Here is a 113,777-nt window from a genome sequence, read left to right on the forward strand (position 1 = left end):
ATGTTCGCTGAGAAAACAATACGTAAACATGTAACAATTATTCATGCATACTCTTTAATGAGCGTATTGCAACGTAAAATTGTTAATGTGCTTTTATATGAAGCAATAAAAGGGGATGGCCGCATAAATAACCATCAAAACTCGGTGGCTGTGGAATGTAATATGCCTTTTTCTAAACTGTCAAAAGCAGTTAAGTTCAATAGTAATAATACCCAATATCTAAAGGAGTCCATTGATGGGTTGGCATCATTAAAAATAGAATGGAATTTATTGAAAGATAAGGTGCCTACAGATATCTCTTTTTTAAATTTACGAGTATTACATGGTGCACCTACATTCTATCAAGATAATACCATCAATTTTTCTTTTCATAAAATCATGCTTGATTTACTAGTTAACCCATCTATATACGGTACTATCGACATTGATCTGCAATCTGAATTTGAATCAAAATATGGTCATGCTCTTTATGAAAATAGCACACGTTTTATTAACTTACAAAAAAATAAAATTATTCAGTTAGATACATTTAGAAAAATTTTAGGAGTGCCTGAACATAAATATCCAAGTATGAGGGAGCTTACGAGAAATGTTATTTCTCCCTCATTAGAAGAGGTTAATGATCGTGCTAATTTTGTTGTTAGTTTGGAGCCAATAAGAGTTGGTAGGAAAGTTATTGGATTTGAGGTGTTAGTCCAGAACAAAAAAAATACAACAATATCAGAGGTAAGTTGTATTGATAGTGAAAACGAGAAGATAAATAAAGAAATAAAAGCAACTTTTGGCATATTAAATGGAGCTGTGTTAGAAAATATCATCAATAATTACTCAGAAGAATATATCCAAGAGAAGATTAACTATACCAAGAAATATGCAAAAAAAGAGCTCACAGGTTTTTATCCTATTCCATATTTTATTAGTGCTTTAAAATATGATTATAAATTTAAGGAAGAACCTAATCCTGAAGGTTCTCAAAAAAAATTATCTAATGAAGAAATTGAGTGGGAAAAGAAATTATTCGCTTTACAGGCAGAGCTCAATCATTGGGAAAAACTATCGGGTTATACTAAAGCTGGAGATAATCAAGAGCATATTAAAAACATGCAAAAATTTGTTCTGGAATCCCAAGAAAAATTAAAGAAACATTATTTAGAAAAGCCAACTAAAAGGGAGGCGGTTTAATATGAAATTTCCTGCCTTTGAACCAATTAATCTAAAAAATGATATTCAATCCCTGGAATCAAGTGATCTGTGTTTATCAAAAATTTATCCTGATAAAAATCAGGCCAGAAAATTTTTTAGCGATGCTTCACTAGAAGAACTGGCTTTGTCAATTCGGCAGCATGGAATTATACAGCCTATTCTTGTTAAAGAAATAGATCATAATAGGAATGAATATCAAATTATTGCAGGTGAACGACGTTGGCGCGCGGCTAAAATAGCCGGATTAGAAAAAATACCTGCAATCATCAGAAAATATAATAAAGCAAATGGGATGGCAGTTTCTTTAATTGAAAATATTCAAAGAGAAGATTTAAACCCATTGGAAGAAGCACAAGCCATACAACGATTAATAGAAGAGTGTTACATGACTCATGCTGAGGTTGCTGAAACTTTAGGCAGGTCTCGAACAACAGTCACTAATCTTCTTAGATTACTTACTCTCACAGATGAAGTAAAAGAAATGTTAAAAACAGGATCGTTAGAAATGGGTCATGCTAGAGCTTTGTTAAGTTTGTCGAGTGCACAACAAGCAGATACAGCAAAAATAATTATCAATAAGTCTTTATCTGTTAGGGAAACTGAAAAATTGGTTCAACACTTAAATATGCCAGAAGATAAACAAGAGTTTTTTCTAACTCCCCAATTTGAGCAAAAAACGAAAGATTGGATGGCACAACTATCGAAAAAACTTTCATCCAAGGTTAACATGCATTTTAATTATGGTGGCAAAGGGAGGGTGGTTATAAGTTTTGACTCTTTAGAAGAAGCGGACTGGTTGATGTCACATCTTAAGGTGGAAGGGTAGGGATATTTTTTTATTCACAAAATTGGTGGATAACTATGTGGAAAAATCGGGAGTTGTTTATCTTGAGTCAGTAGTTATAGTTTTACTGCGTACCGAAAAAAAGTGACCTCCAAATTTTACTTTCAGGCAACGATTGGACTACGACTAATAGTAAAAGATTGGCAAAAGCTCATCTTCTTTCTAATCACTATTGAAGTACGCTTAAAATAATATGATCATTTAATAACCAATTTGGCAGGATTAGTCATTCAAAAGAGATAGAAAATAATTTTCAATCTTTGTAGTCTGCTCACGTATAGTGCTCATGGAATATAAAAATTTTTCCATCTGCTTTTGATTAATATCACTGGCATCTATTGACTGTGAAATTGTATTAATGAAACTTGAAGCCGATTTTGTCATGCTATTGATGATAACAATTGAGTTTAAAAAATCGTGTTTTAATTTATCTTTATCCGTAGATTTCATGTTATATTCTCGTGTGCAAATAGAAAAGGTGGTTCTTTACTAACAATTGTTTTAATCCATGGCATTTTGCTAAATCGATCTCGCGAATGGCCAGTAGCAAGGCGAACGTCAATAAACCCTTTATCAAAAAGGAGTTTTGCGCAATCCTCGCCTCTGATATTGTTTCCTAGATCTGAATCGATATAAATCAGAGTATTCTTACCATAACTATTTATTTCATTTAGGAACTCATCAAATGAGGAATATGTTGAAATACTTTGCCCAGCCTCTTCAGCAGCAAAGATCCAAGTCATTCGCATCATTTCATCGTCATCAATAAAAACCACCGTGCTTATATGTTCTTTCTTTGGAATCTGAATAATTTTAATATAGGGTACGTAAGATTTTGGTATGATTTTAACGCCAATATTTTCGCACCGATTTCGTATAGCAATATCTTCAAAGCAACTGGTAACTAAAATAGCTTTGCCATTTAAATTAAGCTCTTCAATCACATCTAAACCATTTTTAACATCAGCGAGAAGCTCATAATCCATTAAATATAGTATTGGCATTTCTGGATCAACTTTATACTGTAATAACTCGGTCGCGGTATAAAAATGAAACATTTTGACGTGTGAAATATTTGAAAATCTTTCATTCCATGCATCATGAATAGATATATCGTCATCTAATACGACAATATTAGTACCATGCCTAATATTCATTGAGTCACAGAACCAGCTAGGGTGGTTAGACCGAATTAGAGTGATCTGAATTTTTGTCCCAACTTTTTCTTCTGAGTGAATATGCATTGAACCATTGATTTGCTCTAAATATTGTTTAGCATAAGATAAGCCAAAACCAGCACCAGCTTTTTTATTAAAGCTAAATCCTTGCTCCGTAACCTTTGGCAAGATATCGGGAGGAATGCCGCAGCCATTATCTTCAATAATAATTTCGACATGGGTAGTATTGCATGTTAGAGAGATAATAATAGAGCCATTAGAATTAACTGCCTCAATACCATTATTAATGAGATTGGATAGAACCCGCTTAAAAGAATCAGGGTGTATGTTAGAAAAACAATTATATGAGTAGTCCGATCCAAGTAAGTTGATTTGGATGTTGGTTCCGTAATATTCATATCTTTTTTCTGCAACGATGTTATCTAAAACAACAAATATTAATTCTGGAGAATTATTCATATTTATTTCGCTATTCTTACAGTCAAGCAAATTATTTTTTGATTGTAAAAGTAAGTTATTAGCAATATCATTGATTCTTTTAGCTGCATTTCTGATCATAATGCGTTTATTTTCAGGAATCGATGTTACATCAGATACTGCAGTGTTTATTGCCGCTAATGGTGATCGAATATCGTGAGCAACAAGCTCAGCAATATTTTTTCTTACCTCGTAATAGGCTTTTTCTTTCTGTAGATTGATTATTTCTCGATGTTCATCAATAAATTTATTAGCAATTTGTCTATATTCATTAATTTCAACTTTTGAAAAATCAACAGCATTATTAGTTTGATGTGATGAAATGAAATCGAGCAAGTATTCAGTATTGTTTGCTATTTTTTTTCTCATGGAAAGGAATAGAAATAAGAAATTGAAAAGAAATATTCCAAGTACGATCAATAAAATTAACAAAAGACCATAGGAAACTGGCAAAGTATAGATGGAATTATATTGCTTACTTGCAACCACTGACCCTAATATCTTCTCATCATTTTTAATTAATGTTATACCAGAAATTTGTCCATTGTCTTTTTTGCATAGAAGGTAATTGTTTTTGCTGTTTTCTTCGCAAGTACCTACATCTTCTATTTTATTTTTTAAAGCAACAAATTTTATTGAGTCTAGTTTGCGCTCATTACCTAAGTTGTATAGTACTAAATCAAGAGCATCCTTATTATTAAGCAGCTGATATCTACCAATTTCATCCGTGGTAAATGAATCATTAATAATTAAATTTCTGGAAAAGATACTCATCTGATTATGAAAATAATCTCTTGCTAGCATGAGTATAAATCCAAAAATAATAAATTGGATTAGAGCAGAATATGCCATTTTCTTGATAAAAATTGCTTTGATTGAAGAGCTTTTATTTTTCATAAGCATATCCATTGCTATTAACTGATAAAATAATGTAATTGGTCGATCGATTAAATTGACCATTTTTTAAATAAGCCCCAGTAATTCCAGTATAATTAGTACCTAATATGCTATTTGTATTGACGCTACCGGTTCTATCCAATGCTGTTAGAATAATCTTCATCGAATCGTAAGTGTAGGCTGCCAAAACAGTGGGTTTCTCATGGTATTTTTGAATATAAATATTTTCAAATTTAGTTAAAGAATCATAGGGCTGTATAAAATCCAAATTACGGATAAAATGAGAACGAATCACTTTATCATTTAGTCGCATAAAAAATGTTTGACTGACTGAGGAACCAAAGTTTTCTGTGCCAATAAAAACAGTACTATGGTTATTCATAATATTGGCAATTTTTGCTGATGCTATTGCACCTGACAATAAAAAAACGTATTGATATTTTCGTTCATTCAAAAACTTCTTCAGTTTTCCCTCTATATCGCTGTCATTTTCTAGAAAATCGAATGTAGAATATGGTATGTGTTCTTTTTTTAGAATGCTGGAGTACACTTCCTTATACTTTAGCATCTCATCACGGTTAATTTCCGTTATAAGTAACACGTTGTTTATATTTTTATAACGATCATGTAAGTAGCTCATCATTTTTTCAGCTTGGTAATTATAGCTGGGCATAAAGATAAAAATATTCTTAGGTAATTGATCAGAATTAGTGGTGCTAGCGTAAGAAGTAAAAATAGGTACGGTGTCGTTTTTCTGTTCTTTTACAGCTAATAACAAGTCTGAAAGATATTCAAACCCAATAATTGCAGAGCAGGAATCATTTACCATTTGATTATAAATATGCATTGGCTCCAATGGTCTGTTATTATAAAAATAACTCTTAATCTCAACTTTATTAGCGGGATCACTTTCTTCTTTGGCAAGATATGCCGCATTTAAAAAAGACTGGCCATATGATTTTAAATTTTCAACAATTCTACCGGTTAAACATATTTTAATTTTTGATTGTGCGTAAACAACAGTGGATATTAGTATAGAAAATAATAATATGATGGCCTTAGAGCTACTTAATAAATTCATTTAAAAGCTCACTAAAACGATCATTCTCTTCTAGATGTGGGTAGTGAGAAGATTTATTGAAAGTTATAATTTCATGATTGTTTGACAATACTATTTGGTGTCCGTTCATGACAAAATCATGAAAACCATTTATCCATAATTTGCGGATTTTAAGCTCTTCAATATTAACAGAAAAATTTGCTTCTTTTGAATAGAGATCTTTTCTTACACTGATAAACGTGTTCGTATCTAATGGTAAATTGATATATTTTTGAACATTTTGGACCAAATTATAATATTCTAAATTGGCCCAATATAAATAAGGCCTATCTTTATTTTCTTGGAAAACTGGAGTTAATTGTTCTGATATTTCCCAGATTTTATTAAGATCAAGATTATTAATTTCATTTAATATTTTGTTATATAGCTCTAAATTACTTTTTTTCAAATAAGATAGGTCAAGCATTAAATTATTTAAACGAGGCGTTAGTATTGATTTAGCAGTAGAAACAAAAACACCAGGAATGGTAGACTCATAACTTTTGTAGTAATCAAAAAGAAGTTTTGCACCATAACTATGTCCAATCAAAGCATGGATGTTAAGATTAAAATGGTCAGCAAGGTATAAAATTATTTTTTGTAAATCATTTATATTATCTTGCTGTAATACTAGCTTTTTAATTTTATTAGATTTACCGCAATTTCGTTGATCATATAGAATAATATTGCACTGAAGAGAATTAAATAAATTATAATGATCAATAAGATACTCTATGGTTCCACAATTAAGACCAGGGCCACCATGAATGAAAAGAACATAAGGTAGACTTGAGCTTTTAGTAAATCTGACTATATAAAATTCTTGATGTGGCAAAATATCTTTTTTGTAAGCTTTCATTAGTAATTATTTTCTCGAAATATTCTGCGGATCCATACAATTGGGGCAGCAAATTTAATAGCGGTATTTTTTATTTCTTTTTTCACTAATGTGGTTTTTTCATTTAAGCAAACTAAGTCATAGCGAGCTGGTTCTTCTCCATGCCTTAAGATCCTAACGAATACTTCATCATTGTCAGCAATAATAATACAATCTTTGCCAATGGCACTCTCAATATTGTTGACTATTATACCGCCAACATAATTTCCAGGGTATAAGAAAGGGATCATGCCATCATCTCTTATAACTGTGTCAATAGAGTTTTGTAGTTCTCTGAATAGTAGTAATTCTTTAGCTATGTGGCTTTCGTCACCCTCTTGGATATCTAAATCTTTTGTGATTTTTGTGGCATTTTTACCAATGCCATGCATTAACCATGACTCTGTGCAATAAATATTTAACTCTTTGGCTCGTTTAACGATTTTTACAGCCCCCTGCTGGGATAAACCTCCTCCCCAGGCCAATTCCCATCCTTTTAATGATTGAGCAGTAAAATTAGAATCGCGACAAAAATCTTCTCGTGTAAAAGACAGAAGATGCTCGCGTATGAATCTTATTCTTTTGCCCCGAGACTCGGGGGATGAAACATTGTCTATTACAGGATTGCTCATATTTAAATAATTCAGTCAGGTGCATGTTTATTCTATGATATACCAAAATGGTTAATAAATCTTCGTAAGAATTTACCAAAAAAATTGTATAAAAAACATCAAAATACAACGCGTTATAACATATTAGGTGTAATGAATCATTATAAATTTACCATTATGGTAAAAATATTATTGTAATTTTTACCATAAACTGGTACTCTTATCTAAATAAATTATGTAAATAAAAGGACTTGTTGATGAAGTTTGATGTTGAGTTATACATTAATGCTAGGAAACAAATAGAAAAAAAGTTTCAATTATTGCCCTATGGTCCTAGATTAATTATTTATGAGCTATTAAGTCTTGCAAATCCTCTTACAGGAATTGTATCTGATATTAGTTATCGTGATCTATCAAAAGCCTTGGAGATTAAATCCGCTCCAGGTCGAGTCAATAGTGGTGTTCCATCTAAGCAAACCATCAGAAATTTCATAAAGTCTATAGAGCATGAGTGTGGCGAGTACTTTAAAGTTATAACTGAAGGGCAAAATTTAAAATTTATATTCCCAGAGGCCCCTCAGATCTATAATCAATTGATTAGAAAGAGAGAAGTTAACACAGTTCTTAATTCACCTAAATCCCTTATGGATTCTGATATAGAAGGAGATTTAGAGGTACAATCTAACATAGAAGTTAACAGAGAAGCTAACACACTCAAAAGTCCTGCAAAGAATATTAAAATATTTAATATAACTAACTCAAACAAACAAACTCAAACTGCGAATAATGATTTTTGTTGCAGCAAAAAACAAATTGATGACGATTTTTACCCAAACACAAAAACAATTGAAATGGCATTTTCCATGGGGCTCACCAAAGTTACCGATTTAAAAGAAATTCAGGCATTCATAAAGCATAACAAAAAACACAACACTCAATGGGCTGATTTTAATCCTGTATTCATTAACTGGTTGGAAAGAGATTCCCAATATACTCAAAACAAACAACAAAAGGCACAAGGACAATTAAGGAGCCATCACAATGAGCGTGGTACCAATCAAAGCACTTTTAACCAAACAGCACTTGAACGAGTTAGCCAGCAGCATGGCATTTCAATCGATTCACTCTGGGGCAACTCAGGCAGCGAGCTCAACTCCTGTGAATTTATCGAAGGAACACTTATCTACCCTCTGGATGAAACTGACTGCAATCTACGGGCAGCTTTTTATCAGTAAACATGGAGTCAAGGATACAGGAGTCTGGTTTGCTGCACTTAAAGATTTAACTCCTAAAGCATTAGATAGTGGTGTGGAACGTTTAATGACCTTGAGTAAAGGCGATAAGTTTTGTGAATTTCCACCTAATTGCCTGCAGTTTCGTGCTTTGTGCCTTGGTTTTTACAGTGATTTGCGCATGCCTTCTGCCGCTCAAGCGCATAGGGAGGTTTTAAACTGCGTTTATTCAGTGAACCCAAACTGGAGTCACGCGGTCGTTAAATTTACTGCTAAACGACTGGGTCTTAAATTTTTGGAAATTGATAATGAAGGCCATTCTTTTGCAGTATTTAAAGAGGTATACGAACAGGTATGTCATTTAATGAGACAAGGACACCAGATCCCGGAAATTAAAGAGCAGGTGTTGCTTGCAAAACCTCCATCAAAAGACATTGCAACAACACACCTTGCGAAAATACGCCAGTTATTGGGAGTTGCATAATGAAACAAATTCCATGTTTAAAACTGTTTACAAAGGAAGAGCTGTACTGTCTTTTAAATGCTTGCTCTGAGTCTTTGACTCTGGCCTATCAGGAAATCCATGAATGTGATTTATGGCACATTGCGATGAAGGCACGATTGGCATGCGAAGCGCTTCGATTCGAGATTGATTCACAAAAAAAAGAGTATTCAATTCATTAACAATAAAAGGAACACAGCATGCTAATTCTTACACGCAGAATAGGCGAAACCGTAATGATCAATGATGACATTTATATCACCGTGCTCGGTGTTAAAGGAAATCAAGTCCGCTTAGGGTTTGATGCACCACACGATGTGATTATTCATCGTCAGGAGATACATCAAAAAATCACACAAGAACAAGCTCTGTTTTTAAATAAGTCTGGCAATTGGAAGGAAGTGCAGGGCTTACAGGCTCATTAACCAACCAATCAAAAACACAATGCTAACGAGTTAAGGGAATAAAATGAATCCATGCGTTAACCAGATACAAAAGGCAATCACCACTCTGGCGTTAACAGGCTCATTTGCCTTATTGGCAAGCTGCGCGGCAACGTCAACAGTAATCGAACACCGGAATTTAGAAACAGATACAAAACTCAGCCAGACTATTTTTCTTGATCCTGTAGCTCAAAGTCAAAAAACAATTTACATCACGGTAAAAAATACCTCTCAAGAGTCATTGACCATTGATAAGTCACTAAAGAAGTCATTAGAAGAGCATGGGTATAAAGTTGTTGGAAATCCTGCCAAAGCGCATTACATGCTGCAGGCCAATATTCTTAAAGTTGGAAAAATGAGCGTGTCTGCAAGTCAATCCGCGTTAGGCGGAGGGTATGGCAGCGCTTTGGCAGGTGCTGCAACGGGCACTGCTCTGGGTGCATTAAGCGGTCATTCAAGCACAATGATTGGTGCCGGTATTGGCGGAGGAATTATTGGTTTGGCTGCGGATTCTTTAGTAAAGGCAGTTAACTACACAATGATTACAGATGTGCAAATTTCTGAGCGTGTTGGAAAAGGCGCAGTTCATGAACAGTTTAATTCCAATCTTCAAAATGGCACTGCATCTGGCACCACCCAGACATCGAGTAAACATAGTGATTATCAACGCTATCGAACACGGGTGGTATCCAATGCAGATAAAGTAAATCTGTCTTTTGCACAAGCGCGACCAGCACTTGAACAAGGTTTGGTAAAAACATTAGCGGGCATCTTTTGATGCAGCCTGACTAGAGCTCTATGAAAAAAGCGCATATGCCTTAAAAAAACAATAATCAGTTAAAGAGGGAATAGTAATGAGAATCAATGTAATAGCAGGAATTATCATCACAGCACTGGGTTCACAATGTGTTATTGCAAATAATTTAAATAACTATGATTTAGAAAGACGAATTTTTGATGTGTCTTACCAATTAAACCAGATAGCCGAAGAACACACCATCGATTTATGTTCTGGAGATGTCGCAATTGCTGCAGCCTACCTGGAGTCAGCGGGACATGACTTGCAGCATCAAAACAAAGACAGGGCGCTGGTTTCTACTGCCTATGGGCACAATGAATTAAAAGAAATCAGCAATGCAAGAAGTTACTGTGTTCATCTAGCATCGAAGACAAAACCCTATCTTGCAAAAGTCATCGTGATGAAGAGTGAACTTGAGAACATCACCATTTCAGATACAGATCAGACATCGGATTAATTTTAAAGAATGAAAAAAGGAGTACCTAATGAACGTAATTAAAATACTTATGTTGTCGATGACACTCTTGGTTGGAAATGGAATGGCTTATGCTGAGCCAGAGACAGGGCTTGAAAACAACGTAAAACTTAATCAGGTACTTACAGCCAATATTCCAATGAATGAGGAACAAGATGTTGAATATTTCAAACACATATTTACTAATGGAGGCCTTTATGAGTTTTTGTTGGCTCTGAATACCGAGGTGCCAGAACTATCTAAAACAGCGGAGTATGTAGCTTTGTACAAAAAACTGGATTTAACAAACCAGGTGTTGTCACAAATTTTAGCGGAACTGAAAAAGAACAATCAATTATTAAGCCAAAGGAGTGACTATGGATGAGTAAGCACTCTTTTTAAAACTGCGATTCATTAAATAAAAAGAATAAAAAATGAGCACAAAGAGGGGCTCAGGGGATTTTTTTACCTAAAAAACGGAGATTTATCAAAAATGAAACAAAATAAGCTTAAAAAATCATCAGTATTCCTGACTACTTTGCTTTTATCAGGAGCCCTGTTTTCGGCTTCTCTGGATAAAGAGGCGTTGGCTTCAGAGTGCCAATTCTTGGGCGCTAGTTTGAGCCAGTTGGCAAAAGCCAACCTCAAAGAGTATTGCACCACCGATGTAGATTATTCAGGAAGTATGCTGGAGCAATCTGCCGCCCTAATTCGAAGCGAACGCATGGAGCTCGCACGGGGCAATCTCGATCTTGCAAATAGAACCTTAGCACGCGTTGCCTCTAGTTATAACGATTGTCCTTATTTTTCATCAATGACACGACCTTTTACACAAAAAATAAATCATTTAATTCACGAATTGGATTCACTCAATCAGCATTCATCAAACTAAAGGAGAGCATTATGAATGTCAGTGCAGTAATCAGAAAAAGCAGTATCAAGCTTCATGAATTTATACAGCGGTCAGTCCCCTTGTTGGTCTTAAGTTGGGTCGTTGTTTTATGCCTTACCAGCACGGGACATGCAGAAGGCCAAAATTATTTAAGTGGGGTGAAAAGTGACGTCAGTGCAACCTTCGGTAAGAATTCGGATTTGCCTGGGTATTTGTATGCAGGAGAAACGCTGGTGGCGGGCGTTACCTGGATGAAAACCAAAAGTCCTTGGGTGTTTGTGGGATTGCCTTTACTCATGATCTTCACGCATTGGGGTTTAAGTTATGTCGCATAACTATTCCACATTTATGTTGTCAGAGGAGCCACGCATAGCAGGGATTCCTTTGACCACTGGATTACCCGTGTATTTGCTCACGGGTATTGGATTACTAATCGGTTATGCACCGCAGCTTTTTGTGATTGGGGCCGTTTTAAGTTTAATCATGCATGTTCAGTTTGGTGGGCTGCCTTTACGGGTTTTATTAGGAATTATTTATTGGTCCTTACCGCATGCCATGACGACGCTTATTTTTAGGTCATTCCCTAATTCAGCGCATCGAATCTATGTAGGGTGAGTTTATGAACAGTGTATTTCGTGACAATGTGCTTTTAAAAAATAAAGTGTTGCTTCATCTGACACTGGCTTGGGCAGTCACTGCAACCATTGCGGTGTTCATTTTAGGTGGGCTTTGTGTTCATGTTGTTAATAACAAAGAAACTCATTGGTTGCCCATTTGTACTGAGGACGGGTACTTCTTGAGTAACTCTTCTTTTTCACCTTCCTATATTAAAGACATGACTAAGAAGGTCATCCAGTTACGATTAACCTACAATCCAGATACGGTAGCCGCTCGATTTGCTTCGCTAGTTCATTTAATTCCTGCATCTCATCAAGAGGCATTCAAAACCATTCTGGACTCAGAGTCTTCTGTGGTGAAAGAAAAAAATATTAGTTCCGTATTTTATGAAAAGAACATTCACATTGATGAATCCACCCTGCAAGCCAAGGTAGACGGAACGTTAAATCGAACCAGTCATGGTCTTGAAGTGAAGCCACAAAAGAAAGTGTATTTAGTCCAGTTTGCGCACCTTAACGGGATGATGTGGCCTAAGACTATTAAGGAGGTTCATCAATGAAATCACTTCAAATCCTCATGTTAAGTAGCGTGCTTTCTACCTCACTGCATGCAGGCAATACAGCAGCCACGCTTAAATTTGAAGAAGGGGAGCGATTTGCGCTGTCTTTGTCTTCTCTTAACTTTAATCGTATTGATGTAGAAGGCGAGCGAATTGTTAAAGTCAGCTTCCCTGAACACTCCTTTATTGTAGAACAAAGCTTCGATGCAGAGGATGATTTGGATGGTGCTGTGGTTTTAAAGCCATTAGCGCATATTCCGTTAACCGTCTATTTCACAACCAATCTGAATCATCATTTCTCAGCCACCATATCTCCGATTGAAGATTTGGGTAAAACCATTAAATTGGTATCCAAAAAATTAAAAGGGTTTGATTACGCTAAGGCGCAAGAACAGAGCCAATACCAACAAAGTGATTTAATGACGGCGCTTATGGAGGGCACCACACCTTCTGGTTTTCAAGAAGTGAGTATTAAACCCACGACCTTTCGTTTGCATAAACAGTTAAAAGTAACCCTGGTGAAACAAGTCCGAGGCAAAGAGTCTTCGGGCTATGTGTATCGCATCGAAAATCAATCCCAAAAACCAATGGAGTTAACTCCAGCATTATTTGAACACCCCAAACTGATCTCGATGGAGCTGTCAGAAAAAATATTGCAACCCAGCCAAACCGCCTATTTCTATGGCATTTACCGTGAACAATCCAACATGGGGTAATAAGGAAGCGTGTCATGATGAAATCTCTTAAAAAGTTAATAAAGAAAAGTAAAAAAGCCAATCTTAATCAAAGTGCCAAAATGGAGCAGCTCCGTAATGGCTTGGCTTTTCTGCTGCTTGGTGGTTTGTGTTATGGATTTTATCTGTATTCGTCAAAGCCACAATCTACGCTTCCTACAAATAAAAAACCAATATTTGATGGGGTATTAGACAGCGCCTTTAGCAAATTAAGTGATGAGGCAGTACTTGAAAAACAACAACGCCAAATTGATGCGCTCAAAGCGTTGGTAGAAAAAAATAAAAAGAGCTCGCCCAATAAATCAGAAGATTTGGTTTCCAAAAACCAAGCGTTATTAAGCGCCATGCAAAAACAATTAGAAAAGCTTGCGCTTGAAAATAAAGAAATCAACGGAAAACTACAGGTGGCGTTGCTTAAAAATTCACAAACCAGTTTAGCTGCTGTGGCCCCAAGACCGCCTACACGTGAAGAAATAGAGGCTCGTCATAAACAACGGATTTTGGATGAAAAAGCCTATTATGGCAAAGCAGGTCTTGAAACGGTTCATTTTAATTACCGTCGTCAACAAAAAGAAGAGCGTACACCGGATAATTATGTATGGGCAGGAACCCATGCTGAGGGCATTTTACTGAGCGGGGCAAAAGGGGATGCTGGGATTAATGGTGCTAAAAATATGGGAACGGCACTGATTCGCCTGGATTCTAATGGAATTATGCCCAACAACCGCCATTCACGCCTTAATGGCTGCCTTGCTATTGTCTCTACGTATGGTGATTTGTCCGATGATGCAGTAGTGATGCACCTTGAAACCCTTTCGTGTGCGAAACCTAATTTAAGTTTTGAACAAAAGGTGTATGGCGCAGTGTATGACTTGGATGCGATGCAAGACTTACGTGGTACATCCATTTTAAAAACCAAACCTCTTTTAGAATACAGTGCGGCTGCAGGGATTTTAGCAGGCTTTGGGGATGGGCTTAAAAACCTCAATACAGCTCAGACCATTAATCCAGGCGCAGGCACCATTACGACTTATGGTCAGGCCTCTACGCTGATGCAATCAGCAGCAGGAGGGGCGGTGAGTAATCCGGCCAATAAAATCTCCGACTACATCATGAAAATCGCCGATATTTATCACCCTCTGGTGGTGGCACGTGCAGGACGGCGTGTATCCATCATGTTCACCAAAGGCTTTTGGATTGATAGGGCGCACCAATCGTTTGAATCGGGTAAATCCATTGATAATCAATCGGCTCAAAATGAGGCCGCGATTACAACAACCATTAGCCGAGCAGGCGGTGAAGGTGGGGAGAGTAGCAGTGGAGAATCAACTGCTCCGCAATCCACGTTCCAATCCGATACGCAAAGGGCGCAGCAATTCTTGAATCAGAATGGGATGCCCAATCAACCACTCTTTTCAACAGTTAATCCTACAGGAGACGTACATGGTTAAAGCTTGGTTTGTTTTGTTCTGTTGTTGTTCGGCAGTGACGCTTACGGGGTGTTCACGCTCCATTTTTGATCATCAAGATGTTCGCTGTCCTTTTGTCGAGCGTGGTGGGTGCCAAAGCATGGAGCAGGTGAATCGTATGGTGGATGCACGGCGATTTACACCGGATGGGCAATACGTGCAACAAGAGCAATGCGTAGGCTGCAGTGCTTATTCAAAATAAATGAAACGGAACTTTTTTAGGATTAACTATGTTCGCAACACTAAAAAAATACGTCCAGGGTTTTAGGAATTCAATCGATGGCTATTTGGTGGATGAAGAGGTATCGTCTTCCCAAAATACCTTAAATGTTGGCGATCACCAATACCCTCTTTTTTGCAAGGAACTTCCTTATCAGTATTATGACGAGGAATCGCATTTATTTATTAATCGCTGGAATACAGGCTTATTGTATCGCATCACCCCGTTAACCGGTGCGAATGAAAAAATTGCAGAGCAGTTGGATTCGATTTTAAGAACCAAGGTTTCTGATGAATTTACCTTACAGCTCATCTTAGTCAAACACAATCAAGTGGGGCATGAGCTGGATGCTTTTTCAAACCAGTTCATGACTCCAGATTTTGAACAGTTAAGTGTGATGGGCAAAAGCCTTCGTTCGTTTTATGGTGAGGCCGCAGTTCATGGATTTAAAACCAATACCAATGTTAATCCCAGAATGACACAAACTGAGTGTTATGTCGTAGTCGATAAAATCAATGGAAAAAATGAGGAAGACGTTAAAGCCTGCTTTGCTCAATTTCGTATTGCCTTTGAAGCCTCGTTGATGTCGGCCAAAATTGGCTTTAGAACCTGTAATGCTGAAGATTTATTACGCTTACTTCATTTTTACCTGGCTCATGAACCCGACACTATTTACCCCAAGTCCTCCTCTTATGATCCAAAACAATTAATTAAATATCAGGTGGTTGGTCGTGATTTTGATGTAGAGGTAGCCAAAGAAGGCCTGCTTTTTAGTGGGGTTAATAATCAAGGAAAAGCTTTTGAAACCGTTGCCTCAGTGATGACCATTGATGGTTTACCGAGTGAGTACCATCTTTGGGACAACATTAATAACAGTGCCAATATTTTTCATCCAGAACAAAGTATTCCCTGTAATCACATTATTTCTGTTACCTATCTGGTTGACGAGCAAAATAAAGCGCAGGGACGTGCGAATCGCAAGACTAGTGACTTGGATAAAAAAGCGAAGGGCGATTATGCGTTGCATGTTGCCGGTACAGAAAAAAAAGCGCGTGAATGGCGTCATTTTCGTGATGATTTGGCTTCAGGAAAGACGCGTTCTTGTAAGATGCTGTATAACGTCGTGCTATTTTCCAGACGTTCCGAATATGCCCGCGATGTGGAAGCAGCTCGTACCTGTTTTTCTTATAACGGTATTAAGCTTGCGCTAAGCCGTAGGATGCAATCTCCCTATTTTCTAGCAACATTGCCTTTTTTATTTACGAATCATCTCCAAAAAGGATTTCAGCTACCCACGATGATGTGGCCTATTTCCTCATGGAATGCGACTCAATACATGCCTATTCTTTCGGATTGGTCGGGTACGGGATCGGGCATTTTATTGCCAACACTACGCAACCAATTTTCTTGTATTGATCCATTCTCAGGTAAGTTGGGCACGAATTACAACATTTCTGTGACCGGCACATCAGGCGGGGGAAAGAGTTTTTTTATTCAAATGCTGATGCTCAACGTGCTGTTCAACGGTGGGGATCTCTTTATTGTCGATGTCGGGGGAAGTTATAAGAAGTTATGCCACACCTTAGGCGGTGTGTATCTGGAATACTCCAATTTGGCAATGAATCCCTTTACTCATGTCACGAATATTGGCAAAGAAATACAGCATATTCTTTCTTTGTTTCAATTATTATCGTGCGCTAAGGATGGAGCCAGTGATGATGACCGAGGAACGTTACGAGAGGCAATATTGCAGGCGTTTTTTGAACATCAGCAAGCCACATTAATTGATCATGTGCAGGCTAAGCTTCTGGAGTTGCATCAGAACGACCGAGAAAAATACCCTACAGGGAAAATTCTGGCGAAAAATCTTGATCCCTATTGCACTCATTCAGAGCATGGCACGGTCTTTAATGCGCCTTCTAAGTTAGCGCCTGATGCACGCATTATTGTCGTGGATTTAAAAGAAATTGAGGACGATGAACACATTCGTGCACCGGTTTTACTGTCTATTTTGTCTCAGTTTCAAGGCCGTATGTTTAACTCCGATCGCAGCCGTCAAAAAATGTGCATCATTGATGAAGCCTGGTCCTTATTCTCTGGCGATCAAATTGCAGTGAATTTCATTAACCGAGGGTTTCGTACAGGGCGGCGGCATAATGCTTCTTTTGTGACGATCACGCAAGGTATCGATGATTATTACGCTTTTCCTGAAGCACGTGCCGCTTGGGAAAACTCTGCAATCAAACTCATTTTTCTTCAAGATGGAGATTCCCTTGTCAAGCACCAACACGAGCATAACACGTTTTCTGATTTTGAATTTAAATTACTTTCTTCCTTCCCTAAAGCGAAGGACGCTGGATTCTCACAAGTTCTGATTCGTGCAGACGGTATTTCCTCGTTTCATCGGCTCTTTGTTGATCCGTTTACACGGGTCCTATTGTCTTCTGATGGACGCGATTATCAAGCGGTAATGAATTACATAGCACTTGGGCGATCGTACATTCATGCCGCCATGCTGGTAGCCAACAAACACTATGGCCTATCCAAAAACGTGTTAGTGGAAGGAGGGCTTGCTGATGCTGCGTCATTATAAAACCCAACTCTTGATTCTAGCGGGTTTAGTCTTGTCTGGCATGGTGTTATGGAGCATGCACAAGCCCGCACCGCTGGCTGTGGTGGATATGCAGCGGTTACTGAATCAGCCTGCTGTTTTATTGAGTCAAAGTAAGTTATCAGAACAAGAACAAAAGAAGGTGTTAAAGCAGTACTCTTCGTTATTGCCTCAGACCTTGTCTCAGTATGGGGCTTCTCATCATGTGACCTTAATCACAGCAACAGTGATTTCCAGTGGACGCTTCGATGTGACGGATGAGGTGATTGCAGCAACCTTGGAAAAGCTGGGTGCACTATGAAAAAAGTGGCGAGCTTGATTGCAGCACTCTTAATGAACGGAGCTCCGGTATATGCCAAAAACTTAGGCAATTACGGCCAGCTTTTTCCTGTTATTGAGCAGGACATCCGCCAGGTCATCATGGCGAAGCTGCATCGCCTAGAGCAAACAGGTGCGTTGAAAGAGCATCAACAGCGCATGGTAGCGCGAGTGGAGGAGCATGTGAGAAGACCTAAGCCTCTTCATTTACCCACGACGACGACCCCTAAAACCCATGAATTAGATCCAAGTATCGTCGTGAATCAAACGCTTTATACCCATGATGGGACGATGATTGCGAAGAAAGGGACGCATCTTAATCCTTTTGAACGCGTGTCGTTTTCTAAAACGCTGTTTTTTTTCAATGCCGATGATCCGAAGCAACTCGCCTGGGCCAAAGCGCATTATAAGCATTTTGACCAGGTGAAATTTATTTTAACCGGAGGGGATGTTAAGGAGGCCTCCGAGGTTTTGGGTTCGGTTTATTTTGATTTAGAAGGGCGCTTGAGTCGTTATTTTCACTTAAAGCATGTGCCTTCCGTAGTCAGCCAAAAAGGATTGGTTTGGCGTATTCAAGAAATTGGTCAACACGAGTTACGCAAATAGGAGTAGGTACTATGAATAAAAAAACGTTGATTACCCGATTCATGGTGCTGTTTTTATTGAGTTCGCTGAACTTCGTCTATGCGTCTCAGTGCAAAGGACACTTTGTTAATCCAATTACCGATGTCTGCTGGAATTGTTTGTTTCCACTCACCATTGGCAGCAGTGATGTGGTTAAAAGCAGTTATCCTGATACAAACAATCCAGGCAATCCTTTATGTTTATGCCCCACACCCATTGGCGAGCGCTTAGGCGTCACTATTGGTTATTGGGAGCCTGCTGCTTTGGTTGATGTGACGCCCAAGCCCTGGTGCATGGTCAATTTAGGTGTGCAGCTGAATGTTACAAAAAAAGGGTTAGGCGGCTCCCAGATGCCAGAGGTGGATGGGCGCGGTGCATTCTATTACGTTCATTGGTACAAATACCCTCTGGTGTATTGGCTGCAGGTGTTAACGTCCTTAGGGTGTATGGAAACGGAAGATTTTGACATCCTATATCCATCAGAGTTAGACCCTACCTGGAATGACTCCGAACTGGCCTTTGTTCTAAATCCTGAAGCTGTTTTATTTACCTCGCCTCCTGCACGAGCTTCTTGTGCCTTTGATGCGAGTAAAGCACTTGCAGGCACTGCCGTGAACAGTCTTTTTTGGTGCCAGGGTGCACAAGGTTCTACGTATCCATTAACGGGGTTTGTGGCACATCAAGCAAGTCCTATAAGTACCGCAGCCTTACTTGCAGAACGCGTTGATTTTAAGTTGCATCGACCACCGACACCTGCGATTCGCGATTCGATAGGCCAAGATTGGCCTGCTGTATGTCATACCTATGCATCGAGCATTATGCCCAAAGACCGTTATCGCTATCAGTTGGTGAATACCTTGCCTGAAGCGCATCGTTGCCATCCGTTTGGACAATCCGTCATTGGATGGGAAGCAGGACACACCTATCCAGGTGATGGCGACAATTTTGGGTTTTTAATTTGGAAGAAAAGGAACTGTTGTTTTCTTTAAATGATGGGGATGAATTATGAATGCATTCGGAATTTTTTTAAGTAGCCTGTTTTTAGCCACCGCAAGTCATGCCAATGTAAATGATTTTCTTAATGAGGCATCGGCAACGGGTAAGGCGGCGCACGATTCAGTAAGCCAGGACACGTTGGCTCATTGGAATGCGACATCCAATCAATCCTATGCACAAAATAAGACCTTGATTGATCAGATTATTGAACAGACACGGCAAGGAGCCCCTATTGCCCAAAAAGGCCAAACCGTTGATGGAGCCGTATTATTTGTGTCTTTTTCCATGCCAGAACCCTTGTTGTTTTCACTGAGCGATGAGGCGGCTTCTTATAAAATTCCGGTTGTGATTAATGGTCTGATTGAGGGGGATTTTAAAAAAACCATAACAGCGTTTTCCAAGCTTCATGCTAAGGCCAAAGAGTCCAAATGGGCGTTTAATGGAGTATCGATTGATCCTCTATGGTTTGAACAATTTCATATCACTGCGGTGCCTGCACTTGTTGTGAGCAAAAGGCCGAGCTCCTGTGGACAGCAACTTATTTGTCCCGAACAGACTTATGATGTGGTGTATGGCAATGCATCTATAAAAAACAGTTTACAACTCATAGCCCTTAAAGGGGATAGTGCAAACGAGGTGGCGCAAGCTCTTTTGGAGAACACTCATGTTTAAGTGGGGTGTTTTTATGGCATTACTTTCTATGGGCTGTTTTGCGAATCAAACAGGAACCGATTTTAACGGCTTTAAAAATTATGCTAAATCGTTAAACGCCCAACCTAAAGATGCCATGCACGGATTTGATCCCCAAGCGCTTTTTGAGAAGTACTCAGAGCACCCTGCGCAAGAAGGATACTATCAAGGGATTCAAAAGGAGCAAACAGATTTATCAAGCCAGGCCAATGCGGCGATTAAAAATGATCCTGGTGCCCAAACGGTCATTGATCATTTTGGAACAAACAAATTTGAACTGAATCTTGCCAATTCCGTATTGGCTCAATCTCAATTGATTCAGGATGAAAGTTATGCGATTACGCACGGACAATCCAATAATCGCGTTCAATGCTCGAATCAAAAGCCTACCTGCACGATGAAGACACATGAAGAACAATGCTTCAGCTCTCGTTTATTGCCCGATCAAACCTGCACCAAGTACCTTAAGGTCCTGGTGGACTCCGAAAAAGTGGTGCAACGCGCTGATTTTTCGTTTTATGTTGCTAAAAAATGGACCGGAGTGATTACTGTAAATTTGGTGACTGGCGCAATCACTAATGCTGTGGGTGGCTCTGTTCCTTATCCCATTCGGATGAAACATTCGTGTGATGGAATGAGTGCCACCATTCATTCGATACGAAATAATGGGGCGAATGCGTATTGGGTTCAGGTGATTGGTACTCCAACATGCGCTAATAATGGGTTGTTGACCTTTTATATTAATAAAGGATGGGGACGAATTTATCCCATTCAAGTTGCTTTGACGGTCACAGCACACTCCAAACCCTACATCAGCCAAGAATATTGGGACAATCATTGCATGAGCTTTGAAAATAAGGGGTCGCTGTGTCGAATCAAAAAAGAACAATGCACGGATACTCAGTCACCTAAAGTAATTGATGGTCTTCCTGTATCCCGTGCGTGTTGGGCGCGTGTGCTGACGTACTCTTGTTCTAGCGCGGCTGCTGATGAATGCATCACACAGAAAAATAAAGGGTGTTTTCAAACGGCCTCTGAGTGTGCGCGTTTTGATAGGCAGACTTGTGCCCTGTATAAGCAAACGTACAGTTGTCAAGAAAATGTGTGTGAAGCACCTATCGAATGCATTAAAGACTTATTTTGTGCCGATGGTGACTGTACAGAGCATTCCCAAACCCAAAATACTGATTTTGGGCAAAGTGTTTCTTCTTTAGCGGTTGTGGGGGAAGCGGGGCATGAATTAAGTCAACAACCCAATGCGTCTCTTTTTGGCGGACAAGCCGTGCAATGCAAAATATGGCCCTTGGATCTTATTGATTGTTGTCATGATAAAGGATGGGGAAAAGACATTGATTTGCTTCATTGTCGTGATGAAGACAAAGCGCTGGGTCGCGCCAAATTAAATTATGTAGCTCATTATCTGGGCGAGTATTGTAGTGAAAAAGTGGCTGGGGTTTGTTTAGAACACAAACGCTCTTACTGCGTATTTCCAAGCAAAATGGCCCGAATTATTCAGGAAGCTCGTCTTACACAAGTTAATGGTCATGGTTTGGGTGATGCAGAGCATCCAACCTGTGCAGGAATGAGCATTGCTGAACTGCAGAAGATGGATTTAAGTCGTGTTGATTTTGTGACACCCATCTATCCTTTTGGCCACGGGACACCCAATAAAGCGGCAGGGATTGCAGGCGATCTAAAGATTAAGTCTCAAGATCCTCAACAATCCATTGATGAAGTTTTGAGAAGAATGCAAAAAAAGGCAGGTGAATTATGAGTCGCCTGTTGATTCTGATGGTATGGGGACTGTTCGTGACATCGCTTCATGCGGACATTGTGCAGGAGCATGCAAAAGGCTTTCATTGGTATAGCGTTGAAGAGGCGCCCAAACCGATTAAAAAAACACTGCAGCCACGACCTGCTCCTGTGGTGAAATCCCCGTATGAGCGTTTAATGGATAAGCGCAAGGAAACTCTGAATAAATTGGCAGAGGCTCTGATTGCGCCATCATTTAATGCAACGCACGAGTATATGAAAGCGCAAATGGATTATTCAAAAAATAATCAGCAATTTGTACGCTATTGGCAACAAGTTTTATTGGTCCACCCTGAGCTGGATAGCACGCTTAATTTTCCAACCGATAACTCAGCGATTGCGGTACGCAATGATGCACAAAAAGTATTAATCAACAAAGTCATTCATGAAAGCAGTGCACGTTATGGCTTTATCTTATTTTATCGGGGCACGAGCTCCATTTCACAAAAAATGGTCATGCATTTACTGCCCTTTATTAAAGAATATGGCTTTTCCATGATTTCAGTCAGTACGGATGGCCAACTCATTGATGGGCTTCCTAATCCTAAATCAATTCCCCTGGAAACGGTTCAAAAACAAGTAGCACTTGAAGCGAAGTACATGCCTGCTCTTTATTTCGTGGATTTAAACAGTCAAAAAATGTCGCCAGTGTCTTATGGGTTTTTATCTTTAGAAGAGCTCAAGCAGCGCATTTTTGATGTGATGACGCAGTTTAAACGGTTTAGTTATGAAGGAGTGAATGAATGAAAAAAAGGTTCTTTTTAATCGTACTATTCCTTCTTAGTACGCACTCTTTTGCAAATGTGGCATTGGATGAATTAACCCAACTACTAAATAAAAAACAAGAGCAACAGGAAATGGCGCGCACCAAGAATAAAAGAATCAGTGCGTTGTCGGAACACCATTACTTTATTTTTATATACCGTTCCACCTGCCCTCATTGTCATCAATTTGCGCCCATACTTCGTGATTTTGCATCCAGTTTTCATATCCCTGTAGAGGCTTACAGTTTGGATGGCGAGTCTTTAGATGGATTTGATTCAGCCAATTTAACGCCTGAGTTGTTTCAAACCTTATATGTGTCTGGCGAATACAAGCCTGTAGTGCCTGCCCTGTATCTTGTGAATCGTCCTACGAATCAAGCGTATGCCGTGTTGTTTGGTGAGGCAGAGCCTGTACAACTTGCAAACCGCGTGGATGAACTCATGACGCATTTGGAGGAAAAATTTCATGATGAATAGATTCACAACTTTGCGAGATGACTATGTTTAAAAAAACCGTTGCAGCCTTATTGTTATTAGGGACCAGTCAGCTCTTTGCAAATGCAGAATCCGATTTATCCCATTTTTTTAATAATTTGGGGTTTGATGCCAATGTGACGGGATCGCATGCTTATCAAACACAAGCGGCGGGTTATGCTGCTCTTGGTTCTGTATATGCTCGTAATCAAGTACGTACCATCCGCCTTGCGCATGTGGATGTACCTGGAATGCGCTCTGGTTGTGGTGGCATTGATCTCTTCGCAGGCGGTTTTTCCTTCATCAAGTCGGATCAGATTGTGAAGTTCATGCAAAATATTTTATCAGGAGGAGCAGGCTACGCATTAAACCTGGCTTTAGAAACAGAATTGCCTGAAATTGCACATGCGATGCAGTTTATGCAGAAACTGGCGAATGAAATTAATGGCACCAATTTTAATTCCTGTGAAATGGGTGAAAATTTAAGTGCTGCTGTGTGGCCGCGAAATAGGGCTGCACAACAGCGTCTTTGCGAAGATTTGGGTCGTCACAAAGGAACCTTTACGGATTGGGCCATGGCACGTCAGAAATGTTCCACAGGCGGTGAAGCGGATTCCATATTGGCTGAGGCTAAAAATAATCCTGAATACAAAGACAGGGTGCTAATCAATACCAATATTGTTTGGGATTCCTTACAAATTAATCAGTTTATTGCACAAGATCCCAAATTAGCGGAAGTATACATGTCCATTTCAGGAACCATTGTCTTTAACGCGAAAGGGGCGTTAATGACTTACCCTTCGCTTGCAACCAATCAAGATTTTATTAAAGCCTTATTGTATGGAGGAAAGTTACCCAGTTACCACTGTACTGATACAGGGCCACAGTCGCATTGCTTATCTATTGATACCGCAAGCACGCAAGAAATCAGTGCCAAAAAAGCCTTAGTGGCTCAAGTCCAGGAATTACTGCAGGGGATTTATGACAACATTAAAATGGGCAAAGAGTTATCCGATAAGCAAAAGGGGCTGATTGAGTTAACACAACCTGCAGTTTTTAATCTTATTTCCGCCAATGCGCAACAAAACACCGGTATTCAAGGCAGTTATGAATTGGCTCAAAGTGTGGCAACTGATTTATTGGCACAATACCTTTCCAATTCCCTCGATATTATTCGCGCTTCGCTCTCAGGGCGTGAACTAGGCGCTCACAATGAAGAGCGTTTATACAAAAATCTGCAACTAGCACAACAGTTTGTGGCGCGGTTTAGCACGGAGAGCCGTGAGCGGTTTAATGCAGCGTTACAGACGAATGAATTAATCCGCAACAACGTCAAACAAGCATTAAGTGCTTTAACACCCACCTTAAGAACAGCCTATTATGGAGACGCGCAATGAGTCTTTTAACCATTTATACGCCACAAAATGGTGAGTATCTCAAAACAGTACTGGATGCCATGGTGACGCTGCTTGGCACCTCAACTTACAAATCGGCTCAAGACATCGTGAGTATTCTTGCTGTAGGGGTGGTCGGGTTTCAATACGTCAGTGGTAAAAGGATTCAAGCCATTAGTCGTTATGTTTTGTGTACGTTTGTGTTTTTGTTTTGTATTTTAGGCATCAAAACCCCAGTTGCCATTATTGATATGCAAACGGCGGATTCAGCAGGGCCTGAACTCACCGTAGATAATGTGCCATTAGGCGTGGGGCTACCTGCAGCACTTATTAGTGGCATTGGGTATGGAATTACTCAAGTATTTAGTGACGTGTTTCATATGCCGCAAGATTTAGATTACACACGAACTGGCATGTTGTTTGGTTCACGTACCTTCTTAGCGTCCACCAGTTCTAACTTGTCTTTGTCACCTGAACTCTCTCGTGATTTGTCCACTTACATCAGGCAATGCATTTTTTCAGCCAAACTTTTGGGGAGTCAGCAAATTTCACCCAATGAAATGAAGCACAGCTCGGATTTAATTCGCCTGTATTTTGAGCATCCCTCTCCTATTTATCGTGTCTTATTTCATGATGGCACTAATTTGAGCTGCATTGAGGCTGCAGCACGTTTAAAACCAGAATTGAATACGGGAATAGAAAAACAACTTGTTCATTTATCGAATATTATGACCAAGGGTGATAAAGAGAAGTTTAGTGATGGTTTGGCGGCTGCTCATTCCTATTTTATGAACGTGTCCAAAGATGCGGCCAATGTGCTTACGCAAAATATTTTAATTAATGCCACCCGTGAATCAGCCCTTGATGCCTTTGCTTTTGCTGGCGCGGATGCGGAGCTGATGAATTATACCAACAGTTCCAGTCTGCAAAAAATGCACGTGGCTGAAGCGAACAGCTTTTGGCTTGCAGGTTATCGGCTTCCTTATTATATGACTGTCTTTTGGATGTTGACTCTGTGTATTTTTCCTTTAGTGATGTTGTTAGCGCTGGTGCCTGGCATGCATGGGGTATACATGATCTACATGCAAACCCAAGTGTTTTTATGGTCTTGGCCTCCGATGTTTATCATTATTCATTTTTTTGTGTCGTTAGCGTCCTCTACCACACTGACTTTATTTGGTTCTAAAAATGGCGGGGTTACTTTTTCAACAATTGATTCCATCGCCAGTATTCAAAGTAGCTTTGCGTATACGGCAGGGGGCTTGGCCATTAGTGTTCCAGTGATTGCCCTTTTTATTGCCAAAGGCTTACCTAATTTATTAAGTGCTGCGTCTCAACATCTAGGAGGAATGGCGCAATCTTTATCCACAGGAGAGGCTCAATCGGCCACGCAAGGAAATATTTCCATGGCGTCTTACAGTGGTTGGAACATGAACTACAACAACACGCATGCGAATAAATGGGATACTAATTATCAGCATATGGAAGGACGAGCTACTGTTCAAGCGGATAATGGTGCGTTGCTCTCGCAAGGATTGGATGGGTCACGCGTGATTAACGCACAGTCTGCAATGAGTCAGATGGCAACGCGATTACACGCATCCGACAGAATCAGCGCTTCATTGCAAGACAGTGCAAGCCTTTCGTTCCAGAATGCACAATCGCACCGAACCAGTGCGGATTCTCATTATCAACAAGCCTTGAGTGGGCTCTCTCAATTTAATGAAAGCGATGCAAGTGAGGTACGCGAAGGAACGGGTATTAATAGAACGCTCAGTAATGCGCTGAATCAAGATATTCGTCAAATGCAAGACGCGGTTAACCAATACAATCAACATCATGACAAATCAGGGCAAGTGTCATGGGATGCGGCCGTGTCTGCCAAAATAGATACACATAAAGGAGTATTGGGATCAATTGCTCACTGGACTACAGGACTTTCTGGAGAAGCGAGTACCAGTCTAAAAACAGGTCTATCAGCTTCTAACTCCGTTCAAGCCTTTTTTAACTCCAGTGAGGGCCAATCGTTTTCTAATGCGCTAAGCCACATGGAGTCTACAGCCAAGACGCACCACTTGGATGCAAATGATTCGTTTAACTTATCGAAATCCGAACAAATCGCAGCCAACCTATCTCAAGGACATGCTTTATCAGATATGGCCTCAGCAGAATACAGTAAGGGCGAACATTATCAGCACATGGCCAACCGTGTGAAAGAGCACTCTGATGGTATGGATAGAGTATTGGATCAAGCGTTTCACGATTGGGTGGCGCAGCACCATGGGGTTCAGGCAGAAAAGGCACTAATGGGGGCAGACGCTTCGAGCTTGAGTGTGCAACAAAAATTGGCCGATCAGTTTATGAGTTCTTCCCAAGGACAATCGGCAGTAAAAGAGCAAGTAAACCGCATGAGCCTCTCATCATCTGATAAGGCTAAAAGCCAATTTGAAGCGCAGCGTGCTTCGATGACAGCACACCAAAAAGCACTAATCAACCAAGCCCATCAGGACGATGCATTGGGTGTTTTAAATCAATCGCAAAAACGCCACATGAGCCAGGTGCAAGACAACACCATTGGGCAAGCTCATGATTTGCGTTTGGATAATCGAGAGGATTTATCTCAAGCCTATCAAAACCAAGAGGGAGCTACGCAAAAATCAATACAAGCAGCTCAATCTGATTTAGCGCATCGATACACCAAACAAAAGCAAGACTATCTGGACAATGAACGTTACTACAAGGAGGAGCACCATGATTAATCAGGAACAATTTCAAGAGGCCTTAACACAGGATTTAAATTCATTAAGCAAATTTAAGATAAAAACATTAAGTGCAACAGACGTGTATATTCCTTATCTGAAAATGGTGGGTATTATTTATTTTATTTTATGCGGTTTGAGTGTTGGGGTTATAAAGCTCTTTGTAATCCTTGGTTTTCATCTGAACAGAACTTCCTTCATAAGCATTATGAACGAGGCAATTCTTTATAATTTAATTCCACTCTTTTTTCTTATGTTGGGCTTAAGCCAGGCATTTATTTTATGGAGTGCCATTAAATCTGAATTGAAATCCGCACCCTATATTCAAGCATTGATGAAGTACTACCTTAAATGCTACTGCATTCTTTATACCATATTAATTTTCATTTTCATTGTTTTCTTTCAACTTGATGATCTGGAAATGATTTTTCCGTTTACTTCGGTGACAAGCCTGGTTTTATTCATGTTCTTTTTTAATATGGAAAATCAACGTTTTGGGCAAGGCGTTCTTATTAAACAACTTGAAAAACTATTTTCACATGCTAAAGCATTCAAGGATTCGGATTAAACGCCATGAAACAAAATCTCTTACAATTTATCAGTGGTGGTCAAATTTTTGATTATAAAACCAAAATGATGGTTCAGGTTAGTAATCGTATTTTTTACTGGGCCGTCCTTGGTTTTATCGTGCTTTTTTCGTTGATTATGGTGTTTTATGCCTGGACTGAATTAAAACTGGTAGTACTTAACTACATTTCAGGCTTCTTGGTTAAAGTTCATTATGGTGAGTATGTGCTATGGACCAATTTGAATGGGAGTAAAATTACAGCGCTTTTTTATCAAAAAAGTCCTCTTATTCAAGCATCCGTGCAGCAGGCTTTGGATGCTCTTTGGAGAAAAGCGCAAGTTTCTTTATTTTTTGGTGGAGCGGTGTATTTGTTGATTACCCTGTTGTTTTCCCGTTTCTTTATTAAGTTAGGTGAAAAATACACCAAAGATCAATTTGTTTCCGGTACGCGCTTAGCGTCTTCGCCTAAAGAAACCATCAAATCGGTCAACGAATCACAACGTGGCGCTTCAGAAATTAAACTTTTGAATCGCCTTCCTATGCCTAAGTATTCTGAAAAACAAGGGATGTTGTTTCATGGCACAACAGGTGCAGGAAAAACGCAAGCCATGATGATGCTGTTGGAGCAAATTAGGGCGCTGGGCGAGCCGGCAATCATTTATGATAAAGAATGTACCATCAAACCGTATTTCTTTGATGAGCGCATTGATGTGGAGCTCAATCCCATTTCAGAATTATGTGCCAATTGGAAAATGTGGCGAGAATGTGCCAATCCGTTGGAGTTTGGCTCCTTTGCCACGTATTTAATTCCTAAATCAGTTCAAGGCAGCGATCCGTTTTGGGTTGACTCAGCAAGAACCATTTTCACCTCGATGGCGTGGAAAATCAGGGATTATGCAGAAAAAGATCCAGTGTTTTTTCTGCAGTTATTACTCACCACCTCACTGGAGGAAATCAGGAACATTCTCAAAGGTACGGAATCTGAAAATCTGGTGAGTAAGGAAATTGAAAAAACGGCCATTTCCATTAAATCAGTGTTGGCAACCTATACCAAGGCGCTGCGCTTTCTTGAAGGGCTTGATAAATCGGGTAAAGAAGACTTTTCGATTAAAGAATGGATTGAAAATACAACCGATCCTAAAAAATACAATAAAGGGTGGTTATTTATTACCTCACGCTCCAAATACCATAAAGAGATAAAGCCTTTAATTTCTCTGTGGTTAGGACTCGCTATGCAAGGGGTGCAATCCTTGGTGGCTAATAATAAGGGGCGTATATGGCTTGTCATGGATGAATTAGCAAGCCTGCATCGTTTAGAAACCATTTCAGACACTCTGGCTGATATCCGTAAATTTGGAGGGTGTGTTGCCATTGGCATTCAATCCATTGCGCAATTAGATTTTATCTATGGAACTCATGAGGCCGGAGCCATTGCGGATCTACTCAATACATCCATTTATTTTAGGAGTCCAAAATCGAAAGTGGCTAAGTGGGTTTCCGAGGATTTAGGCCCACAAGTGATTAATGAGATGAAAGAAAGTCAGTCTTATGGTCCTGATTCGGTTCGTGATGGTAATACGGTGGGCTCGCAACGCACTAAAAGAAATACGGTTGAAGAGGGCGATATTATGACTCTTGATGACATGGAGTGTTATGTCCGTTTGGTAGGAAATCATCCCATCACTCGTTTGAAAAACAAATACATTGAGCGTAAAGAAATTTGCGTACCGCTTATTGAGCGATCCATCAATTTTGATGCGTTGGAAAAAGTAAATCATCGCGCGTTAATGGTTCAAAATAATCCTCAAAGAAATGACGACGTTAAAAAAATCCATCAATTTGAAACATTGGCGCATGAGGTATCGGATAAGGATTTAGTACCTCCCGAATCACCTTATGCGGAACCCAAAGATCACGTTACAGCCAACAAAAACGACACCGATGCTATTGAGCTGCGTGAGGCCTCCATTGTTATAAAAGAAATTTTTTAAGTCATCCAGGGAGGTATTATGTTGACCTTAAATAAAATAAGTGCGGCTAAAGACGCGCTGCATTATTACACCAATCAAGATAATTATTATTTAAGCGATCGAGATTCGCTCAACAGTCTGTCCCGATGGATCGGGCGCGGTGCGCAGAAGTTACAATTGTCCGGTGAAATTGAGTCTTCGCAATTTTTGCAATTATTGGATGGACAATTACCCAGCGGGCAACTGCTGGGTATTATCGATAAGGGAGTACGTCAACATCGTCCTGGAACCGATGTGACTTTATCAGCGCCTAAGTCCGTATCCATTTTAGCCCTGGTGGGGCAAGACGCGCGCTTGCTTCAAGCCCATCAAGAAGCCGTGAACATTACCTTTGGTCGGATTGAGCAGCTGGCAGCAGAAGCACGCATTACATTTAATGGCGAAACCACTTTTGAAAAAACCCGTAATTTAGTAGCAGCCATGTTTGTCCATACAACCTCTCGTGAATTAGATCCCGATTTGCACACGCATGTACCCATACTCAATATGACTGAGCGTTCGGATGGATTATGGCGTTCTTTATCGTCACGAGCAAAAAATGATAAAGAACATCTAGATCATGGTTTTCGTGAATTAATTTATTCCAACCAGCATTATTTGGGATTGGTGTACATGTCCTCTTTAGCTAAAAAAGTTAAGGAGCTGGGCTACGATATTCGCATTAAAGACAGGTACGGTAATTTTGAGATTGTAGGTATTAGTGATGAGGCTATTACTGCTACATCCAAAAGGCGCGTGCAGATTCTTGATGATATGAAGGAACGCGGTACAAGCAGTGCCAAGGCTGCCGAGAAATCTAATTTATCGACGCGCAACCCAAAAACTGAAATAGACAGTCAAGCGCTGCATCAACAGTGGGTAGACGAAATTAAGGAGCTTGGTATTGATTTAGGCACGATTATTCAGGATTCCAAATTAAATAGCGGACGAGGAGCGGTTAAAAGCACTCACACCACACCTTTAAGCCCTGATGCGCAAAAAGCAGTGGGTGATGCACTGGCTCATTTGTCCGAATATTCTACTCAAATCCAGCATGGGGCTTTGGTGCGCCAGGCTATGACTTTTTCAGCAGGTCTTGTTGGCCATGAGGACATTGAACGGGAAATTGGATCTCTTTTGGAGGCAAGGGCACTCCAGGGAAAACCCTTGGAATATTATACAACGGCGCATCTTCTTGCACGCGAGAAGGACTTTATTGCAAAAACTACCAACGAGTTAAAAGTAAGCTTTTCGATTTCAGTACCAAATCACGGGCTCTCTTCCCAGGTATTTAAAAATAACGAGCGCATTCAAATCATTGATGTAGCCGGTTTTCGGTGCGAGAAAGAGCTGATTCAAGACATGGTGCATCTTGCAGAAGCGCATTTTCTCAATTCTTATGTACTTCATCCTGGTAGCCTAAAAACGCAGCAACTTCGAGCAGACATCAAACATTTGGATACAGGATTTATTTCCAGGATTAAAAATTTGTTTAAAGACGATATTGTGCATACGGTGTCTGGATTTCAATATCATTATGGGAAGCACATCAAATCATCACCGTTTACGAAAAAAAAGCAAGATTTAGTGATTGTTCATGATGCACAAAAACTTTCTTTTGATGATTTATCCGCGTTAAGCGACATCACTCAAGCACACAGAAGCAAACTCATTTTATTGAATAACTCGGCAGGAACATTGGGTTTTAGTGCAGGAAATCCGATTAAGCTATTAAAAGAGCAGGGCATTCATTCGTATAAATCGTTAACAGCCCCTATCAAAGGAGCGCTTAAGCTCTCGATTGGGAAACAAGCAAATGAATCCATGAGTTCTGCTTGGCTTCAATTAACGCCAGAACAACAGCAAAAAAGTGCACTGGTTGCCTTGAATAACAAACAAAAGGAGACTTTGACGAGCCAGATACGAGAAGGGCTGGTGCAGCAGGGGCAGTTATCAAGATTAATGAAAAAGGTAACTGTTTTGGCAACAGTCTCATTGACACAAACGGAAAAAGGACACGCTCAGTCTTATAGAGTGGGCGATAAAATCACATTTTATAATGAAGGTCGAATACCGCAGCACTATAAGGTGTGTGACCTTGGTGCCAATGGGCTGCATTTAAAAAATGCCCAAGGCAAGACAAGTCTGTTTGCTTATGACACTAAAGAAGACTTTAGTGTATCACGAGAAAAAATACTGGAAGTCGCTGTTGGTGAGCGGTTAATCAATGAACAGTCCTTATGTCATCAACGAGTCAAATATGCGCCTAAGAGTTCGTTTGTTGTGTCAAAAATTACTGAAGAGGGCATTTATGTCCGCCATGAGTCCAACACCTTATTTTTGACCAATAAAGCGTTGTCCGAACATCATTTTGATTATGATTATTGTAAAAAACCGCAAGAGATAAAACCAGACACCACTCAAGTGTTTATAGCGGCAAGACCGTACCAGCTCAATCGTAATCTCATCGGAGAAATCGGTGAACACGCGCAGCATGTGATTCTGTTTACTGATGATGGGCAAAAAGCACAGCGCTTTTTAGAGAGTGTGCAATTGAAATGGACTGCCTATGATGTGCAACAAAAAAAGCCCGATTTAGTCTACCGTGATATGGCCTATGCCAATAAGGCACTGGAACGAGAACTTAACTCGTTAATTCATCACCTGGATCTAAAATCAGAAGACAAAGAACACATTGCGGCCACAGCGCTCACGTATGCGCTTGCTAAATGCACGGAACGTAATGCAGCCTTTAAACACAGTGATTTAATGACCCATGCTTTAATGCATGCATTAGGAACGGCAGATTTTGAAGACATTGCTCCATTACTGAAAGGGCGAATAGCAGATTCCTTAGTTTATTTGGATACCTATTGGACGACCAAAGAGTCGTTAAACATTGAAGAGGCGATACTGCAGTCTAATTACAAAGAGCAAAATACGGTAAAGCCCATTGAGCTGTCTTCACAAAAGCTTTTGTTATTACCTGAAACCTTAACGCAAGGGCAAAAAGATGCCATCACGTTAGTGGTGAGCACATCCGACCGGTTTGTATCCATTCAAGGGCTTGCGGGTGTTGGTAAGACCACAATGATGCGTCATGTGAAGGACATTGCTGAGATCAATCAGTTTCAAGTAATAGGACTTGCACCGACGCATAAAGCCGTAGATGAACTCAATGCGAATGGCATCCAGGCGCAGACCATCGATAGTTTTTTGCGCAATGACGGTGGGTTGGGCTTAAGTCATTTAGTCATTGTGGATGAAAGCTCCATGATTGATAATGAGAAGTACCATGCCTTACAACAAAAGTGCATTGACACCCAATCGCGAATGGTGTTTACAGGGGATATTACTCAGTTGCAATCCCTGGCTTCAGGGATTCCTCATGAACTCACCATCAAAAGCCAATCGCAAAAAACAGCATTTATGACGGAGATTGTGCGCCAGAATCCGAATCCTGAATTAAAAAAAGCAGCTGAATTTGCATCACGTAGAGAAATTGGGAAGGCTTTTGAACTCATAAAAAACATTAATCCCGAAGAGTACGTGCAGCGAAAGACACCGGTACAGGGGTTGAATCATTCATCACTGATTGAAATTAATTGTACTGATGAGGAAGGAAAAAAGGACTACAAATCCATTTATCGTGCCATTGCTGACGATTTTCTCAGCCGAACCCCTGAGTGTCAAAAAAATACGCTAATAGTTGCTCATGCTCATGAGGACAGAACACCCATTGAAGTGTTAATACGTGAAGGGTTGCACCAACAACATCAATTACACAGTCAAGATGTACTGTGTAAGCGCTTATTTCCAATCAGCCTGGATCAAGCGGACCAAGTAAAAGCGCATTCTTTTGAACCAGGTGATGTCATTCGGTTTGGTAAAAACTATTCAGTGGCTAAAAAGGACGAGTATTTCACTATCAAAGCCATTGATAGTGAATCAAATAAATTGTTCTGTGTTGATGAGTCGCAGGTTGCGTTTACAATCAGTGCTTCTATTTTACCCAAAACAATGCCTTCCTTTTATAAATTGCACGAACGGCCTTTAGCCTCAGGGGATCGGATTCGATTAAAACGAAATGATGACGCTCGCGGCATTATTGCCAATGAAGAATATACGGTCACACAGGTTTTTGGTGAAACAATAGGCTTAAGCAACAGTAAAAATCAGGTCACGCTGAATTTAAAAAAACAATCAGATCTTCATTGGGATTATTCCTATACGAATACGGCTTATTCCAGTCAGGGTGCTACATCCAAGTTCATGATTGCCTTGGAATTGGAGGACCGTCTTGTTGTAACCACCCATAGATCTCATGAAATTGATGCAACTCGTGCCAGCCATCAAGCAACATTTTATACCGATAATTTCGAGGGGTTAGTCAAAAGACTTGAAGATCCCCTGAAACAACGCGATGCGGATAAAACCTCTGCTGTATTTACCGAAGAGGATTATCGTTTTAAACAACAGAAACAGCAAAGAATCAGCACGCAGTTAATGAATCGAGCTCAGGAGCACATTCTGGAAGAACCTAAGGAACAGGTAAAAGATTCTCCACTCATAAAAAAATATGAGTCTGCTCAAAAGCCGTCCATTAATGCGGAAGAACTGTATAATGGATTATTGAACGTATCTGATTCTTTAGTTAAAAGCCTTTTAGGAGAGCCGAATCATCGATTATCAACCCAATCCGAATATCGATATGGAGCCAAAGGAAGCTTGAAAATTGATCTTGATTCAGGTCTTTGGCACCATTTTGAGACAGGGGAGTCGGGTAATTTATTTCATCTTATTGAACGTGAGAAGGGTTTATCCGGTTTTAAAGAAACTCTGGAGCATGCAGCGCAATACATCCATTACATTCCTGAATACGAGCGTAAAGCACCGCAAAAATTGAATGAGAAAAAAGAGAGGGAAGTCAAAGAAGGGAAACGTCAACTGGCCCAAAAGTTATTTCAACAATCACAGCCTATTCAAGGCACCATCGCTGAAAAATACTTAATCATTCATCGTGGGTTAGCGCATTATGATCATGCTGATCTTCGCTTTTGTCGTTCGGTATACACCAAGACCCAAGATGGGCAAAAGCATGTTCCTGCACTATTGGCTTTTAGTAAAGATGAACAGGGTAACATACACCATGTTCAGATCACTAAATTAGAACCTCATTCTGCTAATAAGGATAAGTCTTGTGAATCTGTGAAACAAACGTTTGGCTCAATCAGTAATTATTTTGTCAATTTAAATCACCATGGTAAAGGCGACATCGCTTATTTTACAGAAGGGATTGAGACAGGATTAAGTATACTTCAGGTCGATGAACATGCGCGTGTGTATGCTGTATTGGGGAAAGCAAATTTTTCAAATATTGATCCAAAAAATAGTCCCAAACAGGTAATTATTTGCCTGGATAATGATGGAAAAGAAACCTATAAATACGCAAAGAACGAACAAACTAATACGATTATAAAAGCAGCTCAGAGATTGCATGATTCTGGTATCCACGTATCCATTATAATTCCTAAAAAAGAAAATACCGATTTAAATGATGTTCTTGTTAAAGAAGGAAAGGACGAGCTAAAAAAGCAATTAAACCGGTGTCTGAGCTTAGAGGAATTTAAAAAACAATGTGCTTTAGAAAATAAGGAATCGGAGCTAATAAAAATAAATCAGGATAGACAAATTCAGTCTTTGATAAAACAAGAACGCAAACTTAATGCACAAAGCGATAATCAGTTTATAAGACTCAATCAAGGATTAATTAATGAAATTAAAGACCGTGTTTACAACAAAGATTTTGTAGAAAATACTCGTACTTTTAATAAATCACAGTCTAATCGAGAAATGGAGCGCGAGCTTTAAAAATTTTTAAATGAATAGCCTGACCTGAACCATACATGTACTGAATTTTTTTTCATTAGGACATTTCTGTGCAACTTATTCATGCTTAACAGTTTAATATGCTAAAAATCGGAGTGTGACAATCATTGAAACGAAAAGACCCACAAAAAGTTATGTTTTCGTCCCAAAGGTGACAATTTAGCATGATTAAGATGATTAATAAAATTACACAGCTTTCGCTGTAAAAAAATAGTAAAAAAATTATTTATAAGATTGTTGAATATTTTTTATGTATAAAATATGTACAGTATTTCCATTTAGGCAGAGAAGGCGTGGTCAAAGCAAAATCTGCAGGAAAACATAAGGGAGTAACTCTGTTGTTAAAGATTTACAAAAAGAATTGACACGTCTTATCATAGAGCTGGCTAAGCACTAGCATTAGTGAGGCTACTGCATAAAATTTTAAAAAACAAAGAAACCCTCGAGAGTTATACGATAAATACCATAGCTCAATACCAAATAACAAAACCAATTTGGATGATAAACATCCTCCATTATAAGGCCTCAATAGATGAATTATAGCCAAGAGATCCCATCAACATTAAGCCATTTTATATGGCGCTATTTACAGATTAAAAAGAATAAGCGTCTTATGATTGGTATACTCGCGATGATTACAATTTTTGCATTAGAAGGATCCATCTCTCCCTATTTATTAGGGAAAATGGTTTCTATTGTGAGTAATTATAATTCAAGTAAACAGTTTTTATCGCTTATTATCTGGCCTGCCATATTTTATGCAATCATGCCAATGATAACTAACATTGCTGTTAGATTAAAAGAGTATTTTGAGGCGTGTTTATACCCTTCAATGAAATCGGACATTAAAAAAGATATGTTTGAGTACTTATTAGGTCATTCCTATGAATTTTTTGAAAGTAATTTCTCTGGTACATTAACAAAAAAAATAATAGACATTTCTGAAAGCATTGAGGAGTTACTTAAAATCGCCTCAGGCTGGATCTATAACTCTGTTCTTGGAATTTTAATTGCTGTGCTAACTCTGTATGTATTTGTGGGTAGTATTTATGCATTAATTCTCTTTACATGGGCAATCCTATTTGTAGGTATCTCATTTATTACTGCGGATACTACGCAGACCTCCTCAGCAGAACTAGCAAGTGCCAAAACAAAATTAAGCGGTTACCTTTCTGATTCTATTAGCAATATTTCTAGCACAATATTATTTTCAGGTAGTACCAAAGAATCTAAAACGATTCAAAAGGCGGTAACTGAAGTAGCAAAATCTGAGAAAAAAATACAATGCCAAACGATTAAAGTGTTTTTTTACCAGGGCTGTTTAGTAACTGCATTAACGTCAGCATTTGTGTGTGCCCTAATTTATGGCGCTCAAAAACATTCTATTCATGCAGGTGATTTTGCTCTAGTACTTAGTATCGCACTCTCATGTTTGATGATGATATTCGGATTAGGACAGCAAATTTTGAAAGTACATCAACTTATAGGTGCATGCAATGATGCATTAAGCTTCATTAAAATTCCGCATGCCATTATTGATAAACCTAACGTCCCTCCATTACAGGTTTCAAAAGGTGAAATTATTTTTGATAACATAAACTTCTCATACCCTAATTCTGCACTCCTTTTTAATCAACTTAATCTATCTATTGCAGCAGGAGAAAAAATTGGGCTTGTAGGTAAGTCAGGCAGTGGTAAATCAACACTTTTGAAATTATTACTGCGTCTTGTAGAACCATCTTCAGGAAATATCGTTATTGATAAACAAATGATAAGCGAAGTTCAGTTCAAATCTCTTCGTTCACAAATAACAATTATTCCTCAGGAAACGCAATTATTTCATCGAAGTATTTTTGATAATATACACTTTGCTAACGATACTGCAACCAAAGATGAAGTGATTAGTGCAGCAAAAAAAGCAAATTGCCATGAGTTTATTATGAACTTGCCAGAACAATATAACACACTCGTTGGTGAGCGTGGTTTAAAACTTTCGGGTGGACAAAAACAACGCATTTCTATTGCTAGGGCATTCCTTAGAAATACGAAAATTCTAATTCTTGATGAGGCAACCTCTTCATTAGACACTGAAACTGAACAAGCCATACAAAAATCATTGCATGAAGTAATGCAAGATAAAACAACTTTGATTATTTCACATCGACTTTCAACCTTAAAAGAAGTGGATACTGTTGTAGTACTTGACAATGGGAATATCATTGAGCATGGTAGCCTGGAACAGTTAACAAAAAAACCGGGCGGTGTTTTTTCAACTCTTTGGAAAACTCAAGTGGGAGGATTTATATTTGCAGAATAAAGTGATGTTAGTTTGCCTCGCTGCTCATGGTAGCAAGGAATCACTTTCTTGGTAGGTAATTGGATCCCATTACTGAGATCCTGTTACCTGCCTTTTAATAAATTTGGAATCATACGTTCAATCAGGGCTAATGCAGTTTCTGCATCATAAGCACCAATTTTAGACAAATCTTTGTTGTATACACTGTATAAAATTTCAGTAATAATTTGTATGGAGCGAACACTATTTTCGAGTAATAATTGGGTTGATTCATCTGTCTTTTTTTCTAAAGATTGCAGATAAATACGTGCTCCAAATGATAGCATTTCTGCTGCAGTTATATTTAATTCGGTGTTATTTGTTTTTGCTATTTTATTCAACGAATGAAGAGTATCTGCACCAACATCAATAGTTATTTCCATAACGATTCACCTTCTTCTATAGGTATTGTTTTAAGTCCAATTCCGTTCATTTTAAACCGAACTTCTTTATAAGAATTATTCTGAAATCCTGAGAAATTATCGTTTAAATATTTGATGGTTTTTTGTTTTATTTCCTTCAAGGAATCGTCATTAATATTGGATGAAATAACTAAGCTTTGATAATGATTGTGATACATCAAATGGGGTATGGATGCATGAATTTGTTCAATCATTTTTCTTATATCTTGCAATGGATTTTCACTTTTTTTATGTGGTGAAATTTCATTATGCAGGCAAAATTCTAAAAGAAATTTTAATGCTTTTGCTGGCGAAATATCTGATGAGCCTCGTTTTTGTAAATCAAATTGATGTGCAATTTTATTTAAGTACTCCCGCTCATATTCTGAAATACGTAAGGTAATGACGTCATTTTCTTTCATAGAGGGGCTCATTTATTGAATCAATACAAGTATACAATAGTATTATTTATGTATACAACTGTATTTTTAAGTTGATATCCATTGATTTTACAAGGGGTCTATGTATACAATTGTATACATAGGGATTTTACTTTAAATTACTCGTTTTTAAAGAGTTGTTTAGTTATTTGTATATAAATCATATGGTTATGCGCAAATTCTTTAAAGCAATCACATTGCGTGGTGTGTGTAGAATCAGAAAAATACAACTAGGCACAATCCTTGTGAAGTACTACTATTAGTATAGTTAGAATAATGGACTATGGAATAAATAAAGAGCGCATGCCTTTGCGCGTTTGTGAAGGAATAAATTAGCTATCTAAATAGGATAAAAAAATGAAACTATTTTTTCAAAAGGATGTGATAGTTGATCGTATAAAAAAATTAATACAATTACTCATCCGAATTAAAGATTTTGTATTAGAACCACCACCAGGTTATCTTGAATATCAAAAAGCCATTGCATCAAAAGATGAACACTTTAATTATATGGAAAATGAATATTTTAAACGACATATTTTACCTTATATGCTTAAAGGCCATGGCATAAAGCAGGGCGATCATTCTTCTATTAATATTAACCAACAGCAATTATTAAATAATCATTCACAGGATACGTTTAGAGTAAATCCGGTTACTGGCTTGCCCATGATTGGTTCGTATGATGCGGGGGGAAATCCATTTGGGTTTAATTACAACAACTCCATGCATCATATTAATCATCATTCCAGTTTTAACAATATGCATTCAAATAACCAATTTAATTCATTTGATTATTGGAATAGATAGTTAATACGCGTTAAGGATGTTGTAACATTAAGCGAGGATATAATGCCTTTAATTACTGAAGATAAAATAAAGCAAACTGAAAAAATAAGAGTTGAAATTGATGCCAATATATATAAGGAAATTCAAGCCTATTCTGAATGGGCAAAACTGAAAGGAACTGATACATTTTTTGAAAAATCAGCTTTGTATATTCTAGCAAAAGATAAAAAATGGAAAGCCTCTGACGAATATTCAATGATTGATTAAATAAAAGTTGTATTGCATTGCAGTTAATACGGTATGTAGTTTATCAAAAAATTAGTATTAATAATTAATGCCGAGGAATAATTTATTTTTATTAAAATTTGCATTGTTATGAATTCAATTGCAATGATTTTTTGTGCTTTAAGTGCTAATAGCAATAGAAAGGCAGCGGTGCAATGGCGATTGTGTACAATCTAATAAGAGGGCGGAGTACATTGTATGATGGATATAAACACTATTCTTTTATTCATTGTCGTGCTTGTATTTCTGCGGTTATTCGATCTCAGTAATTTTGAATCTACTTGTCACCAAGTGATTGATCATTGGCTAACTAGAAAATATGGAATACCTGGATTTGAAAAAAGAGCTTATAAACTTGGATTTCTTGATTTATTTCACGAAGAGTTAACTCTTCGTTCACATCGACCAATAACTCAACGCGAGTGCCATTATGCGTTTCGTGTTGCTCAGTACAGGCATGAGAATAACTATTAAAAGTAAGTGGTGTAATAGTTTACTGATCGGCGTATTAAATGATGGTTCTATTAACAGTATTTGGATTAGAATATGAATATCAAAATAATTTTTAAACACACATTTTATTATTTAATTCCCTTATTCATTCTGTTGACGCTTATTATTTCTTCTTATAATGCGCACTATGAGGATACATCTGAAGTTCCAGAGCTAATCTCGTTGAAGGAATTTAGCCTTATTGCCCAAGAGCAAGGAAATTTTCGGTTATCATTTTTAGATACGTTTTCTATTAACGTTTTTGATTTAATAGTACCAGCACGATTTATACCTAAAAAAGCCAGCTTGGAGCTATTAGATCAGAAAAGGCATGCTCTTGAATTCAATCAAGCTGGTGAGAGTGTTAATCAATGTGTACGGACTTTAAATATCACGTAATGTAAGTACAAACAGCCGTTAAGCTAGTTTTTGGTTAAGCTTAACACAAATACCGCAAATTATGCTGAGCAATTACCGATTAGGGTTTTTGAGCTGTACCCGCATAAACATACAAAAATAGCATCAATTTCTATTTGATTGGCGCTGTTTAAATAGGTTTCAATTAAGTATTCAGATTGTTTGTTCGGATCTTCGTCATCCTCAAAAATGGCCTGAGTAATTTTTTCTATAATATTCATAGAACCGCCCTTTATGTAAAGGCCGTAATTTAAGTTTACGACCTGTTTTAATTCGCTTAATCAATCGCTGCATAAATGTCCGCAGCTTCTTTGTGGTATTCGATGTAATCTCGCAATAAATAGTATTGCTGGATTGTTTTATCCGATTTAGTTTTCCAACACAGTTGATTAAGAACACATAGGGTTGTAATGATTCCAGCGGCATCCGCGCTCACTTCTCCATCATATCCGTTGCCTTCCACATATATGGGGAGTGGCTCGTCCATGTCAGGAGCCAAATAAAAACCACGATTGCTCAATTCGTAAAAATGCCAATAGCCGCCTTCGTAAGAAGAGCACATCACTTTTAATGTATTGTAGATTGCTTGTTCTGCTCTTATCATCATGGTGCCAAAATGTTTAGGCAAAAAAGAAAGGCGTTGCTGATCGCTAACTAGTTTTGAAGTAATGATTGTTGTCATTTTTGATCCTTAATGTTTTCTATTATGTTCCTAAGTGAACAAATACATTATGGCAAACAATGGTGATTTTGTCAATAAAAAACATCTTTTAAATTGACGTTTTTATTATTACATGAGGATGCTATTTCATTCCAAGATGTAATTTATTAGCTTCATTGGCATTGATTTGTTTCATTTTTGTTTTAAATTCAGACGCGCTAAGCCTTTGACCTTGATCCAGATCAAACCTGCTTATAGATGCAACAGGGTGAGGGGTGCTTTCTTTTTCCCAAGTGACTCGCACAAAGTATTCATCCTGTATTTTTATATAGATAATATGCGCATAGAAATTATTGCCTTTGAAAAATCGCTTATGTTCAATCCAATCTTGAGAGTTTTTGTCAATTGGCCAGCAAAGTGTGTGTATTTGATACTTTTTATAACGATTTTTCCCTTTGAATAGGTTCATTTAAAAAGTTCTTAAGCCCTTGGCTTCTAAAATAAGTATGTCCCTCATCACTATAATGTTTAAAAAATAGCTCGGAAAATCGTTCTATAGGGCTTTTTTCGATAACAAAAAAATATGGCCAAAGGAGAGGTTTAAGAATCAAATAGCGTTTAACATCAGGTCTTTTTAGCAACAAATCATTTTTGTAATATATTTTAAGCGTTGAAAACTGAGAAAGCTGTTGATGGAATAACTTAAGGAATGAGGATTTTTAACGATGGGTTAATTATAACATTCTTATGGGTAATTGGCGTGTACTGTGATTCAGTTATGTTGCACATTCTGTTAAAATTACATCAATGACAATCAACCGTATAGTATTTGATTTTGAGCGCAATCGGGTTATAATGTAATTAACCATACCCGCCACGCCTCTTAACAATGCGGACCAGGGCGGGTTATTTATTTTATGCATTCAAAAATGGTTTTTAATAAACCACCTCTTTCCATACCAGAACAAATACATCACTTACGACAAAAAAGGGCTGTTGCTGGATAATGAGCAAGAAGCTAGTCAGTATTTGACGACCATTGGTTACTATCGTTTGATGATTTATTTTAAGCCTTTTCTCATTAGCTCTGCGACAAGATCTCACCAATTTAAACCCAACACACGATTTTCGGATCTTTTAAATTTGTATGCATTTGATAGGGAGCTGCGCTTATTAGTTATCGATGCCCTAGAGCGAATAGAAGTGTCTTTTCGTACCGCTATATCAAATGCCATGAGTTTGAAGTATGGTGCACATTGGTATCTAAACATGGATTTATTTTCTTCGGCTGAGCAATATCAAATGTTTTTGGAGGAGGTTAAATCACATCTGAAACGTTCACACGAAGACTTTATTAAAACGTATTATGCTAAATATCATTATCCAGAACACCCGCCAAGCTGGATGGTCATGGAATGCATTTCTTTTGGTACAGTGTCCAAGCTCTATGCCAATATTAAAGATCGTACTGTAAGAAAAGAAATTGGTGATACTCTTGGACAATATAGTGAAATCATCAAATCATGGATGCGCTCACTGACTTATACCAGAAATTTATGCGCTCACCATTCTCGTTTATGGAATCGGTTTTTCGTCAATAAACCCAAGGTTTCAGAAATAACAATATCTTTTGAACATAACGAGAGTCCTTTTTATCTACAAGCTTATATTATTCATGCATTATTAAAAAATAGCTCGCCAGGCAATCATTGGCGCAAACAATTGTTTCATCTTATGCACAATCATCCTTCTATACCCTTTTCAAAAATGGGATTTTCTGAGCATTGGGAACAAGATGGCTTGTGGTTGTTGGAATAGATAATCTCAGATAATGCTTGATGGAAACACCTAATACCTTTTGTTATGGGGTTATAGAGCATAACCCCAATTACTCCGTTATTAATTTTTTATGTCTGCACTAGCTACATTGCCAGTTATAATACTTTGCTGCAATTGCGATGCGATATCATTCGGTAACTGCGGCAATAAGATTGTATTGGATTTGTTATGTGAGCCTATTTCTTTTAATGTATCAAAATATTGAGTAATCAATACCAAGTTCATTATATCTGCAGACGATACACCGGGTACGGACTTTTGGAAATCTTCTACGGAATGGCTTAGCCCATCGATAATGGCTTTTCGTTGATTGGCTGTTCCTTCGCCCTGTAACCGCTTGCTTTCTGCTTCTGCCTCAGCCTTTTTGACTATCAATATTTTCTCTGCTTCTCCCTTGGCTTGAGCTGCAACTTGCAATCGTTGTTGTTCGTTAATTTCATTCATTGCATTTTTTACTTTCGTTTCTAACTCTATGTTCGTTACTAATGCTTTGACAATTTCAAATCCAAAATCTTGCATGGTCTCGCTTAAATGGCTTTTAACGGCATTAGCAATGCTGTCTTTTTTTTCAAAAATATCATCCAAGATCATTGTTGGCGTTTCAGAGCGGACTAGATCAAGCACATAGGCTGTAATTTGTTGCGTAGGATCTTCCAATTTATAGAAAGCATCATAAACGCCGTCATCTTTGATGCGATATTGTACGGAAACTTGAATCTGGACAATCACATTATCTTTTGTCTTGGTTTCGACTTTGACATCTAATTGTTGAATTCGTAACGATAACTTACCAGCAATCCAATCAATAAAGGGTATTTTAAAATTAAGTCCTGCATGTGCAATAGAATGATATTTTCCTAGGCGTTCAATAAGTGCGACTTCTTGCTGTTTGACAATAAACAGGCCTGTTAAGACAAAGATTAACAAGAGAACGGCAATACCAATTAATAGTTCAATCATCATTTATATAGCTCCTTATACCCTTATAGTTATAATTTATTGTTTAATTTTAAAAAAAGAAATTCAACAGTAACAGCAGGAATAGAAATGGCCATACATATTCCAACTTTTCTAGCATGGATTCCAAAATGTCTTTTCTTGCTGCATTTGGAACGTAGTAAGAGTGAGATAAATTTAATACAAGCTTTTTATCTTTTTTATCTCTCAAAGTTACTTTAATGGTGTTATTCCCCCAGGTTTCTGCATAGGTAAATTGATAGGGATGTGCGTTATTAGGTTTCATTTCATTAATATTCACCACATCAAAATCACTTATTGGTTTTGGGCTTTCATCTGAAAACCTGAGCTCATAAAAGAACTGTTTGCGTTTTACTTGGATATCCGGTTTTTCGTTAGTGTTATACGATTTTTCAATTTTTGATTTAATTACCTTTTCTTTGAGTGGAAACAATTGAAGAGTGAATGCGCTCATGTATCTTTTTTCAGCGAACGCAATTAATCTGTTTTTTATCTGCTGATTTCTGCGCTCTAATGCTAATCGCTTATTCTGAGGCAAGCCACCTTGAGCCAATAATTGATTGTTGCGCTCGTATTCACTATACAGCTCACCATCAGGTGATTCAAAATCAAGCTCATTGTAAGAGATAGGATGTCCCTTTTGCGAAAATAAAATAGAGCCTGCGGCTAATCCGGTTAAAAATTTAGAATGTTTTACTACAGGCGATATTTGCTGCGGTTTCGTCTTTCCATAGGTATGAGCAACTCTAAATGATTTAGAATACCCTGAATGAGCAGGAAAGGATAAAAAAGCCCCCATGAATAGGGTGAGGGCAAAAATCCTATTTATAACAATTAAATAGTTATGACATCTTAAATAACTCATGTGCGATTCCTTTAGGTAATTTTCCATCAAACCATGTCCAGAGTTCGAATTTATTCGTTCCTTTTTCAAAATGAAGAAAATCTTCTTCAATTTCGTCCTCATCGTTTATTGGTACACCCGCTAACTGCTCCTATAAATTTAAATAATCCATTGTGCTCCCTCCTGATAGGTGAGTAGGCTAGAAAAAATCTAGCCTACTTAACTGGATTACTCTTCTTCTTTTTCTTCTTCGGTTAAGAATAAATCGTCTGAAACGATTTCTATCACATCCCAATTAATACCTATGGTGGCATCATGATTTTCTTTTAGGTGTTGTAGTACGGTACTTGCCTGCTCTTTGCTGAGTAGAGGCCTTACATCCAACACATCTTCTATAGACCAAACGATGCTGATTTCTTGTATTAAACTATTTGTTCCGTCTGTTGATATATTGCTCATCAAAATCTCCAATTCTTTATTAAACAGTTAATTAGTAATTAGTGGTAACTCCCTGCTTATGCAGGGAGTATTTTCGAATACTAATGATAAGAGGAATAATAAAGAGCAGTGCCATCCCAAAGACTTGCATGAGAGAAGGAATTCATGCGTACTCTGCCTTGCTCGTTTGCTCTTTTTCTAAATGGTTCATCAATAAAACAATTAGGTTTGGCTTTTGTTTTTCCGCAAAAAGCATCGTTTCGTTCAGTGATTTTTTCTTGTGCAATTTCTCTGAGTACTACAGTGGAAGTTCCAATTAGATCAATGACCTGATAAAAATCAATGTTAGTTTGCTCGTAACCCCAAGAAGCATAGAGAATGGAACCGATTTGAAGAGGGTGTTTAATCATGATTTATTCCTTATTTTATCTATTATGTTCCTAAGTGAACATCTATAGTATGGCAGATCATAACTAAGTAGTCAATATAAAAGATGTATTTAATCTATCTTTTTTATATATTTTATTTGTTGACAAATTTGGTTCTTGTAAATAAACTAAGTCGTAGTGTCATTAGGACAATAAAAGAAAACGAGGTAATTATGATTCATCTAAATCAAACCAATGCACCACTTGAGCTGGCCTTTTCTTTAAACGATTTATTGAGAGCGTTAATGCTTACATCTTCATCTACCAGAAATCAGGATATTTCTTATTCCTACTGGAATAGGTTGTCCATTAAAGAAGCCATCGGCACTTATCTGGAATTAAATACCCTTGTTCATTACCCCCAGCTGTGTAATGCACTAAGGCGGTTGGAGCGTTTAGATTATCAGGTAGAACTTTCTCTGGGGGATATTCCTGAAATGAATCAACAGGGTATTGAGGCAATGATTTATTCTTTAGAGGCAATAAAAAATAAATTATTGGATGCACGAACTCAAAAAGCCATCCTTGATGCTCAATTTAATAACCTTATTTTCCTGTACGGAAATAATACAACAGTGCCTGTATTGCATGCTTTCAAACCTCATTATTCTTTGCGAAGAGCAACTTTCTATAGTCAGTACACTACACGTGCCAGAAAAATAAATATTTCCGGTGTTCCTTATTTCATGCATCATCATGGCCATCGATTACAAAAACTAAAAAACCTTTATGAATTAAATGAACACCATTTATTAGATCGATATTTTGATGCAATAAGACAGGATACAACAGCAATAACCCCAGTAATGAGAACCTATTTATTGGGAGGATTCATTAATACGTCCGTGTTTGCATTTCGTTCTAAATACGATTACAAACAATCTGGTAAAAAATACTATATTGATTTGGCAACAAACAAAACGTACACGCGATTAAACGATGCAAAAGACTGTGCATTGCAATACTGCAACAATTCATCACTTACTTTATTAGAGGCTTCTTAATGAAAAAATTATTGCGATTCGAAGTGAAACAAAATTTGCGTAGACCCTCAAGGGTTTACGTCAAATCAACGGATGGGAAGAGCATTTATGGTTCTTTTCATATGAATGAGCCGGATTTATTCGATGGTTGGAATAATCTTTCAATTAATCAAACAATTGAATTAAAACAGTTCATGCAAAATCTTAAGGCCATTCACCAGCACTTGCATCCTTCACCAACAAGCACGTTGCTCGATTTGCGTTTTCGACTACCTTATGAATTTATCGAAGTTTTGGAGCAGATTGAAATTATTTGTGACGAGCAAAAAGTGGAGTTAAATATCTTTGAACCTATGGTTAGCAGCATGATACAGCAAATTAAAATTGCAGTAGGGAAGCTTTCAGGTTCCAGCAAAGAACAGGCTTTAACGTTACTGAATCAAGTAAACCTTGCCGAATATAAAAAGCAAGATTTTAGTAATCAAATAAAATCAATTTTTTCAGAATTACAAGCCGTTGTTAATCGTTCTGAGAAATTGCATCACAAAGCAATAACCTTATTTGATAAAGATAAAAGCTATTCTCCTATGGCTATTAAAGGCATGGCTAGCGGAGAAACAACACCCTCAAAATGGCTTGTGGCCTGTGCAGTTGAAGTATTGCTCGATGAAAAAAACGATATTCTTTTTAAAATTCTCACCGAGGATGATGTGTTTATGTTATGGGCTAAACAATTGCTCGATCAAGGGCATAATCCTAAGGAGATCATACATAAAATAGATGCACTCAATAAAAATGAGTTAATTAATAAGATTAAATGTTATAAAAAATAATATGATAAAATGGTAACCATTTGCATAGATAGTTTTTACAAGAGAGGTATTGATAGTGTTCTTAACATTTACTAACGGTTGTATCATTGTTCTGGGGCTTGTGCTTATGTGGTGCATTCTATTTTCTATTTTCAATGAAAAATCATCGCGGCGCTTGGGTATAAAGCTAGGGATCTTGGTGCTGTTTTTGTCTCCATTCATTGCTAAATTGAGCTATGATTTCTATGCAATTGCTTCACGACAATTGTTTCTTATGGGGGCCAATGGTGAAATTCAATTAGCGTACTCCCCATTAAAAGTGCCAAAGACCCAAAATAACCATTATTGTGATCGCTTTACAGACAGCAAAGGTAATTTGTTAAAACGCTCTACAGTAGGTGATAAGCATCTATTTTGTGGTGTTTTTTGGAATATGGGGGAACATGACGTGGTGTTTTTGCCTTACAAACTTTTGGGCAATAATAAAGCCATCTATTGGGCTTCACCAGAACTAAAAATTATCGGTCCAATGCCTCCTGAACTCCTTTTAATAAAAAACAAAGAAAAAAATACCCATTCGATTTCATCAGAAAAACCCAATAGAATTTATGTTGAAGCAGGTAAAACAGCGCATATTATAATAACAAAACAATTTAAGCTTCCATCTGATACAGATCACAAGGAAAAAACAATTTCCCCTGGGGCAGTGTTATCAGGAGTTACGCTAGAACCGTTTGACGTCTCAGAAAAACTGAGCCACGGACGGTTTAAATTATTCATTGGGAATACATCATGTGTCGCCTCGTCAGATACACATATTAAGCCTGATTACGATACAGCAACAGCTATAGCTAACATCATCAGCTTAAATTGTTCTAATGATGAGGAAAATGCGATTCCTATACAAGCAATAGCAACTGTTTCTGGAAAAGCACTATATCCTAAAGAATAAGAGGTGAGTTAAAACACGGCTCACACGTGCCACCAAAAGGAAACTATTATTATGCGCATCAATTTAAAAACACCAATACACTACTTATCGTTTTTATTGTTAGTTTTGTCTTATTTGTCGCTTTCTTTTGAAACCGCTCTAAAGTCAGGGGTATTTTCCTCTTATAGCGATTTATTTACCCCAATAATCCATATTTTTTACTGGCCAAGGTTTGCTTTGCTGCTATCGCCTGCGCTTGTTTTGATTATTCTTTCTTCTGTTAAAATGAAGAATTATGAGTTTATTTTAAAAGGATTTTTCCTTTTTACAGCAGCAGTTATTGTAAGTAATAATATCAGTTTATTTTCATCCCCTAATGTAATTCCCCCTCTAAATCAGCCACAACACTTCATACAGCTTTATTATTATGCTTCATGGTGCAAATCAATAACTTGGATAGTGATTATTACATTAGGCTTAATTTGGACTTTTCAAAAGCAGCCACAACCATTGCGGGCACAAACCTCTTAGGACTCATTATCATTGCTATGGATTGGGGAGATTATTCATGGTCCAATAAATCGTTTACATTGATCAATCAGCATAACACCATTTAGGTATTTTTATGGAGGAGCGTATCATGAATAACAGTACGCCTGTATCAATAAACACAATTTATGAATCAGCAAAATTAATTATCCATTCGAATAACAAAGTGCAAGATTCTTTTTGGAGAGACTATTGCACTCATGTATTAACTTGTTTAATCAATCATCTTCATAAAAAGAGTGAGGTCACTTTAAGTGATTGTTTAGATCAATTGGATATATATGAACCAATGGAATTAATGTTTAAAATTAATGTCTATAATTCTAAAGAAAAAACGGCTATTGAGCGATTTCCAAATCAAGAGCGATTTCTAGCAAGCAAGGCAAACATGGCCGTGTTTATTTTAACATCAACTCTGAAACTTTATTGTGATAAAGGGCAATACAGTCATCTATTTGAGTGAATAGCCAATGATTTTCAGTTTGCTTTAATTTTTCCTTGAATAGTTCCTATAATTAACCTGATATTCGGGTTTTTTTATTAGAAGTTGTGTGGTTTAAATTATGGGTCATAATATTTGTGTCACTCAAAAATAATAATTACTAATTTTGCTGTTTCCGACATTGATAATCTTATAAAATATCAGTCAGTAACCAAACAAGATCAAAACGCATATTTTCAAATCTTAGAACTCAATCTCTATCAATGATGATAGAATTGGATGTCTTGTAGTAGCGCAAAGGTATGCCATGTATCACTTTCTAATAAAGCAGCTGGCTCTCCATCTGCTGTTACAGAAAAATCAGAAATAATCCATTTCTCATCTGCATCATGAGTTAAAATTTTTACGTAATCACCAATTTTAAATGGTGTTGCATCAATTATTTTTTTTATAACGATTTGATTTAATTCTTCTTCATTTGAAGGTAAATAATTTTTGATATGAGCCATGACGATTCTTGGAAGTTTGAATGAAGGAACCTTACAAGAATTTTTGCCAAATGTAAATGTTTGAACAGATCTAGAAATTTAAATTGTTTTTTCTATTTTGAATTTATAGCGAAGATCGAATCATCCAGAAAAGAAAAGTAACCTCGAATATCAAAATAACGACTAAAAGTAAAATGACAAACTGCCGGCATTGCTGACAGAATTATTTGAGTACACCACCTGATATTAGTTTTTTATGCTTGGCTGACTGATGCCGCTCAATGAGATCGATATCATTATATCGATCGGTAATGGCACTTGAGCTATGGCCAGCATCATCGCGTACATGTGCAACAGGACGCCCACGCATATTAATATCATCGGAAATACCTGTATGGCGCAACCAATGTACTGTTGCTGACTCAAAACTATCAGCCTCTATTGAAAAGCCGGTGTTTCTTAAATTTTGTATGGTGTTATCAAAGCAGTCTTGAACCAAGCGACGAATGTGTCTTGAACTAGTCATTGCTCCTTTGCCTTTTTCTTTAGGTAATAGAGGGCTTTGATCATTCATCGAAGGAAGTGGGGTTAACTGCATACTGACACGATATCGCTTGAGTGCTGCAAGCATGTCATCAGGTACGGCAATATCTCGCATTTTGTTACCTTTTCCTACCGTCTTAAACCACCAACATCCTTGGCTATCTTGATAAAAATGTCGCATTTCTGGAGTCCAACGATCACTGGCACATAGCTCAGAGATACGTAAGTACAATAAATAAAGCGCAGAAATAATAAACAATGTCCGTTCATGTCTATCGGGCGCATTATTTGCCATATTTTTAACTGTATCAAGACAAGTTTGCCATTGTTTTTCACTCAAGCGCATCACTTGTGCTTGATGTTGAGTTTTTTGGATATACTTGCTTTTTTGTTTGATCAAAGTAATCGGGTTAATGGATACTTTTTCCTCTAAGGCCAAGTAATTATAAAAACTGCTCAGCACCGTAAAAATTTCACGAATTGCTTTTTGTGATAATTGATAGTTTTGCTTATTGGGCCTCAGTCCATTTTTATGATCAATTTTACTTACAGTGGCTACAAATGGGCGCCACTCATGGTTGGGAATGCGTTCACCGTTATGCATAATGAATCGTGCTACTTTTTTAAACCCAATCCATGATTTTGGTGGGTTGAAACAAAATTGCATGTAATTTTCAATGTCTTGCCGTTTCAAATCCAGTAATGATTTTTTCTCAATTAGCCAAGCCCATTGAATTAATCGTTCTACTTCTCGACGATATGATTCAAATGTGGCATTATTGTTATCATATTGTTTTAAAAAGTCGAGACAAAAAATTAGGTCATATGGCGCAAAAGATGGTGGTATAAATGCTTGCCAATTTTTTTCTTTAAGCTGTTGGCAAGTGTCTATCAATGGTTGTGGTATAGGAATACTTGCCATGGTCACACTCTAATTTTAAAATAAATTAATAGATCATTTGGTCTTATGCATACTACCATCAATATTATCTTCACTGAATTCTGCTTCAAGTTCTGCAATGCTTGGCAGGTTTGATTTTAAGTTTTCAGGAATTGCCTTTGTAAGTTGATATTCAGAAACGCCTATTGGTTTTTCTATGCCTTTTAGAGCATACTCAGCAATGACTTTGCTTCTTGATTTGCAAAGCAATAAACCTATGCTAGGGTTATCGTGTTCCGTTTTAAGATACTGATCAACCAAGTTGAGATAAAAATTTAATTGTCCAGCATGTTCTGGTTTGAAGCGAACTGCCTTCCATTCTATAACAATAAATGCCCTAAGTTTTAAATGATAAAAGAGCATATCTAGGAAATAAGTTTCGCCATCAATTTCCATCGGATATTGACTACCAACAAATGAGAACCCCTTGCCCAGCTCTAATAAAAACTTGGTAATATGTGCAATGGAAGCATGCTCAATTTCGCGCTCAAGTGCATCATCATGAAGACCTAAAAAATCAAAATTATATGGACTTTTAAGTACTTCTTGCGCAAGTGATGATTGTGCCGCTGGTAATCGGTGTATAAAATTAGATGCTTTACTGGAGGGTAAAGCTTGAGATTGATATAAATTTTGATTAATATTTTTTTCAAGTGTTGAGCGTGACCAACCATTTTCAATGGTTTGACTTACATACCAATCACGCATGATAGCATCATTAACTCTTTGTATTAAAACAACAATATGTCCCCAAGGTAAATCCCGCACAGCTTGTGCGCGAATTTCATTTAAATCAGGATATTCCTCGGCAAGACGTTTCATTCGTCGGATGTTTGCTACTGAATAACCCCGGGTTTCAGGAAATAAATTCTGTAGATCTCGAGATAATGTTTCAATAAAGCCCGTTCCCCAAGATTTTTGCTTCTGTTTCTCAATTATTTGTTTGCCAATGTACCAATAGTGGTTGATAACTTCTTGATTTACGGCCAGTGCTGCACGGAATTGTGAGGATTTTATTTGAGTTTTAAGCGCACTTAAAAATGACTTATAATCATGATCGAGATGAAAAGTTATTTCTTTTGACATACTTGGTTCCTTTGTTGGGTTGACTAATCGATTTCAATTCAATTTGTCTTCCAAGCACAAAATTTTTGCTCACTGTCCTGTCGTGAGCGAAAATTATACGACTACGATAACTTAATTTCAAAAACTTTCTGCAACGGGCGTTGCAAAAAGTTTAATTGCCAAATTAGATATCAATAATACTTAATTTTCAAATAATTGCAAGCAGTCCAATAGTATAAACTATTGGTGTTATTAATTGAATCTGCGTGCGAAATCAGATTGTCCAACCCAAAATTTTAAGTTTTGCATCCCTCTATATTTTCGTCAAAAGAATGTAAGCAACCAGATATTAATATAATCACATTATGGCTTGTTTATTAATGCCAACATCCCATAAATTAATTCTTGAATTACTCCCCAAGTCTCAATTAACTTTGAAGCGGATAATTATTTACACAAATGAATACCTTGTCCTACCACATGGGCATAAAATCAGTAACATTTTTTCTTCCGCCTCTTTGCACATCATGGGTGTTAATGTATTTTGCATCCTAAGGTATAATGGATGAATTTTATTAAGGGCGAACAACATATGTCTGAAGATTTATTCGTTGCCGCATGGAAAAAAGGAATTAAAATAGTAGGCGTTGAATTTTTTAATATACAAGCATCATCCATTGATGCGGCGCAGAAAAAATGGCAGTTAGAACCTAACTATACTTTTATACAGAACGCTATGGGTGGGTATAGCCATGGAAAACAAGTTTTATTAGCGATGATGTACTCATTTTTTGATCCAGAAGACGGCCAAAAACTTCTTGAAAAAACCCAAACGCCCAATTTTGTACAAGCCCTATCAATTTTGAATCAGGAATCAAAGAAAATTATTTCTGAATTATGGCTACACCACACTGGGTGGTGAATATAGTCGAATAATTAATAACCGCAATTCATTTGATACAAAGTATCAATTAATATAAAATGATACTTTGTATCAAATACGCCTATAAATAAAAATGCTCCTTAAAAATAAAAAATCCTATAACCATTTATTAATTCAATTAAAGCAAAAAGAAAACATTACTGCTGAAAAACTTGCCGAACTAGCCAATGTAAGTGTTGCAACACTCAATTCATGGCTTGCAAATCCAAATACAAAAAAATGGAGGCGATTAGATAAGGAGCGCTATTACTATATAAAAGCTAAGTTATATTTCAGTTCACAAAATAGCTTTGATAAAAAAGATAATATCAGAACTTTTCTACATCATATTGAGATGGTTTTAAACATAGCCCATAAGAGCGCCGTTACAGGCAAATCAATTCCAAAGGAAGAGTTGAAATTTATAAAACAGGCTAAAGAAATGAACCAATTAATAGTAAGCTCAATATTCGATTTAATACCCCCTGATGAGGAAGAAAAAAATCTTATTAAATCTCTTATGGAAGAACATGATTCAGAACACATTTCTGCAGAAGAAGAGTTTTATCTTGAATTCCTTGCTTCCATTAATAAAAAAGAAGTATTGCAATTACATTACCAAGAAAAACAATCTCCTTTTATAATCGCCAAAACATTAAAATTTCCCACGCGATTGATAGAACGGCTCATCCGTGAAGATGAAGAAGAAAATATTAAAACCTTAGAGCTAAAAAGAACCCAAACAATTTCTTAATTTGAAAATGATGCCTGTATTTGATTATTTTACCAACCTTAAGTTGGAAGGTCCAAAAATAATTCCATATAAATCATCAAAAAAATAATCTTTTCGGGGGATTTTTATTCGATTAATAGTGATAATAGCTTTAAACATGCGCTCATCATAAGGCTTAAGGGGGCTGGATGATGAATTATAACCAAATTTTTCTGCCACACCTCTATAGACATGGGATCTTTTCTCATGAGCCCAAGATAGCATTTAGTGCTGTAGTAAGAAATAATGAAGCCTATAAATAGGTAGAAATAATATATGGCTTCTTTATTTCCTACATCACGAATTAATAATGGTGCGCACAGGCTCAGATTAATAATTGATAGAACCGCAAAAACAGGATTGAAGATACAATGTTCCACTGCTTTAAGAAACGCTTCAAATCGGCTAATGGGTGTAAGGCAAAATAAATTTTCTTTAGTAGCTACAATGTCAGTGTATCTTGGATAATATTCAGCAGGAATAACCAATAGCTTTCCATTTTTTTTAATTCAAGATTGAACGTATGCATAATCGTTTTATATGGGGCTAGGGTCCATGGTATGAAAAAGTACGCTAGACGATTAATATTTTAATCTTATTCAGTATAATTTAGCAGCTGTTGAAACTTTTTGGCTTCTTCTAAAACGATATCCAAATTCGGCAAACCAACGGCTTTTTCAAATGCATCACACAAAGGGATAAGGTTATTTATTTGTTCCATTGTCAAATTATAATTTGACAAATTGTCACTAAGACAGGCATGGAATAATTCTTTCAATGTTGTCTCTGTTGGATGTGAATCAAAAATTTTTATTAAAGCTTCTCTCTGTATAGTAGATAATGGTTTTATGCCTATTAAAAAAGAAACTAAAATAAGAAAATCACTTTTCATTAATGTCACTCTTTGGGCCCCTTCCCTGGCATCGTTTTTAACGGAGCTGATCTATTTTCAGATAAGAATAAAATTGTAAGATTTGATTCACAGCCTGTATCAATGATAAATTTTGCCTTATTTAAGATAGAATCATTTTTTAACCTGGAAACCCCTCCGTATAACGGATAAACCTTATTGCCCAAATTTTTTTTCATAAAGTGACTATCTATTTTAGTCATTATTGCTTCCTTTTAAAGACTCAAATATTTAATGCGTTTCATTCACAGTCAGCCTTATTCCCTCTGCTTCTTGCAAAACATGAATAATTGAAAATAATGACTGCGCCGTAGGATTTCCCTTGGAACTAAACATTCTTTGTAAACTTTTACTATTTTTATGAACCCTTTCTGCTAAGGGCTCAAATAAAATAGAAGCATTAATATAATCCTTTAATAAAGATTTTGCGACATCAAGCTCATCTGCTAATAAAGAATTAACGGCCTCGATTAATAGAGCCTTTCTAAACTCTGAGTCTTTTTGTGCTCTGTCTCGGATGGTACTTTTAAATTCTCTTGTTAAAGCCATAATACTACCCTCGTCTTTTTGCTAACTTATACTCTTGCCAATAATTTTTAGCGATTTTAATATCCTTATCCTGTTGCTTTTTTGATCCACCGCCAACTAAAATCACTAGTTCCTCGCCATCTTGCCCAAAGTAGATACGATATCCAGGGCCAAAATCAATCTTATATTCAAAAACACCATCTCCCAGAGATTTGACATTAGAATAATTTCCTAACTCCATACGATATAGCGCCGTAGATACCTTTGCTGCAGCAATAGCATTTAATTTATCAAACCATTTAGCAAATGGATCAATGCCTTCTTTAGTTATATAAGATGCAACTTTTATTTTCATACTTAAATAGTAACCTATATGTTACTTATTATCAAGTTTAGAAGACCTTTCACATAGCTCCTTCAAACTTTCTCTTAAAGAATCTAAAATAAAGGTTCCTTGCTGAAGCTCGCCTTTTCTATAAAGAGCTTCGATCTGATATGTCCGATCTATTAACCCAAATAATTCACATTTGTTGGCCAAAACTTTTACATCCATTTGTACTGAAGAATTCATATCATGATCTCTGTAAGTTAGGTTGGTATTTTTATCAAAAAACATTGCTGGTACAAGTTAATGAGCTATGAATTACACGTACTGCATTTCCCAAGTGGGGTGGTATAGAGATGATCTTTTCTGACCTTCCAGACGTATTTTTAAATGAGCGCCTCTGAAGCCCGTAATTATCCCTGGCGCATTACTCTTAGCCAATTTCCTTTTGAATTTCATCGTCCTCGACTCTATTTGAAATGAGTTCTTTTAATGAAACACCAATCGACTGTTCCACTTCACATACATTTCTATTGAGCGGCTGAATTTGATCAGGTAATGGCTCAATCAAAAGCCAATGCTCATCCAATAGTGAAAAATTTATTTTTTCTTCGTTCATTTTTTATCCTTCAACTTGATTAAGCCAATAAATTACTAACCCGTATTAACTGATTAATCCTAAATCATCCAACGAATGCGATTCATTTTCTCCAAGCCATTTACTTACACCACCTTTATAGAAAAAATCTAAAAAAGGAGTAACCATATCATTATACCAATTCGAGCTCTTGGCCTCTCGTGGTTGCTCAGTTCCTATAGTAATTTGCAAATGAAAGATTGTTGGAGGCAAACTACTCTGACAGCGGGTATAAACTAAGCGAGTAAAATCCTCTTTCATAGTTGAATCACTGTAAATAGCATCAGCGATAGGACAAATAGGTTCTGCATTTAATTGTTTTTTGAAATAATTTGGGTCCAACTTTAAATTACACTCCCCTAAAAACATGTTACATATCCCTCCAAATAATCGATTTTGCAGTAATCACCATTATAAACAATAACAAAGAACCGAAACAGAATGTTGAGTACGGTGCAAAGCGATCATTGATTGCCCTTTCCTTTGATTCTACTAACACTACCCACGTTCTCAAAAAAATCCTCGCACTATGAACTTATCAAAAATGAATCAATGCCAAAGAGGTCTTGAAATGTATATTATAAGATCTCTTCAATGTTTTCACGGTCTATCGAAGTTCAAGTAAATCCACTATAGCACAAGAGGTCTTTAAATGTTATAATTTTAATTATTTAAAGATCTCTTTATTCATTTATGGCACGCGAAGGAAAAGCACGGGTTTTAAACGAGCAAGAATTTAAAAGACTCTTAATTATTGCTAAAGACTCCTCTTTTGCATTACGAAACGTTGCCTTAATTTATTGTTCTTTTGGTTTAGGTCTGCGAGTTAAAGAAATTTCCGCTTTAACCTTTAAAGATGTCATTGATTATGAGTTCAATATCTTAGAGGAAGTGAATTTAAAACGAGCCATGACCAAAGGAGAAAAACAGCGTCATATTTACCTGACAAATAAAAAAGTGGTCGCTGCATTAAATGAATACATTCAATCCATTCATTCAAAAGAGCAAGAACTCTTTAATTTCAAAGCCCCTCTATTCAAGACACAAAGAGGGAGTCGTTTTCAACCGGATGTATTACAAAAATGGTTTCGCAAATTATACGATAAAGCAGGTTTAGTCGGTGCCAGTTCACATTCAGGACGTCGCACTTTTATAACACGGCTTATAGAACAAGGTGCAGATATTAAAGCGGTGGCGCGACTTGCGGGTCATGCTCATATTGCCACTACATCAGAATATGTAGAAGATAACCCCGATCGCCTTAAACGCATTTCAAGTCTGGCTATTTTTTAATGTATTTATTTAATTCATTTTGGTTGATTCACCTTCACCTTCCGCAAGCACCCTATCACTACATACGATTCGAAAAAGAATCACGTTATTATGAGCTAAGAGTATCACAAGATTTGTTGGGCGATTGGACACTCTCTTTAAGTAATGGCCGTATCAACAGCAAACTTGGCACCACCCGTGTTCAAGCCTTTAGTTATTTTGATGATGCATTAGCGGCGTTTTATCAAGCCATTAAATTACGCCTGCAGAGAAAATATCATGCCACTCAATACCTCATTGATCACTGCCTTTTTTCGCTGGTATTTTCTTTGATGATGACCAAATACGGCAAACCAAAGAAACCGCCGAAAACAAATAAGAAAACAATCACTGAAAATTCAAAAACAAAACAATCAGAGCAATTAATTGGCGATTCTTTGCAAGCAAGCTTCTTTTCTTGAGAAAAATATTTAATCTAAATTAATAAAATAAATTCAATATGATATTTAAAAATCATACAATCAAATTTAAGGCGTTTTTATCGCCTTTTTTATTTATAATGCAAATCCATAGGCGATAGTTAAATATCGCCTGGTAATTAATATATAACAGCTTTATTTTTTAATGCCTTAAGATTTTCTAAAAAATGAACTGTAATCCCCTGTCTATTGTGATCAGCGGCTGGATGATGCCCTTAATGCTCTGGATCATGCGTGGCAACGAACTACTTCCAGAATTCATTCTGGAGAAAATCAAGCATTCCATATCAAAAAATAAAGAAGGAGAGCTTGAGTGGAGCTTAAGTTATGATCGCGTTGAAAAACTTGACGACAGTTTCTTCAGAACTCTTCCTCAGGTTAAGCTCCCTGACACTATGATGTTCATGGGGGACTTCGCTGATATGTGGTGTGTTTTTACCCATATGAAAACTAAGTACAAGAAAAAAAAGCCCTTTAAATCAGCCTTAAATGCATGCATCCTGGGAGATGCTTTCGGCATCAAGCCTAAAAAAATGGCTGAAATGTCTGATATGAGTTTTAACCTTTTACGGGGCTACTCACGAAGATTATATTCGTATGGATACTATGGGCCTGGCTAATGACAAGGCTGGAAACCTTGTGTATTCATTGCCTATTTTCAAGATATGGGACTTAATAGACAACAAAACATTGGGAGATGGCGATGGCCAAAAATTACCAACCAGCGAAAGCACGATTCAGTCGCGGTATTCAAAAAAATATCTTGGGAAAGCCCCTGGTATTTCTATATATACATTAATCGCTAATTTTATTGCAGTAAACGCTAAAAATATCGGATTAAATGAATATGAAGGACATTCGCTTTATGATCTAATCTATGGAAATAAAATAGACATTAATATTGGGGTTCTAAACGCTAACCGTCGAAATTTCCGGACTAAATCCAACCACTTTTTTCTTTTTTACTCCATGCAAGAAAACTTTGTTTATTATTGCATCAAGATCAATGATTTTATCACCAGAAAAAATGAAGTGCCCCTGAAAATGGATGTGTTGCCAAGCTACAGGTGAAATTTTCCTTAACAGCGCCAATGCCTTGTGATCCCCATCAGCTTCATATTTGAGTTTGAGCTTGGATAGGATTGCCGAATTATAATGAATAATCGCATTGGCAATAAGCCTGGCACATTGGTTGCTGATCTCAATTTCACGATCTCCCCTGCCTGATAATTGCTTTTTACCATAGGCAGTTGCAATAGCCATACGCAATTGATGATAGGATTCTACCCGATTTTGAGAACGATGTATGTCTCGTTGCAATTTTCTGTCTTGCAAATATTTCAGGGTATAGATGCTACGGATCAATTTATCGTATTCAAATAGTGCCTTTCTGGTCTTGTTTGAGGCGCTGTACGTGCATAATTTTTTAATCAAAATGCTTTGAGTGATTTCTTTACAGCCTAACGCTTTGATAATAGGTTCGATATTAGGCCATTCATCCTCAATGAGTTGGCGATCAATTTTGTCTATGGGCTTGATTAACCAATCTGCGTATTGTGATAAATCATCACCACAGTAAAGATGCTTGAGTTGGGCTTGCAAATTGGTAAATCTAGGGCACAGTTTACCACCAAACCAGTCCATCACAGCAAAGTTAGCTTTATTAATAAGATGCATGTCGCCTGTAATGGCCTCAGGCATGATACTGCTGGTGTTGTTATACCAAATGTCAAAAGCGAAATAACTTTCATGCTCATGAGCACCAATCAACTCAGTTTGAAGTGGGATATGGTTGACCAGCAGCGTATAAGCCACAACACCCTTGCCTTTTTTAAAGTATTTTTTGGAACGTCTTGCTTTAAGTGTTGGTCTTGCCACTTCAAATTTTTGCCCATCCACCCCGCCATAAAGAATTGCTATATCCAACGAGTAATCAGGAAAAATAGGCATTTGTGCAATATCATCCCCGATCATATCGTTGGCTTTTTTTAATGTTTGCAATCGCACTCGGGATTGATAAACATCCAACAAACTGGCATAAGGAATATCTGAAATTTCTGCCATATTAAGATTGCCGTTATTCAGCGCTTGCGCGATAATCACAGCATTCAGGGTGTTTTCATCAGCAAGCAACTTAATATAGCGAGGTTGTATGAGAGTAAAAGCAGATGAATAGCGACTCCGTTCATTAACAAATCGAAGTACATCCGTAATATCACATAAAGGCAATTGCTCATAAAAACGGTGTTGAGCGTCTTCATCATATTTGTCATCATTCGATTTTTTTAAATGAAGCGTTTTGGTTTGTTCATCATAGTACAGATGTTTGAGCTTACCTTGGGTAAAATCAGAATTGAATTTCAACCATTCTGATCGCAATTCAGCACAACGCTCGTCCAGTAAGCTCTTAATAGGCTTTCTCAATGCTGGAATATCTAAGGGTTCCACTAGTGCCCCTTTTTCCTTGGCTGAATTAAGCTCTTGCTGAAGCGAACGGTTTTGGATGCTATCTGCCAAATAGAATTCACCTGCTTTAAGCCGTTTCTTAAGTTGGCGATAAATCCAAAATTCATAGCGATCGGCATGGAATTTTTTCTCACCCTTAGCATTCGTATCAAATAAATATTTTTCTAACCGTTTTGGTCTGGTTTTCTCAGGACATGCTGTGACTGGATATTGGTTTATCGTTTTGTTGGCACCAAATAGCTCCTTAAGCCAGGCAATGGCTGCAAGCCAAGGACTGTCAGCTACAGTACTTGAAAAATCAATAGCCATCATTAATGGTCGTAACTGCAGCTGACATCGATGAAATAAAGTATCAACCAGTTTCCATTGAAAATCGATGGGCTTTAATTCTTCTTCATTTTCTTCAGGTATTTTATTGCGTAATTCTGCTTCAGGAATGATTGTTTCAAATGCTTTTTTGCGTACATCGCCAAAACTAAGATTATCATTTAACTCTTGGTTAATAAATAATCGTGCAAATCGACGCATAACAAAAGAATCAATTTGTTTACTTACGGCATAGTCTGTATAAGCATCTTTAGTTTTTTCTTTAAGATCTGCTTCAAATTGTCTGAGGTTCAAGCAAAAAGCGTCTATTAAATTATCATTCAATTGAAGGCATCGCAAAGAGAGATAACACAGAAGATAAAGGTAGGTCTGCTCAGATTTTAATTTCTTCCGTAATTCATAAACATCATAATAATCAACAAGACTTGCGTAATAGTGAATGTTTTGCTGAGAAAGATTGAGTGTAGGTAAGAGCGATTTAGCTAACTGATACAGGGGTTTTATCGAGAGAAGTTTTTCACGCTCAGCACTTATCATGCGTGCTTTAAAATCTTTTGTATCTTGCTTGAGATCCGCTAATCCAGAAAGCGTTTCTGATTCTTTTTCCAGCAACAATTTTTGCAAAGCTGATTTATCATCTATCGTCAGGGATTCTCGAATAATTAATCCTAGCCGGTTGCGTTCAGCATTTAAGACTTTGCTCACAATCACTTGCAAGGTGGTATATCCAGGACGCACGATTTTCTTTTTCTGCATAAAGGCCAATAATTCGATGACAATAAATTGTGGGCTAACATCACGACGCAGAATCTGTTGTGCCTGGGCAGTCAATAAGGGTTCAAACTCTTTTGACCAAGACTGATAACCAAAATGCGCTGTAATCACGGTGCATTGTGCATAATATTGGTGTTTGCTAATAGTGGTTGGATGAAACTGTTGTTCTGGGAAATACTCTTCCATAATGAAATCAATGTCTTCCTGCACCTCGTCCCACTTAAATGGAAAGAACCGATGTTTCGCCTTGAAGTAACCTATTTGTATGGCGCAATGGATTTGGGCTGATAAATCATCACGGCTGCGCATCAAGACTTGTTCTTCAGGGGTGAGATTGAGATAGTTCGAGCGCTGAACATCATCAAAATCAGGGATTTCATACAAGGCAGCTTGCTCTGCCTCAGATAAAATGGTTAATCTTTCATTGCTTGCACGCATGATAAAAAATCTTAATTAAAAAAGAGACAAGATGTTACTAAGAAACTCTCCCTAAAGAATACCTTTATCGGAAAGTTTGCTAAAATTAAATCATGAATTGCATTATAAATAAACATGTTGCTTGGGTGTCTGGAAATGACTCCAATAACTCTTTTAGGGAAAGTATATAAAAATGAATCATGAAACCGCCTAAAAAAGTAAAAAATAGTGAACGGAGGGTACGTGAATACCTTACTCCGGCTGAGGTAGATAAGCTTATTGTGTCTGCAAAGCAATTAGGGCGGCATGGCTTACGTGACTCTACAATGATTTTAATTGCCTATCGACATGGCCTACGAGTATCTGAATTGATCTCATTACGCTGGTCTCAAATAGATTTAAAACAAGGTCTACTTCATGTGATTCGCAAAAAAAATGGAATCCCAGCCAGTCACCCTCTTTTTGGCCCAGAGATTCGGGCTTTGCGTCAATTAAAACGCGATTATCCAGAAACAGATTATGTTTTTATGACGGAGCGTAAAGCACCCATTACTGCAGATACTTTCAGAAAAATTATCGCAAGAGCAGGAGAAAAAGCGGAACTTGGCTTGGCGACACACCCTCATATGCTTCGCCACTCAACAGGCTTCAAATTAGCTAATGACGGTCGAGATACTCGCAGTATTCAACATTATTTGGGTCATAAAAATATTCAACATACCGTAAGGTACACAGAAATTGCTCCCGTAAAATTTAAAGAATTTTGGGATGATTAATTATTGCAGGAAATTTCGACGGTTAGCGTTTAGAACCCCTTCTTCGGTAACTTTTTTAATTGCATCATCAAATGAATACAATGTCTTTTTTCCAAATCCATATTTAATGTTATTCATATTTCTTCCTAATTGTTTTGATAATTAACTACTTACTTCGTAATCGTTTTGCCCACCAAAGGAGAGCTAGAGTAATCAGGGCATTGATAACAATTGACCAAGTATTTAAAGTGGGAGTCAGAATTATAAATTTAAGATCTAAAGGAACTAAAAATGCAAAAAAGACATGTGCCAGCGTATGAAAAAATTCAAATCCCGCAAAAAATAGAACGATATCCCTAAACATAGGATTTCTCCTTTCAATTAGTCCTTTTATTTGTTAATTATAGGGTACTTTCATGTACTAATAGAAAAATAGACGTTGATTATCGATTTTTTTAAAATACGTTTTTTTCTTAAGTAGGTGACAGAGGCCAATAAACGACATCCCTTTGTTTGGATGTTAGTGTCAATATTGCTAATGTAAGATCAGCTCCTTATGAAATACTAAAGCAAGCTTATCATCAACGTTCATTCTTTATAATAGTACAACTTCTTAAAATAAATCTCTTGAGAGCAATTTTTGCGTCAGGGCGCAATGTGATGGACTCATCCTCTTTTAATCGGCCATAGCTTAGGCCAAGATAACTGATTTAACGATTTAAGAGAGAATCCAATGAATAATATTAGCCTTGTAGGTATTGATTTAGCAAAAAATATATTCCAATTGCATGGGATAGATAAGCAAAGAAAAACGATCATAAAGAAAAAAATTAATAGAGCTAATTTGATGGATATTATAAGAAACATAAATCCTTGCAAAATTGCAATGGAAGCTTGTGCAGGATCAAATTATTGGGGAAGAATCTTTAGAAGTATGGGGCATGAAGTAATGTTGATTAGCCCGCAGCATGTTAAACCTTTTGTTCGAGGAAATAAAAATGACGCGAATGATGCTCAAGGTATAGTAACCGCAGCGATGCAGGATGGTATGCCATCGGTTCCTATTAAATCACTAGAGCAACAAGACATCCAACTAATTCATAGAAGAAGAGAAGAGCTTGTAAGAAGAAGGACGGCCTTAACGAATCAAGCGCGAGGTTTTTTGACAGAATACGGTATTGTCATGAGGCAAGGAATGACTTTCTTTACTAAAGAAATCCCAGAAATTTTGGAGAATGCTGGTAATGAATTAACACAAATAGCTAGAGAAGAAATTTATGAAATTTACCAAGAAGTATTACATCTAATTAGGCTAATTTCTCAATATGATAAAAAATTAGAAAATATATGTCTTAGAAATGAAAACTGTAAACGCCTTATGAAATTAAAGGGTATTGGACCCTTAACGGCTTCTTTATTAGTAGTAAAAATAGGCGATGCTAAAAACTTTAAAAATGGGCGCCATTTCGCAGCTTTTGTGGGCCTTGTGCCTAAAGAACATTCAAGCGGAGGAAAACAATGTTTAATGGGAATAAGTAAACGAGGTGATATTACTTTAAGAAATCTTTTAATCAATGGCGGACGTTCAGTGGCAAAGATTTCCGATAAAAAAATAACTCCTTTAAACTCTTGGGTAAATAGAATAAAACAAGATAGAGGGTTTAATAAAGCATGCGTTGCGATCGCTAATAAAAATGCGCGGCATGCCTGGGCAATAATGTATTATGGTGAAGAATATAAATATCAATTAGCAAGTTAGTTTTATATATTTTGTTTGTAATTAAAGAAAAGTGATTATCTAAGTTTTGCAAAATGCGATGATGAAAGTAAGGTAAAATCTACTCTGTTTATACCTGAGGAACTTGCTGAGCTATTATGTTCGACGGCGCGATAAAGGAGACAGAGGACGAATCACATCAAGGTATGAGTTAATTTAATACTCTAAAATATTACCGGATATACAAATGCAAACCTCACTACATTAGAACATATTGCAATCCCGGATGAGTCCATATACAAGTTCCGGAGCAGTAGGCCATATTGGAATACGATGAGAATGACAGAAATTATTACCCAACTTAAAAACAACGGCGAAGTTATAAGCGATAATACACTAACTCATATATCACTTTTACCACATAAGCATTTGATTACGATGGGTACTTATTTTACCGATGCAGCTATTGATCAATCGGAAATAGAGGATGTGAGAGAATTTACGGTTTTAGAGCAAATTTAGATGTCAAACCGTAAATTCTGACACGGATGGGGTCGCTACCCCAATATCCATCAAATTAGCTCTATTAATTTTTTTCTTTATGATCGTTTTTCTTTGCTTATCTATCCCATGCAATTGGAATATATTTTTTGCTAAATCAATACCTACAAGGCTAATATTATTCATTGGATTCTCTCTTAAATCGTTAAATCAGTTATCTTGGCCTAAGCTATGGCCGATTAAAAGAGGATGAGTCCATCACATTGCGCCCTGATGCAAAAATATAAAATATTAGATTGGAAAGTCCCCTATGACATCATTATATTTATCTTGTGCATCAGCTAAGCTTAATTTTGAATAAATTTCCAGAGAGTCTCTTTTCGCATGTCCGGAGTAAGGTTGAATAAAAGCATCATCAATATTTTTTTTCTTAAGCCAAGTAAACAAAAAATGCCTTAATTTATGAGATGAGATAGAGCGTTCAATACCGGCAAGCTTAGCATATCTCATCAGAATTTTTCTAATTCCTCGATCAGTATAGTGGCGACGAAATCCTGACTCAAATAAAAAAAGTCTATTTTCATTTTTATATTGTTTTATATGAAGTGCTAAAGTTTCTTTAAATGCTGGTGAAAAGGTACAACTCTATCTTTTTTACCTTTGCCTTGATTAATTTTTATTCGGCAATTAGTTAAATCAACATCAGCTAACTGTATATTAATTAACTCTTGACGGGACATAGAGAAAAATTGAGGGTGGAATTTAAATTGAATTAAAAATAAACAGGAAACGGTCCTTTTCGTCAGGGTCCCGGCCGAACCTCAATAAAACCCTCTAAACTTTATAAAGACTAATATCCTCTTTTAGATGTTTAACAATATCATCTAAATGATGAATAAATGTCATCATCTCTTCTATGCCACTAGAAAAAGTTGCGGTAGCACGATTAATTTCATTCATACTCTCAACGATTTGCTCAATTCCAACTGCTTCTTGCCTAACAGACACCTCAATGTGTTGGCTTGAAATCGATGCTTCACTAATCATTTTACTTAGCGCATGAATAACGTCGCCTGCTTTCTCAATGAGCTTAATTCCTGAATCAAGAGTGTTAGCTCCTTCCTCGGTAACGATGACCGCTTTTTCAGTGCTACACCGTATGTCCTCAAGAATTTTTTGCACCTGCACTGTGGACTGTTCTGATTGCTCTGCAAGGTTTCTTACTTCAGTTGCCACTGCGGCAAAACCTTTTCCAGATTCTCCTGCTTTTGATGCTTCAATTGATGCATTCAATGCTAACATCTTGGATTGTTGGGCAAGCGTATTTACTACTAAAGTAATTTCACCGATTTGTTGCATATGGTTACTTAAATCAAGAATAGTTTGCGCAATAAGCTTCATCTTTTCTTCTGCAGCCCTAATACCCAGAATGCTTTGTTCTACAGATTGAGCACCTCGCTTTCCCTGTTCATAGGTATTTTGAGCTACTTCTCGTAAAACCTGAGCTTTAGCCATAGTTTTTTTGGAACTATTGTCTATTTCTTCTAATGAAGCACTGATTTGATTAATCGCAGATGCTTGGGAACTAATTTCTTTTGCTTGTTTATTAGCAGAAGTGAGTACCGTTCCCACCATTGTAACGATATCACTGCTCGCTTGTGTAATTTTTTTTGTTATCGATGAAAGCCTATCCGTCATGGAATTTAAATCTCGACCCAAATCTTGTAATATTCCTTCATTTTCTATTTCAAGACGATGGCGAAGATCACCGGAAGCAACTTTACTGCTATGTAGACTAAATTTTTTCGAAGAATTAATCAGTGTTTCCAATAACGCTCGAGTCTCCTCCTCTTGGTTACGAAGCATTTCTTCATTCTTTTTTATTGCATCTTGCATGATTTTTAGGGATAAAAGCAGCTTGCCTAATTTATCTGACGATAGGATTTCAATTGTTACGTTTCGCTCTCCTGCAGCAATTCGCTCAGCAGTATTTATTGCATTATCCAGTGGAATGGATAATGCTCGCTGAGTCATATAAGGGACAATCACTGTTAAAACAATTGCTAAAATCAACAGCCACAAAGCGGATTCTTTTAAAGAAATTAAATTCTTATCTATTTCATTTATATGGGATTCAATTTCTTTGGATAAGTCTCTAAATAGCCCCCCTTCTCTTTTACCCGTTATCTCCGAATAAGGACCAACAATGAGATCTATCATTGATTTTTGAATGGCTCGTGTTTTGTTCCTGCTATTCTCTACATTATCTGGATTATTAGGATCTCTTGGAGCATTTATTATTGATAGTTGAGCTTGATGCAACGATTTATAAAGCTGTTGAAGCTTTTTCCATTTATGTTGTATTTCTTGATTATCTAACACTTGGATTACTTGATCACCCTGGACTCTAACTTGATGAATTTCATTCCATATATGGTCAAAATAAGTCTTATCTTTTGGGTCTCCTGTCATTGCCCAATGCTCCAAAATGTCTTGAGCTTGATAAATTTGGGAATCAAGAATGGGCGGCAAATTCTCATTTTGAATTTTATGACTCAGGTGGATTATATAGTTTACTTTGGGCACTAAAAGGATAATCAATATTAATAAAGGTAATCCAAGAGTCATAAATCCAATAAACAATCGGGTACCCAATGGAATCACAAAACGTCGTGGGATTACATCAGTGTTCATTACCACCTCCTATTCAGCACGAGATTTCAGAATCTCTCTGCTCATTATCACCTCACTAAATTCATTAATAGAATTTTTCAGGTGGTCATTCCAAAAAATAATACACAACGACCTGTATTTTTACTTAAGTCATGTTCAATTAATTTAAAAATCAGAATCGATTTCTTTAATATTCAATACCTCATTGTCTATAATGTGTAATAAGTTCATTCAGAAAGAAAATATATGACAAAACATACCTTATTAAAAAATTGGAAATATTGTTTTTTAATTTCTGTCACTTTATTATGCTCCTGTGAACATTATTTCTCTAAGGATGACTCAAAAAATAATGCATTCGTTAATAAATCGTTCATTGGATATCATCCTCATGGACATGGGCATGGGCATCATTAATTCATTGACATGACAAAGAAGAGAAATTTTGCGCAATCAGAAAGCCTATCAATGCAATTGAAATGATACTCCATGAAAAAAAATAGCGGCCAAGATTAGGAGTATGATTAAAAAAGAATAAAAGTGAATGGTTTTCTTCTGTTTTTTGAGAAAAACCAAAACACCTACAAGTACAATACCCAACACCCCTAGCAGTAACCAAGTCCATAGATTCATTTCCATATTTAGTGTTCCTGAACTTTCTTGTTATGTAATTCATGCACATGCTCCCCGTTACCACCAAAATCCCCAGCATACAGACCTTCAGGATGAGCCTCTTTGGGGATTGATTGAGTCGAAGTACAAGACACTAACGCCACTCCCCAAAAAATAATGCTCATCGCCAAAAACAGTCTCAAACATGATGTATTTCCTGTTTTCACTTTATTCCTTAAAAATAGATGCATACAAACTCCTCAATAACAACACAAACAGCTACCTTATTTAGTTTGCTTCAACCGGTTTACTGAATCAATTAGTTTTAAAGCGTCTTGTGATGTAAAAGGCTTCACACACTGCATTGTATCTGGTTGCATTCCATCTATATGATGATTTTTCGTCAATATCACGACAGGCGTTGTTTGGTTCAACTCTGAATGCTGTTGAATATGCATAATCAATTCCTGGCAGTTAAATCCTTGCGTCAAATTCTTATCAATTAAAATCACATCATAACGCCTCATTAAGGCCAGCTCCAAACCGGAATTCGCATCGCAGGCCATATCCACCTTATGATTCAATTTCTGCAGTTGCATACGCATTAGAATGCGTTCGCCCAATGAGTCATCGACTACTAGAAAATGTAACGAATCAGCCATAAGACACCTCTTACTGCATTCTTGAATCATCGACTCCTCCCTCTTTCGATATTTCTTAAGCCTCTTGAATGTCTGCATGTCCTTTATGAGAATTCAAAAGCCGCAATCCATTTGCCACAACGATTAAACTAGCCCCCATATCTGCAAAAACAGCCATCCACAAAGTAGCAATGCCTCCAAGCGCTAAAATAAAAAACACTCCTTTAATGGCGATGGATAAGCTAATGTTTTGTCGAAGAATTCTTGCCGTATTGCGGCTTAAATCAATATATAAGGGCAGCATGGCCAAATTATCATTCATCAAGGCTACATCAGCCGTTTCTAATGCGGTATCTGTCCCCTTACCCATTGCAAAACTAATGCTTGCTTTAGCCAAGGCCGGCGCATCGTTAATACCATCGCCCACCATGCCTACCGTTTGATACTGTGCCAAGAGTTGATTAATTGCTTGCAGTTTATCTGTAGGCAATACATTGGCCTTCACTTCATCAATACCTACCTGTTTGGCTATCGCCTGTGCCGTTACTGCATTGTCCCCGGTCAGCATTGCTGTTTTTATCCCTTGCTCATGAAGCCTTGCAATAGCCCACTGACTGGATTGACGCAACGTATCAGCCACCGCAAACAGAGCAAGCACCGTAGTGTTATTGCTTAAAATAACCGTGGTTTTTCCTTCTTCCTCCAATCGTTTCAGCTCTTTTTCTATTTCAGGATTGCAAACGTGATTGTCTTCAGCCAGTTGATGATTCCCTACATAAAACAGGTCCTCTTGCACCAAACCGTGCACGCCACGACCAGGGAGCACCGCAAACTCATCAACCTCTAATAAAGCAGAGTCGGGCTGCTCTTGCTGCCAATAAGTCACTAGAGCATGTGCTACAGGATGCTCTGAATGGCTATCAAGGCTTGCAGCAATGAGAAGCAACTCGTCTTTTGTTCTACGCTTATCATGAACAATAAAATCAGTCACTACTGGTTTACCTTCAGTTAAGGTGCCCGTTTTATCTAAGGCAATTAATTTTAACTCATGCCCAGTTTCTAAATAACTTCCACCTTTAATTAAAAGCCCATGCTTGGCGGCAGAGGCTAAGCCGCTCACCACCGTCACCGGGGTCGAAATAACCAAAGCACAAGGGCATGCAATCACTAATAAAGTGAGCGCTTTATAGATCCAGTCATAAAAAGGGTAACCAAAAACCAACGGCGGAATTAATGCAATTAAAACAGCAATCATTACCATAATCGGCGTATAATATTGTGCAAAGACATCGACAAAACGTTGCGTTGGCGCACGCTCTGCTTGCGCTTGTTCAATGGCCTTCCCAATTTTGGCAAGAAGGGTATCTCCAGAAGCTTTCGTGACTTTGACTTCAAGCACCCCATATTCATTGAGTGTTCCCGCAAAAACCGTATCATCTATCTTTTTACTCACCGGCATGGACTCGCCCGTAATCGGCGCTTGATTGACCGTGCTTTTACCTAAAACAACGACTCCATCTAAAGGGATACGCTCTCCAGGCTTTACTTTAAAAACAGCGTCTAAGTGCACCCGCTCAATAGGAATCGTTTGCCATTGCCCATTATCCTGTTTTACTCGTGCAACTTCCGGTGCAATTTGCATCAAACTGCGAATAGCAAGTCGTGCTTTATCTAAAGAATAGCGCTCAATACGTTCAGCTAAAGCAAACAATACGGTCACCATCGCCGCTTCAGGCCATGCACCAATAAATACCGCGCCAATAATGGCAATCAACATTAAACTGTTAATGTTCATCGCCTTGGTACGCAAAGCCAACCATCCTTTTTTAAAGGTCGGAGGGCCGCTTAAGCCAATCGCCAATAAAGCAGGAGCAATAATCCAGACTGAAAGTTCCGTATTCAGATAATAGGCCATAATTTCTGAAAACAATGCCAAAATACCCGCTAGTAGAATGATTTTCCAAGAAAAATCAGAGATTGCTTTTTCGCCTTCTTTAGCTAAACGACGAGTACCTTGCGTGCGAACACTCATGCCTAATGATTCAATGCGCTGTTGCAATGCATCAACGACAGGAAGACGATGATGAATCGTGACCTCCTCGGCGATAAAATTAAATTCCATATGCTCAATTTCAGAAACATCTTGTAACTGTTTTCTAATGAGCTGCTCTTCTGCAGGACAATCGAGCCCCGCCACAAAAAATGTTGTCGCAGTTAATGGAGTTGTCATAATGAGCTCCCGCATTGTCCACAAAATTTAGCTCCAGCAGGAATGGATGCACCACAGCGACATGCTGTATTTTGGATTGCCTGACCACATTGCCCACAAAATCGAGCTCCTGGCTCATTGTGAGTTTGACACCGTGTACATATAACTCCCTGAGATTCATTTTGAGAGATATAGTTGTTGTTATGATTTTTTTGCTTATGATGGGAATTACCGTATCCATTTTGATGAGAACTACGATTTTGCCCATGATGCCCATTCAGGTAGCTACCTAGGAAGCGTTTTAAAAGGTTCATGTTATTTCCTCCTCATCTTCAGCAAAATGCCGCAGCATGTCGTCCAAAATACAGCGTACATGCGCATCAAAAATACTGTAATAAATATGTTTTCCCTCTCGATTGGCACTCAGTAACCGTGCAGAACGTAACAAACTTAAATGATGGCTTGCTAAGGGGACGGAAAGGTTTAATTGCTCTGCTAATTCAGACACAGATTTAGATCCTTCTTTAAGACATGTAAGTAGAAGCCGCAAGCGATTGGGCTCACCCATTAAATGCAGTGTATCGCTTAAAGTAATAAGTTGATCGTGAGTTAGCATATTGAGTTCAACAGTTAAATAAGTATTTAACTATAAATATAGCCAACCCCTTGAAATTGTCAAATCTGTCATCGCTTATCAGTCAAAAATCAATCGCATTGCTTAGTTATTGATTATCCAGAGGGTTCTTCTTTAGATGATTCTTGGGGCGTCGTTTATGAAACACATAATACAAACCAGGAAGCACCAATAGTGTTAAAAACGTAGAAGAAATAATTCCCCCAATCACCACCGTCGCTAAAGGTCGTTGCACTTCTGAACCCGTGCCTGTTGCCAGTGCCATAGGCACAAACCCTAAAGAGGCCACTAATGCAGTCATCAGTACCGGTCTTAGTCGAGCCAGTGACCCTTGCAACACTGCATCTTTTAAATAAAATTTTTGCTGTTCATGAAGCTTATTGATAAACGTAATCATCACAAGGCCATTGAGCACCGCCACCCCTGATAAGGCAATAAACCCCACACCTGCCGAAATAGATAAAGGGATACCTCGTAGCCACAAAGCAAAAACCCCGCCAGTTAAAGCCAAAGGAATACCTGTAAACACCAACAATGCATCTCTCGCCCTGCCAAAACTCATAAACAGTAATAAGAAAATGCCAAGTAGCGTCACGGGCACCACAATCTGTAACCGTTGTGAGGCAGATTGCAATTGCTCGAACTGCCCACCCCAGTCTATCCAATAACCACTAGGTATTTTAACGTTCTGTTCAATGCGCAGTTTTGCATTATTTACAAAGGTACTTAAATCACTGCCTCGCACATTGGCACTAACCACCACTCTGCGTTTACCCATTTCACGACTAATTTGATTGGGTCCTTCACTTCGTACCATGTTTGCGACTTCACTTAATGGGATAAAATGCCGCTCACTATCTTTAGATGGTGGAAGTGGTACAAAGACTTCCCGCAATACATCAAGATCAGTGCGGAACGACTCAGGTAATCGTACTACGATATCAAAACGCTTATCCCCTTCAAATAGCTCGCCACCCTTTTTTCCGCCGGTAGCAATGACTATGGCATCTTGAACAGCGCCGACTTGCAACCCGTAACGCGCCAAAGTATCGCGATTAATTACCACCGTCCAAAGAGGTAATCCACTCACTTGTTCGATTTTGACATCTGCCGCTCCAGGTACTTTTTTAAGTTGTGTACTGATGTTTTCTGCGATCTCCAATAAAGTATTCATATCATCGCCAAATACTTTGACCGCGACATCACTACGAACACCCGAGATCAGTTCATTAAAACGCATTTGAATGGGTTGGGTAAATTCATAATTATTTCCTGGAATTTGCCTCACTGCATTTTCAATTTCCTGTACCAGTTCCTGTTTGGGTTTTTTGGGATTAGGCCAATCCCTGCGCTTTTTTAGAATAATAAAGGTATCAGCAACATTAGGTGGCATCGGATCGGTAGCTACCTCTGCGGTTCCCAATTTGGCAAATACTGCTTTTACCTCTGGAAATTGTTTCACCCGCTGTTCAACCAAATCCTGCATAACAATGGCTTGGGTCAAGCTTGTCCCTGGAATACGCATGGCATGCATGGCAATATCCCCTTCATCAAGGCTTGGAATAAATTCGCTACCCATACGCGATGCAATAAACAAACTCAATATAACCAAGATAACCGCAGCCCCTATAACCCCACGCCGCGCATGAAAAGATCGTCGCAAAATACGCGCATAGCCCATTGCAAGGTAATGTACCAGCCAATTTTCTTTTTCTTGAACACGTCCTCGCAAAAAAATAGCAATCGCTGCCGGTACAAAAGTAAGCGCAAATAACATCGAGGACAGCAGAGCAATAATCACAGTTTCTGCCATAGGCAAAAACATTTTTCCTTCCACACCCGTTAACGTAAGAATGGGAAGATACACCACGGTAATAATAAAAACTCCAAAAATACTGGGCCGAATGACTTCGGTGGTGGCATAAGAAATCACTTTTAAACGCTCTTCAAGCGTTAAAAGTCGTTGTGCTTTATGTTGCTTTTCCCCTAAATGCTTGATGCAGTTTTCTACGATAATCACCGCACCATCTACTATCAATCCAAAATCCAGCGCACCTAAACTCATAAGATTTGCGCTGATTTTATGAGTCACCATGCCCGTGATGGTCAGTAACATGGATAAGGGAATGACCATAGCAGTAATCAATGCGGCACGGATATTTCCTAAAAATAAAAAGAGAATAATACAAACGAGCAGTGCACCTTCCAGCAAATTGTTTTTAACCGTATTAATTGTTGCATTAACAAGCAAAGTGCGATTATAAACAATAACAGCCTCAACACCCTCAGGAAGCGACTTATTGATTTCTTTCATCTTCTCAGCAACCCGCTCAGAAACTGTTCTACTGTTTTCACCCATCAACATAAACACCGTGCCTAAAACCACTTCTTGGCCGTTTTCTGTAGCTGCCCCCGTGCGTAACTCTTTCCCGAAGACCACTTCTGCCACATCACGCATGCGTATTGGAGTTCCTTCGAAATTGGCAATCACAATATTTTCAATATCCGGGATGTTTTTCACTTGTCCAGGAACACGAATTAGATTTTGTTCGCCATTGCGTTCTATATAACCCGCACCCACGTTGGCATTATTACGTTGGAGGGCTTCAACCACATCATTTAAACCTAAGTTATAACGTACTAGCTTGGAAGGATCGGGCGTAATATGAAATTGTTTTGCATAACCCCCAATCGTATTGACCTCTGCTACCCCTTCCACATTACGCAATTGCGGCTTAATAATCCAATCTTGAATGGTGCGAAGGCCTGTGGGGTTGTACCATTGACTTTTAGGCACATTGGGCTTATTCGTCACCGTATACATGAAAATTTCACCAAGACCTGTAGAAATAGGTCCTAATGTGGTTTCAGCCTCAGGAGGTAATTTGTCTTTGACTTCTTGTAAGCGCTCATTAATCAGCTGTCTTGCAAAAAAAATATTAGTTCCGTCTTTAAAAACCACAGTCACTTGGGACAACCCATAACGAGATAAAGACCGGGTGTAATCGAGATTAGGTAGGCCGCTAAGTGCTAACTCAATAGGAAAAGTGATTCGCTGTTCTACCTCAAAAGGCGAATATCCAGAGGCTTCTGTATTAATTTGTACCTGAACATTGGTAATATCAGGTACCGCATCAATAGGAAGTCTTTGATAATTATAAACACCAAGCGCAGCACTAATCACGGTAAACAACAGAATAAACCAACGATGTTTTAAAGAGAAACGTATTATTTTTTCCAGCATCTTAATCCCTAGTGCTCATGACTTGCGCCTTCCTTACCCAACTCCGCCTTTAGATAAAAACTGTTCTTAGTCACATAATGCTGGCCTGCATCAAGCCCTGATATAACCTCAACCCATTGTTTGTCTCGTTGGCCAAGTTCTACAGGAGTCGCCTCAAAATAATCGCCTTGCTGGACAAATACTACGTCTTGTTCGCCCATGCGTTGCAGTGCCGTAAGAAGCACCGCCACCGGCACTGTTTTTTCTTTGATGATAATATAACCGTTGACATACATACCGGGAACCCATAAGCGTCCTTCATTGGGTAAGACTGCACGTGCCAAAGTGGTTTGACTGTCCTCTATCCCAAGAGGAGCGATGTAGGAGATAGTGCTCGTCGTTTTAGGTTTTCCTTCATCACCAATTACATCAATAGTCATTCCCTTTTTTACTAGCGGGGTTTCTTTGCGATATAAGGTAAAGTCAGCCCATACATTGGTTAAATTCGCCACATCATAAATGGGTTTGTTATTTTGAGCCAATTCGCCATTCGTTGCATATTTTTGCACTATAGTTCCTGTGATAGGTGCATTAATATTGTAATTTTGTAAACTTTCATTGCTTTCAATTGTCGCTAATAAATCGCCTTTAATCACCTCATCGCCTAAGTTTTTATTCATCAGTTTAATAATGCCTGCATAGCGTGCATAGATAGGTGCCATAGTATCCCGATTAGGCGCAATTTTTCCCACTACTTTTAATTGAGTTTTAATGGTTTGGCTTTCTGCTTTTTCAGTTTGAATATTTGCTGCTTGAAGTATGGCAGGAACTAATTTAAGCCTTCCCTCATACGTTTTATATTGCCAGTTGTAGGTTTTATCTGAAATCCGTAATTGAAGTGACACATCAAATGAATGAGGCTCTTTAATCACCTGATTGCTTTGTAAAAAATTCTCGACAGGCCTAAATGTAATCACTTCCTTCCTTCCGTTAAATCGGGTTAATTCTGCAGTAAGCTGCGATGAATTAGGAGGAATGGCTGTTCCTTCTTGATAAAGATAAGCACGAAAATGGGGTGGCATCCCACGCTCAAAGAGGAACAACTCAAGAGCTATATTGTCTTTTTTAAAAAGACGGCCTCCTTTTGGACCTTTTTCGAACTCTTCTTGAGACTCACTCTCTTGTTTGGTGTCGTCGTCAGCCCCAAATACCGTAGGAGTAATTAGTGTCGACAAAAAGATAATTAAGAATAACAAAGAGACGAATTTTTTTATAAGTTTCATTTACTTTCCTTTGTCGGATGCAACCCTAAAAGACCAGTCAATTGAATGAGTGCTTTATGAAAATCGGCATGAGCTTGTTGGTAATGACGCTCTTCTTCATATAAATTATTTAACGAAGTGGATAATTCAATATAGGTATATCGCCCCATTTGATAACCATCTTGGGCAAGCTTAATTGACTTGCGCGCTAAAGGCAGCAGAGATTTTGTCACCAATTGTGCTTCATACTTAGTTTGCTGCGCCTGTAAAAAGGCATTGTATGCATTTTGACGCACCTCAAGACGCGTCCCTTGAAACTCATAGGTTGTTTGGGAGTATTGTGCTTCCGCAGTCAAAATCTTTCCCTGATTGCGGTTATAAACAGGCACATCTGCAAAGACCGACATCACCGCAGCATTACTGTCGTCATCCTCAAAATGCCGGCTACCCAATTGAATGTTTAAATCAGGCCATACTGATTTTTTAGCCGCAGTAATGGCGGCGCGCTTGGCTTGTAATTGCAGCTGCATTTGCAGCATTTGTGGGCTTTGCGGCACTTTTTTTAATAACTCAGACCAGTTCAACGCCACATCGGGCAAACCTTTATCAATCAAAGGCCTGTCCACACGCAAGCCATTACCAAGTAACCGTGCTAATTTTGCCCGTAAGAAGAGCGCATCACGCCCTGCTTTTTGCTCTTGAATACGTGCATCCCCCAATCGAATTTGCGCTAAGCGCAAATCAAGCTCCGCACCTACCCCGGCTTTAACTCGTTTATTGATGGCAGTCACAATATCCTGATTCAAACGAACAAGTTTTCGGGTCACCTGATACCATTGAACTGCATAAAATGCATCGACATAAGCACCTCCTACAGCCATATACAATGCTGCTTTTTGAACATTTATTTGAGCTAAAGAGGCTAAATAATCTGCATAAGTTGCTTTTTTCAAATACTTAAGACGACCGCCTAAGGGAATCGGTTGTGTTATAGATACGGTCGTTTCTGCGGCCTCATAACTTGAATAACTTCCAGACCCTCCAAAATTTTCCGCAGTTAAAGTCAGTTGGGGATTAGGATACAAACCACTTTGAATAAAAGCACCACGCATGGCTTGTGCTTTATCTATTTCGGCTTGTAATTCGGGATTATTGCGATAAGCAATGCCCAGGGCTTGTTTGAATGTCAAAGAGGTGGCCGCGAGCGCCTCACTCGCTACAAGGCTCATTGCACTCCACATAACATAATAAAATAAATAACGCATTCCCTACCCTATCAAATCCTTGTCAAACCTTATCGTTCCAGTGTACCTTGATTTTGGGCCTTGATACACCTTATTGCTAAAAAAACCAGAAAATCATAGCATTAACTCACTGAAATGATTACCAAACTGGTATACACTGATCTTTATAATCCATTAATTTTTTTATCCTATGTACCTACGATTATTATTTGTTTTTTTAATAATCTTGACTGCCGAACTTAAGGCTCAGTCATTAACTATTGGAATAGTAGCGTATGCCCCGCCGTTTTCAATGAATGCCGACAAAAATCATTTCTTTGGATTTGATGTTGAGCTCATAACAGAGCTTTGTAAGCAAATTAAAGCTCAGTGTCAATTGAAACCCATGCTGTTTGACGAGCTGTTTACAGAATTAAAAGCGAGTAAAATTGACTTGGGTATAGCGGCAATTATCATCACCAACGAACGACAGAAAACCTTTCTCTTTAGTCTTCCCTATCTGGCAAGTGCAGCACGTTTTATGGCCACAAAAAACGACTCAATTACATCTCTTGAAAAACTCAACAATAGATCAATAGGCATTATCAGAGGCTCTCTCTTCAAACAACTCATTACTCAGAAATTTAAAAACAATAGGGTTAGAGAATATCCTTCAACCAATCAACTCATCACTGCCTTAAATCAACAGGAAGTAGATGCCCTGTTGATGGATGACTTTTCGGATGATTATTGGATAACCAATAATAACGCCTTGTTTAAAGGATTAGGTAAGCCCTTCCCCGTCGGCATCGGTTATGGAATCATGGCCAAAATGGATTCTAAGATGCTAATGAACCAAATCAATCAAGCCTTAAAACACATCGAAAAAAATGGATTCTATTTGTCTTTATATTAAAAATATTTTCACACCATACCCATGCATTAATATGAATCACTAACGGTTATCTTAATGCCAACGTTTTAATATAATTTGGCTTAATGGTGTCCGTGACCATGGCCATGCGGGTGATATCCACTAAATACTCGCTTAGGATGTTTATCGTTTTTTGAATCTACTTTGCTAATAAAAGAAGCGCAGGAAGTCAACAAAAACATTAAAGAAATGAGCACTAATACATATGGGGTTACTAAACTAGATTTTTTCATCATTTGCATCCTTGGAATAACTCACTTGCTGTTATTTTTTAACAACATTATTATGGATGAAATAAAAATAAATTGTACTACTTTCATTTATATTCATTCAATATAAAAAACACGGTGTTAAATTGATGAAATTTTAATCTCGTCAACACAGGAGGAGAATATGAAAAAAGAAGTTATTATTTCAATCTGTGGCGGCCTTATTTTTTCTTTAGCCACACAAACAATCCTGGCCGATGAAATTCCCAGTCGCACCTTACCTATGTCTGAACTCTTAAAAATCCTACAGACTCGCGGTTACAGCGCGATAAGAGAAGTTGAATTTGATGATGGTTTATATGAGGTGGAAGCCTTTGATGAGAAAGGGATTCAGCTTATTCTTCGAATGAACCCAAATACAGGGGACTTTATCAACACCAATTCAAAAACCAAGAAATACCCCATCTCAATGCTTGAAGCATCGCAGAGAATTGAAGATGCTGGCTATCATACTATTTTCAAAATTGAAGCGCACGGCAGTCAGTATGAGGTAAAGGCTCTTGATAAAGAAGAGAAAAAAATTAAATTACGCATCGATGCTAATTCTGGCAAAATATATATCCTTGAATAAGAGAATTGGGGTATTTATTCTGCAACCTTTAAAATTTTTCAATAAATAAAACAACCAACCTATTTAAGCTTTAAGAAATTTAAGGATTGACATCCCATATCCTTATCACAAGAGCCATCATGAATCAGCTGATGCTTGCCTCTTGCCCTTATTTAATTGCTGCCTGTTTTTTAAATATCATATATAGGGATGATTGATTCAATGGAAGAAAAGGGAGGAGGTTCTAAGTAATTTATTTATAACATTTAAGGAGAATGACATGGACTATAAAAAGTTGCATCCAATCCTGCTTGGATTGTTTAAAAGCCTGTGAGTGATTATTTGAACATTTGACATAACTAAAATTCAAGGAGGAAAAATCAAAATGAATAAACGGATTGCTTTAGTAACTGGTGGCACAGGCGGTATTGGAACAGCGATATGTCAAGCCATGCATCAGATGGGCTATCAAGTGGTTGCCTGTTATTTCAAAGGCGGTAATCATGATTTAGCAAGAACTTGGCAACAAAAGCAAGCTCATGAGGGATTTGAGTTAGATATTGCCTATGCTGATATTTCTTCATTCAAAGATTGCGAAAAACTAACGGATTTGGTCATTGAAAAATACGGAAAAATCGATGTGCTCGTCAATAATGCAGGTGTTACCCAGGATGCGACGCTGAAAAAAATGACAGAAATGCAATGGCATGATGTCATCAATGCCAATTTAAATAGCGTTTTTAACATGACGAAAACGGTGTTATCGAATATGTTGGATAATGAGTATGGTCGCATCATTACCATTTCTTCCATTAATGGGCGCAAGGGTCAATTTGGGCAGTGTAATTATGCGGCCAGTAAATCAGCATTGTATGGATTTACTAAAAGTCTTGCGCAAGAAGTTGCCAAAAAAGGGATTACTGTGAATACCGTTTCACCGGGATACATTAGAACAGAAATGTTAGCGTCAATGAGAGAAGACATTTTAAATACCATAGTTGCACAAATCCCGGTCGGGCGATTGGGACATCCGCAGGAAATTGCACGATTAGTCACTTTTTTGGCTGACGAACAAAGTGGTTTTATTACAGGATCCAATTTTGATATCAATGGTGGTCAATACATGTAACTACATTTGGAGCTGAGTGTGTTAGATAATCACTTGATGTATTTCGATATTTCTTTCCGCACTCAGTGTTATTCCCAGTAATATTTATATTACTATAAAGGTATGTTAAACAAACTTAGTTGGTTTATTTGGTCAAAGGTATTGCATGAAAACAAGGCATTTTCTTCAAGGGGTTATTGCAATTATTTATCTATGCTGGGGAGGAGTAACCTTTGCTGCTACCCAAAAAGAACCACTCACACTAACAGAAGCAGAACATTTAGCTCTTGACACCTCCCCTGAATTAAAACGTTTCGAAGCAAATAGCCAAGCGTTACAACAGCAAGCCGTCGCCGATGGCCAATTATCCGATCCACAATTACTGGCAGGTACGATTAATGTCCCTACCGATACCTTCAGTTTTACCCAAGACATGATGACCATGGTAGAGGTCGGTTTGCAACAGCAATTTCCACGGGGTCGCTCTTTAAAGATGAAATCCCAACAAACACAAGCGTTAGCGAAAGTAGAGCTTAAAAAAGCCTTTGATCAAGTCATCACCTTGTTACGTAACGTACGAGAAACTTGGTTAGATCTGTATTATTGGACGAAAGCCTTGCAGGTTCTTCACGCCAATCGGTTGTTATATAAGGATTTACTGAAGGTCACGCAATCTCAATACAGTAACGGTAAAATTAATCAATCCGATGTGATTCAAGTGGAATTGGAATTATCCCGCCTCAATGATCAGGAAATTCAAATTCAACAACAACTGGCTGTATTACGCGCGCAACTCGCTCGATGGATTGGAGTTAAGGAAGTTAATCGCTCATTGGTGCTTTCTATGCCCCGATGGCCTAGACCACCACCATTGAACCAGCTACAAGCTCGATTACCCAAACATCCTTTGTTACAAGCCGATGCGGCCAATGTGAAAGCATCCTGTTACGAGGTTGCCTACGCTAAAGAACAATATAAACCAGGTTGGTTATTGGGCGTGAGTTATGGTTTTAGACAGGGAAGAATGCCAGATGGGATGATGCCTCGGTCGGATATGGTAACGGCTCAAGTGACCATGGATTTACCTGTTTTTACCGCCAATCGCCAAGATAGGCGATTAAGCGCCAGTTTCAATCGACTCAATGCGAGCCACTTTGAAAGACAAACACATTATCGAGATTTGCTTCAGGTACTCAGTGCGCAATATGCGACGTGGCAGCGTCTTTCAGAACGTGAAACCATCTATGAAAAGCAATTGCTTCCTGAAGCAAAACAAAATGCCAAAGCGGCTTTATTGGCTTATCAAAATGCAACCACTGAATTAACCACCGTGCTACGCGCCTACAGCAGTCAATTAACCATTCAACTGGAACAAGTACAGATACAAGTTGAGCGCCTGAAATCCCGTGCAACACTACTGTATTTAGAAGGAGTTGCTCTATGAACAAGAAATTACTACTCATAATCGTAATCTCCATTATTTTGGGAGTGTTCCTGGGACGTTGGACAACTAACATCATTACTGGAAAAGCTTCACAAGAGGCAACCAACAAAAAACCACTCTATTGGATTGATCCCATGGAGCCAATGATTCATTACCCAGGACCCGGAAAATCGCGCATGGGCATGGAACTTGTTCCGGTCTATCCAGACGACAACCAAGAAAAAGGTGAAAAAACAACAGTTCAAATCTCACCCTCTGTAGTCAATAATCTTGGTGTACGAACAGTTCCAGTGATACAAACAACATTAGCAAGACATATAGACACAGTGGGGTTTGTAGAGCCTAATGAAAATCAAATCAGTCATATTCATACTTATGCTGATGGCTGGGTGAAAAATCTGGTGGTCAAGGCAGTAGGTGATTCTGTTAAAAAAGGCCAATTGCTGTTGCAATATTACTCACCCCAATTAGTAACTGCCCAAGAAGAATATCTAATTGCCTTGGAAGGTAATAATCAATCCTTAATTACAGCGTCTTATAAACGACTACAAGCATTACACATTTCCGAACAACAAATTCAAGACATCAAAAAAGGTCATCAATCGAATCAATTAGTAGCTGTTTATGCTCCACAAGATGGCATTGTTGCCGCTCTTAATATTCGAGAAGGTATGCGAGTTACGCCGGATGTGGAAATAATGAGTTTAGTTGATCTTGCCAACGTTTGGATGATTGCCCAAATTTTTGAAGAACAAGCCAATTGGGTCAAGATAGGTGACCAAGCCGAAGCACGAATCTCAGCGTTCCCACAAAAACAATGGAAAGGTAGGGTAGAATATATTTACCCTCGATTAGAGCCCATGACTCGCACCGTCAAAGTAAGATTTCGTTTTGATAATCCCGATAATCAATTAAAACCTAATATGTATGCCAGCATTTCTATCCTGGTCAATCCGAAATCCAATGTGCTGAGTATTCCTCTTGAGGCTTTGATTCGAAGTCCACAAGGTGATCGAGTGATCGTGGCCTTAGGTAAGGGACGTTTTCAAGTCCGCCAAGTCAAAGCAGGTATGGAATCGGGTGATCGAGTCGAAATTCTTTCGGGCCTTAAGGTAGGAGAAAACGTCGTTGTTTCCGGACAATTTCTGCTTGATTCCGAGTCGAATTTAAAAGCGGGTTTGGAGCGCTTGGAAACACCTGAAGAAAATGAAAAAAGGATACAATCAACGAACCCCAAAGGACAAAAACCATGATTGCAAGCATCATTCGTTGGTCAATTAACAACCGATTTCTAGTGATACTCGTCACTGTAATGATGATAGTAGGAGGCCTCTACACCATCAATAACACCGTTGTTGATGCCATTCCCGATTTATCGGATGTCCAAGTGATTATTAAAACAGAATTTCCCGGACAAGCACCACAAGTGGTTGAAGATCAGGTGACTTATCCCTTAACCACCGCCATGTTAGCAGTACCCGGAGCTGTTACAGTAAGAGGTGAATCAGGTTTTGGGGTGTCTTATGTGTATATCATTTTTAAAGATGGCGTTGATCTGTATTGGGCACGTTCACGGGTTCTGGAATATTTAAGCCAAATTGCCAATCAATTACCACCTGGAGCACAAGTAGCTTTAGGACCTGATGCAACAGGTGTTGGATGGGTCTATGAATACGCGCTTGTTGATCGCACAGGCCAACATGATTTAGCTCAACTCACCAGTTTACAAAACTGGGTTCTCAAATTTGAATTACAAAAAGTACCTGGTGTTGCTGAAGTAGCCACTGCAGGTGGCATGGTGAAACAATATCAAATTACTTTAGATCCCAACCGATTACGCGCCTACGGTTTGACTCTCGACCAGGTCAAGCAAGCGGTGCAGAGAGGTAATCGTGAAGCAGGAGGCGCCACCATTGAAATGGGCGAAGCAGAATACATGATAAGAGCCAAAGGCTATTTGCAATCCATTCGGGACATTGAGCAAATTCCAGTGGGTTTAGGTAAAAATGGCATACCCATTTTGCTAAAAGAAATCGCTCATATACAACTAGGTCCACAAATACGACGCGGTATGACCGAATTAAATGGCGAAGGGGAAGTAGTGGGTGGCATTATTGTCATGCGCTCAGGCCAAAATGCCATGCAAACCATTGCCGGTGTCAGAGCAAAACTCAATCAATTGCAAGCAAGTCTTCCTAAAGGCGTGGAAATCATTACTACCTATGATCGCTCAAGTTTAATCCAACGAGCGATTAATACTTTAAGGGATAAATTAATTGAAGAATTTATTGTTGTTTCCCTAATTTGTGTGGTTTTTTTATTCCATTTTCGCTCTTCATTAATCATTGTGATTAGCTTACCTATTGCTATTTTACTCGCATTGATAGTCATGCATGTGCAAGGGATTAATGCCAATATTATGTCCTTAGGGGGTATTGCTATTGCCATTGGTGCCATGGTAGATGCGGCCATTGTCATGATTGAAAATGCCCACAAGCACCTAGAGCATAATGCCATTACTTCAGAAAATCGCTGGCCAATGATGCAACAAGCAGCTCTTGAAGTGGGGCCACCTTTATTTTTCTCTTTACTTATCATTACGGTGAGCTTCTTACCTGTCTTTACCTTACAAGCTCAAGAAGGACGGTTGTTTGCACCGCTTGCATATACCAAAACCTATGCGATGGCAGCTGCTGCAGCACTTTCAATTACCTTAGTACCTGTATTAATGGGTTATCTTATCCGTGGCAAAATAAAGGCGGAGCAAGAAAATCCAATCAATCGTGCCTTAATGGCTGTTTACCGACCGATTCTACAAGCGAGTTTGAAAACACCCAAAACAACACTGACAATCGCAGCCTTCATCATGCTTATTGGATTTTGGCCTGTCTCTTATCTTGGTGGTGAATTTATGCCAGAACTGGATGAGGGGGACTTACTCTACATGCCAACCACTTTTCCAGGCATTTCGGCAGGCAAAGCACAGCAACTTTTACAACAAACGGATAAATTGATTGCAAGTATCCCTGAGATTAAAACGGTATTTGGTAAGATTGGGCGTGCTGAAACAGCAACGGACCCAGCTCCCTTATCGATGATAGAGACCACCATCCAGTTCAAACCTAAAAATGAATGGCGTCCTGGCATGACTATGAATAAATTGCGTGATGAACTGGAGTCACGTCTCAAATTGCCAGGGCTTTCCAACGCGTGGGTGATGCCCATTAAAACCCGCATTGACATGTTAGCCACTGGGATTAAAACGCCTGTAGGGATTAAAGTTGCAGGACCTGATTTAAAAACCATTCAATCTATTGGTCAACAAATTGAAACCGTGTTGAAGAAAGTACCGGGCACAACGTCTGTTTTTGCTGAACGAGTAGCCAGCAGCCGTTATGTGACAGTAGATATCAACCGCGTGAAAGCCGCGCGTTATGGGTTAAATATTGAAGACATTCAGCAAATTATTGAAACAGCCGTGGGTGGAATGAATGTGACACAAACGATTGAAGGAAGGGAACGTTATCCGGTTAACTTGCGTTACCCGAGGGAGATTCGCGATTCATTAGAAAACTTACGCTCACTGCCCATTGTCACTCCAACAGGAGCCACCATTCCTTTAAGTGAAGTGGCTAATGTTACGATTACCGAAGGACCTGATATGATTCGCAGTGAGAACGCCAGACTCAATGGCTGGGTTTATGTGGATATTGCAGGACGCGATTTAGGTTCTTATGTGAAAGAAGCTCAGAATATTATTAGGCAACAGGTAAAATTACCCGCTGGTTATTCGTTGGCATGGTCCGGGCAATATGAATATCTAGAGCGTGCCAAAGAACGCTTGTCTCTGGTTGTTCCTTTTACAATAGCCATTATTGCCTTCCTGCTGTATCTCAATTTTCGTCGCTTTGCTGAGGTCATCATCATTTTAGCCACCTTGCCTTTGGCACTCGTTGGTGGCATTTGGCTATTGTATTTATTGGGTTATCACCTATCAGTTGCCGTGGGCGTTGGCTTTATTGCTTTGGCGGGAGTTGCTGCTGAAACAGGGGTCATCATGCTCGTGTTTCTTAATCAGGCCATGGAAAAACAACGGCAAAAAGCGGAGCAAGAACAGCGCACACTCACACGCCATAATGTGTACGACGCTGTCATCGAAGGGGCACTCCTGCGCCTACGGCCCAAAATCATGACAGTGACTGCCATTATTGGAGGTTTATTGCCGATTATGCTATTAAGCGGCACGGGCTCTGAAGTGATGCGACGTATTGCTGCACCGATGGTTGGCGGGATGATAAGTGCCACCATCCTCACTCTGATTGTCATTCCGGTGATTTATCTTTTGTGGCAACGAAAAAAATACTAATAAAAAATTTGAGTTAGGTAATAAAAGAAAAAACTTAACGTTGAAGGAAGTTTGATGGCAATTTCCATAATAAATAGTGGTAGATTCTCGATTAAAAAATTTATCCCGAGTTATATAGAATGATATGTAACCCAATCAAATGTTTCTATTAGTATTACTATTTGACAGGTGATACAAAAGTGTTACACTTATATTAGGCACCAATTTAGGAGCAATATCATGCCTACTAAAAATCCAAGAATAAATATTACTTTTGAGGAATCAACAGCAGGGTTACTTGCCTACCTTGCAGAACTAGAACATAAATCGATTTCAGGCTTGGCTAAAGAACTTATCATGGAGGCATTGGAAAGACGTGAAGATAAAGTATTGTCTGCCATTGCTGAATTTCGTGATCATGCTACAGTAAAAAGAGTGAAGCATGATGACGCCTGGAAGTAAACTGTATCAAATTGAATATATAGAAGATGTTGTTAAAAACGACATGCCTAGTTTGTCAACTTCAGCCAAAAAGCTCATAAAAAAAGCCATCGAAGAGCGTTTGATGGCTGATCCTATCGGTTTCGGTAAGCCACTGCGATATAGCCTTAAAGGACATAGACGTTTGCGAGTTAGTGATTATAGGATTGTTTACCGCATCGAAGCAGAAACAAATACCGTCGTTATTATTGCAATAAAACATCGAAAAGAAGTTTATGATGATTTTTAGAACATTTCTATCCAGACAAGTATCAGACTTATACACCGGCTCCATCACAGTACCAGCTAGAGTGATAAGATAGATAACCTGAGATTCTCCCCTACCTCACTATTACTTCAAAGCAGGCTACGCAACAAAAATCAACCTGTCCTAGTATTTCTATTAACCCTAAATCAAGGTTGTTAACACCATTTATCGCACCATTCGACTCGTTAACTATACAAAAAGCACAGTACTTGACTTCAATTAGCTAGCATAATATTGTAATGTCGGAATGTTAAAAATCATTCCATCTCATGTCATTTAAAAGGAGCTAAAATGAATAAGTCAGATCTCATAAGGATAATTGTTACAAAAAAAATGAAAAATACTAAAGGGCGTAATCTTTGTTGTTGGTAATACCAGTATTATAAAAAGATACCATTCACCTCTGACTTACCAAAACAGCGAATATACTTAATGCCCAGCGCCGCCATGACCACCATACCCACCCGCGCTATGACCTCCATAGCCATCAGACTCTTGTGAACTCTGTTTCACCGCTCCATCACAAGAGCTCAAAAAGGAAGTCGCAAAAACCAGCCCAATGAACACCATAATGATCCTGATTACTTTAAAAAATGACATGAAATACTCCTTCTCTATTAAGACTTTTCCAACTTATTTTTTATAAGTCTTTGCCAACTTATATTGTGCTAAATCCTTCGCAATCAAATCACTGACATCAATCGCATTGGTGACATGACGAATGGTGTTACACGTAATGATTTGCACCCCTTCTATTCCTGATAATAGGGAATAAGAGTCTTGTGCAAACAATGCATGCACCCCAATACAAACAACGGACTTAACTCCTGCTTGGTGTAAATGCTTCACCGTCTCTACCATGGTTCTCGCGGTAGAGATAATGTCATCCACCAATATGGGGGTTGACGATTCAAGCTTAAGTAGATTGGGTACTGAAATAGCCACCTCTTTATCACCATGACGAACTTTTTCCAAAATGACATAAGGAAAAGAACCTTTTTCTGCAATGTCTGCCACCCACTGTTCGCTTTCCACATCAGGGCCAATAATCATGGGCTTCGGAACATGCTGTTTAATCCATGCGGCAATATAGGTTGTGGCATGTAAAACAAAGGTAGGAATCGAGTAAATTTCATCTAAAGAGTGATAGCGATGCAAGTGCGGATCAATCGTCATGAGCCAATCGAATGAAGTGGATAAAATGTCTGCAAAATAGCGTGATGTAATTCCTTCGCCTTCATGAAAACGTTTATCTTGCCGTAAGTAGGAAAGATAAGGGGCAATTAAGCCGATTTTTTGAGCACCCAATTCTTTAGCTGTTTTGGCAAAAAACAACAAAGGCAGTATTTTTTCATCCGGCTGGTTTAAACTGTCCACTACAATAAGGCTGCGATTTTTAACCTCTGAATCAATTTTTAAGTACCACTCTCTATCAGGGAAACGATGAAAAGTGACCCTACCCACCTCCACTTGAAGTGTCCTTTGTAATTGTCCGGCAATTTCTGAAGAATCAAATAATGAACATAACAGAGGCTTCAAGAATTTTCTCCTAAAATAATGATGTCTTGTTTATCGCGAAGTAAATCACAAGCGTAATTGAGCTCCCCTGAGGACTCCGAATGAATTGTAAACAAAGGTTCGCCTTGTTCAACGGATTCGCCGACATGGGCATGGAGGTCAATACCCGCCGATTTCGATTTTGGCGCACCAGCAAGCTTAGCTATTTTTGCAAGCTTTCGATTGTCAATGAGGGAGACTTTTCCTTCCTTTGCAGCCACAACAGGATGAGTAAAACGTGCCTTGGTCAATTCCCTCATCCCACCCTGGGCCTCACAAATGGCCTGAAATTTTTTAAACGCTTTCCCACTCTCCAATATTTGTTTCGCAATGGATTTCCCTAAACCCGGTTGAACTTTCGAAGAACACTCTAATGCAGCACCTGCAAGCGTCAACGCTCGTTCACGCAAATCATTGGGGGCATCAGGCAACCCTTGTAATACTGACATTACATCGCGAGCTTCTAACGACGGGCCAATGCCATGTCCTACCGGCTGCGACCCATCGGTCAATATCGTATGGACAACCAATCCTAACTCGTTACCTACCTCCTCAAGCGATTGTTTCAGAAGGAGCGCCATAGACTGATTCCTGACTTTGGCAGTAGGTCCTACGGGGATATCAATGACTGCATGCGTAGCACCTGTTGCAATTTTTTTAGAAAGAATGGAAGCCACTAATTGCCCTTCACTATCTAAATCAATGGCTCGTTCCACACGGATGAGCACGTCATCAGCAGGACTTAAACTCACAGCCCCACCCCATACGATACAGCCGTTTTCTTGTTCAACCACTTGGCGCATCTTTTGGGGACTTAAGTGGACTGGAGCTAAAGTCTCCATGGTATCCGCAGTCCCCGCGGGTGATGTAATGGCACGTGATGATGTTTTTGGAATCATCAATCCAAAAGCGGCCACAATGGGAACTACAATCAGAGTTGTGCGATTTCCCGGCAATCCTCCCACGCAATGTTTATCGACGACCAGAGGTGAAGACCAGGATAAGCGATCACCACTGTCTATCATGGCTTTGGTGAGTTTCATGATTTCCGTACGGGTTAGACGTCCTGCACTACTTGCCGCTAAAAAAGCGGAGATTTGTACATCAGAAAGACGACCGCTTAACACATCATCAATGATGACCTTCATTTGTTCATAAGACAGTTCTTTGCCATAAATCTTGGTATGCACATAGCTTAAGGATTCCAAGGGTTTTGGATGGGAGACCTGAATTTCATCGCCTTCTTTGGCATGTAAAGACTCCCAGGCGTAATCCGACAAACCAGCCTCACCAGGCTGAAGTAGCTCTGAGGTCACCACATTAAGAGTGGCTATAATAGAGCGCTGACCTAAAGTCACTTGGATACGGGTCTGTACTTCGAATCCTTCCGAATGACAAACATGACAATCCTCGCGCATGTAAATAATAGCTTCGTGATAGGTTTTAATCCCTAAATGTTTTAACCGAAGCCCATGAGAGGTTTGCTTACTCACCACAATTCCTCCGTTTGCAGATAAGAAGGAATGGTGCAAGAAAAACCTAATTGCTTCTCAATCTTCTGTTTTAGCGATTGGGCGCTGTGAGGCTCCCCATGGGTGATAAAAACCTTTTTAGGCGGATTAGTCAAATGAGTTAGCCATTCTAACAATTCCGGGTAGTCGGCATGAGCCGATGTACTGCTCATGACTACGACCTTAGCTTGTATCGGAATAAAACTCCCGTGAATTTTGACTTGCTTCTCCCCATTCACAATTCGAGCACCACGAGTGCCACCCGCCTGAAAGCCAGTAAAAAGTAGGGTATTTTTAGGATTAGGCGCAAAGGCTTTTAAATGATGCAGAATGCGGCCGCCTTGCGCCATGCCGCTGGCCGCTATGATGATTTGCGGCATGTGATGACGGTCAATCTCCTTGGACTCCTCAGGTGTGTTCACATAGGTGGCAACATGGCATAGTCCACGACATTGTTCTGCAGTTAAATGGTGGTCTTCTTTATAAGTGCAGAGTAAATGAGTGGCATCAATGGCCATGGGGCTGTCTAAAAAGACAGGAAGGTCTTTGGTAATTTGCCCTTGTCGTTTCAGTTCATAAATAAAATAAAGAAGACTTTGCGCACGCCCTACTGCAAACGCAGGAATAACGACTGAGCCCCCTCGTTTAACGGTTTGATTAATCACCTGAGCCATTTGAGGCAAAGGATCTGTGGCATCATGCAATCGGTCACCATAGGTGGACTCCATCACCAGATAATCCGTTTCTTGAATGAAGGCAGGGGCTTTCATAACGGGATCATAAGGACGGCCAATGTCTCCAGTAAATACAATGGAACCTTTTTGGGTTTTTATTTTGACCATGGCCGCACCCACAATGTGACCAGCACGATGATACACAAAACTGAAATCATGGAATAATTGATGCGGGGTATCAAAATCAATGGTTTCAAAATACTGCAATGCAGTATGAGCTTCTTTTTCAGTATAAAGAGGAAGAGCAGGTTGGTGTTTGGAGAATCCATACTTATTGGCCAAGCGGGCTTCTTCTTCCTGCAGATGACCACTGTCGGGTAACAAAATGGAACACAGTGCTTTGGTACCCGGTGTTGCATAAATTTTGCCTTGGAATCCATTTTTGACGAGCAAGGGAAGATAACCCGTATGGTCAATATGCGCATGAGTGATAATCACCGCATCGATATCATGGGGGTCAATAGGTAAAGGAGCCCAGTTGCGTAATCGTAATTCTTTATAGCCTTGAAAAAGACCGCAATCAATCAGGATTTTTTTAGAACCGACGGTCAAAAGATATTTAGAACCAGTAACCGTCTCAGTTGCTCCTAAAAAAGTTAATTTCATCTTGCCTCCGTTAAGTCTGCTGTTTTTTTCAAATCCATTTGGCCCCGCCACATCACATAAACCACAGGAATCACAATTAAGGTCAGCAGTAGCGCTGAAAAAACCCCACCGACCATAGGAGCGGCAAGACGCTTCATCACATCAGCCCCAATGCCTGTAGCCCACATGACCGGTAATAGGCCAATGATGTTAGCAAGACCCGCCATGGCCATGGGACGAATGCGGGAGACCGCACATTGTTGCACCAGCTGAATTAAATCGGGCAATGTTTTGAGCAACCCTTTTTCCTTTTGTTCATTGTAATCGGAATCAAGGTAAGCAAGCATCACGGCACTGGTTTCAGCAGCAACTCCTGCAAGCGCAATCATCCCGACCCAAACGGCAATACTCATGTTGTACCCTAATACATAAAGCAGCAAAAAGCCGCCAAATAAAGCGAAGGGAACGCCCAACATCACCATCAAAGTCTCGGTAATGGTGCGGAAGGTAAAGTAAAATAAAACAAAAATAATAGCTAAGGTCAGTGGCACAAAAATTTTAAGTCGCTCATAAACCCGTTGCATGAACTCATATTGTCCCGACCAGGCCAATGTATAACCTGGAGGCAATTTCACTTTGACTTTGACTGCTTGCTTTAGCTCCTCCACATAGCCGCCAATGTCTCGGCCGCTGATGTCAATGAAGACATAACCCGCCAACATGCCATTCTCATCGCGAACCATGGCAGGTCCTGAACGAAAAGTTAGCGTCACCAATTGCGCGATGGGTACCTCCGCACCACTGGGTGTTTTGACTAAAATACGATTGAGCTTGTCGGGGTCATCGCGCAATTCTCGCAAATAACGCACATTCACTGGGTAGCGCTCACGCCCCTCGATCGTGGTGGCAATGTTTTCACCACCCACGGCCGATTCAATGATGCGATTAACGTCCATAATGGTTAAACCATAGCGAGCCAACTGGTCCCGATTAATTTGAAAATCAAGGAAGTAGCCTCCAGCCACCCGCTCGGCATAAACCGTACTGGTGCCCTTTACTTCTTTGGCCACCATTTCAATTTCTTTGCCAATGGCTTCAATTTTTTTAATGTCGGGGCCAAAAATTTTTATTCCTACAGCAGTCCGAATTCCTGTGGTGAGCATGTCATTACGCGCTTTAATGGGCATGGTCCAAGCATTACTCACACCTGGGAATTGCAACGCTTCATCCATCTCTTTCACCAGGCTTTCATAAGTCACTCCTTTGCGCCAAAATTCTTTAGGCTTTAACTCCACAATCACCTCCATCATATTAAATGGAGAAGGGTCGGTAGACGTTTCGGCTCTTCCCGTCTTGCCAAAAACGTGTGCCACCTCTGGAAATGCTTTTAATTTCTTATCCATTTCTTGAAGCAAAGCCGTCGCTTGCGTCACCGAAATACCCGGTAAAGTAACCGGCATATACAAAATCGTCCCTTCATAAAGAGGGGGCATGAATTCAGAGCCAATGAGTTTATAAAGAGGAATGGTGGCCATAGCCAATACAATGGCAATTCCCATTACGAACTTGCGATACCTCAAAGCAAGCTTCAACACGGGCGCGTACATGGTTTGCATCAAGCGAGTAATCGGATGTTTTTGTTCAGGGATAATTCGACCACGCACCAAAAGAGGCAATAGGACAGGAATTAAGGTGATGGCAAGTAAAGCACTCATGAAAATGGCCAAATTCTTAGTATAAGCCAAGGGCGAAAACAGCCGCCCTTCTTGAGCTTCCAAGGTAAAAACGGGCATGAAGGAGATGGCAATGACCAAAAGGGATGAAAAAATGGCAGGCCCCACCTCTTTCGCCGAATCGATTAACACCTGGGTGCGATCACCTGGGCTTCCTTTTGCTTCCCAATCCGCTAAGCGTTTATGGGCATTATCGACCATGATGATGGCCGCATCGACCATATCGCCAATGGCGACAATAATGCCTCCGATGGACATGATATTCAGTCCGACATGTAAGAAATAAATGGGGATAAACGAAATCAAAATCGCCAGCGGCAAAGTAATAATAGGAATCAATGCCGAGCGAAAATGCCCTAAAAACACAATAATGAGTAACCCAACCACCACCAGTTCTTCAATCAAGTTCCAATTGGCCGTGGAAATCGCTTCCCGGATTAAATGACTTCGGTCATACACAGGAACCATTTTTATCCCTTCCGGGATTGCCGAAGCTAATTCTTTCAATTTATCCTTGATGCGACCAATCACTTGCAGCACGTCTTCACCAAAGCGCATGATGACAATGCCACCCACGGCTTCGCCTTGGCCATTTAAATCGACCACCCCGCGGCGCATGTCCGAGCCAAGCTGAACAGTCGCTACATCACGTAATAAAATCGGTGTGCCATTGGCATTGGTGCCCACGGCAATTTTTTCAATATCCTCAGTAGACTTTATGTATCCGCGACCACGAATCATGTACTCCACGCCCGAAAACTCAATGACTCGACCACCGGTGTCGTTATTACTCATGCGAATTTTTTCAACAATCTCAGGAACCGATAGGTTGTAGGCAAGGACTTTGACTGGATCCAAATTGACTTGGTATTGCTTGACAAAACCTCCCACACTGGCTACTTCAGACACCCCAGGAACCGCTCTTAACCAATAGCGCAAATACCAATCTTGAAACGTACGTAACTCAGCCAGATTGTGTTTGCCGTTTTCATCCACCAAAGCGTATTGATAAATCCAACCCACCGGTGTCGCATCAGGTCCTAATTGTGGGGTGACCCCTTCGGGTAATTTTCCGGCCAGTTGGCTCATGTACTCCAAGACACGAGAACGCGCCCAATAAATGTCAGTTCCGTCCTCAAAAATGATGTACACATAAGAAAAACCAAAATCAGAAAATCCTCGCACAGCAACAACCTTTGGTGCGGATAAGAGGGCTGTTACAATGGGATAAGTGACTTGATCTTCCATCAGATCGGGCGAGCGCCCCATCCAGGTCGTATACACAATGACCTGAGTATCTGAAATGTCAGGCAATGCGTCCATACGGGTATTTTTCAAGGCAATGTAACCCATGAAAGAAAACCCAAGCACAAAAAGCAACACAATAAAACGATTGCGTGCACAAAATTCAATAATCCGTTCGACCATAAAATCCCTTTATTCTAAGGCCAAATTACGCCTCTTTATTAGAGCTTCTTTCCCATTATAGCGGGATAGAAAGTCTATTTATGTTGCATGCCTCCCATGGCCGCTTTTAATTGACTTTCCGAATCAATGAGGAAATTGGCCGATGTAATAATTTGATCGCCCTCTTTAACCCCTTTGATTATCTCAAGCAAATCCCCTGCCCTAACTCCTAAGGTCACGTCTCGCCATTCAATTTTGCCATTGCCATGGTAAATAAACACCACTGCGCGCTCACCTGTGAGTAGAACAGCATTTTTAGGGACCACAAGACGTTCACCCAACGGTACTTTGAGTTCCAGGTTAACATACATGCCAGGTTTTAATTGCTCCTTTTGATTGTCCACTTCAAAGCGAACCTTGGCTGTACGTGTTTTCATGTCAATCGTAGGATAGATAAAATCAAGCTTGGCTTTAAATAATTCATTGGGCAAGTAGGTAAGAGTCAAATCAGCCATTTGACCAAGACGAATATAAGGAAGCTCGTATTCGTAAATGTCCCCTAAAACCCACAAGCGTGATAAATCAGCAATGGTATAGAGTTCATCTCCTGGCTCAATGCGCATGCCCACCAGCGCCATTTTTTTAAGAACCGTACCTTGGATGGGGGAATGAATCGTCATCGTCCGAGTGATTTTGCCCGTACGTCTTAATTGCTCAATGTCTTTTTCGGAAATCCCCCACAGCAACAACCTTTGATGGGCTGCTTGAAAAGCAGACTGCGCACCACGAGCTGCACTCGATGTCGTATTTTTGCTTAATATTTTTTGGGCATTAAGGGCGAGCAAATATTCTTGCTGAGTGGCTACAAGTTCCGGACTATAAACAGTAAACAGAGCTTGTCCTGCTTTGACTTTTTCTCCGGTAAAATTAATGAATAAGTTTTCAATCCACCCATCAAAGCGCACATGAATATGGGCAACACGCCGCTCATCGGCTTCAATACGCCCCACGGTACGGATTATTTTTTCAACCACTTGACGACGCACCGGCTCTGACGTAATGCCAATGGCTTGTAAACGAGCCGGATCAATCACAATCTCATTTTCTTGAGTGGACTGTTTCATGTCCATCTTGCCATGATTATCCATGGCCTGTTGCGCCTGAGTTACCTGCAACAACGAAAGTAAACTCAAAATAACCACACTCTTGATTATTAGCTTAAGATTCATAAGAACGTCCCTGTACTTTCTTCGATTTGTGCAATCGCTTTTTCATGTTCAGCGAGTTCACCGTGCCATTCCAATTCATTTTCTTGCAGCGTCAATAAATTATTCAGCATCGTTAAGAAATCCACTTTGCCAACACCATAGGTGGCTTGTGATGAAGTAAATGTTAAAGTGGCTTGTGGAATGATGGTATGTTGAATCAGATGAATGAGTTTTGCCGAGCGCTCTGCCAACAAATAGGCATTTTTCACTTGAAAGGAAAGCATACGATAGGTGGTCTGCAAATCCTCAATATCCGCATTATACCGCGCAAGTGATTCGCGCACGGCGTTATTTTGTTTTTGCATGAAATAAAGAGGCACAGTGGCTTTTAACAACACTTGATAGCCTTTGGTGTGCATCGCCGTATCATGAAGTCGTCCCCCTTCGATTTCCACATCCGGGAAATACTCCATTTTACTTAAGCGGATGGCTTGCCGTCCTTTTTGAACAGCGCGCTGTTGCATGATTAATTGCGGTGAACGGCTCTTAACAAGGGTATAAAAATACTCTAAATTATGCCCCATGGGCGTTACGGGGAGTGTTCCTGGTGTATCGATTTTAATTTCTAACGAACGATTTAAAAGACGGTTGATATCGGCTTGTAGCGATTCTCGTTGTTGCTTCAATATCACCAGGCGCATCAAAAGACGAGAAATCTCCGTTTGGGCACGATAAATATCTTGTTGGGGTGTTTTCCCTACACTGTAAGTCGCTTCAGCACTCTTTTCCATCTCATGAAGAAGTTCTTGGTTTCTTTGTACGATCTCGATGGATTTATTGACAAAATAAAGATCGTAATAGAGCCGTTTTAATTCAGCAATGACGGCGAAACTAGTGGCTTGGTATTCTGCTTCCGCTCTTTTGGCCTCGAGCGTTGCTATCCTTCCTCGCACAATGAGTTTGCCAGGAAAAGGAATTTCTTGTTGGCCACCCAACATTTGCTCGCGTCTTGGATCCACATCCATAGGGATATTCTCAGACATGTTGATGTACCCTGCATTAAGCTTCGGATCGGGTAGTGCTTTTGCCTGTGGAATCACATGGATTGCGGCCAATAGTCGGTCGCGGGCCGCACGAATTTGAGGATTGTTTTGCGTGGCCTCCTTGATTAGCTGCGCTAAAGCAGGCGGTGTCTTGGCATAAGATACTGGCCCTGCAAAACAACAGAAACCTAAGAGAATAGTCCAAATCATTTTTTTAGCACTAGAATGCTTCATTGGGTGCCTTCCTTAGCCGCTTCTGAGCTTCTATCACTAACAAAGGCACCATGCCTAATAGAATCCAAACCAGGCATTGGGTGAATGAGACCGGTTGTATCCCAAATAATTCGCGCAATACCGGAATATGGTGAATCAAGACCTGCAGGGAAAAACTGATGCTTACAATAAAAAAGAGTCTTAAATTGGAAAACAATCCCACTTGCCAAATGTTTTTGGTGTCGCTTCGCGCTCCAAAGGCCCATAAAAGCTCGGCGGTTACTAAAACAGAAAAGGCCGCATCTTGGGCTTGAATTAAATCCTTATCGATTAAATATTCATAAGCGAACACACTAAGGATTACTAAAGCCTTTAAACAACCCACAAAGGTTACTCGTTTGAAAAACGCCCTATCCATCATGGATTTTTGCGTGGCTCTGGGTGGACGATTCAAAATCCCTGGCTCTGACATATCGGTAGCTAAGCCAATGGCCGGCAAACCATCGGTTACTAAGTTAATCCATAATAATTGGATAGGAAGTAACGGCAGAGGCCAGCCGATTAAAAGTGCTACAAACACAACCAGTAACTCCCCACTATTGCCTGCTAACAAATAGGCAAGCGTTTTGGCAATGTTATCGTAAATCGTGCGACCTTCTTCAATACCTGCCACAATTGAGGTGAAGTTATTGTCCATGACAATGATGTCAGAGGCTTCTTTGGTCACTGCTGTGCCTGTTTTTCCCATCGCAATCCCTACAGAGGCTTCTCTTAAAGCAGGGGCATCATTCACCCCATCGCCTGTCATCGCCACCACCATTTGTTGTTTTTTCCAGGCCCGTACAATTTTTAATTTATGCTCCGCCGTCACCCGAGCATAAACAGCAATGTCTTTGACGCAATGGTTAAATTCCTCCTCTGGCATATTTTCAAGTTCATTGCCGGTGAGTAATCGATCCCCTGCTTCCAAAATGCCAAGCTCTTTGGCAATGGCTCTTGCCGTGTCAGGATGGTCTCCTGTAATCATCACCGGTTTGATGCCGGCTTTTTTACAGCGACTGATGGATTCCTTGCTACTTGCATGAGGTGGGTCCTGAAGACCAATAAGACCTAAAAACACCAGGTTATGTTCAATCTCGTCGTCTTCTTTTTCTAAAGCTGTAGGCTCTAATTGGCGCTTCGCAAAAGCTAACAGTCGCAATGCTTCGCTGGCCATGAGTTCGCAGGATTGTTTCATGCGCGCTTTATCATTCGGTGTTAATTTTTTAATGCCTGTTTTGGTCAAAATATGGGTACAGCGCTCCAAAATGAGTTCGGGTGCTCCCTTTACAAAAGCGATGTGTTCATGGTCTTGTCGACACACAACCGTCATGCGTTTGCGTTCGGAACTAAAGGGTAACTCTTTGATACGGGGATAAGAAGTTTGCAGTTCCCCTTGCCAAATGCCTCCTTTGGCAGCAGCAACCAAAAGCGCCACTTCAGTTGGGTCTCCCACGGTTGCCATTTGTCCATCTTGGCTCTCAAAACTCGCGTTATTGCAAGCCACCATCGCTTGCAAAGTAGCTTGCAACAGCGGGTCTTCTGACACATTAATTTCTTGACCTTGAAGAGTAAATCCTCCCGAGAGGTTATAGCCTTCCCCATGAATGCTATAAACATCACTTGCTGTCACAAGCTGACGTGCGGTCATTTCACCTACGGTTAACGTTCCTGTCTTATCGGTGCAAATGACTTGTAAACAGCCGAGTGTTTCAACCGCCGATAATCGTCTTACCAGTACGGCACGCCGTACCATACGCTGCACCCCAAGCGCTAAAGCCACCGTGACAACAGCAGGCAAGCCTTCAGGAATTGCAGCCACCGCAAGACTGACTGAACTCATGAATAAGCTGAATAGAGAGATATTACGTAAAAGACCTAAGCCAAAAATGGCAATGATAATGAAAAAGCAAAGCCACAATAGACGAGACCCCACTTGATTGAGTTTTTTCTGTAAAGGTGTTTCATCACGAGACGCTTCACCCAGCATTTTGGCAATGTGCCCCATTTCCGTTTGCATGCCAGTCGCCACAACAAGCGCGCGACCGGTGCCATCGGCTATAGAAGTCCCCATAAACACCATGTTTTTACGGTCAGCTAGAGGCGTCTCGGCAGTGCAAACATCCAGATTTTTAGCAACGGGTATCGACTCACCCGTGAGTGGCGCCTCATTAACCTTAAGCGCTGATAATTCAAAAAGACGAGCATCGGCAGCAATTAAATCGCCACTTTCAAAAAGAAGAATATCACCTGGTACGATATCAGAAGCGGCTATCACCTTCGCATGGCCATCGCGAAGCACTGTTGCTTTGGGAGCAGCCATTTGCTGAAGCGCAAGCATTGCCCTATCAGCGCGATATTCCAAAAAAAATCCGATGATGGCATTTAAAATGACAATGGCCAAAATGGCAATGGCATCGGCTTTTTCATCCAACAAAAAAGACACAACAACAGCACCTAAAAGTACCCAAATCACCACACTTGCAAATTGCTGCAAAAAAATGACGAAAGGGGATGTTTTTTTCTGTTGACTCAGCAGGTTAGGTCCTACTTCTTTTAGCCGCTGTTCTGCTACTTTTTCAGATAGTCCTAAAGATAAGTCGGTTTGAAACAACAACACCATATCTGCAGGTGCTTTTTCGTGCCATTGTTCTGCCATGACAGCCATCCTTTGCATTCGCCCGTCCACTATGATGTGGTGCGCATCATTTTATCTCAATTTTTAGTGCCCGAATAGATTAATAGTTCTTAGACTTTATAGGATGAGCGCTCATATGAATCTTTAGGATTGAGTAATAAAGATTTTAGTGTTAGCGACCACCACCGCCACCATGGCCAACATGACCTTGAGCGACATGCTCTTCGAGACTTTTAGTGTACTTACTACTCGTGCCACTGCTCATGCACGCAGTAAGGACTAAACAACACGCCAAAACCATCCAATGACTTTGTTTCATGATAATTTCTATCCTTGATTTTAAAGGAAATAATTACAATATAGACTCTTTGGTATGGATAAGTCAAAACAAAGTGTTCTATGCTTTGACGAACAATTAGCTAGGAATAACCTTTGAGAAGCTCAATTAAAATGTCTTGATGTGTCCTCAAAAAAACCTAAAAAAATTTACGTGCAAAAGAAAACTTTGTCCCTTTGTTTTGAATTAATTGAATGATAGTTGAATTGTTTTTAGCTCACTTTTTTCGTATCCTAAACCGATTCAAAATTTGAGTTAGTTTTTTGAAATATTAAACTAATTAATTGACACGTATCACATCCATTTCGTCATCCCAACAAAGAACCATCGCTGACGATCCTAACCAACATTTAGGGTACCTCTACTTATATTTAATGCCTGTCTTAAAAAGACAATCATGATATCATTCTATTTACTGATTAAAATAAATAGCATACAAAATATAACTATAAGAAACTATTTTAAAACCTATTGGTTTTCTTGGAGACGAAAATATTGTGAAGAAATTTGCCATCACCCTAATGAGCTTGATATTCATTAACTCATATTATCCTACTGCTTTCTCCGAAAAACCTAATCAACGCATGATGAACAATCAATCGACACATTCTTTGAAATCAAAAAATACCTTGCAATTATCTATTCAAGAGATAATGGATAAAAAGGACAAGAAACTGGTATTAATCAAATTAATTGACACCAAAAGCAATAAACCAATCACCTTAAACGATCTTATTGAAGCACATACACAAAAGATTCATTTGTTGATTATCGATGATACACTTCTTGACTACAGTCATGTCCATCCAGTCGAAACAACGATACCAGGCATCTATCAATTTGAATGGCAGCCTACGCTTAAGCGTGCCTCCTATCGAGCATGGGCTGATCTGATACCGACTAATACAAAAACCCAAGAATATGTAGTTGCTGATTTACCTTCCCCAAAAACCAAAAAGAAATTGGAAAATCCTATTCATCGACAACCATTATTTGAAAGTACTGTTGATGGCTACCATTTTAAATTGTCTTTTGATAAAACACCATTGCACGTCGGTCAAGCAGTCATGGGCAAAATTGATATCACCGATGCAAAGGAAAACCCAGTTCATACCCTAGAACCCATTATGGGTGCTTATGCTCACATTGTTGGTTTTAATGAGGACTTTAAAACAGTAACTCATGTTCATCCTATGGGCAAGGAACCTACAAATAATACGGAACGAGGAGGACCTGAATTACTATTTCATATAGAGCCCAACAAAGTAGGATTTATTAAAATGTTTGCCCAAGTGCAAATCGATGGGAAAACACTGTTTGTTCCGTTTGGAGTCACAGTAAATTCATAAAAACCTTGCTGGATTGTGAATTCACAGAGGCCTTATAAGACAAAGTCCCCAGAATAATGATATCCACCAATTGAAGAGTTAAGGCGATTAAAAGTGGCATTGCAGCACTTACTGCATCCGTGTAAACAGCATCGACCAAATAACCTCTGCCCCTCTTTTCACCACATTGGAGCCTAAGGAGAATCATCATGACTAATTCACATGGAACTATGATTATCTTAGGCGGTGCAATAATAATCAGCACAAGAAAATAATTACTTTTTTCTCCAGTCTTTGGTATCTTTAATCACATTGTCTTTGCAAGCAGAAGACGTTGAACTGATTTAATCAGTGGTTTAATTTTTCTCATGGCCTTTTGCGGTAAGAGAGCAAATCCCTCGCTCAGGATTAGGCTCAACCTCTCGCCCAAGAATGGCACTTAATTCCTCAGCTCCTCCAACGTATTGACTATCAAGCCATATTTGAGGAACAGTTATCGGTGTTTTTGCACCAACAATGGGCTTAACCCGTGCCAGCATTTCATACAAGTCCCTTGGATTTTTTACCACATCGTGAAATTCATAAGAAAGTTTGGCCTCTTCGAAATACTGTTTGGCATGCTGGCAGTGGATGCAATTAGTTTTACCAAAAATATGATTCCCAGTTAATGTGGTTTGTTTTGCATGAGCCTCAATCACCGCTTGAGTTAACACCCCACGATTCAGAGCATGGCCTTGGCTAATCACTTTACCCTCAACCAGTACAATAGGGGCATGCCACGCCCCTTTCAATAACGGCTTCCACCACTCATTAAGCCAGGCATGAATGTCCAATTCGACAGGAATGTCTTTTAAATCCGTTGCAATCGCATCCAAGATAATATCCTTGGTGAGTGAACATTCACCACAAGGGACTTTGATTTTGAAAGGACCATATTGTCCTTCCCAACGATACAGTGTGATTTTGACTGACATATTAGAATGGCCTTTTCTTGTTCCCAATTAATGCTCAAAAATACCCATTAACACGATCACCATCATATCAATATAGAGGAACCTCCTTTTAATTCAATCTACTTTCTACCTATTGAATAATTTTTTTCACCTCTTTGCGATGCAACAGATTACGAAAATAGCACCAGTTCCCTAACCCTCATCTTTCTTTAATTGTTCTTGTTTTCTTAAATGGATTTCCTGTCTGTTAATGGATATATTTTTAGGAGCCTCAATACCCAACTTAAAGTTGCCAGGCTCAAGAGTCTTAAAGGGAGTAATAACTACCTTCTGATTACCTTCCAGGGTAATCATTAAATCGGATTCAAAGGCTACGGTTCTTATTTCCATGTTAGTTGACTCGTTTTAGTTCAAAATAAATGCTGCAAAAAAGCATTAATTGATGGGTTTTCCCTATGCGGGCATTTAATCTTAAAGCCAATGCCTGTTCAAACACAGGCCTCAAGAAAAATAGCCCCACTTATACTACAGCGACCATCGCAACTCCATGGGTAGGGGCAGACAAAAATGGAGGTTCTTTTTTTATTGCATAAAACCCATTAATGCTTGGCTTAACACCATCAAATGAATCCTGCACCTCATCGGATTGATACACATCCATTTGTTCCAGGCGAATAATCTGTTGTTCCTGCCTGTCTAAAAGCTTACGATACCTCTGATTACTTTCTTCTAATTGTTTTGTAACCACTGAAAGTTTGTGTTCGGCCTCACAAATTCGGCCTGCTACCTCAACAAAGCTTTTCTCTTTATTGTTTAAAAATTCCTCCAATCTTTTTTGAAAAGCAGCCTGTTGTTCTTTGTCTTGAATCACCATGTTAGAGAATGTTTCCACTGTTCCACTTAAGACAAGTCCAACTGCCCTCGCCTGTTCCACTTCTTTTCCCATTTTTTCTTTAATGTCATCCAGTTCTTTTATTTTATCAGACAACTGATTTTGATTTTCTTGATACGCCTTTACAACCTGCTCCAATTCTTTTTGAGTGTTTTCTAAAGCTTGAGACTGCTCATCGATTGAGCCTTTAAGCTTTTCGGCAGTAAGTTCGAGTTCAATCTGAGTTGCACGCAGTGCTTTTTCGGTATCAGTCAACTCATTGATTTGCGACTTTAATGATTTAATCTGTTCAGAAAATTGTTCGATATTCTCAGTCAGGTGCACATTTTCTTTCTGGAATGCATCAATTTCAATGGCCAGTTGTTCGCGCAAGAGCTCTAAAGTTGAAATAACCGAGTCCAGCAGATCAGCAAGACTTGAAATTCCTGCCTTTAAACCTTCGATGTTATCTGTATTTTGACTCTGATGATTATCAAGAAGGATACTACTTACCGTATAAACTATCCCAGTAACAATACTGAGCGTAATAAGGGCTGCAAGATTTGCCATGATGCCAATCATCAAAAGAGGTACGGTGAGCACTGCACCTGCGGTAATTTTTTGCCACAAAGGGATTTCATTCCAAAAGCTGGCAGCCCGAGATAATAGACTTGGATTTTGATTCATCGCCTGAATCAATTGATTCAGATCTGCTTTAATTCTTTGTATTTTATTTTGAGTGGTTACAATCTTCTCAAAACGTTCTTTATCTTTTTTTGTTTTTTGATTGAGGTCGTCCTGCTCCATATTTTCTGACTGATGGAGTGAAGACACCAACTCAAGTTCCAGTTTTTGATACGTCATGATTCTTCCTTACAACGAGTGAGTCATCCATGCTAAACAGTGTCACATGATTATCAGACTAATCTTAAGATAAGCATGATGACGGGAACCAGTACCTTTTTACGTATTGGATTGAGATGTAATTAAAGTGTTTGAGGTAAGGTCTAAAAACCCTGAAAATAAGGTCTTACGGTTACACATTGAGAGGGGAAATTGATTTTTAATATTTAGAATGTTACTCATTACCACGTTTCCTTAATTGGGTTTGAAACAACAATCAACCGAGCGCCTTTCCTGGAACGGTTAAATCTTGATCATTCTATCGGATAATTTGTGTTCAGTCATCCTTTTTTAGTGACTCAATAGTCTTAATGGTGCTGTAGACATAAGGTTACCTGAACAGATGCTTTTTGAATCCCACCAACCACCTAAAGGTTCGCATTCAAAGCACGCATTACCAACTGAGCTTCCCTTTTAATATCGAATCTATCTATGTTGAATGATTATTAAATATACAGAGTTATTCTAAATGCGTTTTAATAGCGCTTAATGAAACGATGTTTTTTATGCAACCTAAACCATTAGTTATAGTCAAAACAACGCTTAAAACTAAAATATGGAAGTTGATTTTTTTACTTAAGTGCATAAAAATTGACTTTCAGTGATGTTTTGCTAAAACTGGTCCTTTAAACAAGAAATCATCCAAACAAAGTCACTTTAGTAATTGCTTTTATCCCTTTCTGTTTTCTAACCACCACTTAATTCTATTTTTTATTTTTAGATAAATCTTCTAATAAAATTTTTCCCTTTTGGGACAAGCGATATTTTTGCAATCTACTTTTAGGCTTATCTGGGATAGTACGCTCGATTAACTCATCCCTGAGCAATTGATCAAGATAATTACGTTGAAAAGTTTCTCGATGCCTGATTCCTGCTACCTCTTGTAGCTCTATACTTTTCAGCTCACCTTTTAGCTCACATGCTCTGAGTACCCGCTCAACCCATGGATCGACTTGTCCGGCAACTTGTCCGGCAACTTGTCCGGTCATCGATGATGATTTACGCCAAATGGTTGTCTTGAATCCATCAGAGATAGAAAATTCAGGCTCTGGCAGTCCAACCTCACGGCAACGACGAATCATATCCCCTGTACCAGTTCCCATACGCTCGATATATTTCGTTAAATACAATGGCTCAGCAAGCAAGGGATTTCTTGGAACAGAACCATGTGGATGACGTAATTTCTCTAAAGTTAATGATGGAGGGAGTCCTCCTGGATTCCAAATTTCCAATCTTATGTTGCGCCATCAGTTATGTGTTGTTCGCTCGTTTTCCATCATTAATACTCAGCCATTTTTTAAAATCTTTTAATAATGCTTCTGCTTGAGCAATACAAGTTATTACTGCACTCTCAGGAATAATATCGCCAGAATAATCTGCAATATTGCGTTGTTTCCGCATAGCATCCAATATAATCACTGTTTTTTTATCAATACCTAAAGTCTGAGGCAATAACTGAATCATCGTTTGATGATGTCCTGGTTTAGAAGTCAAGGTTCGATATCCATGAGATTGAAGTGCTGCATTTGCTATTTGCATAATTGCTTTATAGGCAGCATCAAAGCGATTCTCCGCGCTAACCAAGTCAATTTTTGAATCCACAATATTACGTTCAGCAGCATTCAAAAGCCGATTTATGGTATCTGGGTGAGGTGGTATTTTTTCCAGGCTGATGCCAATTAAATTATCCAAGGTCATGTTCAGCTCCCATAATAAATAGCTTGGGATTATTTAAAACCTCCTGAATGAAAAGATCTTGTTTTTGTAAAGATGCCTTCCATTGTTCCCTGGAATATATTTTGGGATTAATTTCTCTCCCTAAGCTAGCTTGAGCAGCATAAAGAGCCTCAACTGCTTCTGTAAAATCAACCTCACCAATAATAAGCACATCAATATCACTTCCAAGGTTTTCAGTTCCTTTGGCCACCGAACCAAAAACAAAAGCTACTTCAATTTTTTCAGCTAATGGAGTTAAAAAATCAAACAACACATTCACCAAACCAGACGTTTTCTTTAAAATGCTTGCAAGCTCCGTATAAATAGGAAAATTTCGATTTGCTTGGTAATAAACTTGATTACCACTCTGCTCGCGCAGAAGTACTTTGGATTTAGCAAGTTTGGATAGTTCTCGATGAAGTGTACCCGCTGTGGTATTCGTTAACCGCGCAATCTCTCGGACATGATAACGCTCATCAGGATGAAGCAATAAAAGTGCCAGCACACGCCGCCGATATTCAGAAAACAATATTGAAGTATCAAACATGATTTTTATATTGAAGCCAATTAAGCTTCAATCATAGCCTAAAAAGCTACACCATTCAATCAGATAAATAAGAAAAACCAGAAAAATAAGTATAAGCTATAAGTCGACTAATCCCTGAACCGAATTAACACCACAACCAATGACTTCAATGATCTTGTGTCGAGACTTAATGCCCTCGTTTTATTTTGATTTGCCCTTTAGAAACCTTAAACAAGGCTATCAGCATTTGGGAACAATTAAAAATTATTTAGAAGGCATGATCGGATTATCGAGGAAACAATTGTAGAAAGAATGGGAGGCATGCTCTCCGCAAGAGAATAATGCCTTGAAAAAACAATAGAACAAACTAAGCATCTGTTCTCCCAAGTTGAAACTTTTATTGAAATTAATCGTAAAAGTTCATAAATAAATTAGAAAGGAAAAGGAGGTAACTGATTCCTATCTCTAAGCCAGAATGAATGATGCCACTCTTCATAGATGGAAACGGGCATATTGCTTTGCTTAAACTCATCAAAAGATAAGTCGCAAAGAAACCATTTGAGGAATTCCGCACAAGTTTCCGGACTTATTAATTGACCGGACTGATAAGCCTCATCAAACATTTTATGTAGATGAAATGAAGTTGTTTCTCTTAAAATTTTTTGAATTCTTGTATCCACTTCCCCTGGAATAACACAAGACACACCAATATTTTTCTCTGCTAACTCTTTTCTCACAATAGCAGTTACTTCATCCAAACCCGCTTTACTGGCACAGTATGTTGAACTTTCTTTAAGTTTCAGAGTGGCAGCTCTTGATGTAACAAATAAAATCCGAGACTTCTCAGGCATCCGTACTGCAAGAAGTGCCGTAAGTTTCATTGGAGCTAATAAATTAACCTGAAAAACTTCGTCAATACTATCACAATCGTATTCGGTCAACGGACGTGGAGGACTTTTCATTCCTGCATTTTGAACTAAAAGATGAAGAAGTATTCCAGAATCATTAATAATTTTAGCAACCTGTTCGATATCACTATTGCGAGTAAAATCCGATTGAATGGGAACAAAACGAGGATATAGCGCTTTAGTATCCTCTAAGCTGCTCACATCCCGTCCTGTTCCATAGACAACCCAGCCGTCACCTAAAAGAATTTTAGCGAGTTCAAGACCAATTCCATGGCTGGCTCCGGTCACTAATGCAGCTTTATTATTGTTGATGTTCGTCATGAAGCATTCCTTGAAACTTAAGTTAATTTCGAGGGATATGGTAATCAAAGTTGAATAAAGTTAACAGTTTATTCTTAATTCATGTGTTACTAATTGAGTTAATTCTGTAATACTCTCTTTGATTTTAATAATAGTAGGCAAAACCTGAAGAACCTGCTCTATACCAATGTCCTGCTGCTCTTTATCAGAGCTAAAAGAACGCTCTATATTATCTCTCTGCTAGATATGAGGAATATGAAATCACCCTTCCCCAATCTATAGAATCGGTTAAATGATCTTTGGTAATACTGTAGTAGTAATTGTTATCTAGCTTTTGCGCATCAAATAAATAGTTAACCCACTCAGCTATTGGTTTTTTATATTCTTTTTCTGATAACAAGAACAATATTTTTTCTTTTTTTGCAACCGCGGCCATAGTCTGCTCGGGTAGCTCATATCCCTGCATTAAATCTAATTGATCAGATAACTCTTTTACGTGTCTAATGATAAGCCATGTAGGTTTGGCATCTTTATCAAGAAATACAACACTCCCTGAATTATCAACTAGATAATATTCAACAGATTGTGCCTGCGTTTGAACATTGGCAAATAATTGCTGATATAATTCATTATCAAATAAATCATTAATGGAGTTTTCATATGCATTAACTATATTCTTTGTTAACTCTCTGAAGTAGCGCTGAGTTAGGTCATGCACAGCTAATGTAATTTCTGGATATAAATTTTCACTTGTCTTGAGTATAAATTTATCAATTAGGCCATTATTGAACGCTTTGATCGCTGTATCTTTATCTGCTTCTGCAGTTAACATAATTTTAAAGACTTTTCTCTCTTTAAGTCTTTTGCAAAATTCAATTCCATTAATAGCGGGCATTTGATAGTCCACAACTAACAGTGGTGCATGCTCAAACCTTGCTTTATCATAAATCAGGTTTAACATTTTACTAACATCAAATCCAATAACCCGATCATTAGTAGTATCTAGATTAACATCATTCATCAATTTGAAAATTGATTGGCTAACATCCTGACTATCGTTATCAATCAGCTGAAAAGCTTTATCTGAATTTGTAAGTGTTAGTATATTAAATTTTTCGCCAAATTCTAAATCTAACGCATCCAAAAATGCACGGTTATCATCTAAAAAAATGACTTTTATCGGATGATAAAAACATGTAGGTCTTGCATCAATAATAGTCATATAGTTATTCCTCTACGTTACAGCTTTAATTGCATCACACCCATGATAAGTCGCCAATATTTCAGACTGTTAATTTATAATGTATTGTTCCATTATCATTGCTGTTAAGGAAAATTAAACTAACATGGATGTCGCTTTGTATAATAAATGATTCTTCAAATTTTTTCCTCCTCAATTTTATATTTAGTCAGTTAAGTTGTAGTGGTTTATATTTTTGCGATTAAGTTTGAATCCTTTCCTGTTAATTTGTAATCATCATAATTTGCTCTAAAATTCGCCGCCTCATAAATCTACACCATTCCATAACTCCATGTGAATTACAGAATATTATTTATTTTTATTGTTTACAATCAATGAGTTACTAAAATTATCCCCCGGGGACAATTGATGAAACCGATAATTCCAGGCAGAGGTCTCGTGAAATTAAAAGCTCTTATTGAAACAGAACCAGGATCAAATTTAATAAAAAATTCAACCGTCCAAAACAAAAAAACATCATCCTAAAGATGATTAAGATTTTCATAAAATTAGGATGCAACTCTATTAATTAATTTTTGTAGATGATTGATTCGTCACACACTGAGTACAGGTTGATTACTTTAATATTTAAAAAACAAGTTTTGCTTAAATCAGGAATAAATTTCTTAGATCTATAAATGAGTTAAACAATACTGCGAGGGAAAAGAGCTTATCGTTAAATGGGATTATTGAAAAATGCTAAGCGATAAAACTATTTACCTTGATAATAGATACATAGTTATAAAAACCAATTTATCCATTCAAGTAGAGACGATAATCTTAGCTCCAACAACACCAGCGGTCATTATTCGTTAAAACAATATAATCCTCGCTATTGATAAAGACAAATACAATGGATTTAACTCAATACGTGGATCCTTATTACTTGCATATATTGCTTAATAATCAAGATACTTGGCAAGAATTAATCACATACTAACACCGCTACAAAGTAGCAATTGATATGATTCTTTAATCACATAAGCGTGTCGCTACCTCGTTAAAAATTCTGGAACATCCCAGTCCCCAGAATTCACGCGTCAACGCGACAGGTTAAAGGCCGCGACAGCCCTGTTTCCGGCACGTTTGCTCTGAACGAACAAAGCGTACGCCTGCACCAATGACTCTACGGCTGTATAAAGATTTACTCCGCGTCCCTTCAGGCTGTATGCATAAATTGCAGCCTATCGCGGACTACGCGCCTTGGCGTGCGAATGAAGTTATTCTGTTACAACTAGAAATGAAAATGTAGAATATGGGAATAACATTCGTTTATATCTATTCCCGAATTTGTTCTATTATCAAAATCAATCAATATATAATTTATTCGAGTAAATGCAAAAAATATAGTGTGGTACTATCCGCTTTAACATATCTTAGTGCACGATAGAAAGTTTAATACAAAAGATAAGTATACCAAAAGAAACATCAGGATAATCTTTTACTAAGATTCACAATACCACTAGCCACTCCGAATTTTCAAAGTTTCTAGAGCAAAAAAACCAGCCGCCTAAAATCGATCATCCATTGCATTAAAAAGTTTATAGATAAAAGACACCCCATAAAGCTACACCATTACCATATAACTACACCACAACACCCCATAAAGCTACACATATGATTGAAAAACCTTTTGAACCCCATATTACTACACAGAAAAACTCATAAACCTACACTATTACTCCCAAATAGATACACAATGATCCTTTCATAAATCATTTAAAATCAATTAGTTATTGTTATTTTATGTAAGGAATCTATGAATAGAAGAAAAAAGATATATATTTTTCTTTTTTATAAATTTAAATGAATAGTACAAATTACCGCTTGCAAATTCATTTCAAAATAGATAGCCTATAACAAATAGTACAAAACACCTTATTGTAAGAAGGGGGATGGATGAAAGTAATTACAACAGCAGGAAACAAAGGAGGGATTGGCAAATCAACTATTGCACTCACTCTTGCACAATATCTAGCTAAATGTAAAAACATGAAAGGCGCATTTATTGATTTAGACCCACAAGGTAATTCTTCATCTAGCTTAATTCCAACCACCAGAGATCCTGCTCACCCAACTGGTTATATGCCTAAAGCACATCCAGAGTGGGATCCTAATAACTTACCAGAAGATGATCCACATTGGGATGGTGTTAGTAGTATTGCAGACATATTCATAGGTAAATCTATTTATCCATACCCAACATGGGTTGACAATTTACATTGTTTTCCTTCTTTTGCTTCCTTACTTGAAGACGCACAGCGTGTTCTAAAAGTAGATGTGAAAGAAAAGGTTATAAATCGTCTTAAAGAATTTACAGAAATGTTATCAACCCACAGTGATTATCAATTTGTTATTATTGATACGAATCCACAGTTTGGTCCACTAACAATGGCAGGGTTGCGAGCAGCAACTCATGGCCTATTACCAACTGAACTTGAACAATATGGTATTAATGGAACCATAGGCATGATTCAAGCAATTTCACAAGAGCAACTTAGAAGAGTAAAAGACGACACAATCAAAATAGCGGGAATTTTACCTAACCAAGTTCGTAAAACAGCTGTACATACTAAATTCCTTAATGATTTGCGTTCAATAGAAAAATCAGAAGAATGGTTGTTACCTCCTATCGCCCAAAGAACTATATATTCAGAATTGGTAGTAGAAGATGCAAAACCTAATTGCGTATTTAATCTACCGAAAACGCATCTAGCTAGAATTGAAAGTGAGAAATGGTGCTCTTATGTATATGACAGAGTATTTAATAATGTATATAACAAAATAGAAGAAAAGGAGGCTTCTTATGGTTAGTAAATTCAAACTGAATTCAGTCAAAACCGGAGAGACAAAGGAAGCCATATCAAGAACACTGGCGATTGCCAATGATTACGCTGGGGAACTGTCAATAGAAGTATTGTCCTTAGATAAAATAGAACTTGATCCAGAAAACAATCGTGAATTAGCACTAACCCTTCATGATGCTATGAATGGAATAGATCCCTCTGATCCTGATTACGCAAAAAAGAAAAATGATTGGAAGTCACTTGAGTCATTAGCGAAAACTATTCTAGATGATCAGTTAATTAATCCCATATTTGTATACAGATTTGGAAACAAATGTCGTTTAATTGCTGGCGAACGTAGAACCCTAGCTTCAGCAATTGCTGGTAAAAAGGAAATTATAGCAAGAATTGCAAGTCAACGACCAGTCGGTACAAAGTTAAGAGTTCTACAGTGGATTGAGAATAATGAACGTGTTGACTTATCTCTTGCTGAAAGAGTTGCGAGTATTGAGGCTATTGTTAAGGAATATTTAAACGAAAATAAAGATAAAAATGATAACGAGAAAATAACATCAAAAGTTCTAAGTGACTTAACAGGAATGTCCATAACACAATCTCGAAGATATATTCTGATTCTGCAAGCTAGCCCAGAAATAAAACAAGCGATTGCTGAAGGAAAAATAGAGAATATAAAATTAATTGAATTAATTATTTCAGTTGAAAATGCAGAACATCAACAAGTTCTTTTAAAGGCTGCCATAAAAAATCTATCCTTTGATGCAATTGTTAAGCTAAAAAAAGAACTCGAATTTTCATTAGTCACAAAAAAAGAAATAAGAGGACGTAAACAACTAAATGTTAGTTTAGGTAAGGTAAAACCAAATATTGCCAAAATTATCTTTGATGCCTTAGTTTCAAGCAGCATTCTACACGAGAGTATTGTCGAGCAAATGAATACGATAAGCAATAATGTTCAATGGAATAATGGTAAATCAGTTGAGGAATGCTTTAAAAAAATAATTCCTCTAATTGCTCAGGAAGTGCGATAAAAATGAATAAACTAAAACTCAATAATAATGAAGATGACAAGAAAATTATTACATTTACTATTAATAAAGAAATAAAAGAGTCACTCAGAGAAATTCTGTTAAATTCTGAAAAATATAATTTAAAAAAGAAAACTGATTGGGTGAACGAAGCCATAATAATGTTGAAGGAAAATCCTGATTACAAAGAAATGGTGCTCAATGCAGAAGGGAATAGTGAAAATTTTGTATTTGATAAGATTTACATGACATTTAAGCAACGATGTTTTTTTTCTGATATGAGAAATGAAGTTGTAAAGGAATATCCTGATATAAGAGGCCCTCAAACTGCCATAATACGCGCTGCTATTTTGAGTAGAATAATGAGGAAAAAATAAGAAAAAAGGCCAAACGGAATCGGTA

Annotated in this window: 118 protein-coding genes and 2 pseudogenes; 62 read left to right on the forward strand and 58 right to left on the reverse strand. The window is 38.5% G+C overall.

Features of this window, described 5'->3' with window-relative positions:
• Together DY223_RS17280 and DY223_RS17285 are read left to right on the forward strand one after the other, a co-directional pair.
• Positions 1–1,182, forward strand: a 1,182-nt coding sequence (locus DY223_RS17280; RefSeq protein ID WP_058460921.1) for a replication initiation protein, incomplete at its 5' end; no start/stop codon positions are given.
• Between the two features lies 1 nt (position 1,183).
• Positions 1,184–2,029, forward strand: a complete 846-nt coding sequence (locus DY223_RS17285) for a ParB/RepB/Spo0J family partition protein (RefSeq protein ID WP_058460920.1) — start codon at positions 1,184–1,186, stop codon at positions 2,027–2,029.
• Between the two features lie 464 nt (positions 2,030–2,493).
• On the opposite strand, the gene DY223_RS17295 is transcribed toward DY223_RS17285, so the two are convergent.
• Genes DY223_RS17295 through DY223_RS17310 form a run of 4 tightly spaced genes read right to left on the reverse strand, consistent with a single transcriptional unit; the run spans position 2,494 to position 7,060 of the window.
• Complete coding sequence (locus tag DY223_RS17295) at positions 2,494–4,599, reverse strand: sensor histidine kinase (RefSeq protein ID WP_058460918.1); 2,106 nt, start codon at positions 4,597–4,599, stop codon at positions 2,494–2,496.
• Complete coding sequence (locus DY223_RS17300; RefSeq protein WP_058460917.1) at positions 4,589–5,680, reverse strand: type 1 periplasmic-binding domain-containing protein; 1,092 nt, start codon at positions 5,678–5,680, stop codon at positions 4,589–4,591. The genes DY223_RS17295 and DY223_RS17300 overlap by 11 nt, the downstream gene beginning before the upstream one ends.
• Positions 5,664–6,557, reverse strand: coding sequence for an alpha/beta fold hydrolase (locus tag DY223_RS17305; RefSeq protein WP_058460916.1), 894 nt, complete (start codon positions 6,555–6,557; stop codon positions 5,664–5,666). The genes DY223_RS17300 and DY223_RS17305 overlap by 17 nt, the downstream gene beginning before the upstream one ends.
• Complete coding sequence (locus DY223_RS17310) at positions 6,557–7,060, reverse strand: hypothetical protein (protein ID WP_235810596.1); 504 nt, start codon at positions 7,058–7,060, stop codon at positions 6,557–6,559. Before DY223_RS17310 ends, DY223_RS17305 begins: the two co-directional genes overlap by 1 nt.
• 383 nt (positions 7,061–7,443) lie before the next feature.
• Here DY223_RS17310 and DY223_RS17315 point away from each other — a divergent pair, with 383 nt between their 5' ends.
• The 28 genes from DY223_RS17315 (at position 7,444) to DY223_RS17450 (ending at position 38,333) form a co-directional block, all read left to right on the forward strand.
• Positions 7,444–8,421 carry a hypothetical protein gene (locus DY223_RS17315; protein WP_058460914.1) on the forward strand — a complete coding sequence of 326 codons (978 nt, stop codon included), beginning with the start codon at positions 7,444–7,446 and terminating at the stop codon, positions 8,419–8,421.
• Positions 8,381–8,902: a hypothetical protein gene (locus DY223_RS17320; protein WP_058460913.1), complete on the forward strand. Its 522-nt coding sequence runs from the start codon at positions 8,381–8,383 to the stop codon at positions 8,900–8,902. Before DY223_RS17315 ends, DY223_RS17320 begins: the two co-directional genes overlap by 41 nt.
• Positions 8,902–9,102: a hypothetical protein gene (locus DY223_RS17325; protein ID WP_058460912.1), complete on the forward strand. Its 201-nt coding sequence runs from the start codon at positions 8,902–8,904 to the stop codon at positions 9,100–9,102. The genes DY223_RS17320 and DY223_RS17325 overlap by 1 nt, the downstream gene beginning before the upstream one ends.
• A gap of 18 nt (positions 9,103–9,120) precedes the next feature.
• Positions 9,121–9,345 carry a carbon storage regulator CsrA gene (gene csrA / locus DY223_RS17330; RefSeq protein WP_058460911.1) on the forward strand — a complete coding sequence of 75 codons (225 nt, stop codon included), beginning with the start codon at positions 9,121–9,123 and terminating at the stop codon, positions 9,343–9,345.
• A 43-nt stretch (positions 9,346–9,388) separates the two neighbouring features.
• Complete coding sequence (locus DY223_RS17335; protein ID WP_058460910.1) at positions 9,389–10,141, forward strand: complement resistance protein TraT; 753 nt, start codon at positions 9,389–9,391, stop codon at positions 10,139–10,141.
• Positions 10,142–10,217: 76 nt separating this feature from the next.
• Complete coding sequence (locus tag DY223_RS17340) at positions 10,218–10,619, forward strand: hypothetical protein (RefSeq protein WP_058460909.1); 402 nt, start codon at positions 10,218–10,220, stop codon at positions 10,617–10,619.
• 28 nt (positions 10,620–10,647) lie between these two features.
• Entirely contained in the window at positions 10,648–11,001 is a 354-nt protein-coding gene (locus DY223_RS17345) for a hypothetical protein (protein WP_082642502.1), read from the forward strand.
• A gap of 108 nt (positions 11,002–11,109) precedes the next feature.
• A complete protein-coding gene (locus DY223_RS17350) occupies positions 11,110–11,508 on the forward strand; it encodes a hypothetical protein (RefSeq protein WP_058460950.1) in 399 nt (132 codons plus the stop codon).
• A gap of 11 nt (positions 11,509–11,519) precedes the next feature.
• Positions 11,520–11,843, forward strand: a complete 324-nt coding sequence (locus DY223_RS17355; protein WP_058460908.1) for a type IV conjugative transfer system pilin TraA — start codon at positions 11,520–11,522, stop codon at positions 11,841–11,843.
• Complete coding sequence (traL, locus tag DY223_RS17360; protein ID WP_058460907.1) at positions 11,833–12,123, forward strand: type IV conjugative transfer system protein TraL; 291 nt, start codon at positions 11,833–11,835, stop codon at positions 12,121–12,123. Before DY223_RS17355 ends, traL begins: the two co-directional genes overlap by 11 nt.
• 4 nt (positions 12,124–12,127) lie before the next feature.
• Complete coding sequence (locus DY223_RS17365; protein ID WP_058460906.1) at positions 12,128–12,685, forward strand: TraE/TraK family type IV conjugative transfer system protein; 558 nt, start codon at positions 12,128–12,130, stop codon at positions 12,683–12,685.
• On the forward strand, positions 12,682–13,401 hold the full coding sequence (gene traK / locus DY223_RS17370) for a type-F conjugative transfer system secretin TraK (RefSeq protein ID WP_058460905.1): 720 nt from the start codon (positions 12,682–12,684) through the stop codon (positions 13,399–13,401). The genes DY223_RS17365 and traK overlap by 4 nt, the downstream gene beginning before the upstream one ends.
• Before the next feature lie 14 nt (positions 13,402–13,415).
• Complete coding sequence (locus DY223_RS17375) at positions 13,416–14,870, forward strand: TraB/VirB10 family protein (RefSeq protein WP_115684384.1); 1,455 nt, start codon at positions 13,416–13,418, stop codon at positions 14,868–14,870.
• Complete coding sequence (locus DY223_RS17380) at positions 14,863–15,090, forward strand: hypothetical protein (RefSeq protein ID WP_011212483.1); 228 nt, start codon at positions 14,863–14,865, stop codon at positions 15,088–15,090. Before DY223_RS17375 ends, DY223_RS17380 begins: the two co-directional genes overlap by 8 nt.
• A 28-nt stretch (positions 15,091–15,118) precedes the next feature.
• Entirely contained in the window at positions 15,119–17,701 is a 2,583-nt protein-coding gene (traC, locus tag DY223_RS17385) for a type IV secretion system protein TraC (protein WP_115684385.1), read from the forward strand.
• Positions 17,685–18,020, forward strand: coding sequence for a type-F conjugative transfer system protein TrbI (gene trbI / locus DY223_RS17390; protein ID WP_058460957.1), 336 nt, complete (start codon positions 17,685–17,687; stop codon positions 18,018–18,020). Before traC ends, trbI begins: the two co-directional genes overlap by 17 nt.
• On the forward strand, positions 18,017–18,643 hold the full coding sequence (traW, locus tag DY223_RS17395; RefSeq protein ID WP_058460584.1) for a type-F conjugative transfer system protein TraW: 627 nt from the start codon (positions 18,017–18,019) through the stop codon (positions 18,641–18,643). Before trbI ends, traW begins: the two co-directional genes overlap by 4 nt.
• Before the next feature lie 11 nt (positions 18,644–18,654).
• Positions 18,655–19,650: a conjugal transfer pilus assembly protein TraU gene (gene traU, locus DY223_RS17400; RefSeq protein ID WP_058460583.1), complete on the forward strand. Its 996-nt coding sequence runs from the start codon at positions 18,655–18,657 to the stop codon at positions 19,648–19,650.
• A gap of 16 nt (positions 19,651–19,666) precedes the next feature.
• On the forward strand, positions 19,667–20,329 hold the full coding sequence (gene trbC, locus DY223_RS17405; RefSeq protein WP_115684386.1) for a type-F conjugative transfer system pilin assembly protein TrbC: 663 nt from the start codon (positions 19,667–19,669) through the stop codon (positions 20,327–20,329).
• On the forward strand, positions 20,322–22,121 hold the full coding sequence (gene traN / locus DY223_RS17410; protein WP_115684387.1) for a type-F conjugative transfer system mating-pair stabilization protein TraN: 1,800 nt from the start codon (positions 20,322–20,324) through the stop codon (positions 22,119–22,121). The genes trbC and traN overlap by 8 nt, the downstream gene beginning before the upstream one ends.
• Positions 22,118–22,906: a type-F conjugative transfer system pilin assembly protein TraF gene (traF, locus tag DY223_RS17415; protein WP_064115162.1), complete on the forward strand. Its 789-nt coding sequence runs from the start codon at positions 22,118–22,120 to the stop codon at positions 22,904–22,906. The genes traN and traF overlap by 4 nt, the downstream gene beginning before the upstream one ends.
• Entirely contained in the window at positions 22,903–23,400 is a 498-nt protein-coding gene (gene trbB, locus DY223_RS17420; protein ID WP_064115161.1) for a type-F conjugative transfer system pilin assembly thiol-disulfide isomerase TrbB, read from the forward strand. Before traF ends, trbB begins: the two co-directional genes overlap by 4 nt.
• A gap of 23 nt (positions 23,401–23,423) precedes the next feature.
• Positions 23,424–24,794, forward strand: a complete 1,371-nt coding sequence (locus tag DY223_RS17425) for a conjugal transfer protein TraH (RefSeq protein WP_244944216.1) — start codon at positions 23,424–23,426, stop codon at positions 24,792–24,794.
• Entirely contained in the window at positions 24,791–27,550 is a 2,760-nt protein-coding gene (locus tag DY223_RS17430; RefSeq protein WP_115684389.1) for a conjugal transfer protein TraG N-terminal domain-containing protein, read from the forward strand. The genes DY223_RS17425 and DY223_RS17430 overlap by 4 nt, the downstream gene beginning before the upstream one ends.
• Entirely contained in the window at positions 27,543–28,118 is a 576-nt protein-coding gene (locus DY223_RS17435; protein ID WP_058460016.1) for a hypothetical protein, read from the forward strand. The genes DY223_RS17430 and DY223_RS17435 overlap by 8 nt, the downstream gene beginning before the upstream one ends.
• Before the next feature lie 5 nt (positions 28,119–28,123).
• Entirely contained in the window at positions 28,124–30,109 is a 1,986-nt protein-coding gene (gene traD / locus DY223_RS17440) for a type IV conjugative transfer system coupling protein TraD (protein WP_064115150.1), read from the forward strand.
• Between the two features lie 18 nt (positions 30,110–30,127).
• Positions 30,128–35,998 (forward strand): conjugative transfer relaxase/helicase TraI, encoded by a 5,871-nt coding sequence (gene traI, locus DY223_RS17445; protein ID WP_115684390.1) that lies wholly within the window; start codon positions 30,128–30,130, stop codon positions 35,996–35,998.
• 550 nt (positions 35,999–36,548) lie between these two features.
• A complete protein-coding gene (locus DY223_RS17450; RefSeq protein ID WP_058460614.1) occupies positions 36,549–38,333 on the forward strand; it encodes an ABC transporter ATP-binding protein in 1,785 nt (594 codons plus the stop codon).
• An 83-nt stretch (positions 38,334–38,416) separates the two neighbouring features.
• Here DY223_RS17450 and DY223_RS17455 read toward each other — a convergent pair whose 3' ends face one another.
• Both DY223_RS17455 and DY223_RS17460 read right to left on the reverse strand, forming a co-directional pair.
• The gene (locus DY223_RS17455; RefSeq protein ID WP_115684391.1) at positions 38,417–38,734 is read right to left on the reverse strand and encodes a hypothetical protein; all 318 of its coding nucleotides are present in this window, start codon (positions 38,732–38,734) and stop codon (positions 38,417–38,419) included.
• Positions 38,725–39,174, reverse strand: coding sequence for a hypothetical protein (locus DY223_RS17460; protein WP_058460617.1), 450 nt, complete (start codon positions 39,172–39,174; stop codon positions 38,725–38,727). The genes DY223_RS17455 and DY223_RS17460 overlap by 10 nt, the downstream gene beginning before the upstream one ends.
• A gap of 375 nt (positions 39,175–39,549) precedes the next feature.
• Here DY223_RS17460 and DY223_RS17465 point away from each other — a divergent pair, with 375 nt between their 5' ends.
• The 4 genes from DY223_RS17465 (at position 39,550) to DY223_RS17480 (ending at position 41,157) form a co-directional block, all read left to right on the forward strand.
• On the forward strand, positions 39,550–40,002 hold the full coding sequence (locus DY223_RS17465; RefSeq protein ID WP_058460629.1) for a hypothetical protein: 453 nt from the start codon (positions 39,550–39,552) through the stop codon (positions 40,000–40,002).
• A gap of 42 nt (positions 40,003–40,044) precedes the next feature.
• The gene (locus DY223_RS17470) at positions 40,045–40,248 is read left to right on the forward strand and encodes a hypothetical protein (protein WP_058460630.1); all 204 of its coding nucleotides are present in this window, start codon (positions 40,045–40,047) and stop codon (positions 40,246–40,248) included.
• A gap of 216 nt (positions 40,249–40,464) precedes the next feature.
• The gene (locus DY223_RS17475) at positions 40,465–40,740 is read left to right on the forward strand and encodes a hypothetical protein (RefSeq protein ID WP_058460631.1); all 276 of its coding nucleotides are present in this window, start codon (positions 40,465–40,467) and stop codon (positions 40,738–40,740) included.
• A 72-nt stretch (positions 40,741–40,812) separates the two neighbouring features.
• On the forward strand, positions 40,813–41,157 hold the full coding sequence (locus DY223_RS17480) for a hypothetical protein (protein WP_058460632.1): 345 nt from the start codon (positions 40,813–40,815) through the stop codon (positions 41,155–41,157).
• Between the two features lie 59 nt (positions 41,158–41,216).
• Here DY223_RS17480 and DY223_RS17485 read toward each other — a convergent pair whose 3' ends face one another.
• The 3 genes from DY223_RS17485 to DY223_RS19580 all read right to left on the reverse strand — a co-directional run bounded on the left by DY223_RS17485 (position 41,217) and on the right by DY223_RS19580 (position 42,305).
• Entirely contained in the window at positions 41,217–41,396 is a 180-nt protein-coding gene (locus tag DY223_RS17485) for a hypothetical protein (RefSeq protein ID WP_058460633.1), read from the reverse strand.
• A gap of 56 nt (positions 41,397–41,452) precedes the next feature.
• Entirely contained in the window at positions 41,453–41,857 is a 405-nt protein-coding gene (locus DY223_RS17490; RefSeq protein ID WP_058460634.1) for an antirestriction protein, read from the reverse strand.
• Between the two features lie 121 nt (positions 41,858–41,978).
• On the reverse strand, positions 41,979–42,305 hold the full coding sequence (locus DY223_RS19580) for a hypothetical protein (protein WP_235810575.1): 327 nt from the start codon (positions 42,303–42,305) through the stop codon (positions 41,979–41,981).
• A gap of 527 nt (positions 42,306–42,832) precedes the next feature.
• Here DY223_RS19580 and DY223_RS17500 point away from each other — a divergent pair.
• Positions 42,833–43,654, forward strand: coding sequence for an Abi family protein (locus tag DY223_RS17500; RefSeq protein WP_235810576.1), 822 nt, complete (start codon positions 42,833–42,835; stop codon positions 43,652–43,654).
• 81 nt (positions 43,655–43,735) lie between these two features.
• On the opposite strand, the gene DY223_RS17505 is transcribed toward DY223_RS17500, so the two are convergent.
• The 4 genes from DY223_RS17505 to DY223_RS17520 all read right to left on the reverse strand — a co-directional run bounded on the left by DY223_RS17505 (position 43,736) and on the right by DY223_RS17520 (position 46,345).
• Positions 43,736–44,638, reverse strand: a complete 903-nt coding sequence (locus DY223_RS17505; protein ID WP_115684392.1) for an SPFH domain-containing protein — start codon at positions 44,636–44,638, stop codon at positions 43,736–43,738.
• A gap of 46 nt (positions 44,639–44,684) precedes the next feature.
• The gene (locus DY223_RS17510) at positions 44,685–45,518 is read right to left on the reverse strand and encodes a hypothetical protein (protein ID WP_235810577.1); all 834 of its coding nucleotides are present in this window, start codon (positions 45,516–45,518) and stop codon (positions 44,685–44,687) included.
• Between the two features lie 207 nt (positions 45,519–45,725).
• Complete coding sequence (locus DY223_RS17515) at positions 45,726–45,956, reverse strand: hypothetical protein (protein WP_011212514.1); 231 nt, start codon at positions 45,954–45,956, stop codon at positions 45,726–45,728.
• Between the two features lie 80 nt (positions 45,957–46,036).
• Complete coding sequence (locus DY223_RS17520) at positions 46,037–46,345, reverse strand: hypothetical protein (protein WP_011212515.1); 309 nt, start codon at positions 46,343–46,345, stop codon at positions 46,037–46,039.
• Between the two features lie 191 nt (positions 46,346–46,536).
• On the opposite strand from DY223_RS17520, the gene DY223_RS17525 reads away from it, so the two are divergent.
• From DY223_RS17525 to DY223_RS17545, 5 genes are all read left to right on the forward strand, one after another.
• Positions 46,537–47,367, forward strand: a complete 831-nt coding sequence (locus DY223_RS17525) for a hypothetical protein (RefSeq protein ID WP_058460635.1) — start codon at positions 46,537–46,539, stop codon at positions 47,365–47,367.
• On the forward strand, positions 47,367–48,179 hold the full coding sequence (locus DY223_RS17530) for a hypothetical protein (RefSeq protein WP_058460636.1): 813 nt from the start codon (positions 47,367–47,369) through the stop codon (positions 48,177–48,179). The genes DY223_RS17525 and DY223_RS17530 overlap by 1 nt, the downstream gene beginning before the upstream one ends.
• A 106-nt stretch (positions 48,180–48,285) precedes the next feature.
• The gene (locus tag DY223_RS17535) at positions 48,286–49,110 is read left to right on the forward strand and encodes a hypothetical protein (protein ID WP_235810578.1); all 825 of its coding nucleotides are present in this window, start codon (positions 48,286–48,288) and stop codon (positions 49,108–49,110) included.
• Positions 49,111–49,161: 51 nt separating this feature from the next.
• Complete coding sequence (locus DY223_RS17540) at positions 49,162–49,620, forward strand: hypothetical protein (protein WP_058460637.1); 459 nt, start codon at positions 49,162–49,164, stop codon at positions 49,618–49,620.
• 109 nt (positions 49,621–49,729) lie between these two features.
• Entirely contained in the window at positions 49,730–50,101 is a 372-nt protein-coding gene (locus tag DY223_RS17545) for a hypothetical protein (protein ID WP_058460638.1), read from the forward strand.
• 239 nt (positions 50,102–50,340) lie between these two features.
• Here DY223_RS17545 and DY223_RS17550 read toward each other — a convergent pair whose 3' ends face one another.
• The 3 genes from DY223_RS17550 to DY223_RS17560 form a co-directional block, all read right to left on the reverse strand.
• Entirely contained in the window at positions 50,341–50,589 is a 249-nt protein-coding gene (locus tag DY223_RS17550) for a hypothetical protein (RefSeq protein ID WP_058460639.1), read from the reverse strand.
• A gap of 202 nt (positions 50,590–50,791) precedes the next feature.
• Positions 50,792–52,033, reverse strand: coding sequence for a tyrosine-type recombinase/integrase (locus DY223_RS17555; RefSeq protein ID WP_058460640.1), 1,242 nt, complete (start codon positions 52,031–52,033; stop codon positions 50,792–50,794).
• A 33-nt stretch (positions 52,034–52,066) separates the two neighbouring features.
• The gene (locus DY223_RS17560) at positions 52,067–53,137 is read right to left on the reverse strand and encodes a PDDEXK nuclease domain-containing protein (RefSeq protein WP_058460641.1); all 1,071 of its coding nucleotides are present in this window, start codon (positions 53,135–53,137) and stop codon (positions 52,067–52,069) included.
• Between the two features lie 544 nt (positions 53,138–53,681).
• Between DY223_RS17560 and DY223_RS17565 the strand changes: the two genes are divergently transcribed.
• The gene (locus DY223_RS17565) at positions 53,682–54,038 is read left to right on the forward strand and encodes a hypothetical protein (protein WP_058460642.1); all 357 of its coding nucleotides are present in this window, start codon (positions 53,682–53,684) and stop codon (positions 54,036–54,038) included.
• 94 nt (positions 54,039–54,132) lie between these two features.
• Complete coding sequence (locus tag DY223_RS17570; protein ID WP_058460643.1) at positions 54,133–54,792, forward strand: hypothetical protein; 660 nt, start codon at positions 54,133–54,135, stop codon at positions 54,790–54,792.
• Between the two features lie 104 nt (positions 54,793–54,896).
• On the opposite strand, the gene DY223_RS17575 is transcribed toward DY223_RS17570, so the two are convergent.
• From DY223_RS17575 to DY223_RS17610, 8 genes are all read right to left on the reverse strand, one after another.
• Complete coding sequence (locus DY223_RS17575; RefSeq protein ID WP_058460644.1) at positions 54,897–55,298, reverse strand: hypothetical protein; 402 nt, start codon at positions 55,296–55,298, stop codon at positions 54,897–54,899.
• A 107-nt stretch (positions 55,299–55,405) separates the two neighbouring features.
• Entirely contained in the window at positions 55,406–55,711 is a 306-nt protein-coding gene (locus DY223_RS17580; RefSeq protein WP_160116294.1) for a hypothetical protein, read from the reverse strand.
• Positions 55,708–55,923, reverse strand: coding sequence for a hypothetical protein (locus tag DY223_RS17585; protein WP_058460646.1), 216 nt, complete (start codon positions 55,921–55,923; stop codon positions 55,708–55,710). The genes DY223_RS17580 and DY223_RS17585 overlap by 4 nt, the downstream gene beginning before the upstream one ends.
• Before the next feature lie 28 nt (positions 55,924–55,951).
• Positions 55,952–56,269, reverse strand: a complete 318-nt coding sequence (locus DY223_RS17590; RefSeq protein ID WP_058460647.1) for a hypothetical protein — start codon at positions 56,267–56,269, stop codon at positions 55,952–55,954.
• Positions 56,270–56,273: 4 nt separating this feature from the next.
• Entirely contained in the window at positions 56,274–56,603 is a 330-nt protein-coding gene (locus DY223_RS17595; protein WP_058460648.1) for a type II toxin-antitoxin system RelE/ParE family toxin, read from the reverse strand.
• A gap of 21 nt (positions 56,604–56,624) precedes the next feature.
• A complete protein-coding gene (locus DY223_RS17600; RefSeq protein ID WP_064115134.1) occupies positions 56,625–56,864 on the reverse strand; it encodes a hypothetical protein in 240 nt (79 codons plus the stop codon).
• Positions 56,865–57,006: 142 nt separating this feature from the next.
• Positions 57,007–57,192 (reverse strand): hypothetical protein, encoded by a 186-nt coding sequence (locus DY223_RS17605; protein WP_058460650.1) that lies wholly within the window; start codon positions 57,190–57,192, stop codon positions 57,007–57,009.
• 45 nt (positions 57,193–57,237) lie between these two features.
• Positions 57,238–57,579 (reverse strand): hypothetical protein, encoded by a 342-nt coding sequence (locus DY223_RS17610; protein ID WP_058460651.1) that lies wholly within the window; start codon positions 57,577–57,579, stop codon positions 57,238–57,240.
• Between the two features lie 324 nt (positions 57,580–57,903).
• Between DY223_RS17610 and DY223_RS17615 the strand changes: the two genes are divergently transcribed.
• From DY223_RS17615 to DY223_RS19875, 4 genes and pseudogenes are all read left to right on the forward strand, one after another.
• Entirely contained in the window at positions 57,904–58,503 is a 600-nt protein-coding gene (locus DY223_RS17615; RefSeq protein WP_058460652.1) for a tyrosine-type recombinase/integrase, read from the forward strand.
• Positions 58,503–58,943, forward strand: a complete 441-nt coding sequence (locus DY223_RS17620) for a WGR domain-containing protein (protein ID WP_058460653.1) — start codon at positions 58,503–58,505, stop codon at positions 58,941–58,943. Before DY223_RS17615 ends, DY223_RS17620 begins: the two co-directional genes overlap by 1 nt.
• A 236-nt stretch (positions 58,944–59,179) precedes the next feature.
• Positions 59,180–59,581 (forward strand): Tn3 family transposase, encoded by a 402-nt coding sequence (locus DY223_RS17625; protein ID WP_058460654.1) that lies wholly within the window; start codon positions 59,180–59,182, stop codon positions 59,579–59,581.
• Positions 59,568–59,807 (forward strand): annotated as a pseudogene (locus DY223_RS19875) (Tn3 family transposase); the annotation flags it as partial. The gene DY223_RS17625 and the pseudogene DY223_RS19875, both read left to right, overlap by 14 nt.
• A 63-nt stretch (positions 59,808–59,870) precedes the next feature.
• On the opposite strand, the gene DY223_RS17635 reads toward DY223_RS19875, so the two are convergent.
• The gene (locus tag DY223_RS17635; protein ID WP_082642487.1) at positions 59,871–62,966 is read right to left on the reverse strand and encodes a Tn3 family transposase; all 3,096 of its coding nucleotides are present in this window, start codon (positions 62,964–62,966) and stop codon (positions 59,871–59,873) included.
• A gap of 179 nt (positions 62,967–63,145) precedes the next feature.
• On the opposite strand from DY223_RS17635, the gene DY223_RS17640 reads away from it, so the two are divergent.
• Positions 63,146–63,721, forward strand: coding sequence for a tyrosine-type recombinase/integrase (locus DY223_RS17640; RefSeq protein ID WP_058460655.1), 576 nt, complete (start codon positions 63,146–63,148; stop codon positions 63,719–63,721).
• A 39-nt stretch (positions 63,722–63,760) separates the two neighbouring features.
• Here the strand turns inward: DY223_RS17640 and DY223_RS19725 are convergent.
• Both DY223_RS19725 and DY223_RS17650 read right to left on the reverse strand, forming a co-directional pair.
• Positions 63,761–63,838, reverse strand: a pseudogene (locus DY223_RS19725) (DUF302 domain-containing protein); the annotation flags it as partial.
• A gap of 28 nt (positions 63,839–63,866) precedes the next feature.
• Complete coding sequence (locus tag DY223_RS17650; RefSeq protein WP_058460656.1) at positions 63,867–64,064, reverse strand: hypothetical protein; 198 nt, start codon at positions 64,062–64,064, stop codon at positions 63,867–63,869.
• 369 nt (positions 64,065–64,433) lie between these two features.
• On the opposite strand from DY223_RS17650, the gene DY223_RS17655 reads away from it, so the two are divergent.
• The gene (locus DY223_RS17655) at positions 64,434–65,459 is read left to right on the forward strand and encodes an IS110 family RNA-guided transposase (RefSeq protein WP_058460659.1); all 1,026 of its coding nucleotides are present in this window, start codon (positions 64,434–64,436) and stop codon (positions 65,457–65,459) included.
• Positions 65,460–65,750: 291 nt separating this feature from the next.
• Entirely contained in the window at positions 65,751–65,939 is a 189-nt protein-coding gene (locus DY223_RS17660; RefSeq protein WP_115684393.1) for a hypothetical protein, read from the forward strand.
• Positions 65,940–65,942: 3 nt separating this feature from the next.
• Here the strand turns inward: DY223_RS17660 and DY223_RS19165 are convergent, their stop codons facing one another.
• The 3 genes from DY223_RS19165 to DY223_RS17670 form a co-directional block, all read right to left on the reverse strand.
• Positions 65,943–66,104: a hypothetical protein gene (locus tag DY223_RS19165; protein ID WP_154669249.1), complete on the reverse strand. Its 162-nt coding sequence runs from the start codon at positions 66,102–66,104 to the stop codon at positions 65,943–65,945.
• A gap of 105 nt (positions 66,105–66,209) precedes the next feature.
• Positions 66,210–66,518 carry a tyrosine-type recombinase/integrase gene (locus DY223_RS17665; RefSeq protein ID WP_202972305.1) on the reverse strand — a complete coding sequence of 103 codons (309 nt, stop codon included), beginning with the start codon at positions 66,516–66,518 and terminating at the stop codon, positions 66,210–66,212.
• Positions 66,519–66,752: 234 nt separating this feature from the next.
• Positions 66,753–68,612 (reverse strand): methyl-accepting chemotaxis protein, encoded by a 1,860-nt coding sequence (locus DY223_RS17670; protein WP_064115114.1) that lies wholly within the window; start codon positions 68,610–68,612, stop codon positions 66,753–66,755.
• A 225-nt stretch (positions 68,613–68,837) separates the two neighbouring features.
• Here DY223_RS17670 and DY223_RS19290 point away from each other — a divergent pair, with 225 nt between their 5' ends.
• Positions 68,838–69,008, forward strand: a complete 171-nt coding sequence (locus tag DY223_RS19290; protein ID WP_165483279.1) for a hypothetical protein — start codon at positions 68,838–68,840, stop codon at positions 69,006–69,008.
• A gap of 48 nt (positions 69,009–69,056) precedes the next feature.
• Here the strand turns inward: DY223_RS19290 and DY223_RS19295 are convergent, their stop codons facing one another.
• The 9 genes from DY223_RS19295 to DY223_RS17710 all read right to left on the reverse strand — a co-directional run bounded on the left by DY223_RS19295 (position 69,057) and on the right by DY223_RS17710 (position 78,437).
• The gene (locus tag DY223_RS19295; protein WP_165483280.1) at positions 69,057–69,230 is read right to left on the reverse strand and encodes a hypothetical protein; all 174 of its coding nucleotides are present in this window, start codon (positions 69,228–69,230) and stop codon (positions 69,057–69,059) included.
• Between the two features lie 2 nt (positions 69,231–69,232).
• Positions 69,233–69,454 carry a hypothetical protein gene (locus DY223_RS17675; protein WP_235810599.1) on the reverse strand — a complete coding sequence of 74 codons (222 nt, stop codon included), beginning with the start codon at positions 69,452–69,454 and terminating at the stop codon, positions 69,233–69,235.
• A gap of 33 nt (positions 69,455–69,487) precedes the next feature.
• A complete protein-coding gene (locus tag DY223_RS17680; protein ID WP_058460954.1) occupies positions 69,488–69,865 on the reverse strand; it encodes a response regulator in 378 nt (125 codons plus the stop codon).
• 55 nt (positions 69,866–69,920) lie between these two features.
• Positions 69,921–72,074 carry a heavy metal translocating P-type ATPase gene (locus DY223_RS17685; RefSeq protein ID WP_058460949.1) on the reverse strand — a complete coding sequence of 718 codons (2,154 nt, stop codon included), beginning with the start codon at positions 72,072–72,074 and terminating at the stop codon, positions 69,921–69,923.
• A complete protein-coding gene (locus DY223_RS17690) occupies positions 72,071–72,367 on the reverse strand; it encodes a zinc ribbon domain-containing protein (protein ID WP_058460948.1) in 297 nt (98 codons plus the stop codon). The genes DY223_RS17685 and DY223_RS17690 overlap by 4 nt, the downstream gene beginning before the upstream one ends.
• Positions 72,364–72,669, reverse strand: a complete 306-nt coding sequence (locus DY223_RS17695) for an ArsR/SmtB family transcription factor (protein ID WP_058460947.1) — start codon at positions 72,667–72,669, stop codon at positions 72,364–72,366. The genes DY223_RS17690 and DY223_RS17695 overlap by 4 nt, the downstream gene beginning before the upstream one ends.
• A gap of 106 nt (positions 72,670–72,775) precedes the next feature.
• The gene (locus DY223_RS17700) at positions 72,776–75,931 is read right to left on the reverse strand and encodes a CusA/CzcA family heavy metal efflux RND transporter (protein WP_058460946.1); all 3,156 of its coding nucleotides are present in this window, start codon (positions 75,929–75,931) and stop codon (positions 72,776–72,778) included.
• Between the two features lie 8 nt (positions 75,932–75,939).
• Positions 75,940–77,193: an efflux RND transporter periplasmic adaptor subunit gene (locus tag DY223_RS17705; protein ID WP_058460945.1), complete on the reverse strand. Its 1,254-nt coding sequence runs from the start codon at positions 77,191–77,193 to the stop codon at positions 75,940–75,942.
• Positions 77,190–78,437: a TolC family protein gene (locus DY223_RS17710; protein ID WP_058460944.1), complete on the reverse strand. Its 1,248-nt coding sequence runs from the start codon at positions 78,435–78,437 to the stop codon at positions 77,190–77,192. Before DY223_RS17710 ends, DY223_RS17705 begins: the two co-directional genes overlap by 4 nt.
• Before the next feature lie 169 nt (positions 78,438–78,606).
• On the opposite strand from DY223_RS17710, the gene DY223_RS17715 reads away from it, so the two are divergent.
• A complete protein-coding gene (locus DY223_RS17715) occupies positions 78,607–79,311 on the forward strand; it encodes a transporter substrate-binding domain-containing protein (protein WP_082642505.1) in 705 nt (234 codons plus the stop codon).
• Positions 79,312–79,391: 80 nt separating this feature from the next.
• Here the strand turns inward: DY223_RS17715 and DY223_RS19170 are convergent, their stop codons facing one another.
• Positions 79,392–79,565: a hypothetical protein gene (locus DY223_RS19170; protein ID WP_154669250.1), complete on the reverse strand. Its 174-nt coding sequence runs from the start codon at positions 79,563–79,565 to the stop codon at positions 79,392–79,394.
• A gap of 157 nt (positions 79,566–79,722) precedes the next feature.
• Between DY223_RS19170 and DY223_RS17720 the strand changes: the two genes are divergently transcribed.
• The 7 genes from DY223_RS17720 (at position 79,723) to DY223_RS17750 (ending at position 87,775) form a co-directional block, all read left to right on the forward strand.
• Complete coding sequence (locus tag DY223_RS17720; RefSeq protein ID WP_058460943.1) at positions 79,723–80,169, forward strand: PepSY domain-containing protein; 447 nt, start codon at positions 79,723–79,725, stop codon at positions 80,167–80,169.
• Between the two features lie 364 nt (positions 80,170–80,533).
• The gene (gene phbB, locus DY223_RS17725; RefSeq protein WP_058460942.1) at positions 80,534–81,277 is read left to right on the forward strand and encodes an acetoacetyl-CoA reductase; all 744 of its coding nucleotides are present in this window, start codon (positions 80,534–80,536) and stop codon (positions 81,275–81,277) included.
• A gap of 145 nt (positions 81,278–81,422) precedes the next feature.
• A complete protein-coding gene (locus tag DY223_RS17730; protein WP_058460941.1) occupies positions 81,423–82,700 on the forward strand; it encodes a TolC family protein in 1,278 nt (425 codons plus the stop codon).
• The gene (locus tag DY223_RS17735; RefSeq protein ID WP_058460940.1) at positions 82,697–83,953 is read left to right on the forward strand and encodes an efflux RND transporter periplasmic adaptor subunit; all 1,257 of its coding nucleotides are present in this window, start codon (positions 82,697–82,699) and stop codon (positions 83,951–83,953) included. Before DY223_RS17730 ends, DY223_RS17735 begins: the two co-directional genes overlap by 4 nt.
• Positions 83,950–87,066, forward strand: a complete 3,117-nt coding sequence (locus DY223_RS17740; protein WP_058460939.1) for an efflux RND transporter permease subunit — start codon at positions 83,950–83,952, stop codon at positions 87,064–87,066. The genes DY223_RS17735 and DY223_RS17740 overlap by 4 nt, the downstream gene beginning before the upstream one ends.
• 219 nt (positions 87,067–87,285) lie before the next feature.
• Entirely contained in the window at positions 87,286–87,507 is a 222-nt protein-coding gene (locus tag DY223_RS17745) for a hypothetical protein (protein ID WP_011946127.1), read from the forward strand.
• Positions 87,488–87,775: a type II toxin-antitoxin system RelE family toxin gene (locus DY223_RS17750; protein WP_011946126.1), complete on the forward strand. Its 288-nt coding sequence runs from the start codon at positions 87,488–87,490 to the stop codon at positions 87,773–87,775. Before DY223_RS17745 ends, DY223_RS17750 begins: the two co-directional genes overlap by 20 nt.
• A 447-nt stretch (positions 87,776–88,222) precedes the next feature.
• On the opposite strand, the gene DY223_RS19300 is transcribed toward DY223_RS17750, so the two are convergent.
• The 9 genes from DY223_RS19300 to DY223_RS19305 all read right to left on the reverse strand — a co-directional run bounded on the left by DY223_RS19300 (position 88,223) and on the right by DY223_RS19305 (position 100,780).
• Positions 88,223–88,393 (reverse strand): hypothetical protein, encoded by a 171-nt coding sequence (locus tag DY223_RS19300; protein ID WP_165483281.1) that lies wholly within the window; start codon positions 88,391–88,393, stop codon positions 88,223–88,225.
• A 33-nt stretch (positions 88,394–88,426) separates the two neighbouring features.
• On the reverse strand, positions 88,427–89,332 hold the full coding sequence (locus DY223_RS17755; protein ID WP_058460938.1) for a ribose-phosphate pyrophosphokinase: 906 nt from the start codon (positions 89,330–89,332) through the stop codon (positions 88,427–88,429).
• Positions 89,329–90,843 carry a thymidine phosphorylase family protein gene (locus tag DY223_RS17760; RefSeq protein WP_058460937.1) on the reverse strand — a complete coding sequence of 505 codons (1,515 nt, stop codon included), beginning with the start codon at positions 90,841–90,843 and terminating at the stop codon, positions 89,329–89,331. The genes DY223_RS17755 and DY223_RS17760 overlap by 4 nt, the downstream gene beginning before the upstream one ends.
• Complete coding sequence (locus DY223_RS17765; RefSeq protein ID WP_014843650.1) at positions 90,840–92,201, reverse strand: MBL fold metallo-hydrolase RNA specificity domain-containing protein; 1,362 nt, start codon at positions 92,199–92,201, stop codon at positions 90,840–90,842. Before DY223_RS17765 ends, DY223_RS17760 begins: the two co-directional genes overlap by 4 nt.
• Positions 92,198–95,341: an efflux RND transporter permease subunit gene (locus tag DY223_RS17770; protein ID WP_058460936.1), complete on the reverse strand. Its 3,144-nt coding sequence runs from the start codon at positions 95,339–95,341 to the stop codon at positions 92,198–92,200. Before DY223_RS17770 ends, DY223_RS17765 begins: the two co-directional genes overlap by 4 nt.
• 74 nt (positions 95,342–95,415) lie before the next feature.
• A complete protein-coding gene (locus DY223_RS17775; protein WP_058460935.1) occupies positions 95,416–96,549 on the reverse strand; it encodes an efflux RND transporter periplasmic adaptor subunit in 1,134 nt (377 codons plus the stop codon).
• On the reverse strand, positions 96,546–97,805 hold the full coding sequence (locus DY223_RS17780; protein WP_058460934.1) for a TolC family protein: 1,260 nt from the start codon (positions 97,803–97,805) through the stop codon (positions 96,546–96,548). The genes DY223_RS17775 and DY223_RS17780 overlap by 4 nt, the downstream gene beginning before the upstream one ends.
• Positions 97,792–100,482: a cation-translocating P-type ATPase gene (locus tag DY223_RS17785; RefSeq protein WP_058460933.1), complete on the reverse strand. Its 2,691-nt coding sequence runs from the start codon at positions 100,480–100,482 to the stop codon at positions 97,792–97,794. Before DY223_RS17785 ends, DY223_RS17780 begins: the two co-directional genes overlap by 14 nt.
• A 151-nt stretch (positions 100,483–100,633) precedes the next feature.
• Entirely contained in the window at positions 100,634–100,780 is a 147-nt protein-coding gene (locus tag DY223_RS19305) for a hypothetical protein (RefSeq protein WP_016356828.1), read from the reverse strand.
• 515 nt (positions 100,781–101,295) lie between these two features.
• On the opposite strand from DY223_RS19305, the gene DY223_RS17790 reads away from it, so the two are divergent.
• Complete coding sequence (locus tag DY223_RS17790; protein WP_058460932.1) at positions 101,296–102,147, forward strand: hypothetical protein; 852 nt, start codon at positions 101,296–101,298, stop codon at positions 102,145–102,147.
• Here DY223_RS17790 and DY223_RS17795 read toward each other — a convergent pair.
• The 9 genes from DY223_RS17795 to DY223_RS17845 all read right to left on the reverse strand — a co-directional run bounded on the left by DY223_RS17795 (position 102,131) and on the right by DY223_RS17845 (position 109,525).
• Entirely contained in the window at positions 102,131–102,337 is a 207-nt protein-coding gene (locus DY223_RS17795) for a hypothetical protein (protein WP_131744465.1), read from the reverse strand. The genes DY223_RS17790 and DY223_RS17795 overlap by 17 nt on opposite strands.
• A gap of 145 nt (positions 102,338–102,482) precedes the next feature.
• Entirely contained in the window at positions 102,483–103,100 is a 618-nt protein-coding gene (locus tag DY223_RS17800; RefSeq protein WP_058460930.1) for a glutaredoxin family protein, read from the reverse strand.
• Between the two features lie 171 nt (positions 103,101–103,271).
• Complete coding sequence (locus DY223_RS17805) at positions 103,272–103,469, reverse strand: carbon storage regulator (RefSeq protein ID WP_058460929.1); 198 nt, start codon at positions 103,467–103,469, stop codon at positions 103,272–103,274.
• A gap of 130 nt (positions 103,470–103,599) precedes the next feature.
• On the reverse strand, positions 103,600–104,814 hold the full coding sequence (locus tag DY223_RS17810) for a LegC2/C7 family Dot/Icm T4SS effector (RefSeq protein ID WP_082642504.1): 1,215 nt from the start codon (positions 104,812–104,814) through the stop codon (positions 103,600–103,602).
• A gap of 743 nt (positions 104,815–105,557) precedes the next feature.
• Positions 105,558–106,085, reverse strand: a complete 528-nt coding sequence (locus DY223_RS17815; protein WP_058460928.1) for a Fic family protein — start codon at positions 106,083–106,085, stop codon at positions 105,558–105,560.
• A gap of 19 nt (positions 106,086–106,104) precedes the next feature.
• Entirely contained in the window at positions 106,105–106,551 is a 447-nt protein-coding gene (locus tag DY223_RS17820; RefSeq protein ID WP_058460927.1) for a hypothetical protein, read from the reverse strand.
• Positions 106,538–107,116 carry a nucleotidyltransferase domain-containing protein gene (locus tag DY223_RS17825; RefSeq protein ID WP_058460926.1) on the reverse strand — a complete coding sequence of 193 codons (579 nt, stop codon included), beginning with the start codon at positions 107,114–107,116 and terminating at the stop codon, positions 106,538–106,540. The genes DY223_RS17820 and DY223_RS17825 overlap by 14 nt, the downstream gene beginning before the upstream one ends.
• A gap of 410 nt (positions 107,117–107,526) precedes the next feature.
• The gene (locus DY223_RS17835) at positions 107,527–108,324 is read right to left on the reverse strand and encodes an SDR family oxidoreductase (protein ID WP_082642503.1); all 798 of its coding nucleotides are present in this window, start codon (positions 108,322–108,324) and stop codon (positions 107,527–107,529) included.
• Between the two features lie 208 nt (positions 108,325–108,532).
• Positions 108,533–109,525, reverse strand: coding sequence for a response regulator (locus DY223_RS17845; RefSeq protein WP_058460925.1), 993 nt, complete (start codon positions 109,523–109,525; stop codon positions 108,533–108,535).
• 1,917 nt (positions 109,526–111,442) lie between these two features.
• Here DY223_RS17845 and DY223_RS17850 point away from each other — a divergent pair.
• From DY223_RS17850 to DY223_RS17860, 3 genes are read left to right on the forward strand one after another with little or no spacing between them, the layout of a single operon-like run.
• Positions 111,443–112,357, forward strand: a complete 915-nt coding sequence (locus DY223_RS17850) for a ParA family protein (protein ID WP_058460924.1) — start codon at positions 111,443–111,445, stop codon at positions 112,355–112,357.
• The gene (locus tag DY223_RS17855) at positions 112,350–113,378 is read left to right on the forward strand and encodes a ParB/RepB/Spo0J family partition protein (RefSeq protein WP_058460923.1); all 1,029 of its coding nucleotides are present in this window, start codon (positions 112,350–112,352) and stop codon (positions 113,376–113,378) included. The genes DY223_RS17850 and DY223_RS17855 overlap by 8 nt, the downstream gene beginning before the upstream one ends.
• Before the next feature lie 2 nt (positions 113,379–113,380).
• Entirely contained in the window at positions 113,381–113,752 is a 372-nt protein-coding gene (locus tag DY223_RS17860; protein WP_058460922.1) for a hypothetical protein, read from the forward strand.
• Positions 113,753–113,777 lie beyond the last annotated feature (25 nt).

Source organism: Legionella bozemanae, from assembly GCF_900450575.1.
Classification (GTDB): Bacteria; Pseudomonadota; Gammaproteobacteria; order Legionellales; family Legionellaceae; genus Legionella; species Legionella bozemanae.

Coding starts and splice junctions, on each gene's coding strand:
- traF (WP_064115162.1), top strand. CDS start 22,118: ATGAGTCGCCTGTTGATTCTGATGGTATGGGGACTGTTCGTGACATCG.
- DY223_RS17635 (WP_082642487.1), bottom strand. CDS start 62,966: ATGCGTGCAAGCAATGAAAGATTAACCATTTTATCTGAGGCAGAGCAA.
- traN (WP_115684387.1), top strand. CDS start 20,322: ATGTTTAAGTGGGGTGTTTTTATGGCATTACTTTCTATGGGCTGTTTT.
- DY223_RS17475 (WP_058460631.1), top strand. CDS start 40,465: ATGATGGATATAAACACTATTCTTTTATTCATTGTCGTGCTTGTATTT.
- phbB (WP_058460942.1), top strand. CDS start 80,534: ATGAATAAACGGATTGCTTTAGTAACTGGTGGCACAGGCGGTATTGGA.
- DY223_RS19300 (WP_165483281.1), bottom strand. CDS start 88,393: ATGTCATTTTTTAAAGTAATCAGGATCATTATGGTGTTCATTGGGCTG.
- DY223_RS17470 (WP_058460630.1), top strand. CDS start 40,045: ATGCCTTTAATTACTGAAGATAAAATAAAGCAAACTGAAAAAATAAGA.
- DY223_RS17720 (WP_058460943.1), top strand. CDS start 79,723: ATGAAAAAAGAAGTTATTATTTCAATCTGTGGCGGCCTTATTTTTTCT.
- DY223_RS17670 (WP_064115114.1), bottom strand. CDS start 68,612: ATGAACACTGATGTAATCCCACGACGTTTTGTGATTCCATTGGGTACC.
- trbC (WP_115684386.1), top strand. CDS start 19,667: ATGAATGCATTCGGAATTTTTTTAAGTAGCCTGTTTTTAGCCACCGCA.
- DY223_RS17480 (WP_058460632.1), top strand. CDS start 40,813: ATGAATATCAAAATAATTTTTAAACACACATTTTATTATTTAATTCCC.
- traU (WP_058460583.1), top strand. CDS start 18,655: ATGAATAAAAAAACGTTGATTACCCGATTCATGGTGCTGTTTTTATTG.
- traC (WP_115684385.1), top strand. CDS start 15,119: ATGTTCGCAACACTAAAAAAATACGTCCAGGGTTTTAGGAATTCAATC.
- DY223_RS17730 (WP_058460941.1), top strand. CDS start 81,423: ATGAAAACAAGGCATTTTCTTCAAGGGGTTATTGCAATTATTTATCTA.
- DY223_RS19580 (WP_235810575.1), bottom strand. CDS start 42,305: ATGAACCTATTCAAAGGGAAAAATCGTTATAAAAAGTATCAAATACAC.
- DY223_RS17685 (WP_058460949.1), bottom strand. CDS start 72,074: ATGACAACTCCATTAACTGCGACAACATTTTTTGTGGCGGGGCTCGAT.
- trbB (WP_064115161.1), top strand. CDS start 22,903: ATGAAAAAAAGGTTCTTTTTAATCGTACTATTCCTTCTTAGTACGCAC.
- DY223_RS17435 (WP_058460016.1), top strand. CDS start 27,543: ATGATTAATCAGGAACAATTTCAAGAGGCCTTAACACAGGATTTAAAT.
- DY223_RS17710 (WP_058460944.1), bottom strand. CDS start 78,437: ATGCGTTATTTATTTTATTATGTTATGTGGAGTGCAATGAGCCTTGTA.
- DY223_RS17585 (WP_058460646.1), bottom strand. CDS start 55,923: ATGACTAAAATAGATAGTCACTTTATGAAAAAAAATTTGGGCAATAAG.
- DY223_RS17455 (WP_115684391.1), bottom strand. CDS start 38,734: ATGGAAATAACTATTGATGTTGGTGCAGATACTCTTCATTCGTTGAAT.
- DY223_RS17620 (WP_058460653.1), top strand. CDS start 58,503: ATGTATTTATTTAATTCATTTTGGTTGATTCACCTTCACCTTCCGCAA.
- DY223_RS17530 (WP_058460636.1), top strand. CDS start 47,367: ATGAAAAAATTATTGCGATTCGAAGTGAAACAAAATTTGCGTAGACCC.
- DY223_RS17555 (WP_058460640.1), bottom strand. CDS start 52,033: ATGGCAAGTATTCCTATACCACAACCATTGATAGACACTTGCCAACAG.
- DY223_RS17705 (WP_058460945.1), bottom strand. CDS start 77,193: ATGAAACTTATAAAAAAATTCGTCTCTTTGTTATTCTTAATTATCTTT.
- DY223_RS17320 (WP_058460913.1), top strand. CDS start 8,381: ATGAAACTGACTGCAATCTACGGGCAGCTTTTTATCAGTAAACATGGA.
- DY223_RS17560 (WP_058460641.1), bottom strand. CDS start 53,137: ATGTCAAAAGAAATAACTTTTCATCTCGATCATGATTATAAGTCATTT.
- DY223_RS19170 (WP_154669250.1), bottom strand. CDS start 79,565: ATGATGAAAAAATCTAGTTTAGTAACCCCATATGTATTAGTGCTCATT.
- csrA (WP_058460911.1), top strand. CDS start 9,121: ATGCTAATTCTTACACGCAGAATAGGCGAAACCGTAATGATCAATGAT.
- DY223_RS17355 (WP_058460908.1), top strand. CDS start 11,520: ATGAATGTCAGTGCAGTAATCAGAAAAAGCAGTATCAAGCTTCATGAA.
- DY223_RS17770 (WP_058460936.1), bottom strand. CDS start 95,341: ATGGTCGAACGGATTATTGAATTTTGTGCACGCAATCGTTTTATTGTG.
- DY223_RS17655 (WP_058460659.1), top strand. CDS start 64,434: ATGAATAATATTAGCCTTGTAGGTATTGATTTAGCAAAAAATATATTC.
- DY223_RS17600 (WP_064115134.1), bottom strand. CDS start 56,864: ATGTTTTTTGATAAAAATACCAACCTAACTTACAGAGATCATGATATG.
- DY223_RS17740 (WP_058460939.1), top strand. CDS start 83,950: ATGATTGCAAGCATCATTCGTTGGTCAATTAACAACCGATTTCTAGTG.
- DY223_RS17345 (WP_082642502.1), top strand. CDS start 10,648: ATGAACGTAATTAAAATACTTATGTTGTCGATGACACTCTTGGTTGGA.
- DY223_RS17855 (WP_058460923.1), top strand. CDS start 112,350: ATGGTTAGTAAATTCAAACTGAATTCAGTCAAAACCGGAGAGACAAAG.
- DY223_RS17315 (WP_058460914.1), top strand. CDS start 7,444: ATGAAGTTTGATGTTGAGTTATACATTAATGCTAGGAAACAAATAGAA.
- DY223_RS17690 (WP_058460948.1), bottom strand. CDS start 72,367: ATGAACCTTTTAAAACGCTTCCTAGGTAGCTACCTGAATGGGCATCAT.
- DY223_RS17465 (WP_058460629.1), top strand. CDS start 39,550: ATGAAACTATTTTTTCAAAAGGATGTGATAGTTGATCGTATAAAAAAA.
- DY223_RS17450 (WP_058460614.1), top strand. CDS start 36,549: ATGAATTATAGCCAAGAGATCCCATCAACATTAAGCCATTTTATATGG.
- DY223_RS17340 (WP_058460909.1), top strand. CDS start 10,218: ATGAGAATCAATGTAATAGCAGGAATTATCATCACAGCACTGGGTTCA.
- DY223_RS17325 (WP_058460912.1), top strand. CDS start 8,902: ATGAAACAAATTCCATGTTTAAAACTGTTTACAAAGGAAGAGCTGTAC.
- DY223_RS19290 (WP_165483279.1), top strand. CDS start 68,838: ATGACAAAACATACCTTATTAAAAAATTGGAAATATTGTTTTTTAATT.
- DY223_RS17605 (WP_058460650.1), bottom strand. CDS start 57,192: ATGAACGAAGAAAAAATAAATTTTTCACTATTGGATGAGCATTGGCTT.
- DY223_RS17745 (WP_011946127.1), top strand. CDS start 87,286: ATGCCTACTAAAAATCCAAGAATAAATATTACTTTTGAGGAATCAACA.
- DY223_RS17845 (WP_058460925.1), bottom strand. CDS start 109,525: ATGACTATTATTGATGCAAGACCTACATGTTTTTATCATCCGATAAAA.
- DY223_RS17680 (WP_058460954.1), bottom strand. CDS start 69,865: ATGGCTGATTCGTTACATTTTCTAGTAGTCGATGACTCATTGGGCGAA.
- DY223_RS19305 (WP_016356828.1), bottom strand. CDS start 100,780: ATGAAACAAAGTCATTGGATGGTTTTGGCGTGTTGTTTAGTCCTTACT.
- trbI (WP_058460957.1), top strand. CDS start 17,685: ATGCTGCGTCATTATAAAACCCAACTCTTGATTCTAGCGGGTTTAGTC.
- DY223_RS17525 (WP_058460635.1), top strand. CDS start 46,537: ATGATTCATCTAAATCAAACCAATGCACCACTTGAGCTGGCCTTTTCT.
- DY223_RS17460 (WP_058460617.1), bottom strand. CDS start 39,174: ATGAAAGAAAATGACGTCATTACCTTACGTATTTCAGAATATGAGCGG.
- DY223_RS17505 (WP_115684392.1), bottom strand. CDS start 44,638: ATGATGATTGAACTATTAATTGGTATTGCCGTTCTCTTGTTAATCTTT.
- DY223_RS19295 (WP_165483280.1), bottom strand. CDS start 69,230: ATGGAAATGAATCTATGGACTTGGTTACTGCTAGGGGTGTTGGGTATT.
- DY223_RS17430 (WP_115684389.1), top strand. CDS start 24,791: ATGAGTCTTTTAACCATTTATACGCCACAAAATGGTGAGTATCTCAAA.
- DY223_RS17735 (WP_058460940.1), top strand. CDS start 82,697: ATGAACAAGAAATTACTACTCATAATCGTAATCTCCATTATTTTGGGA.
- DY223_RS17780 (WP_058460934.1), bottom strand. CDS start 97,805: ATGAAGCATTCTAGTGCTAAAAAAATGATTTGGACTATTCTCTTAGGT.
- traL (WP_058460907.1), top strand. CDS start 11,833: ATGTCGCATAACTATTCCACATTTATGTTGTCAGAGGAGCCACGCATA.
- DY223_RS19165 (WP_154669249.1), bottom strand. CDS start 66,104: ATGAATAATATTAGCCTTGTAGGTATTGATTTAGCAAAAAATATATTC.
- DY223_RS17520 (WP_011212515.1), bottom strand. CDS start 46,345: ATGATTAAACACCCTCTTCAAATCGGTTCCATTCTCTATGCTTCTTGG.
- DY223_RS17335 (WP_058460910.1), top strand. CDS start 9,389: ATGAATCCATGCGTTAACCAGATACAAAAGGCAATCACCACTCTGGCG.
- DY223_RS17595 (WP_058460648.1), bottom strand. CDS start 56,603: ATGAAAATAAAAGTTGCATCTTATATAACTAAAGAAGGCATTGATCCA.
- DY223_RS17850 (WP_058460924.1), top strand. CDS start 111,443: ATGAAAGTAATTACAACAGCAGGAAACAAAGGAGGGATTGGCAAATCA.
- DY223_RS17535 (WP_235810578.1), top strand. CDS start 48,286: ATGTGGTGCATTCTATTTTCTATTTTCAATGAAAAATCATCGCGGCGC.
- DY223_RS17810 (WP_082642504.1), bottom strand. CDS start 104,814: ATGACGTATCAAAAACTGGAACTTGAGTTGGTGTCTTCACTCCATCAG.
- DY223_RS17615 (WP_058460652.1), top strand. CDS start 57,904: ATGGCACGCGAAGGAAAAGCACGGGTTTTAAACGAGCAAGAATTTAAA.
- DY223_RS17820 (WP_058460927.1), bottom strand. CDS start 106,551: ATGACCTTGGATAATTTAATTGGCATCAGCCTGGAAAAAATACCACCT.
- DY223_RS17485 (WP_058460633.1), bottom strand. CDS start 41,396: ATGAATATTATAGAAAAAATTACTCAGGCCATTTTTGAGGATGACGAA.
- DY223_RS17835 (WP_082642503.1), bottom strand. CDS start 108,324: ATGACGAACATCAACAATAATAAAGCTGCATTAGTGACCGGAGCCAGC.
- DY223_RS17300 (WP_058460917.1), bottom strand. CDS start 5,680: ATGAATTTATTAAGTAGCTCTAAGGCCATCATATTATTATTTTCTATA.
- DY223_RS17785 (WP_058460933.1), bottom strand. CDS start 100,482: ATGGCAGAACAATGGCACGAAAAAGCACCTGCAGATATGGTGTTGTTG.
- DY223_RS17285 (WP_058460920.1), top strand. CDS start 1,184: ATGAAATTTCCTGCCTTTGAACCAATTAATCTAAAAAATGATATTCAA.
- traI (WP_115684390.1), top strand. CDS start 30,128: ATGTTGACCTTAAATAAAATAAGTGCGGCTAAAGACGCGCTGCATTAT.
- DY223_RS17805 (WP_058460929.1), bottom strand. CDS start 103,469: ATGGAAATAAGAACCGTAGCCTTTGAATCCGATTTAATGATTACCCTG.
- DY223_RS17490 (WP_058460634.1), bottom strand. CDS start 41,857: ATGACAACAATCATTACTTCAAAACTAGTTAGCGATCAGCAACGCCTT.
- traK (WP_058460905.1), top strand. CDS start 12,682: ATGAAATCACTTCAAATCCTCATGTTAAGTAGCGTGCTTTCTACCTCA.
- DY223_RS17295 (WP_058460918.1), bottom strand. CDS start 4,599: ATGAAAAATAAAAGCTCTTCAATCAAAGCAATTTTTATCAAGAAAATG.
- DY223_RS17640 (WP_058460655.1), top strand. CDS start 63,146: ATGAAACCGCCTAAAAAAGTAAAAAATAGTGAACGGAGGGTACGTGAA.
- DY223_RS17715 (WP_082642505.1), top strand. CDS start 78,607: ATGTACCTACGATTATTATTTGTTTTTTTAATAATCTTGACTGCCGAA.
- DY223_RS17565 (WP_058460642.1), top strand. CDS start 53,682: ATGAATTTTATTAAGGGCGAACAACATATGTCTGAAGATTTATTCGTT.
- DY223_RS17610 (WP_058460651.1), bottom strand. CDS start 57,579: ATGTTTTTAGGGGAGTGTAATTTAAAGTTGGACCCAAATTATTTCAAA.
- DY223_RS17650 (WP_058460656.1), bottom strand. CDS start 64,064: ATGTTTAGGGATATCGTTCTATTTTTTGCGGGATTTGAATTTTTTCAT.
- DY223_RS17750 (WP_011946126.1), top strand. CDS start 87,488: ATGATGACGCCTGGAAGTAAACTGTATCAAATTGAATATATAGAAGAT.
- DY223_RS17510 (WP_235810577.1), bottom strand. CDS start 45,518: ATGAGTTATTTAAGATGTCATAACTATTTAATTGTTATAAATAGGATT.
- DY223_RS17305 (WP_058460916.1), bottom strand. CDS start 6,557: ATGAAAGCTTACAAAAAAGATATTTTGCCACATCAAGAATTTTATATA.
- DY223_RS17540 (WP_058460637.1), top strand. CDS start 49,162: ATGCGCATCAATTTAAAAACACCAATACACTACTTATCGTTTTTATTG.
- DY223_RS17800 (WP_058460930.1), bottom strand. CDS start 103,100: ATGTCAGTCAAAATCACACTGTATCGTTGGGAAGGACAATATGGTCCT.
- DY223_RS17365 (WP_058460906.1), top strand. CDS start 12,128: ATGAACAGTGTATTTCGTGACAATGTGCTTTTAAAAAATAAAGTGTTG.
- traW (WP_058460584.1), top strand. CDS start 18,017: ATGAAAAAAGTGGCGAGCTTGATTGCAGCACTCTTAATGAACGGAGCT.
- DY223_RS17795 (WP_131744465.1), bottom strand. CDS start 102,337: ATGATGATTCTCCTTAGGCTCCAATGTGGTGAAAAGAGGGGCAGAGGT.
- DY223_RS17825 (WP_058460926.1), bottom strand. CDS start 107,116: ATGTTTGATACTTCAATATTGTTTTCTGAATATCGGCGGCGTGTGCTG.
- DY223_RS17775 (WP_058460935.1), bottom strand. CDS start 96,549: ATGAATCTTAAGCTAATAATCAAGAGTGTGGTTATTTTGAGTTTACTT.
- DY223_RS17675 (WP_235810599.1), bottom strand. CDS start 69,454: ATGCATCTATTTTTAAGGAATAAAGTGAAAACAGGAAATACATCATGT.
- traD (WP_064115150.1), top strand. CDS start 28,124: ATGAAACAAAATCTCTTACAATTTATCAGTGGTGGTCAAATTTTTGAT.
- DY223_RS17570 (WP_058460643.1), top strand. CDS start 54,133: ATGCTCCTTAAAAATAAAAAATCCTATAACCATTTATTAATTCAATTA.
- DY223_RS17695 (WP_058460947.1), bottom strand. CDS start 72,669: ATGCTAACTCACGATCAACTTATTACTTTAAGCGATACACTGCATTTA.
- DY223_RS17700 (WP_058460946.1), bottom strand. CDS start 75,931: ATGCTGGAAAAAATAATACGTTTCTCTTTAAAACATCGTTGGTTTATT.
- DY223_RS17515 (WP_011212514.1), bottom strand. CDS start 45,956: ATGAGCAATATATCAACAGACGGAACAAATAGTTTAATACAAGAAATC.
- DY223_RS17860 (WP_058460922.1), top strand. CDS start 113,381: ATGAATAAACTAAAACTCAATAATAATGAAGATGACAAGAAAATTATT.
- DY223_RS17545 (WP_058460638.1), top strand. CDS start 49,730: ATGAATAACAGTACGCCTGTATCAATAAACACAATTTATGAATCAGCA.
- DY223_RS17590 (WP_058460647.1), bottom strand. CDS start 56,269: ATGGCTTTAACAAGAGAATTTAAAAGTACCATCCGAGACAGAGCACAA.
- DY223_RS17625 (WP_058460654.1), top strand. CDS start 59,180: ATGCTCTGGATCATGCGTGGCAACGAACTACTTCCAGAATTCATTCTG.
- DY223_RS17765 (WP_014843650.1), bottom strand. CDS start 92,201: ATGAAATTAACTTTTTTAGGAGCAACTGAGACGGTTACTGGTTCTAAA.
- DY223_RS17425 (WP_244944216.1), top strand. CDS start 23,424: ATGTTTAAAAAAACCGTTGCAGCCTTATTGTTATTAGGGACCAGTCAG.
- DY223_RS17375 (WP_115684384.1), top strand. CDS start 13,416: ATGATGAAATCTCTTAAAAAGTTAATAAAGAAAAGTAAAAAAGCCAAT.
- DY223_RS17350 (WP_058460950.1), top strand. CDS start 11,110: ATGAAACAAAATAAGCTTAAAAAATCATCAGTATTCCTGACTACTTTG.
- DY223_RS17660 (WP_115684393.1), top strand. CDS start 65,751: ATGAGAATGACAGAAATTATTACCCAACTTAAAAACAACGGCGAAGTT.
- DY223_RS17550 (WP_058460639.1), bottom strand. CDS start 50,589: ATGGCTCATATCAAAAATTATTTACCTTCAAATGAAGAAGAATTAAAT.
- DY223_RS17380 (WP_011212483.1), top strand. CDS start 14,863: ATGGTTAAAGCTTGGTTTGTTTTGTTCTGTTGTTGTTCGGCAGTGACG.